This is a genomic window from Variovorax jilinensis (assembly GCF_030316885.1).
GTDB lineage: Bacteria > Pseudomonadota > Gammaproteobacteria > Burkholderiales > Burkholderiaceae_C > Variovorax > Variovorax jilinensis.
The window spans coordinates 55868-168237 of record NZ_JASZYQ010000010.1; the positions used below are offsets into that span (position 1 = coordinate 55868).

106 protein-coding genes, 1 pseudogene and 1 riboswitch (2 of these 108 running past the window's edge) are annotated in these 112370 nt (G+C 69.0%); of the genes and pseudogenes, 44 read left to right on the plus strand and 63 right to left on the minus strand.

The features are described 5' to 3' along the window. Together QTH87_RS24195 and QTH87_RS24200 are read right to left on the minus strand one after the other, a co-directional pair. On the minus strand, positions 1-161 hold the beginning of the coding sequence (locus QTH87_RS24195) for a nuclear transport factor 2 family protein (RefSeq protein ID WP_286612745.1). It extends 511 nt beyond the left edge of the window; the window shows 161 of its 672 coding nt (coding positions 1-161); the start codon lies at positions 159-161; its stop codon lies beyond the left edge, outside the window. Between the two features lie 3 nt (positions 162-164). Next, positions 165-1148 (minus strand): Bug family tripartite tricarboxylate transporter substrate binding protein, encoded by a 984-nt coding sequence (locus tag QTH87_RS24200; RefSeq protein WP_286612746.1) that lies wholly within the window; start codon positions 1146-1148, stop codon positions 165-167. An 82-nt stretch (positions 1149-1230) separates the two neighbouring features. On the opposite strand from QTH87_RS24200, the gene QTH87_RS24205 reads away from it, so the two are divergent. Then, the gene (locus QTH87_RS24205) at positions 1231-2175 is read left to right on the plus strand and encodes a LysR family transcriptional regulator (protein WP_286612749.1); all 945 of its coding nucleotides are present in this window, start codon (positions 1231-1233) and stop codon (positions 2173-2175) included. 166 nt (positions 2176-2341) lie between these two features. After that, positions 2342-3217: a DMT family transporter gene (locus tag QTH87_RS24210; protein ID WP_286612750.1), complete on the plus strand. Its 876-nt coding sequence runs from the start codon at positions 2342-2344 to the stop codon at positions 3215-3217. 1 nt (position 3218) lies between these two features. Here QTH87_RS24210 and QTH87_RS24215 read toward each other — a convergent pair whose 3' ends face one another. The 4 genes from QTH87_RS24215 to QTH87_RS24230 all read right to left on the minus strand — a co-directional run bounded on the left by QTH87_RS24215 (position 3219) and on the right by QTH87_RS24230 (position 7557). Then, the gene (locus QTH87_RS24215; protein WP_286612752.1) at positions 3219-4208 is read right to left on the minus strand and encodes a quinone oxidoreductase family protein; all 990 of its coding nucleotides are present in this window, start codon (positions 4206-4208) and stop codon (positions 3219-3221) included. A 53-nt stretch (positions 4209-4261) separates the two neighbouring features. Further along, a complete protein-coding gene (locus QTH87_RS24220) occupies positions 4262-4660 on the minus strand; it encodes an RT0821/Lpp0805 family surface protein (protein WP_286612753.1) in 399 nt (132 codons plus the stop codon). Between the two features lie 211 nt (positions 4661-4871). Beyond that, entirely contained in the window at positions 4872-6599 is a 1728-nt protein-coding gene (gene poxB / locus QTH87_RS24225; RefSeq protein ID WP_444812838.1) for a ubiquinone-dependent pyruvate dehydrogenase, read from the minus strand. Between the two features lie 208 nt (positions 6600-6807). After that, complete coding sequence (locus QTH87_RS24230; protein WP_286612755.1) at positions 6808-7557, minus strand: GntR family transcriptional regulator; 750 nt, start codon at positions 7555-7557, stop codon at positions 6808-6810. Positions 7558-7658: 101 nt separating this feature from the next. Here QTH87_RS24230 and pcaB point away from each other — a divergent pair, with 101 nt between their 5' ends. Genes pcaB through QTH87_RS24250 form a run of 4 tightly spaced genes read left to right on the plus strand, consistent with a single transcriptional unit; the run spans position 7659 to position 12908 of the window. Further along, positions 7659-9035 carry a 3-carboxy-cis,cis-muconate cycloisomerase gene (pcaB, locus tag QTH87_RS24235; protein ID WP_286612757.1) on the plus strand — a complete coding sequence of 459 codons (1377 nt, stop codon included), beginning with the start codon at positions 7659-7661 and terminating at the stop codon, positions 9033-9035. A 22-nt stretch (positions 9036-9057) separates the two neighbouring features. Further along, positions 9058-10473 (plus strand): cation:dicarboxylate symporter family transporter, encoded by a 1416-nt coding sequence (locus QTH87_RS24240; protein WP_286612759.1) that lies wholly within the window; start codon positions 9058-9060, stop codon positions 10471-10473. Positions 10474-10497: 24 nt separating this feature from the next. Further along, the gene (locus tag QTH87_RS24245; RefSeq protein WP_286612760.1) at positions 10498-11472 is read left to right on the plus strand and encodes a tripartite tricarboxylate transporter substrate binding protein BugD; all 975 of its coding nucleotides are present in this window, start codon (positions 10498-10500) and stop codon (positions 11470-11472) included. Between the two features lie 2 nt (positions 11473-11474). Next, positions 11475-12908: a class II fumarate hydratase gene (locus tag QTH87_RS24250; RefSeq protein ID WP_286612761.1), complete on the plus strand. Its 1434-nt coding sequence runs from the start codon at positions 11475-11477 to the stop codon at positions 12906-12908. On the opposite strand, the gene QTH87_RS24255 is transcribed toward QTH87_RS24250, so the two are convergent. After that, positions 12895-14052 (minus strand): alpha/beta hydrolase family protein, encoded by a 1158-nt coding sequence (locus tag QTH87_RS24255; RefSeq protein WP_286612763.1) that lies wholly within the window; start codon positions 14050-14052, stop codon positions 12895-12897. The two genes, QTH87_RS24250 and QTH87_RS24255, sit on opposite strands and share 14 nt — an antisense overlap. Positions 14053-14112: 60 nt before the next feature. Next, positions 14113-15552: an arylsulfatase B gene (locus QTH87_RS24260; protein ID WP_286612765.1), complete on the minus strand. Its 1440-nt coding sequence runs from the start codon at positions 15550-15552 to the stop codon at positions 14113-14115. A 117-nt stretch (positions 15553-15669) separates the two neighbouring features. Between QTH87_RS24260 and QTH87_RS24265 the strand changes: the two genes are divergently transcribed. Next, positions 15670-16302, plus strand: coding sequence for a TetR/AcrR family transcriptional regulator (locus QTH87_RS24265; RefSeq protein WP_286612766.1), 633 nt, complete (start codon positions 15670-15672; stop codon positions 16300-16302). A 20-nt stretch (positions 16303-16322) separates the two neighbouring features. Here QTH87_RS24265 and QTH87_RS24270 read toward each other — a convergent pair whose 3' ends face one another. The 4 genes from QTH87_RS24270 to QTH87_RS24285 form a co-directional block, all read right to left on the minus strand. After that, complete coding sequence (locus tag QTH87_RS24270) at positions 16323-16658, minus strand: hypothetical protein (protein ID WP_286612768.1); 336 nt, start codon at positions 16656-16658, stop codon at positions 16323-16325. Between the two features lie 155 nt (positions 16659-16813). After that, positions 16814-17236: a DUF1214 domain-containing protein gene (locus QTH87_RS24275; protein ID WP_286612770.1), complete on the minus strand. Its 423-nt coding sequence runs from the start codon at positions 17234-17236 to the stop codon at positions 16814-16816. A 76-nt stretch (positions 17237-17312) separates the two neighbouring features. After that, positions 17313-17993, minus strand: coding sequence for a DUF1254 domain-containing protein (locus QTH87_RS24280; protein ID WP_286612772.1), 681 nt, complete (start codon positions 17991-17993; stop codon positions 17313-17315). A gap of 10 nt (positions 17994-18003) precedes the next feature. Further along, a complete protein-coding gene (locus tag QTH87_RS24285) occupies positions 18004-19395 on the minus strand; it encodes a DUF1254 domain-containing protein (protein ID WP_286612774.1) in 1392 nt (463 codons plus the stop codon). Positions 19396-19670: 275 nt separating this feature from the next. Here QTH87_RS24285 and QTH87_RS24290 point away from each other — a divergent pair, with 275 nt between their 5' ends. Then, positions 19671-19835: a helix-turn-helix domain-containing protein gene (locus QTH87_RS24290; RefSeq protein WP_286612776.1), complete on the plus strand. Its 165-nt coding sequence runs from the start codon at positions 19671-19673 to the stop codon at positions 19833-19835. 195 nt (positions 19836-20030) lie between these two features. After that, positions 20031-23309 carry an autotransporter family protein gene (locus QTH87_RS24295; RefSeq protein ID WP_286612777.1) on the plus strand — a complete coding sequence of 1093 codons (3279 nt, stop codon included), beginning with the start codon at positions 20031-20033 and terminating at the stop codon, positions 23307-23309. A gap of 69 nt (positions 23310-23378) precedes the next feature. On the opposite strand, the gene QTH87_RS24300 is transcribed toward QTH87_RS24295, so the two are convergent. The 7 genes from QTH87_RS24300 to QTH87_RS24330 form a co-directional block, all read right to left on the minus strand. Further along, positions 23379-24215, minus strand: a complete 837-nt coding sequence (locus tag QTH87_RS24300; protein WP_286612779.1) for an IclR family transcriptional regulator — start codon at positions 24213-24215, stop codon at positions 23379-23381. Between the two features lie 82 nt (positions 24216-24297). Beyond that, positions 24298-25017 carry an SDR family NAD(P)-dependent oxidoreductase gene (locus QTH87_RS24305; RefSeq protein ID WP_286612781.1) on the minus strand — a complete coding sequence of 240 codons (720 nt, stop codon included), beginning with the start codon at positions 25015-25017 and terminating at the stop codon, positions 24298-24300. An 11-nt stretch (positions 25018-25028) separates the two neighbouring features. Continuing rightward, complete coding sequence (locus tag QTH87_RS24310; protein ID WP_444812835.1) at positions 25029-26006, minus strand: tripartite tricarboxylate transporter substrate binding protein; 978 nt, start codon at positions 26004-26006, stop codon at positions 25029-25031. Between the two features lie 31 nt (positions 26007-26037). Further along, entirely contained in the window at positions 26038-26775 is a 738-nt protein-coding gene (locus QTH87_RS24315; RefSeq protein WP_286612782.1) for an SDR family NAD(P)-dependent oxidoreductase, read from the minus strand. Beyond that, on the minus strand, positions 26772-27299 hold the full coding sequence (locus tag QTH87_RS24320; RefSeq protein WP_286612783.1) for a 2,4'-dihydroxyacetophenone dioxygenase family protein: 528 nt from the start codon (positions 27297-27299) through the stop codon (positions 26772-26774). The genes QTH87_RS24315 and QTH87_RS24320 overlap by 4 nt, the downstream gene beginning before the upstream one ends. Before the next feature lie 203 nt (positions 27300-27502). Continuing rightward, positions 27503-30460 (minus strand): hybrid sensor histidine kinase/response regulator, encoded by a 2958-nt coding sequence (locus QTH87_RS24325; protein WP_286612785.1) that lies wholly within the window; start codon positions 30458-30460, stop codon positions 27503-27505. Positions 30461-30648: 188 nt separating this feature from the next. Further along, positions 30649-31578, minus strand: a complete 930-nt coding sequence (locus QTH87_RS24330) for a LysR family transcriptional regulator (protein WP_286612786.1) — start codon at positions 31576-31578, stop codon at positions 30649-30651. A gap of 120 nt (positions 31579-31698) precedes the next feature. Between QTH87_RS24330 and QTH87_RS24335 the strand changes: the two genes are divergently transcribed. The 3 genes and pseudogenes from QTH87_RS24335 to QTH87_RS24345 all read left to right on the plus strand — a co-directional run bounded on the left by QTH87_RS24335 (position 31699) and on the right by QTH87_RS24345 (position 34135). Continuing rightward, positions 31699-32787 carry a tartrate dehydrogenase gene (locus QTH87_RS24335; RefSeq protein WP_286612788.1) on the plus strand — a complete coding sequence of 363 codons (1089 nt, stop codon included), beginning with the start codon at positions 31699-31701 and terminating at the stop codon, positions 32785-32787. A 53-nt stretch (positions 32788-32840) separates the two neighbouring features. Continuing rightward, positions 32841-33063 (plus strand): annotated as a pseudogene (gene eno, locus QTH87_RS24340) (phosphopyruvate hydratase); the annotation flags it as partial. Between the two features lie 94 nt (positions 33064-33157). Beyond that, positions 33158-34135 (plus strand): Bug family tripartite tricarboxylate transporter substrate binding protein, encoded by a 978-nt coding sequence (locus QTH87_RS24345; RefSeq protein WP_286612789.1) that lies wholly within the window; start codon positions 33158-33160, stop codon positions 34133-34135. Positions 34136-34160: 25 nt separating this feature from the next. On the opposite strand, the gene QTH87_RS24350 is transcribed toward QTH87_RS24345, so the two are convergent. Together QTH87_RS24350 and QTH87_RS24355 are read right to left on the minus strand one after the other, a co-directional pair. After that, positions 34161-35510 carry an adenylate/guanylate cyclase domain-containing protein gene (locus QTH87_RS24350; RefSeq protein WP_286612790.1) on the minus strand — a complete coding sequence of 450 codons (1350 nt, stop codon included), beginning with the start codon at positions 35508-35510 and terminating at the stop codon, positions 34161-34163. Between the two features lie 21 nt (positions 35511-35531). After that, complete coding sequence (locus QTH87_RS24355) at positions 35532-35930, minus strand: cupin domain-containing protein (RefSeq protein WP_286612791.1); 399 nt, start codon at positions 35928-35930, stop codon at positions 35532-35534. A gap of 297 nt (positions 35931-36227) precedes the next feature. Here QTH87_RS24355 and kdpF point away from each other — a divergent pair, with 297 nt between their 5' ends. The 8 genes from kdpF to QTH87_RS24395 all read left to right on the plus strand — a co-directional run bounded on the left by kdpF (position 36228) and on the right by QTH87_RS24395 (position 45422). Further along, on the plus strand, positions 36228-36326 hold the full coding sequence (kdpF, locus tag QTH87_RS24360) for a K(+)-transporting ATPase subunit F (protein ID WP_286612793.1): 99 nt from the start codon (positions 36228-36230) through the stop codon (positions 36324-36326). A 1-nt stretch (position 36327) separates the two neighbouring features. Further along, positions 36328-38043, plus strand: a complete 1716-nt coding sequence (gene kdpA, locus QTH87_RS24365; RefSeq protein WP_286612795.1) for a potassium-transporting ATPase subunit KdpA — start codon at positions 36328-36330, stop codon at positions 38041-38043. Between the two features lie 4 nt (positions 38044-38047). Then, complete coding sequence (gene kdpB, locus QTH87_RS24370) at positions 38048-40123, plus strand: potassium-transporting ATPase subunit KdpB (RefSeq protein WP_286612797.1); 2076 nt, start codon at positions 38048-38050, stop codon at positions 40121-40123. A gap of 9 nt (positions 40124-40132) precedes the next feature. Then, positions 40133-40726, plus strand: coding sequence for a potassium-transporting ATPase subunit KdpC (gene kdpC, locus QTH87_RS24375; RefSeq protein ID WP_286612799.1), 594 nt, complete (start codon positions 40133-40135; stop codon positions 40724-40726). A 23-nt stretch (positions 40727-40749) separates the two neighbouring features. Next, entirely contained in the window at positions 40750-43488 is a 2739-nt protein-coding gene (locus tag QTH87_RS24380) for a DUF4118 domain-containing protein (RefSeq protein ID WP_286612801.1), read from the plus strand. A gap of 3 nt (positions 43489-43491) precedes the next feature. Further along, complete coding sequence (gene kdpE, locus QTH87_RS24385) at positions 43492-44178, plus strand: two-component system response regulator KdpE (protein WP_286612803.1); 687 nt, start codon at positions 43492-43494, stop codon at positions 44176-44178. A gap of 135 nt (positions 44179-44313) precedes the next feature. After that, positions 44314-44676, plus strand: a complete 363-nt coding sequence (locus QTH87_RS24390) for a DUF1428 domain-containing protein (protein WP_286612804.1) — start codon at positions 44314-44316, stop codon at positions 44674-44676. Further along, positions 44673-45422 (plus strand): DUF899 family protein, encoded by a 750-nt coding sequence (locus QTH87_RS24395; protein ID WP_286612806.1) that lies wholly within the window; start codon positions 44673-44675, stop codon positions 45420-45422. Before QTH87_RS24390 ends, QTH87_RS24395 begins: the two co-directional genes overlap by 4 nt. Positions 45423-45588: 166 nt before the next feature. Here the strand turns inward: QTH87_RS24395 and QTH87_RS24400 are convergent, their stop codons facing one another. The 12 genes from QTH87_RS24400 to QTH87_RS24455 form a co-directional block, all read right to left on the minus strand. Further along, positions 45589-46089: a GNAT family N-acetyltransferase gene (locus QTH87_RS24400; RefSeq protein ID WP_286612807.1), complete on the minus strand. Its 501-nt coding sequence runs from the start codon at positions 46087-46089 to the stop codon at positions 45589-45591. A gap of 9 nt (positions 46090-46098) precedes the next feature. After that, the gene (locus QTH87_RS24405; RefSeq protein WP_286612808.1) at positions 46099-46641 is read right to left on the minus strand and encodes a dihydrofolate reductase family protein; all 543 of its coding nucleotides are present in this window, start codon (positions 46639-46641) and stop codon (positions 46099-46101) included. 71 nt (positions 46642-46712) lie between these two features. Beyond that, a complete protein-coding gene (locus QTH87_RS24410; protein ID WP_286612809.1) occupies positions 46713-47729 on the minus strand; it encodes a Bug family tripartite tricarboxylate transporter substrate binding protein in 1017 nt (338 codons plus the stop codon). A gap of 22 nt (positions 47730-47751) precedes the next feature. Then, the gene (locus QTH87_RS24415) at positions 47752-49137 is read right to left on the minus strand and encodes a sensor histidine kinase (RefSeq protein WP_286612910.1); all 1386 of its coding nucleotides are present in this window, start codon (positions 49135-49137) and stop codon (positions 47752-47754) included. A 42-nt stretch (positions 49138-49179) separates the two neighbouring features. Beyond that, positions 49180-49845 (minus strand): response regulator, encoded by a 666-nt coding sequence (locus tag QTH87_RS24420; RefSeq protein ID WP_286612811.1) that lies wholly within the window; start codon positions 49843-49845, stop codon positions 49180-49182. A gap of 40 nt (positions 49846-49885) precedes the next feature. Then, the gene (locus QTH87_RS24425) at positions 49886-50905 is read right to left on the minus strand and encodes a Bug family tripartite tricarboxylate transporter substrate binding protein (protein ID WP_286612814.1); all 1020 of its coding nucleotides are present in this window, start codon (positions 50903-50905) and stop codon (positions 49886-49888) included. A 100-nt stretch (positions 50906-51005) separates the two neighbouring features. Then, positions 51006-51983, minus strand: a complete 978-nt coding sequence (locus tag QTH87_RS24430; protein ID WP_286612815.1) for a Bug family tripartite tricarboxylate transporter substrate binding protein — start codon at positions 51981-51983, stop codon at positions 51006-51008. A 71-nt stretch (positions 51984-52054) separates the two neighbouring features. After that, a complete protein-coding gene (locus QTH87_RS24435) occupies positions 52055-52807 on the minus strand; it encodes a tRNA-uridine aminocarboxypropyltransferase (protein ID WP_286612817.1) in 753 nt (250 codons plus the stop codon). A 32-nt stretch (positions 52808-52839) separates the two neighbouring features. After that, positions 52840-54471, minus strand: a complete 1632-nt coding sequence (locus QTH87_RS24440; protein WP_286612819.1) for a D-alanyl-D-alanine carboxypeptidase/D-alanyl-D-alanine-endopeptidase — start codon at positions 54469-54471, stop codon at positions 52840-52842. 10 nt (positions 54472-54481) lie between these two features. Continuing rightward, positions 54482-55708 (minus strand): M23 family metallopeptidase, encoded by a 1227-nt coding sequence (locus QTH87_RS24445; protein WP_286612821.1) that lies wholly within the window; start codon positions 55706-55708, stop codon positions 54482-54484. Positions 55709-55778: 70 nt separating this feature from the next. After that, complete coding sequence (locus QTH87_RS24450; RefSeq protein WP_286612823.1) at positions 55779-59840, minus strand: G8 domain-containing protein; 4062 nt, start codon at positions 59838-59840, stop codon at positions 55779-55781. Positions 59841-59969: 129 nt separating this feature from the next. Beyond that, the gene (locus QTH87_RS24455) at positions 59970-61403 is read right to left on the minus strand and encodes a short-chain fatty acyl-CoA regulator family protein (RefSeq protein WP_286612824.1); all 1434 of its coding nucleotides are present in this window, start codon (positions 61401-61403) and stop codon (positions 59970-59972) included. Between the two features lie 115 nt (positions 61404-61518). Between QTH87_RS24455 and QTH87_RS24460 the strand changes: the two genes are divergently transcribed. From QTH87_RS24460 to QTH87_RS24485, 6 genes are read left to right on the plus strand one after another with little or no spacing between them, the layout of a single operon-like run. Then, positions 61519-61914 carry an acyl-CoA thioesterase gene (locus QTH87_RS24460; RefSeq protein WP_286612911.1) on the plus strand — a complete coding sequence of 132 codons (396 nt, stop codon included), beginning with the start codon at positions 61519-61521 and terminating at the stop codon, positions 61912-61914. Then, a complete protein-coding gene (gene prpC, locus QTH87_RS24465) occupies positions 61911-63074 on the plus strand; it encodes a bifunctional 2-methylcitrate synthase/citrate synthase (protein ID WP_286612825.1) in 1164 nt (387 codons plus the stop codon). Before QTH87_RS24460 ends, prpC begins: the two co-directional genes overlap by 4 nt. A 20-nt stretch (positions 63075-63094) precedes the next feature. Further along, complete coding sequence (acnD, locus tag QTH87_RS24470) at positions 63095-65689, plus strand: Fe/S-dependent 2-methylisocitrate dehydratase AcnD (protein WP_286612826.1); 2595 nt, start codon at positions 63095-63097, stop codon at positions 65687-65689. After that, on the plus strand, positions 65689-66882 hold the full coding sequence (gene prpF / locus QTH87_RS24475) for a 2-methylaconitate cis-trans isomerase PrpF (RefSeq protein WP_286612827.1): 1194 nt from the start codon (positions 65689-65691) through the stop codon (positions 66880-66882). Before acnD ends, prpF begins: the two co-directional genes overlap by 1 nt. Positions 66883-66898: 16 nt before the next feature. Then, the gene (locus tag QTH87_RS24480) at positions 66899-67759 is read left to right on the plus strand and encodes an isocitrate lyase/PEP mutase family protein (RefSeq protein WP_286612829.1); all 861 of its coding nucleotides are present in this window, start codon (positions 66899-66901) and stop codon (positions 67757-67759) included. A gap of 46 nt (positions 67760-67805) precedes the next feature. Further along, positions 67806-68417: a pseudouridine synthase gene (locus QTH87_RS24485; protein ID WP_286612831.1), complete on the plus strand. Its 612-nt coding sequence runs from the start codon at positions 67806-67808 to the stop codon at positions 68415-68417. On the opposite strand, the gene QTH87_RS24490 is transcribed toward QTH87_RS24485, so the two are convergent. Then, positions 68354-69007 (minus strand): TetR/AcrR family transcriptional regulator, encoded by a 654-nt coding sequence (locus QTH87_RS24490; RefSeq protein ID WP_286612833.1) that lies wholly within the window; start codon positions 69005-69007, stop codon positions 68354-68356. The two genes, QTH87_RS24485 and QTH87_RS24490, sit on opposite strands and share 64 nt — an antisense overlap. 122 nt (positions 69008-69129) lie before the next feature. On the opposite strand from QTH87_RS24490, the gene QTH87_RS24495 reads away from it, so the two are divergent. The 5 genes from QTH87_RS24495 to QTH87_RS24515 all read left to right on the plus strand — a co-directional run bounded on the left by QTH87_RS24495 (position 69130) and on the right by QTH87_RS24515 (position 74446). Next, positions 69130-70665 (plus strand): MFS transporter, encoded by a 1536-nt coding sequence (locus QTH87_RS24495; RefSeq protein WP_286612835.1) that lies wholly within the window; start codon positions 69130-69132, stop codon positions 70663-70665. Between the two features lies 1 nt (position 70666). Next, entirely contained in the window at positions 70667-71053 is a 387-nt protein-coding gene (locus QTH87_RS24500) for a nuclear transport factor 2 family protein (protein WP_286612837.1), read from the plus strand. 111 nt (positions 71054-71164) lie between these two features. Next, entirely contained in the window at positions 71165-71401 is a 237-nt protein-coding gene (locus tag QTH87_RS24505; RefSeq protein WP_286612838.1) for a hypothetical protein, read from the plus strand. Further along, positions 71353-72963: a Trk system potassium transporter TrkA gene (gene trkA / locus QTH87_RS24510; protein WP_444812836.1), complete on the plus strand. Its 1611-nt coding sequence runs from the start codon at positions 71353-71355 to the stop codon at positions 72961-72963. The genes QTH87_RS24505 and trkA overlap by 49 nt, the downstream gene beginning before the upstream one ends. 16 nt (positions 72964-72979) lie before the next feature. Further along, positions 72980-74446, plus strand: coding sequence for a TrkH family potassium uptake protein (locus QTH87_RS24515; protein ID WP_286612841.1), 1467 nt, complete (start codon positions 72980-72982; stop codon positions 74444-74446). Positions 74447-74477: 31 nt separating this feature from the next. Here the strand turns inward: QTH87_RS24515 and QTH87_RS24520 are convergent, their stop codons facing one another. The 5 genes from QTH87_RS24520 to QTH87_RS24540 all read right to left on the minus strand — a co-directional run bounded on the left by QTH87_RS24520 (position 74478) and on the right by QTH87_RS24540 (position 77084). Continuing rightward, entirely contained in the window at positions 74478-75251 is a 774-nt protein-coding gene (locus tag QTH87_RS24520; RefSeq protein ID WP_286612843.1) for an SDR family oxidoreductase, read from the minus strand. Beyond that, positions 75248-75823, minus strand: a complete 576-nt coding sequence (locus QTH87_RS24525) for a hypothetical protein (RefSeq protein WP_286612845.1) — start codon at positions 75821-75823, stop codon at positions 75248-75250. The genes QTH87_RS24520 and QTH87_RS24525 overlap by 4 nt, the downstream gene beginning before the upstream one ends. A 97-nt stretch (positions 75824-75920) precedes the next feature. Then, on the minus strand, positions 75921-76127 hold the full coding sequence (locus QTH87_RS24530) for a hypothetical protein (RefSeq protein ID WP_286612846.1): 207 nt from the start codon (positions 76125-76127) through the stop codon (positions 75921-75923). Positions 76128-76219: 92 nt separating this feature from the next. Beyond that, on the minus strand, positions 76220-76507 hold the full coding sequence (locus tag QTH87_RS24535) for a hypothetical protein (protein ID WP_286612848.1): 288 nt from the start codon (positions 76505-76507) through the stop codon (positions 76220-76222). 163 nt (positions 76508-76670) lie between these two features. After that, on the minus strand, positions 76671-77084 hold the full coding sequence (locus QTH87_RS24540; RefSeq protein WP_286612913.1) for a hypothetical protein: 414 nt from the start codon (positions 77082-77084) through the stop codon (positions 76671-76673). Between the two features lie 119 nt (positions 77085-77203). Here QTH87_RS24540 and QTH87_RS24545 point away from each other — a divergent pair, with 119 nt between their 5' ends. Both QTH87_RS24545 and QTH87_RS24550 read left to right on the plus strand, forming a co-directional pair. Beyond that, complete coding sequence (locus tag QTH87_RS24545; RefSeq protein ID WP_286612850.1) at positions 77204-78481, plus strand: EAL domain-containing response regulator; 1278 nt, start codon at positions 77204-77206, stop codon at positions 78479-78481. Further along, positions 78481-78666, plus strand: coding sequence for a hypothetical protein (locus QTH87_RS24550; protein WP_286612852.1), 186 nt, complete (start codon positions 78481-78483; stop codon positions 78664-78666). The genes QTH87_RS24545 and QTH87_RS24550 overlap by 1 nt, the downstream gene beginning before the upstream one ends. Positions 78667-78675: 9 nt before the next feature. Here the strand turns inward: QTH87_RS24550 and QTH87_RS24555 are convergent, their stop codons facing one another. The 13 genes from QTH87_RS24555 to QTH87_RS24615 all read right to left on the minus strand — a co-directional run bounded on the left by QTH87_RS24555 (position 78676) and on the right by QTH87_RS24615 (position 91592). After that, positions 78676-79113: a CBS domain-containing protein gene (locus QTH87_RS24555; protein WP_286612853.1), complete on the minus strand. Its 438-nt coding sequence runs from the start codon at positions 79111-79113 to the stop codon at positions 78676-78678. Positions 79114-79157: 44 nt separating this feature from the next. Beyond that, complete coding sequence (locus tag QTH87_RS24560; RefSeq protein WP_286612855.1) at positions 79158-80213, minus strand: 2-oxoacid:ferredoxin oxidoreductase subunit beta; 1056 nt, start codon at positions 80211-80213, stop codon at positions 79158-79160. Beyond that, positions 80210-82069 (minus strand): 2-oxoacid:acceptor oxidoreductase subunit alpha, encoded by a 1860-nt coding sequence (locus QTH87_RS24565; RefSeq protein WP_286612915.1) that lies wholly within the window; start codon positions 82067-82069, stop codon positions 80210-80212. The genes QTH87_RS24560 and QTH87_RS24565 overlap by 4 nt, the downstream gene beginning before the upstream one ends. Positions 82070-82137: 68 nt before the next feature. Next, complete coding sequence (locus QTH87_RS24570) at positions 82138-83955, minus strand: FAD-dependent oxidoreductase (protein WP_286612857.1); 1818 nt, start codon at positions 83953-83955, stop codon at positions 82138-82140. A gap of 118 nt (positions 83956-84073) precedes the next feature. Next, positions 84074-84676 (minus strand): DUF2894 domain-containing protein, encoded by a 603-nt coding sequence (locus QTH87_RS24575; RefSeq protein ID WP_286612859.1) that lies wholly within the window; start codon positions 84674-84676, stop codon positions 84074-84076. Next, complete coding sequence (locus tag QTH87_RS24580) at positions 84669-85322, minus strand: OmpA family protein (protein WP_286612860.1); 654 nt, start codon at positions 85320-85322, stop codon at positions 84669-84671. The genes QTH87_RS24575 and QTH87_RS24580 overlap by 8 nt, the downstream gene beginning before the upstream one ends. Next, the gene (locus QTH87_RS24585) at positions 85319-87289 is read right to left on the minus strand and encodes a DUF802 domain-containing protein (protein WP_286612861.1); all 1971 of its coding nucleotides are present in this window, start codon (positions 87287-87289) and stop codon (positions 85319-85321) included. Before QTH87_RS24585 ends, QTH87_RS24580 begins: the two co-directional genes overlap by 4 nt. 17 nt (positions 87290-87306) lie before the next feature. After that, positions 87307-88011 carry a DUF3348 family protein gene (locus QTH87_RS24590; RefSeq protein ID WP_286612863.1) on the minus strand — a complete coding sequence of 235 codons (705 nt, stop codon included), beginning with the start codon at positions 88009-88011 and terminating at the stop codon, positions 87307-87309. Between the two features lie 26 nt (positions 88012-88037). Further along, positions 88038-88178, minus strand: a complete 141-nt coding sequence (locus QTH87_RS24595) for a hypothetical protein (RefSeq protein WP_286612864.1) — start codon at positions 88176-88178, stop codon at positions 88038-88040. Positions 88179-88204: 26 nt separating this feature from the next. After that, on the minus strand, positions 88205-88807 hold the full coding sequence (locus QTH87_RS24600) for a hypothetical protein (protein WP_286612865.1): 603 nt from the start codon (positions 88805-88807) through the stop codon (positions 88205-88207). 34 nt (positions 88808-88841) lie between these two features. Next, entirely contained in the window at positions 88842-89618 is a 777-nt protein-coding gene (locus tag QTH87_RS24605) for a DUF899 domain-containing protein (RefSeq protein ID WP_286612866.1), read from the minus strand. 27 nt (positions 89619-89645) lie between these two features. Continuing rightward, complete coding sequence (locus QTH87_RS24610) at positions 89646-90323, minus strand: Vgb family protein (RefSeq protein ID WP_286612867.1); 678 nt, start codon at positions 90321-90323, stop codon at positions 89646-89648. Positions 90324-90371: 48 nt separating this feature from the next. After that, positions 90372-91592: a helix-turn-helix domain-containing protein gene (locus QTH87_RS24615; RefSeq protein WP_286612868.1), complete on the minus strand. Its 1221-nt coding sequence runs from the start codon at positions 91590-91592 to the stop codon at positions 90372-90374. Positions 91593-91735: 143 nt separating this feature from the next. Continuing rightward, positions 91736-91902: riboswitch (yybP-ykoY riboswitch) on the plus strand. Between the two features lie 20 nt (positions 91903-91922). Here QTH87_RS24615 and mntP point away from each other — a divergent pair. The 3 genes from mntP to QTH87_RS24630 all read left to right on the plus strand — a co-directional run bounded on the left by mntP (position 91923) and on the right by QTH87_RS24630 (position 93513). Further along, entirely contained in the window at positions 91923-92492 is a 570-nt protein-coding gene (gene mntP / locus QTH87_RS24620; RefSeq protein WP_286612869.1) for a manganese efflux pump MntP, read from the plus strand. A 17-nt stretch (positions 92493-92509) separates the two neighbouring features. Then, entirely contained in the window at positions 92510-92866 is a 357-nt protein-coding gene (locus QTH87_RS24625; protein WP_286612870.1) for a hypothetical protein, read from the plus strand. A gap of 119 nt (positions 92867-92985) precedes the next feature. Next, positions 92986-93513: an Rrf2 family transcriptional regulator gene (locus QTH87_RS24630; protein WP_286612871.1), complete on the plus strand. Its 528-nt coding sequence runs from the start codon at positions 92986-92988 to the stop codon at positions 93511-93513. A 14-nt stretch (positions 93514-93527) separates the two neighbouring features. On the opposite strand, the gene QTH87_RS24635 is transcribed toward QTH87_RS24630, so the two are convergent. The 3 genes from QTH87_RS24635 to QTH87_RS24645 all read right to left on the minus strand — a co-directional run bounded on the left by QTH87_RS24635 (position 93528) and on the right by QTH87_RS24645 (position 96122). Next, entirely contained in the window at positions 93528-94286 is a 759-nt protein-coding gene (locus QTH87_RS24635) for a transglutaminase domain-containing protein (protein WP_286612872.1), read from the minus strand. 256 nt (positions 94287-94542) lie between these two features. Further along, positions 94543-95382 (minus strand): tetratricopeptide repeat protein, encoded by an 840-nt coding sequence (locus QTH87_RS24640; protein ID WP_286612874.1) that lies wholly within the window; start codon positions 95380-95382, stop codon positions 94543-94545. After that, positions 95379-96122: a hypothetical protein gene (locus tag QTH87_RS24645; RefSeq protein WP_286612876.1), complete on the minus strand. Its 744-nt coding sequence runs from the start codon at positions 96120-96122 to the stop codon at positions 95379-95381. Before QTH87_RS24645 ends, QTH87_RS24640 begins: the two co-directional genes overlap by 4 nt. A gap of 208 nt (positions 96123-96330) precedes the next feature. Between QTH87_RS24645 and QTH87_RS24650 the strand changes: the two genes are divergently transcribed. After that, entirely contained in the window at positions 96331-97104 is a 774-nt protein-coding gene (locus QTH87_RS24650) for a glucose 1-dehydrogenase (protein ID WP_286612878.1), read from the plus strand. Between the two features lie 8 nt (positions 97105-97112). Then, positions 97113-98147 (plus strand): L-idonate 5-dehydrogenase, encoded by a 1035-nt coding sequence (locus tag QTH87_RS24655; RefSeq protein ID WP_286612880.1) that lies wholly within the window; start codon positions 97113-97115, stop codon positions 98145-98147. A 15-nt stretch (positions 98148-98162) separates the two neighbouring features. Here the strand turns inward: QTH87_RS24655 and glgX are convergent, their stop codons facing one another. After that, positions 98163-100304, minus strand: coding sequence for a glycogen debranching protein GlgX (gene glgX / locus QTH87_RS24660; RefSeq protein ID WP_286612882.1), 2142 nt, complete (start codon positions 100302-100304; stop codon positions 98163-98165). 139 nt (positions 100305-100443) lie between these two features. Then, complete coding sequence (locus tag QTH87_RS24665; RefSeq protein ID WP_286612916.1) at positions 100444-101337, minus strand: DMT family transporter; 894 nt, start codon at positions 101335-101337, stop codon at positions 100444-100446. Positions 101338-101504: 167 nt separating this feature from the next. On the opposite strand from QTH87_RS24665, the gene QTH87_RS24670 reads away from it, so the two are divergent. Continuing rightward, positions 101505-102374 carry a LysR family transcriptional regulator gene (locus QTH87_RS24670; protein WP_444812837.1) on the plus strand — a complete coding sequence of 290 codons (870 nt, stop codon included), beginning with the start codon at positions 101505-101507 and terminating at the stop codon, positions 102372-102374. Positions 102375-102411: 37 nt separating this feature from the next. Here the strand turns inward: QTH87_RS24670 and QTH87_RS24675 are convergent, their stop codons facing one another. Then, positions 102412-103767: a homoserine dehydrogenase gene (locus QTH87_RS24675; protein WP_286612884.1), complete on the minus strand. Its 1356-nt coding sequence runs from the start codon at positions 103765-103767 to the stop codon at positions 102412-102414. 309 nt (positions 103768-104076) lie between these two features. Between QTH87_RS24675 and QTH87_RS24680 the strand changes: the two genes are divergently transcribed. Next, complete coding sequence (locus tag QTH87_RS24680) at positions 104077-106107, plus strand: AsmA family protein (RefSeq protein WP_286612886.1); 2031 nt, start codon at positions 104077-104079, stop codon at positions 106105-106107. Further along, positions 106104-106781 carry an alpha/beta hydrolase family protein gene (locus QTH87_RS24685; protein WP_286612887.1) on the plus strand — a complete coding sequence of 226 codons (678 nt, stop codon included), beginning with the start codon at positions 106104-106106 and terminating at the stop codon, positions 106779-106781. The genes QTH87_RS24680 and QTH87_RS24685 overlap by 4 nt, the downstream gene beginning before the upstream one ends. Before the next feature lie 20 nt (positions 106782-106801). Here the strand turns inward: QTH87_RS24685 and QTH87_RS24690 are convergent, their stop codons facing one another. Then, a complete protein-coding gene (locus tag QTH87_RS24690) occupies positions 106802-107338 on the minus strand; it encodes a DUF4124 domain-containing protein (protein ID WP_286612889.1) in 537 nt (178 codons plus the stop codon). 68 nt (positions 107339-107406) lie between these two features. Here QTH87_RS24690 and QTH87_RS24695 point away from each other — a divergent pair, with 68 nt between their 5' ends. Next, positions 107407-107661 carry a DUF3297 family protein gene (locus QTH87_RS24695; protein WP_286612891.1) on the plus strand — a complete coding sequence of 85 codons (255 nt, stop codon included), beginning with the start codon at positions 107407-107409 and terminating at the stop codon, positions 107659-107661. A gap of 72 nt (positions 107662-107733) precedes the next feature. Continuing rightward, positions 107734-108771, plus strand: coding sequence for an MBL fold metallo-hydrolase (locus QTH87_RS24700; protein ID WP_286612893.1), 1038 nt, complete (start codon positions 107734-107736; stop codon positions 108769-108771). A 48-nt stretch (positions 108772-108819) separates the two neighbouring features. Here QTH87_RS24700 and QTH87_RS24705 read toward each other — a convergent pair whose 3' ends face one another. Further along, the gene (locus tag QTH87_RS24705) at positions 108820-109386 is read right to left on the minus strand and encodes a hypothetical protein (protein ID WP_286612895.1); all 567 of its coding nucleotides are present in this window, start codon (positions 109384-109386) and stop codon (positions 108820-108822) included. An 18-nt stretch (positions 109387-109404) separates the two neighbouring features. After that, the gene (locus QTH87_RS24710; protein ID WP_444812839.1) at positions 109405-110331 is read right to left on the minus strand and encodes an alpha/beta fold hydrolase; all 927 of its coding nucleotides are present in this window, start codon (positions 110329-110331) and stop codon (positions 109405-109407) included. 163 nt (positions 110332-110494) lie between these two features. Here QTH87_RS24710 and QTH87_RS24715 point away from each other — a divergent pair, with 163 nt between their 5' ends. Then, on the plus strand, positions 110495-110998 hold the full coding sequence (locus QTH87_RS24715; RefSeq protein WP_286612896.1) for a hypothetical protein: 504 nt from the start codon (positions 110495-110497) through the stop codon (positions 110996-110998). Between the two features lie 23 nt (positions 110999-111021). Here the strand turns inward: QTH87_RS24715 and QTH87_RS24720 are convergent, their stop codons facing one another. Beyond that, positions 111022-111423: a hypothetical protein gene (locus QTH87_RS24720; protein ID WP_444812840.1), complete on the minus strand. Its 402-nt coding sequence runs from the start codon at positions 111421-111423 to the stop codon at positions 111022-111024. A 116-nt stretch (positions 111424-111539) separates the two neighbouring features. After that, positions 111540-112370: the 3' portion of a cytochrome P450/oxidoreductase gene (locus QTH87_RS24725; RefSeq protein ID WP_286612900.1), read on the minus strand. 1530 nt of this gene lie beyond the right edge of the window; 831 of the gene's 2361 nt are visible here — the last part of the coding sequence; its start codon lies beyond the right edge, outside the window — the gene reads right to left on this strand; it ends in the stop codon at positions 111540-111542.

The window sequence follows — 112370 nt, forward strand, 5'->3', positions numbered from 1 at the left end:
TCCCACAGCGCCTTGTCGAGGTAGTAGCCATACATGCGCGTGAGCTTGCTGATCAGTTCGATCGCCTTGAGCTCCGAGAGCTCCGATTCGACGGCGGCGAGTCGGGCTTCGAGCAATGCAAGGCGCTCGGGCGTGGGCAGAGTGAGGCTGGCTTCTGTCATGGGTCAGTCGAGCTTGAGGTTGATGCGCTTGATCAGCCGTCCCCATTCGTCGTGGTCCTTGCGGATCACTTCGCGGAAGGCCTCGGGCGAACTGCTCACGAGTTCGACGCCCATGGCGGAGAACTGCTCGCGCAGCTGCGAGGCGTTGACGGCGCGGGAGATTTCCTGGTTGAGCTTGGCGACGATCGGCGACGGCAGGCCCGCGGGGCCGAAGACACCGAGCCAGGTCGAACTCTCGAAACCCGAGAAGCCCTGCTCCCTGGCGGTGGGCAGCTCGGGCAGGGTGGCGAGGCGGCTCGTGCCTGCGGCGGCCAGCGCCTTGAGCCGGCCGGCGCGCACGTAGGGGATGGCGGTCGCCGGCGAATCGAACAGCAGTTGCACGTGGCCGGCCAGCAGGTCCTGCGCGGCCGGGTTCGAGCCCTTGTAGGGCACGTGGACGAACTTCGCGCCGTAATCGGCATTGAGCGCCTCGATGTAGAGGTGTCCGGTGGTGCCCGGGCTCGGCGACGCGAAGGCGACGGTCTGGGTGCGGCTCAGCGCAATGGCTTCGGCCAGGTTTTTTGCGGGGAACGACGGATGCGCCACCAGCACCGAGCTGCCGCGATAGACCTGCGCGATCGGCGTGAAATCGGCGAAGGGATCGAAGGGAGCCTTGGCATAGAGGTGAGGAACCTGCGTGTGCGTCGTGTTGAGCGTGAGCAGCAGCGTGTAGCCGTCGGCCGGTGCCCGCGCCACTTCGAGCGCGCCTGGAATGCTCGCCCCGCCGGGCTTGTTCTCCACCACGATCGCATTCCCGAGGCTGGCGGTCAGCTCGCGCGCCAGCGCCCGCGCCACCACGTCGCCGGGGCCGCCGGGCGGTGCCGGGACCACCAGCCGGATGGTGCGGGCAGGGTCGGGGTAGGTGGCAGGAGACGCGGGCTGCGTCCACCCGGCAAGCGGAAGCAGCAGAGCGGCGGCAAGCAGGGTGGCGCGAGAAAGGAGGTCCATCGCCGCAGTCTAGGCAGCCGGCGTTGACCGGGCAAACGACATCTTCGACACTTGCGTCAACTTCTGGTTGACACAACTCGCCATGGCTCCCGACCGTCCCTACGCCCGGCTGCGCTTCAGCCAGCTTGAAATGATCAGTGAGATCGCCGAGACCGGTGGCGTACGCATGGCGGCCGAACGGCTGCACTTGTCGGCCGCGGCCATCAGCAAATCGTTGCGTGAAATCGAACGATCCCTGGGCTTCGAACTTTTCGAGCGCCTGCCGCGCGGCATGGCGCCGACCGCCAGGGGCGAGCGCGTCGTCGCGCATGCGAGGCTGCTTCTCAACGAGATCGGCTACATGGCCGACGACTCCGCACTCGCCAGTCCGCGGCAGGGCGGGCTGATTCGCCTCGGCGCGTCGCCCTACGTCATTGCGCACGTGCTGCCCGGGCTGCTGTCGGCGCTGCGTGCCGCCGAGGCGGCGGATTCGCGCATGACGGTGCGCATCCACGAAGGCCACCTCGGCGCGATGTTCGAACTGTTGCTCGCGGGCCAGATCGATGCGCTGGTCACGCTCTATGCACTGGGTGACCTGGCCGGCACCAACACCGATGCGGTGGCGATCGAGAAGCTGCGCGACGAGCCGATCGTCGTCGTCGCCCCGCCGGCGCTGCACCCCGGCGGCCGGCGCAAGGTGCGCTGGAGCGAACTCGCCGCCATGCCGTGGATCCTGCCGGCCGCCTCGACCCACATGCGCCGCGCGGTCGAGGCGATGTTCCACATGGATTCGACGATGCCGCCGGTGCCGGTCATCGAAGGCACCAACCTGCAGGGCAACGTCAGCCTGTGCGTGGCCGGCCTCGGTTGCACGATCGCACCGATGACGCTCGTGCGCGAGCCGCTCGAGAGCGGCGCCCTGCGCCTCGTGAACGTGCGCGAGGCCATGCCGAGCTCGGCCCTCGCACTCGTGTACCGACGCATATCCGCGATGTACCGGCTCGGCGTCGACGAGCTCAGGGCGGCGGCGCATGCGAGCTTCCCGTGAGCGAGGGCCTGGCCGTATCGCGGCCTCGGCGAAGGGATGAAGCATTGGCGCAGCGGGTCGCGTGCTGAAGACGTGGCCATGCAGCCGCCCGGTTTCCATCAGGCGGCTATGCTCGATCACCACGAACAAGGCCATCCCCTGGCCGTCGCCAAGAGACAATCCACCCTTGCATCCGACCGGAACCCTGCGCGGCATCGCCGCGATGCTGCTGGCCTGCGCCTTCTTTGCCTGCATGGACGCACTGCTCAAGAACCTGGCCGGACACTACCCGCCTGTGCAGGTCATGGCATTGCGCGGCCTCACGGCCCTGCCCCTGGTGTGCCTCTACATCGCATGGCGGCGCGAGGCCGCCGGCGTCTTCCATCGGCGCCTGCGTTGGCGCCTGCACCTGCTGCGCGCCACGCTGAACATGACGATGCTGGTGCTCTTCGTCTATGGGCTGAAGACCCTGGGTCTGGCCGAGGCCTACACGCTCAGCTTCATTGCACCCTTGCTGATGGTGCTCATTGCCGTGCCCATGCTGGGCGAGTCGGTCCAGCCCCGGCATTGGCTCGCCATCGGCCTCGGCTTCGCCGGCGTGGTGATCGCGCTCCGGCCCGAGCAGGCTGCCTTCCTGTCGATGGGTGCCGTGGCGGTGCTGGTGGCCGCGGTCTGCTATGCGCTGTCGAACATGCTGGGCCGCCTCATCAGCCGCACCGAATCGAGCGCCGCGCTGGTCTTCTGGACCACCGCCGGCATGGCCGTGGGCGGCAGCCTGATCGCAGCGCCACAGTGGGTGCCGATACAGTCCGAGCACGCCTGGGTCCTTGCAGGCCTGGCCCTCAGCGGATTCCTGGGCCAGATGTGCATCGCCGAAGCCTTCCGCCACGGCAAGGCCGCCGCCATCGCCCCCTTCGAGTACAGCGCGCTCGCCTGGGCCATCGTGCTGGACTGGCTCTTCTGGCACACCGCGCCCGATGCATGGACGCTCGGCGGCGGTGCGCTGATCATTGCGAGCGGACTGTGGCTGGCGCGCAGCGAGGCGCCGAGGCAGGCCGCCTGATTCAGGGAATCATCACGATGGCGCCGACCGTCGATCGGCTCTCGGCCGCGCGGTGCGCCTGCGCCGCCTGCGCCAGCTCGAAGCGCGCGCCGATGCTGGCACGCACGATGCCCGCCTCCATGGCATCGAACACGTCGGCGGCGTTGGCGCGAAACGTTCCGAGATCGGCGTTGTGCGGGAAGACCGAGGGCCGCGTGAGAAAGAGACAACCCTTCTTGTTCAGCAGCTCCGGGTCGATGGCCGGAGCCGGACCGGAGGCCGCGCCGTACAGCGCGACCAGCCCGAAGGGTGCTGCGCAGTCGAGCGATCCCATGAAGGTGTGCTGCCCCACCGAGTCGTACACCACACGGGCCTTGCGCCCGTCGGTCGCCGCGATGACCCGCGCCACCCAATCGGGCTCGGAATAGTCGATGACCCGATCGCAGCCCGCGGCGCGTGCCGCCTCGCACTTGGGGGGCGAGCCGGCGGTGCCGATCACCGTGGCCCCGAGTGCCTTGGCCCAGGCGCTGAGGATCTGGCCCACACCCCCGGCGGCCGCATGCACAAGCACCACGTCGCCCGGGCGCACGGCATGCGTCTTCCTCACGAGGTACTGCGCCGTCATCGCCTTGAAGAACACTGCCGCAGCGTCTTCGACGGCAACGCCGTCCGGAATCCTCACGAGCCTGTCGGCCGCCACGTTGCGGCGATCCGCGTAGGCTCCGAGCCCGGCGTTCATGTAGACCACGCGTTCACCGAGGCGCAGATCCGTGACTCCGTCACCCAGGGCTTCCACGACGCCGGCGGCCTCGTGGCCCAATCCCGAGGGCAGCGGCAGCGGGTACTTGCCCGAACGCTGATAGATGTCGATGTAGTTGAAGCCGATCGCCGTCTGGCGCAGCCGGACTTCACCCGGCGCCGGGGCGGGCAGTTCCATGGTCTCGAGGCGCATCGCCTCCGGGCCGCCGAACGTCGTGAGCCGGATGGCTCGTGTCTCCGCCGATGGGGTCATCTGTCGATCCTCGTGCATTGTCGTTTCGTGCCCGCCACCCATGCGGAGACGCCTCAGTTCGTCGGAAAGAGCCCGACCACCTGCCACTCGCCGTTCGACTTTCCGTTGCTCCGGCAGAAGAGATAGCTGGCGGAGTTCTGCAGCGCCCTGTGGCGATTCTCGATGCGTGCCACCCTGCAGTTCTTCCTGCCTTCAGGGTCGACGGCCGGCGTGATGCTGCCATTGCTGGAAGTGCGAGGATTTTCCCAGGTGACGGTGACACCATCGGCGCCCGTGTCGAGCGTGCGGTTGACGGACCGGGTCATCAAGTCGATGTCGGCGCCGTTGAATCGGGTCACCGGTGTATCCCGCATCGCATTGAAGAGGCTCAACGGCCGCGCCTGCGCAGCAGAAATCGCAGCCATCGCAGCGACGGCCATCGCGAGCACCCTGGCCCCTTGGGACGCCTTCATGTTCGACTCCTCGCGGTCCTGGTGGGATGAAGCCGAACAATTCTACGGCGCGCCTGTCCTTCGATCGGGCTACATGGCCCGTGCCGCGGGTCTCGATCTCTTCAGCGGCCAGCGATTCCGGAAGACATCGCCGGCTTTTGCGCTCCGAGACGATCGTTTCAACGGTTTTCATCAGAGTGCTCCTTCCGGTCGATCGACCGACGCATCGCGTTCAGCGAAACAGATTGGTGTGCGCCAGCTCGACGATCTCGTCGCCGCGCCCGTTCATCACGGCCTTGAGCATGTACAGGCCGAAGCCCTTGGCCTGCTCTGCCTGTATCGCCGGCGGGATGACCAGCTCCTGCTTCGCCGTGACGACGTCGACCAGAACCGGCCCGGGCTCCGCGAGGGCCTGCCTCAGTGCATCGGGAAGTTCCGAGGCCAGCTCGACGCGCAGCCCCCTGATGCCGACCGCGCGCGCCATGGCCGCGAAGTCCGGATTGCGCAGATCGGTGGTGCCGTCGTCCAGGAAGCCTTCGGCCTTCATCTCCAGGGCGACGAAGCCCAGGGATCCGTTGTTCACGACGACCACCTTGACCGGCAGTCCGAGCTGGGCGAGCGTGAGGAAGTCGCCCATGAGCATCGCAAAGCCGCCATCGCCCGACAGCGAGATCACCTGCCGCCCCGGCGCCGCCGCCTGCGCGCCCATCGCCTGCACCATGCCGTTCGCCATGGAGCCATGGTTGAACGAGCCCAGCAGACGACGCTTGCCGTTCATCTTCAGATAGCGCGCCAGCCAGGCGGTCGGCGTGCCGACCTCGGCGACGAAGATCGCGTCGTCGTCGGCCAGCTCGCTCAACAGTGCACCCAGGTATTGAGGATGGATCGGTCGGCCCGGCGCCGAGGGACGCGCCAGATCGTCGAGGCCGCGGCGCGCCTGGAGGTAGTGCGCGCGCGCCGCTTCGAGAAAGCGGCGGCTGCGTCCTTGCCTCAGCCTGGGCAGCAGGGCATCCACCGTTTCGGCGATGTCTGCGACGACGCCCATCGAGAGCTGGGCGCGGCGGCCCAGCATGGTGGGATCGCGGTCGACCTGGATGATCCTGGCGTGGCGGGGATAGAAGGCGCGGTAAGGGAAGTCGGTGCCGAGCATCAGCAATGCATCGCAGTCCTCCATCGCGTGATAGCCCGACGAGAAGCCGATGAGGCCGGTCATGCCGACGTCGAAGGGGTTGTCCCATTCCAGGTGCTCCTTGCCGCGCAGGGCATGAACCACCGGGGCGGCCAGACGATCCGCGAGCGCCACCACGGCGTCATGCGCGCCGGCGCAGCCGCTGCCGGCCAGGATGGTCACGCGCTCCGATGCATCCAGCAGCTGCGCCAGTTGCGCGATCGTGCCCTCGTTGGGCAGCAGCCGCGGCGGTGCCATCACGGGCCATTCGATGCGCGCGTCCTGCGGCGCGGGCAGCAGGGCCACGTCGCCCGGAACCACGACGACCGCGACGCCGCGCTGGCCGATGGCCGCACGCATCGCCCGGTGCAGCACCTCGGGCATCTGCGCCCGATGGGTCACCAGTTCGACGAAGTGGCTGCACTCCTTGAACAGCTCCTGGGGATGGGTCTCCTGGAAGTAGCCCAGCCCGATCTCGGAAGAAGGAATGTGTGCCGCGATCGCCAGCACGGGCACGCGGTTGCGGTGGCAGTCGAACAGCCCGTTGATCAGGTGCAGGTTGCCGGGGCCGCAGCTGCCTGCGCAGACGGCCAGGTCGCCTGTGACCGCGGCCTCCGCGCCCGCGGCGAAGGCCGCGCTTTCCTCATGGCGCACATGCATCCAGGCGATGCGCTTCATGCGTCGAAGGCTGTCGTTCAAGCCGTTGAGGCTGTCGCCCGTGACGCCCCAGATGCGTTGCACGCCGGCGACCGCCAGCGTCTGTGCGATGAGATCCGCGATGGTCATTCTGATTCTCCAGGAGGGTTGGGATCGGAAGCCGACGGCTGACTCGTTGACGACAGGTGCGGCTCGGGCATGCAGTGTCCCGGCGCATGGCCGTCGGGACAAATACCGATTGGCTATCCAGCCATCGGCCGCCGCTATGGCCGGCGCTTTCGAAATGGCGGTCGCAAGCCAGGCTGGACGCGCTGGCGAGGCTGTGGATGGGCGAGGTCGAGGCTTACCTGCGCAGGCGCATCGACACCGAGAAGCGGTCCGCCGGATGCACCGACACCGAGACCTCGAACAGCTCCTCGTCGGCATCGAAGTAGCGACGCACGATCTTGAGCGCCGAGGTTCCGGCCTTCACCTGCAGCTTGCGGGCGACTTCGCCTTCCACGATGGTGAACGCGCGCACGTCCTGTTGGATCTCGGCGATCTGCCGGTCGTAGCGTTCCTCGATCAACGAACTGATCAGCGCACCGGGCGATGCCTTGACCAGCTCGCCGATTTCCGCGTAACCGGGATCGATGTACACGTCGGTCCAACCGATCGGCAGGGCCGATTCGTCTCCGACCATGCGCAAGGAGGAGATCCGCAGCCACTCGCTTCCTGCGCTGCATCCCAACTCGGTCGCCAGATCGCCCGACAGCTTCTCGGGCGCGATCGACTGCACCACGCGCAGATGCTCCTCGCCGAACTGGACCAGGTCGTCGACCGAGGCCAGCGATGGCCGGAAGCCCGCCCTGGGCCTGGCCGAAACCACGCGCGTGCCGACGTTCTTGCGGCGGGATACCAGGCCCAGCTGCTGCAGTTCGGCCAGTGCAGCGCGGACGGTGTGCCGACTCGTGCCGTAGTGCTTGCACAGCTCCAGTTCGGTCGGCAGGAGCGTGCCCACACCGAAATGACCCGAGACGATGGCGTCGGTCAGATGGCGGGCGATGCTGGCGAAGTTGGCCTTCTGCGGGGTCGGTTCGGGCGTGGTTTTCATTTTTTTAGGGTAAACCCCGTATGGATGTTATGTCCGAACATATTACAGTTGCATATGTCCGAACATATTGATGTTCATCTCTGTCACCGCAAGAGGCTCACATGTCGACTCCTTCGTTTCCCATGGCCAGCACGGTCGTAGATTCCATTCTGTTTCGCGATGCCTTCGGCACGCAGAAGATGCGCCGGATTTTCTCCGATGGCGCGCTGATCCAGCGTTACATCGACGTCGAGGTGGCCCTGGCGAAGGCCGAGGCGAAGGTTGGCGTGATTCCCGCCGAGGCGGCGGAAGTCATTGCGCGCGAATCGAAACTGGAGCGGATCGATTTCGACCACATGCGCGAGGAGACCGACATCGTCGGCTATCCGATCCTCCCGCTCGTGCATCAGCTGGTCGAGATGTGTGGCGAAGCGGGGCGATTCGTGCATTGGGGCGCCACCACCCAGGACATCATGGATACCGCGGTGGCGCTTCAGGTGCGAGATGCGCTCGACAGCGTCGACGCCGACATCCGCGAACTCCGCACCATCCTCGCCGCGCTCGCAAGGAAACACCGCGACACGCCGATGGCCGGTCGCACCCATCTGCAGCAGGCGCTGCCCGTGACCTTCGGCTACAAGGTGGCGATCTGGCTTGCCATGTTCGATCGCCATCAGCAGCGGCTCGCCGAACTGCGTCCGCGTGTGGCCGTGGTCGAGTTCGCGGGTGCCGCAGGCACCCTGGCTTCGCTCGGCGACAAGGGCTTCGAAGTGCAGAAGGCGATGGCGACCGAGCTGAACCTTGGCGTACCAGCCACCACCTGGCACGTGGCACGCGACGGCTTCGCCGAGGCGGTAAACCTGCTGGCGCTTGTCACGGGCTCGCTCGGCAAGATCGCGCTCGACATCATGATCATGGCCTCGACCGAGTTCGCCGAGGTCTACGAGCCCTTCGTCAAGGGGCGCGGTGCGTCGAGCACGATGCCGCAGAAGCGCAATCCGATATCCAGCGAGCTGATGCTGGCGGCATCGAAGGCGGTGCGGCAGCACGCCGGGCTGATGGTCGATGCCATGGTGCAAGACTTCGAGCGAGCCACCGGCCCGTGGCATGCCGAGTGGATCGCCATCCCGGAAAGCTTCATCCTCACTTCAGGCGCCTTGCACCAGGCCAAGTTCGCGCTCGGCGGACTCATCGTGGACGAGGCCCGCATGGCGCACAACCTGGGCATCACCAAGGGCCTGATCGTGGCCGAAGCCGTGATGATGGGCATGGCGCCGCACATCGGCCGGCAACAGGCGCACGACGTCGTCTACGACGCCTGCCGCACCGTGAACGAAAAGGGCGGCACCTTGGCCGAAGCGCTCGCGTCCCTGCCGGAGGTCACGAAGCACTTCGACCGCGCCACCATCGATCGGCTCACCGACCCCGCCAACTATCTCGGCCTCGCGCCGCAGATGGTGGACCGCGCGCTGGCGCTGTCGGCAGACATCAGCGCCTGAAGCGCCGAAGGAGGCACACAGCATGACGAACGCATCCACCCTGGCGCCCGCTGCGCTCCCGGCGCCGACCCGGAAGCTGCCCTGGTATCGCAAGCTGGGAACGCAGGTCCTGATCTCGCTGGTCCTCGGCATCGTGGTGGGCTTCGCCTTTCCGAAGTTCGCTTCGCAGCTCAAGCTCCTGGGCGACATGTTCCTGTCGCTGATCAAGGCAGGCGTGGCACCGCTGGTGTTCCTGACCATCGTGCACGGCATCGCTTCGGCCGGCGACGTGAAGAGCGCGGGCCGCGTCGGTTGGCGGGCCATTCTGTACTTCGAAGTGATCTCCACGGTCGCGCTGGTCGTGGGGCTGCTGGCGGGAAACCTGCTCGGCATCGGCCGCGGCATGGCGACCGTCGCCAGCGGCGCTGCGGCTCCGGTGGCGAAGGCTGCGGCTCCGCAAGGCTTCCTGGAGTTCATGGCGCACATCGTCCCCGACAACTTCGTCGGTGCGTTCGCCAAGGGCGAGCTGCTGCAGGTGGTGGTGCTCGCCGTGATGGTCGGCATCGGCATCCTTGCGATTCCCGAAGGCCGGCGCGAGAAGATCAACGGTGGCCTGGACTACATCTCCGAGGTGCTGTTCTCTTTCATCAACCTCGTGATGAAGCTGGCGCCGATAGGAACCTTCGGCGCGGTCGCCTACTCGGTCGGCAGCAACGGCTCGGCCGTGCTGATCGCACTCGCACAACTGGTGCTGAGCTTCTATGCGGTGGTGTTCCTCTTCATCGCTGTCGTGATGGGCCTGATCGCGAAGCTCGCGGGCTTCAGCCTGTGGCGCTTCCTGCGCTACATCAAGGACGAGATCCTGATCGTGCTGGGCACGGCGTCTTCCGAGAGCGCCCTGCCTCGCCTGCTGATCAAGCTCGAACGCCTCGGCTGCGCCAAGCAGACCGTCGGCCTGGTGCTCCCCACCGGCTACGCGTTCAACCTCGACGGCACCTCGATCTTCATGGCGATGGGCGTGATGTTCATCTCGCATGCCTACGGCGTTCCGCTCTCAATCGATCACCAGATCGGCATCCTGCTGCTGATGCTGCTGACCTCGAAGGGCGCGGCCACGGTGTCGGGCGGATCGTTCGTCGTCTTCGCGGCCACCGTGACCTCGACGGGGATTCTTCCGGTCGAGGGGCTGGCGGTGATCTTCGGCGTCTACCGCTTCCTGTCGATGGCCATCGCCACCTGCAACACCATCGGCAACAGCGTCGCCGTGGTGGTGGTCGCGAAGTGGTCCGGAACCTTCGATCCGAAGGTGGCTGAGCGGCATCTGTATCCGGAACGCCATCCGGAGATCGCAGCGGCCGACGCCGAACTCGCCGACGGCAACCTGCTGCCCGAGGACATGAAGGACGGCAACCCCCATCCCACCGGCATCGGCATGCATTCGCCGGTCCCCGCCCGCTGATCGAATCAACCCAAGGAAACCATCATGAAGTCGAACTGGAAACTTGCCGCACTCGCCCTGGCGCTCGCCGCAGGCACCACCGCAGCGCAGACCTACCCCGCCAAGCCGGTCACCTGGATCGTGCCGTTCGCGGCAGGGGGCCCGACCGATGCGCTTGCCCGCAACATTGCCGAGCGCGTGGCCCGTGAACTGGGCCAGCCGATCATCATCGACAACACGCCTGGCGCGGGCGGCACGGTCGGCGCCGCCAAGGCTGCACGCGCTGCGCCTGACGGCTACACCATGCTGGTCGGCCACATGGGCTACATGGGCGCCGCGCCGGCCTTGTACAAGAAGCTCAGCTACGACCCGATCAAGGACTTCGCGCCCGTGTTTCGTTTCCCGGACACGCCACTGGTGCTGATGGTGCGCAAGGAACACCCCGCCAAGGACATCAAGGCGCTGGTCGACTTCGGCAAGGGCAATCCGGACAAGCTGACGATCAGCAACGCTGGCGTCGGCTCGAGCTCGCACCTGATCGCGGCGCTGTTCGCGTCCTCCGCAGGCATCAAGATCATGCAGATCCCGTACAAGGGCGCCGGTCCGGCCCTGATCGACGTCATCGGCGGTCAGGTGGACGGCATCTTCGACCAGACCAACACTGCGCTGCCTCAGATCAAGGAGGCCAAGGTTCGACCGCTGGCCGTGACCTCCAAGGTGCGCTTGCCGCAGCTCAAGGACGTGCCGACCCTGTCGGAAACCGTGCTGCCGAACTTCGAGGCATCGACCTGGTACGGCATCTACGCGCCCAAGGGCACGCCGCAGCCGGTGCTGGACAAGGTCCAGGCCGCCTATCAGAAGGTCATGGCCGACAAGGCCTTCACGGACAAGATGTCCGAGCAGGCCATCCAGCTGCTTCCCGCCGAGCAGTACACCGGCGCTGCGCTGGGCAAGCACACCGAGAGCGAGGTGGCGCGCTGGAAGGTCGTCGCCGCGAAGTCGAACATCTCGCTGGATTGACGATGACCGTGCCGCGCGTGGAGCACGACGCCTTCGGCCCGGTCGGGATTCCGGCCGACCGGTACTGGGGCGCCCAGACGCAACGCGCGCTCGGCGTTTTCGAGGTGGGGGAGGAGCGATTTCCTGTCTGCCTGATCCACGCCTTCGGGCTTCAGAAGAAGGCGGCCGCACGCGCCAATCTGCGCTGTGGCGCGCTGCCGGCCGAACTGGCAACGGCGATCGAAGCCGCCGCGGACGAGTTGCGCAGCGGGCACTTCGACGCCCATTTCCCGCTCACGATCTGGCAGACGGGTTCGGGTACGCAGACCAACATGAACGCGAACGAGGTGATCGCCAACCGGGCCAACGAGATCCTCGGACAGCCGCTCGGAACCCGGTCGCCGGTGCATCCCAACGACCATGTCAATGCGTCGCAGTCGTCCAACGACAGCTTTCCGACCGTGATGCACCTGGTGTCGGTGCTGGAACTGGAGCAGCGACTGAAGCCGTCGCTCGTGCTGCTGCGCGACAGCCTGCAGGAGCGGGCCACCGCCTTCGCCGCCGTGATCAAGATCGCGCGGACCCACCTGATGGACGCCGTGCCGATGACCATGGGCCAGACCTTCGAGACCTTTGCTCGCCAGATCGCCCATGGGATCGACCGCATCGATGCCGCCATGCCGCGGCTGCTCGCATTGCCGCAGGGCGGGACCGCAGCCGGAACCGGCCTGAATGCACCGCCGAAGTTCGATGTCTTCTTCTGCGAGGAAGTCGGCGCCCTCACGGGATTCGCCTTCACGCCCAACGCATCGAAGTTCGAGGGCATGGCAGCGCACGATGCGCTGGTCGAAGTGTCGGGAGCGCTCAACGTGCTGGCGACATCGCTGCTCAAGATCGCCAACGACCTGCGGTGGCTGGGTTCCGGCCCGCGCTGTGGCCTCGGGGAACTGAAGCTGCCGGACGACGGCCTGACGAGTTCGATCATGCCCGGCAAGCGAAACCCGACCATCGCCGAAGTACTTGCGCAAGCCTGCATGCAGGTCGTCGGCAACCACGCGACCATCACGCTCGCCAATGCATCCGGCAACTTCGAGCTCAACGTAGCGAAGCCGGTACTGATCGCCAATCTGCTGCAATCGATCCGCTTGCTGGCCGATGCTTCGAGCGTCACTGCACGTCGCCTGGTGCGAGGCATCGAGGTCGATGCCGCCCGCCTCGCCGGCAACGTCGAGCATTCGCTGCTGCTGGTGACGGCATTGAATCCGATCCTCGGCTACGACAAGGTCGCGCGCATCACGGCGGTTGCGCTCGAGCGGGGGATCACGCCGCGCGCTGCCGCGTTGTCGCTCGGCTTGGTGGACGAAGAGACCTATGACCGCATCGTGGATGCCGAGAGGCTCGCGCGGCACCCGGAGGGCGCGACCCCTGACGCTGGCGGGTCTGTCAACGCACCGTGACGTCGAGCCAGTCGAAGGCCGCGGTCCAGAACACGATAGGTGCCAGGCCCTCGCAGTGGCCTTCGGCGCCCTCGGCACGGGTGAACCTGCGGAATTCCTTCGGGCAGGTCATCGCGTCGAAGAGATGCCGCCCCTGGCCGGTCGATACGGGATCGGTCTCGTTGTCGGTGACGAAGCTCGGGCATGTGATCGTGGGCGCGAGCTCGGCATTGGTGTAGCGGCACATGTCCTGGAAATAGGCCTGCGGGTCGGCGACACCGTGGGTCGCCATGCGCGGCCCGAGCAGCGTCCGCAGCGCCGGAATCTCGAGCAGCGCGTCGAACTCCGGTTTGGCGGCAGGATCGTCGACGCGCCGCCAGAGTTCGCCGAGCCGGGCAGCCACGCCGGCCGCCATGTCGTATTGACCGGGGTCGACGATCAGCGCGGCAAGTCGCGGCACTCCAGCGGCGCCGCGCGGGGCGAGCAGGCCGCCGAACGATCGACCGACGAGCGCGATCCGGTCTGCATCGACCTCGGGCAGTGCGGCGGCAAGCGCGAACATGCCGGGCACGACGTGCTCCCAGTCGGGACGCTGAGGCACGCGCCGCTCGTAGAGCACGCTGCCCTGCCCCGGGCCATCGAGGCAGATGAACGCCCAGCCCCGGTCGAGCGCCGGATACGCCGACGCATACAGTTCCTCGGCCGTGTTGTCGTAACCTCCGATGTGCAGGATCGTCTTGAACGGCCCGCGGCCCGGCGGCACGAACAGGTAGCCCGGCGTGTCGCCATCGATCACCCGGCCGGCCCGCGGCAACCCGGGCAATGCACGGCGGAAGGCGTCGACGCTGGCCTGGCAAGCGGTGGTCAGTTCCTTGCCGCCGAGATCGTCGCGATGCCAGAAGAATGCCTGGCGGTAGTACTCGGAGGCCCGCAGCCTGAGGCTTGCTGCGCTGACGTCGTGACCGCCCCGCTCTGCGGAGGTCGCCTGCGCTACGAGGCCGTCGGCGAACGTCGTCCATTCGGCGTACCAGCTCTGGCGGTCGCGCGGCTCGATGCGCGACGCGATGTACAGGCACTCGCCGACGTTGGCCATGCCCGAGTCGCACTTGCCGACCGTGCGCTGCAACTGCCCGTCAAGGCCCTCGTCGTCGAAATACAGCTTCATCGGCCTGACCTCCTCTGAGACGTGTCGCGCAATATACCGACCTCGTCGCAGGCCCGCGCGCTACGGCTGCTGCTCGAGCATCTTCTGTTCGCTCGGCGTGACGACCGAGCCGAAGAGCGTGTGCCTGGTGGCCCCGATCACCTCGCTCATGATCAGCGGGGCCACGCCTTCCCTGGCCAGCGCCGCGGCACGCTCCTGCAGCGCCTGCACCCTGGCCGGATGGGCCGCCGCGACGTTGTCGGACTCGGTCGGGTCCAGCGCGAGGTTGAACAGTTCCACCTTCGATGGCAGCGTTGCCTGCCAGACCAGCTTCCAGTCCCCGTCGCGCACGGCGGCACGGAACGGCTCGATGCCGTAGACCACCTCGGTGCGCGGCGATGGCTTGCCTTCGGTCAGCGTCGGACCCATGTCGAGCCCGTCCAGCGGCTTGGCCTTGGCGACCGAGGCACCCGCGAACGCGGCCAGGGTCGGGTACATGTCGACCATGTGCATCGGCTGGTCGATGACCGAGCCGGCGGCAATGCGCCCGGGCCAGTTCGCCAGTCCGAGCACGCGCGTGCCGCCTTCGTAATGCGATGCCTTGCCGCCTCGCCACTTCCCGTTGTCTGCCGGGATGACGCTCTTGGACATGTCGACCTCGCCGGTGAACCGGGCGTCGCGCGGGCCGCCGTTGTCGCTCTGGAAGACGATCAGGGTGTTGTCGCGCATGCCGCGCCTGTCGAGTTCATCGACAACGCGTCCGATCTGGTCGTCCATCGCGGTGATCATGGCGGCATAGCTGCGGCGCGAAGGGTCGGCGATGCCGGCGTACCGGTCGACGTACTTCTGGGGCGCCTGGTAGGGCGAATGCGGCGCGGTGAAGGCCAGATAGAGGAAGAGCGGCTTCTTCGTGTCGTGCTGCCTGATCAGCCGCACCGCGTCGTTGCCGAGAAGTTCGGTGACGTAGCCCGCTTCGTTCACGGGCTTGTTGTTGCGAAACCAGTCGCGCGTTCCGTGCGCGCTGTGCGTGAAATAGTCGATCTCGCCGAGCACCGCGCCGTACTGGTAGTCGAAGCCACGCTGCCGTGGCCAGTACTTGTAGTCGGCGTGACCGAGATGCCACTTGCCGACGATGGCAGTGCGGTATCCCGCATCCTTCAGCATCTGGGGCAGCAGCCATTCATCGGTGGCCAGGCCATAGGTGCCTGCCGACGGGATCACCAGCGTCTGCAGCCCGTAGCGATGCGGGTAGCGGCCGGTCATCAGCGCTGCGCGCGACGGCGTGCACATCGGCTGGGCGTAGTACTGCTCGAGCCTCGCACCTCCCTGCGCCAGCTTGTCGAGGTTGGGCGTGCGGATGTCGGAGCCATGAAAGCCGGCGTCCTTCCAGCCCTGGTCGTCGGCCATGATGTACACGATGTTGGGGCGCTGCGGCGGCGCGTTGCCGGCGCGCACATCGATGCCGGCGGCGGCCATCAGGACGACAAGGAGGACCGGAAGGGTGCGACGCGACGTGTTCATGGCAAGCTGGTGATTGAACAATGGTGTTCAACATGATACACAAACGCTCAATTAAAGAGCCCCTCGTCGTTCAAATGAGAACCTATTCGATCATTTTTGAACAACTATGATCTGGTCATGACCCCAGTCACACCGATTCCGGCCACCCCGGCTCGCCGGCGCATCCAGGCGGCGGCCATGAAGCTTTTTGCCGAGCAGGGCGTCACCCGGGTCAGCGTGAGCGAGCTGGCCATGGCGGCCGGCATGGCGCGCGGCACGATCTACAGCAACGTCCCCGACATCGATTCGCTCTTCGAGGAGGTGGCGGCGGAGCTGGTACGCGACATGGTCGAACGCGTCATGCTCGGCTTCGTCGGTGTCGAGGATCGGGCGCATCAGCTCGCGATCGGCGTGCGGCTCTATATCCGGAGGGCCCATGAAGAGCCGCTGTGGGGCCGCTTCATGAGCCGATTTGCCCTCAGCAGCGCATCGCTGCAGGCCGTGCTGACCTCCGATCCCGCCGTCAACCTTCGCGCCGGCATGGAGAGCGGGCGCTACCGCATCAGGCCCGAGCAACTGCCGGCCATGGTCGGCATGCTGACCGGCAGCACGCTGGCTGCCATGCTGCCGGTGATCGAGGGCCTCGGAACCTGGCGGGAAGTCGGCTCGGATACCGCCGAACTGCTGCTGATCGTGCTCGGCCTGGATCGGGACGAGGCGCGCAGCCTCGCGCGCGTCGAGCTGCCGATACTGCCCGCTGCTTCCTCCTGACCGCCTTCACCCCATCGCGCTCAGGGCGCGCGGATCACGTCGGAGGTGTTGCCGTTCTCGTCGACCGTGCAGTTGTAGGGTCGCGCCTGCCCGGCCACGCTCAGCGTGACGACGTAGTAGCCGTCCTGCATGGTCTGCTGGTCACTGGTCGGGGTGACGCTGTCGCGCGGAACCTTGAGATAGCGCGCGACCGCGTCGATGCAGCCGGTGCGCGACTTCTGCGGCGACATGAAGCCGCCGAAGATGGCGGGCGGCTTGTAGCCGCCGATGGTGTCCGGCGGCGTCTGGGCAGCACAGCCGACGATGAGCAGGCCGGCGCAGGCAATGGCTGCGGCGCTGAAGAATTGTTTCTGCATTCAGATTTCTCCTCGTGTTGAAGCTTAGCCCCTCGATCGTCACCCGCAAACGATGAGCCTGCATTCGCATGGACGTGACATCTTGCGGCCAAGCGTCCGTTGCGGCAATGCGACCTTGTGCCTACTGGTCGAGGCAACCGGGGCCCGGCTCCCGATCACCTGCCCATCGAAACCGGCGCGAGCGGCGGCAGTTTCCAGGTGCCGTCCATCGCTTCCCTGCTCGGCCCGTAGATGCGGCCGACGGCGCTGTAGCGACCCTGCGGGGTCGGCAGCCAGTTCGACTCCTTGTCCGCACCCGGCGATGCATTGCCGACGTACAGCGTGAGGCCGCCGTCCGGATCGCGCTTGAGGCCGGGAGTACGGTCGCCGATCGAGTAGCGCTTGAGCGGGTTGGCGTAGAGGAAGCGGTCGGGCAACGTGTAGAGCGTCATGGACCAGAAGAACTTCGCGGGTGGCAACTGTCCGGGTGCAAAGCGGATCGTCGACAACGTGTTGCCGTCGCCCACATAGCCGCCGTACCAGGCCTCGACCAGCGAGTTGCCGTACAGGCCCATCGTGGCCGCGACCGCTCGCTTCATGTAGTCGCTGTGGAGTTCCGCCCGGGTGCCGAACAGCCCGTTCGACGACACCGTGACATCGACCTTTTTCGCCAGCTCAGCCTGCGCGTCCTTGACGCCTGCGTCGATCGCGGCCAGCAGCGCCGGCGGCAGCTTCGCGGCATCGAAGGGGCGACCCGGCCCGATGTCCGGCCTGCACCGCTCGCACTGCGGGAACGTCGGCCTCTCCGTCGAGCGCGGTGCGCATGAGCGTCATCACGATGTCGGACTCGGAGCGGAACACCTCCCGGATTCCAGGGGGCGTCGGCCCTTTCCATTTCGGTCCCGCGATCAGGTAGTCGCCCGCCCCGTTGCCGGTGGCGCGTGAACCCACGTACGCGAAGTTGTAGGTGAACAGGTCGACCCACTGCTGGACGTAGTAGCGCTGGTTAGGCACCGCGGGCACGCTCACCACCCAGGGCTCGGCGCGCAGATCCAGCCAGGCCCATGAATAGGGGGTGTCGTTGTTGGGCGTCACCACGTCGTGGTTCTCGGGCGTGTAGAGCTCCGAGTAGTGCCGGAACTTGCCGAAGCCGCCCACGTATTCCCGGCCCGCCGGATCGGCGAGCTGCCTGTACATGGTGTTGTAGTTCTCGAGCATCGCGGATGCGTAGATGTACGCGTCCCTGGCAATGGCGCGAGCCTGTGCAGGCGACCCGGATGCCTGCGCGGCCGCGGGGCCGACGGCGAACAGCGGCGTCCAGGGTGCGAGGGCGAGCTTCGATCTGAGAATCATCATCTTGCTTTCTTCAGGGCGAGACCTGGACCACTGGGGACTTCCATTGGCCACTCAGCAGTTCAGGCTTGGGCAGGTAGTAGCGCATCGTCAGCATGAAAGGCCCCTTGGGTGCAGGCAGCCAGTTGGCTTCCTTGTCCTTGCCCGGCGACTCGTTCTGGATGTAGATCGTGAGTCCGCCGTCGGCATCGGGCTTGAGTCCCGGCAGCATCGGGGAGTTGATCAGGTAGCGATTCAGCTCGTTCTTCACCAGCAGCTGGTCGGGCAGGCCGTACATCGTGAGCGACCAGAACGCGTTCACCGGTGGCATCTGCCCCTTCGCGAAACGCAGCGTGTAGCGCCCCTTGCTGCCGTCCAGCGGTTGTCCGCTCGCGTCCTTCTCGTAGATCGGATAGAGAGCCTCTTCCCTGGAATTGGCGCCGATTCCCACCTGCGCGCCGACCGCACGATCGAGGTCGTTGTTCTTCATGTAGGCACGCGTGCCGAACAGCGTGTCGATCTTGCCGCCGAGCGCGGTGCGCCGGGCGTCGATCGCCTTCTGCCCGTCGGCCATGCCGTCCTGCATCGCGGCCTTGATGTCGGGCGCAAGCGCGGCCACGTCGATGTGGCGGCCCGGCTCGACACCGATCTTCGCGAAGCGTGCGCGCAGTGCCTTCTCGCTCGGATGGGTCGGTGCGAACTGCAGCGCGAAGTTCAGCACATTGAAGAACTCCAGCGAGCTGCGCTGGTCGGCAGGGCTCAGCGGCCTGATCCAGTCGGGCTCGGGCAGCGCGGGCGGCGCCGGCTTGCCGAGGAACGCCGACAAGGGCTGCACCTTGTATCCGGCCTGGATCTTCTTGACCTTGTCGAGGTCGCCCGGATCGAAGAGCTGGGTGCGTCCGATGACGTTGATCATCTCGGTCTCGGAGCGGATCACCTTGGTGATGCCCTGGGGCGCCTTGCCCTTCCAGCCCGGCCCTGCCACCAGGAAGTTGCCGCCTGCGTTGCCGGTCGTGCGGGTGCCGAGATAGTCGAAGTTGAAGGTGTACAGGTCCATCATCTGGAAGACGTAGTACCGGTTCTTCTCGATCGGGGGCAGCGTCAGCACGATCGGCTCGGCGCGCAGGTCCAGCCCCAGGAAGGTGTAGGGCGTGTCGGAGTTCGGCGTCACGAAGGCCTTGTCCTCCGGCGTGAACACGCGCGCGATGTTCAGCACCGAGTTGAACGGTCCCTTGTATTCGGGATTGCCCTTCGCGATCGAGAAGGCGTACATCGTGCGGTAGCTGTCCTCCATCGGAAAGCCATAGACGTAGGCCTCCTTCGCGATGGCTCGTGCCTCCTTCGCATCGACCACGACGGCCGCCTGCACTGCGGCAAGCGGAAGGAAAAGCCCCAGCAGTACGCCAGCACAACGATTCTTGAACATGAGCGTCCCTTGGTTGACGAAAGCACATGCAGGGCGATCAACGCCCGGCGCCAGGGCAGTCTATCGCCCGCTTCGTCGGTTGACGATGGGAACGACAACTTGTGGCGATCCCTTCGCAGAAGGCCGAGCCATTCATCAAGTTTTTACGTAGGCAAGCATGGTGCCTTGGGCTTACTTCATAATGATTCGCTACCCCTTCAGTGCTGAGGAAGAAGAAGCGGCCAATGGTTGGAGAGACTCACGATTCGATGCACCCGCCGTCGCGGCCTCGCGTCTTGCTGGCCGACGAACACCGGTTGGTTGCGGACGCCATCGCGCAGTTCCTGGCGCCCGCGTTCGATCTGGTCGACGTGGTGTCCGACGGTGAATCCCTGGTGCAGCGCGCAATCGAATCGCGGCCCGACGTCGTCCTCGCCGACATCGAACGCGACGGCAGCTAGGTGAATCACGAACGCCCGCCTGCGTGTTTTTGCTTGCGTCCGAGGCGCGTGGCGCCGGCATGCAACGGCAATCACATTCCACCCGAAGCAACACCGCCTCGACGACCCGAAGCGCCGCTACGCTCGGCCGTAATCCAGCAACGCGAAGAGAAGCCACACATGCATCCGTCGAAGTCCCCGGGCCCCGAAGGCCACATGCCACGACCCCCACGCATCGCGAAGCTGCGCTCGGCGACCTTGTCCGTCGGCACCGCACTCGTCGCGAGCGCCTTCGGCCCTTCGGCCTTTGCCGCCTGCACGGACAGCAACCCTGCGAGCGGCACCACCGTCGTCTGTTCGGGACCGACCGTCGCGCCCGTGCTGGCGCAGCCGGGCAGTACCGGGGTGTCGATCGGCATCGATGCCACCACCATTGCGACCTTCGCGCGCACCACGGCCCCGGTGGGCTTCTCCGTAGATACCGGCAGCGCGATCGCGAGCAGCGGCCGCATCACGCTCACCGGTGGCGGCGGAACCGGAACGGCCCGCGGCGCCGGCCTGCTGGGCACCGGCAACAACAACCAGGTGACGAACGCGGCGGGCGCGGTGATCGCCACGACCGGCGCCTTCAACGACGGCATGGCCGCCAACGGCAGCGGCAACACCCTCACGAACCACGGAAGCATCACGACGACCGGCCCCAGCGCCTTCGGGATGACCGCCGCCTGGGGACAGACCAACCAGGGGCAGCTCAACAACACGCTGATCAACACCGGCACGGTGTCGACCGCCGGGAGCAATGCCCGCGCGGCCTCCATCCTGGGTGGAAGCGGCACGATCAACAACAGCGGCACGCTGTCGACGACCGGCGCCTCCAGCCCGGCCGCCTATCTGCAGGGCAACAACGACCAGCTGCTGAACAGCGGCACGATCACCGCGACGGGCAGCGGATCGGACGCGGTGTTCTCCAACACGGCCGGTTCCAGCTTTACCGCCACGATCCAGAATCTTCCGGGCGGCCGGATCGTGAGCGAGACCGCCGCGGCCGTGCGCACCCTCAATGGCAGCACGACCATCGTCAACGCAGGCCTGATCCAGAGCAACGCCGGAACCGCGATCTCGATGGGCGGCGGCGGCGCCGACTTCCTCATCCTGCAGACCGGCTCCACCATCATCGGCACGGCCGACGGCGGCGACGGCATCGACAGCGTGACGCTGCAGGGCACCGGCACGGCCGCCAATGCTTTCACCAACTTCCAGACGCTGACGATGCAGGGCACGGCGTGGGACTGGACCGGCAGCGGCACCTTCGACCGGGCACACGTGCAGACCGGCACCCTCAACCTGCTGAGCCCACTGGGTCCGAACACCAGCGCGCTGGTCGATCCCGGCGCGACGCTCCAGGCCACCGCACAGACACTGCCCCTGGCCGTCACCGACAACGGCCTGGTGCGGTTCGCCCAGCAGACCGAAGGCACGTATGGCGGCATGATCGCCGGCAGCGGCGCCGTGACCAAGTCGGGCGCCGGCAAGCTGACGCTGGCACCTGCAGAGGCCGGCGGCAACACGTATGCGGGCGGCACGAACATCGATCAGGGCGTGCTCGCGGTCGCAGCCGACAACGCGCTGGGCGCGGCCGCGGGCGGACTGAACTTCGGCGGTGGCACCTTGCAGTTCGCCAGCGGATTCGATCTCGGAGCCACGCGGGCCGTGCAGCTGGGCGCCGGCGGCGGCACGATCGACACGCAGTCCTTCACGACCACCCTGGCGCAGCCGGTCACCGGCAGCGGCATGCTGACCAAGATCGGCACCGGCAGTCTCGTCATGAATGGCACGAGCAGCTTCACCGGAGGCACGACCGTCGCAGCCGGCACCCTGGCCATCGGCGACGTGCGCCATCCCGCCGCTGCGCTTGCCGGCGGCGGCAACATTGCCGTTGCAGCCGGCGCCAGCCTCGGCGGCTACGGCGCCGTGACGGGCGCGGTGAGCAACGCCGGCACGATCGGCGTGGCCGATGCGATGCCCCTCTTCGCCGGTGGCCCCGGCGGCACGTTCACGATCAACGGCTCGCTCGCCAACGCCGGCCTGGTGCAGGTGGGCGGCCGGGGCGTCGGCAACCAGCTGGTGGTGATCGGCAGCTACATCGGGCAGAACGGCACGGTCGGCCTGAACACGGTGGTCGGCATCGATGGCTCGGCCTCCGACAAGCTCGTGATCTCCGGCGGCAGTGCCAGCGGAGCGACGCGCCTGGCGGTCTCGAACGTGGGCGGCACCGGCGCGCAAACCGTGGGCAGCGGCATCCAGGTGGTGTCGGCGACGAACGGAGCCACCACCGCCGCCGGCGCATTCACGCTCGCCTCGCCGGTGCAGGCCGGTGCGTTCTCCTACTACCTTGCGAAGGGCGGCGTGACGGCAGGCACGTCGGACGACTGGTACCTGCGCAACACGGTGCCGCACGTCACGGATCCTTCGTCCCAGACTCCGACACCGATACCCGCAGAGGGCTCACCTGCGCTGCCGGCCCCCGGACCGACCGCCGTGGCCTTGTATCGCCCCGAGGTTCCGCTCTATGCGGCCGCGCCCGGCGTGGCCCGACGGCTGGGCGTCTCGCAGATCGCGACCTTCCATGAGCGGCAGGGCGAGCAGTCGCTGCTGACGGATGCCGGCACCCTGTCGTCGTCCTGGGGGCGCGTGTGGGGCGGCCACACGGAGGCGCGCGGCTCGGGCACCGTCGACCCCAACTTCGACGGCTCGACCTACGGCATCCAGGCCGGCCAGGACATCTACGCCCATCTGAGCGAAAGCGGCATTCGCAATCGCTACGGCATCTTCGCCGGCTTCGCGCGGGCCAGCGGGGACGTCGACGGCCTTGCCCTCGGCCGAGCCGGCCTCGGGGTCGGTCATCTGTCGGTCGAGTCCACCAGCCTCGGCGGCTACTGGACGCAGGTCGGGGCCGGCGGCTGGTACACCGACGCCGTCCTGATGGGCAGCTCGCTCAAGGTCGATTCCAGGTCCACCCAGTTCCTGGGTGTCGACCCCAACGGCAGCGCCTTCACGGCCTCCGCCGAAGGCGGCATGCCGTTCACGATCGCCGACGGCCTGGTCATCGAACCGCAGGCTCAGCTGCTCTGGCAGCACCTCTCCATCGACGACGGCTACGACCGGGTCTCGACCGTTCGCTTCGACAGCGGGAACACCTTCGTCGCCCGCCTCGGCGTGCGACTGCAGGGCAACTTCGACGCCGGCGGCGCACGCTGGCAGCCCTACATGCGACTGAGCGTACTGCGCGGCTTCGGCTCGGACGACACCACGACCTTCGGCCTGACCGGCATCGACACCGGCGTGGGACAGACGAGTGCCCAGCTCGGCGCCGGCATCGTCGCCAGGTGGAACCGGTCGATGAGCACCTTCGTCACGGCCAACTGGATCACCAACCTCGGCGGTTCTCGTCAACGTGCGCTGGCTGGAAACGCGGGGATGCGCTGGACCTGGTGAGCGGACGCGCGCCCTCGAACCTGGGCGACGACCGGATGAGTGACCGCGCAATCATGGGTCCGGCGGCGCTCATTCGGCCGAGAAGAACGGCGCATTCGCGATCCGCTCGGACACCGTGCGGCAGGCCTCGAGCAGTGGCGCCACGTAGGCGCGCTCCGCATCCGCCTTCTGCCGGAACACCAGCGTGCTCACGCTGATGGCCGCGATCGGCACCCCCTCGGCATTGCGGATCGCGGCACCGAAACACTGAATGCCCGGCTCGTTCTCCTCGTTGTCCATCGCCCATCCGCGCGCCTGGGCCTCAAGGATCTGGGCTCGCAGCGCGGCAGCCTTCACTGTCGTGTGTTCGGTGTGGCGCGGCATGGGGAGGTCCTTGAGCAGGGCCTTGCAGGTTCCGTCATCGAGTGCCGCAAGGTACGCCTTGCCCACTGCGGTCGAATGCAGAAAGACGCTGGTGCCGATCCGGGAACTCATCCGCACGGCACTCGGGCTTTCGAGCTTCTCGATATAGACCATGCTCGAGCCGTTGGGGACCGCCAGGTGAACGGTCTCCCCTGTCAGGTCACGCAGTCGCTTGAGTTCGTCGACGGCCGCGACACGCAGTTCGGATCTCCCCCAGCTGCGGCTCGCGAGCTGGATGAGCCTCGGCCCCAGAGCCAGGCTGGCGCCGCCGGCACTCTCGGCCAGCATGCGCTCGGAAATCAGTGCGGCCACGATCCGATGGACAGTGGGCCGTGGGTAGCCGCTGGCGCGCATCAGTGCGCCGACCGACATCGGCTCCTCCGCGTCGGCCACCAGCTGCAGCACGTGCATGAACTTCGAGAACGACGCCGTGCCCGCGACCTGCGCCTGCGAACTGGAAGGCGGGGAAGCTTTGGCAGTGGGAGAAGACCGGGGTGCAGGCATTGAGATCAAGGAGGTGCGGAAGGTGACCGGACATTATCCGTACCCCTGCGTCCGCACCACGGGACATGGCCGACCGGGCTCGTCAGGCCACCATGTAGCCACCATCCACCGGAAGGATCACACCGGTCATGAACGATGCGGCCGGGGTGCACAGGAACATCGCGGCGCGCGCCACGTCGTCAGGCGTGCCCCAGCGTCCGAGCGGCGTGCGCGCCAGGATGGGACCGGCGCGCGCCGGATCGTCCTGCAAGGGCTTCGTCAACGGCGTTGCGATCCACCCGGGCGCGATCGCGTTCACGCGGATGCCGTCCGGTGCGTAGCTGATCGCCAGCGACTTGGTGAGCTGCGCGACGCCGCCCTTGCTGGCCGCGTAGCCGGGCACCAGGCCGCCGCCGAAGAAGCTCAGCATCGAGGCGGTATTGACGATGCAGCCTCCGCTCGACTTCAGGCGTTCGCGCGTCATGGTGCACACCCGCATGGTGCCCGTGAGATTCACTTCCAGCACCTTCTGGAACACCTCGAGATCGTGCTCGGCACCACGCTGGATGATGCCGGCGCAGTTGAACACGATGTCCAGTTGCGCGATGCCATCCAGCGCGGAACCGAGGCTCTCGGCCGAGGTCACGTCGGCCTGTCTCACCTCGACCGCGGCATCGAGCGAACCGTCGCCCTTGCCCAGGCCGATGGCCGTCACCTCGGCGCCGAGCGCGGCCAGATGGTTGGCGATGACGGCACCGATGCCCTGCGTGGCACCGGACACCAGGGCCCGCTTGCCCTTGAAGATTCCTGCCTGGTAGCTCATGTCGTTCGCGCTCAGTTCTTGATGTCCAGCTTGCCCATCAGCGTCTTGAAGTAGGCGCTGTCCTTGGCCATGACCGCCTTGAAGGCAACGTCGTCGGCGTAGGCGAACCCGAGGTTCTGCTTGTCGAGCACTTCGCGGAAGGCCGGCTCGTCGGCGGCCTTCTTGCTCAGGTCCTTCAGGTAGGCGACGACCTCCGGCGGCGTGTTCTTCGGTGCCGCGATGCCGCGCCAGGTGCCGATCGTCAGGTCGATGCCGCGCTCCTTCAACGTCGGCACCTTGTCGAAGCCCTTGACACGCTGGTCGGCCATCACGGCCAGCGTCTTGAGCTTGCCGGCCTGCACGTAGGTCGTGACCTCCGCGGGGCTCACGGCCACGGCGTCGATGTGTCCGCCCAGCAAGGCGAGCACGGCGGGGCCGGCGCCCTGGAACGGCGTGTGGTTGAACTTCACGCTGGTCTTGTCCTCGAGTGCCGCGGCCGCCAGGTGCCAGATCGAGCCGTTGCCGGCGTTGCCCATGCTGAGCTTGCCGTTGTCCTTCTTCGCCGCTGCAATGAACTCCTCGATGGTGTTCCACGGCGCGTCGGCACGCACCGTGATCGCAGCCTGGTCGGCATTCAGGCGCGCAATGGGCGTGAAGTCGTCATAGGTGAACTTGGCCAGCCCCATGTGCGGCAACGTGGTGAGTTCCACCGTCACCACGGCGAGACGATAGCCGTCCGGCTTGGCATTGATCACGTCCTGCCAGCCGATGGCGCCGCTGGCACCGGGCTTGTTCACGATGATCATGCTCTGCGGCATGTGCTTGCGCGTGGCATCGGCGAAGGCACGTGCCAGCGCGTCGGTGCCGCCGCCGGGCTGGAACGGCACCACCAGCTCGATGGGCTTGTTGGGGAAGTCGCGCACCTGTGCCGTGGCCTGCCCGGCGGCGAGTGCGGCCGGCAGCATGGCGAGCACCGCGAGACGGCGCAGGTTGTGGGCGAAACGATTCATCGGATGTCTCCAGTGGTTGTGGGAAGCGAAATCAGTAGCTGGCGCGTCCGCCCGAAAGGTCGAACACGGCCGCCGTGTTGAAGGTGCACGAACCCGAACACAGCCAGGCGACCATCTCGGCCACCTCGGCGCTCTCGCCCAGGCGCTGCATCGGACTCTTGTCGATCATGGTCTGCACGTGCGCGGGCGACATCTGATCGAGGATCGGCGTACGCACCGCCGCCGGTGCAATGGCATTCACCAGGATGCCGGTCGTCGCCAGTTCCTTGCCGAGCGATTTGGTCAGGGCGAGCACGCCCGCCTTGGCCGCGCTGTAGGCCGATGCATTGGGCGTGCCTTCCTTGCCGGCCAGCGATGCGATGTTGACGATGCGGCCCTTTCCCGCCGCGCGCAGATGAGGCAGCACGGCGCGGCAGACATTGAAGGTTCCGACCAGGTTGACCTCCACCACGCGCTGCCACAGCACGGTGTCGCAGGCATCCAGCGCCTCCGTCGGTCCGGCGAATCCCGCGCAATTGACCACGAAGTCGATGCGCCCGAAGCGGCCCACGACTTCGCGCGCGGCCTGCTCGAGGGCGGCCAGGTCCGTCACGTCGACCTGCCAGGCATCGACATCGTCACCCTGCGCGGCCATGTCCCAGGCCGCGACGCGGGCACCGCAGCGCCGCAGATGGCTGGCGACTTCGGCACCGATGCCGCTCGCCGCACCGGTGACCACCGCGACCGCATCGACGAAGTCGTAGCGCGCGCGGCCGTAGCCCGCGCTCATCGAATGAATTGCTTGGTGAAGTCCGCGCCCAGGCCGACCGCTTCGAAGTGCTGGCGACACATGTCGATCTTGGTGAAGACATCCTCGAAGCCCATGCCCTTGCCCCAGGGATCGGTGTAGTACATGACGCCGTTGACCTGGAAGTACGTGATCATCTCTTCCACGTCCTCCGGCACGTAGAGCGTGTGCGTCTCGCCCGGGGGTTCGAACACGTAGCTGCCCTCGGTGGCTTCCCAGTCGTGCTCGAGGTAGCGCCAGCGGCCCTTCAGCACGAAGCCATGCACCGCCTGCGGATGCCGATGGCGGCTCAGAACGCCCGACTTGCGCACCCGCAACAGGTTCATCCAGTAGCCCTGGCTCGCGTTCAGGCACAGGGGCCGGAACCAGACGTTCTCGGCCTGCGGCACCCAGAGGCGCTCATCGATCGGGATCGCGTGGGGCACCACGATCTCCGGCAGTGCATCGGGCGGGTTCGGGTACTGGTATGGCGTCTTCGGGTTCGGGTCCGATTCATCGATAGGCATGATCTCGTGTCCATATTGTGGATGCTTGTCCATATGGTAGACGCACGGCGATGGGCCCGGTTTTCGCGTAAACCCTGATGCCCGCGCGCCTGAGACCAAGAGCAGCAATCCCAGAAGAGGATCCGGAACAGGCTGGCGGATTGCGCGCTGGCCACTGCGGTGGCGCTGCCCGACCGGCCCATGCCGCCGACCGGGCGGACCCGTCAACCCGGCCGACTCTTCGCGCTGGCCAACACCTCCACGAGCGCATCCACTCGGATCGGCTTGGCGATGTAGTCGTCCATGCCCGCGGCCAGACACTCCTCGCGGTCACCCTGCATGGCGTTGGCGGTCATTGCCACGATGCGCGGGCGCTCGTGCGGCGGCCACCTGGCGGTGATCGTGCGCGAGGCTTCGAGGCCATCCATCTCGGGCATCTGAACGTCCATCAGCACCACGTCGTAAGGCCGGCTCGCGATGCTCTCGATGGCTTGCACGCCGTTGCTGGCCAGGTCGGCGCGGTAGCCCATCTGCTGCAGGAGGCGCATGGCGAGTTTCTGATTCACCAGGTTGTCCTCGGCCAGCAGGATGCGCAGCGGATGGCGTGCCGCCATGCCGGGATCGGTCGCGACCTGCTTCGCGACCGCCGGGGCGTCCGCGGGTGCAGCGGCCGGCGCCAGGACGCTGAAGCTGAAGATGCAGCCGTGCCCGGGACCGGCACTCTCCACTGTCATGCTACCGCCCATGAGCTCTGCGAGTTTCCTGCTGATGACGAGCCCCAGGCCCGTGCCGCCGTACTTGCGCGTGGTGCTCGCCTCGGCCTGGCTGAAGCGGTGGAACAGCCTGGCGATGCCCGCCTCGGAAAGACCGATGCCGCTGTCCCGGACTGCGAAGGCCAGCATGTCGCCCGTGCCACGCCGCACCGTCAGTGCCACGCTTCCGCGCTCGGTGAACTTGACCGCGTTCGACAGCAGGTTCAGCAGGACCTGCCGCAGCCGCGTGGCATCGCCCGACACCGCCATGGGCACGTCGTCGGCGATGGTGGCGACCAGCTCGATGTTCTTCTCGCTCGCGCGGGGACGAATCAGCCCCAGCGCGGATTCGACGCAGGCACGCGGATCGAAGGGATGCGATTCCACATCCATGCGCCCGGCCTCGATCTTCGAGAAATCGAGGATGTCGTTGATGATCGTGAGCAGCGCCTCGCCGCTGTCGCGGATGGTCGTGGCCACGTCGCGCTGGTCCGGCGTCAGAGAGGAATCCAGCAGCACGCCGCTCATGCCGATGACACCGTTCATGGGCGTGCGGATCTCGTGGCTAATCGTCGCCAGGAAGTCGCTCTTTGCCTCGTTGGCCGCATCGGCAGCGCGTCGGGCCTCGAGCTCGGCGGCTGCCTTGTCCTCCAGCGCCTGGCTGCGCGCGCGCGCAGCCTCGGCCTGCAGATCCTGGTCGAGCAAGGCGGTGGCGCGGGCCACGGCGCGCACTTCGTCAGGCCGGTAGGCACTGAAGTCGGGCTTGCCAGCCAACACGAGGAAGCCAGTGAGTTCGTCGCGGTGGGTCATGGGCATGACCAGGCACTCGTCGCCCGCGAAAGCGATCAGCGATGCAGAGCGACGCCTTGCCTGGATGCGGTGCAGCGCCGGATCGTCGAGCAGCAACGGGTCCGGCGCACCTGGCAGCGTGGACGCGAGGCAAGTCGCACTCGCCACGCCGGCGCTGCGCGCGCCCGCCAGCTGGTAGACCGCCACACCGGCGCCGGCGGCATAGGCGCTGATGGCGCCCATGGTGTGCGTCAGCATCGCATCGCGACCGTGCAGGTGGGCTGCCGAATTCAGCGAAGTGTGCAGCGCTGCCTCGCGCGCCTTCCACCCGACGTAGAACAGCGATTGCACGAGGGATTCGGCGCCCCGGCGCAGCGGCTTGAAAAGCGCGACCAGCAGCAGCGCCGTGGCAGCATCGAACGCCAGGCCACGGCCGCGCTGTGCCAGTTGCAGCGGCTCGGCGAAGACGCGATTGAGAACGGCCACCACCACAGCCATTCCCACCACGACCGTGAGCCACACGGCCAGGCGGTTGAGGGCAAAGCCGAAGTCGAACACCCGATGGCGCAGGATGGCGTAGGCCAGCGTGCCGATGAAGAGCAACTGCGTGACGGCGTAGAGGGCCTCGGCTGCGGGCGAGAAGCCGAACGCAACCCGACTCATGAGCGGCATGAAGAAGATGTACGAGTATTCGAAGACCGAGGCGGTGGCCAGCCACGCCGCGCGTTGGCGGATCGCGCCGGCACTCCTGGCCCATGTGAAGCCGTAGGCGACCAGCACGACCACCAGCGACACTGGCAGGAGCACCACGAACAACTGATCGGCCAGCCGCAGGCCCGGCGCCAGCAGCTCGGGCAGCAGGTGCATCCGGTGGGCCAGCCGCCACAGCGTCACGGCGAAGAACAGGCCGGCGAACACGCCGAAGCTCCTGCGCACCCAGGTTCGACGCCAGTGCGAAGAGCCTTCCGGAAAGCTCAGGGCGAAGCCGCTGACGCAGACGAACTTGGTCGCGAAAAAAAGAGGCCATAGCACGGCCAGCCCGCTCTGGAGTGCGCTGCCGGGCATTCGGGTCGATGCCGCGAGCAGCGCGGAGGCGATCAGCATGAGGGCGTACGCGCGCATCGGGCCACTGTTCGGGCGCGACCATCCGATGGCGAAGCCCAGGGCGATGTAGAGCATCCCGATGAAGAACCAGCTCGCGCGCACGGCCGGCAGAAGATCGCCGAGCGGCGCCGCCCACAGTTCCAGGTTCGGCGCCGGCTGCAGCAGCAGGTGCCGCGTCTGGCCGCCCGAGCGGACCGCCACGCCGATCTGCTCGTCGACGCCCAGTGCGCGGTAGTTGCTGCGGGTTGCGGTGTTGTAGCCATCGCCCGGACGGTCGAAGCGAAGCGCGTCGCCCACCCGCACCCCGGCTTCGGCAAGTGGGGAATGTGCCCCCAGGCCGATGATGCGCGCCCACCCTTCGTGGTCCGCAAGATCGACCTCGACCGCCAGCGTGCCTGTGGTCTGGGGCGTCATGCCACGCTCCCAGTGCACGAGCGACCCGAGGTCGAGCGTGATGCAGAACAGCGTCATCGCCAGCAGGAAGGCCTTCCAGGGCCGCGTCCAGCGCGCAGGTCGATGCGCCGCTTCGGCGTTCATGACGCGGCTTCACTCGAGCCGGCGCATCGCGACCGGCGCATGCACACGGGTCGGCGGCTCATGCAGTCAGTCCATGTCCGAGGGCAGCCAGGGCTTCGCAGCGCCCTGGCGCCCCATCCATCGGCACGGTCTGAAACGCTCGCATGCGGATCTCCTGAAGGACTCGGCGATTCTGCATCGAATCCAGACTACGCCTTCGCACCCGCCGCCTGCTGAGTGAACGACAGCGCCAGGAAGTCCACGAAAGCCCGGACCCGGGCGGCCAGCTGGTGGCGCTGGGGATAGACCGCGTAGATGTCCGCGTCCGGCGTGAAATACTGAGGCAACACCTGCACCAGGCGGCCATTGCGCAGGTATCGCTCGATGTCCCATTCGGCCCGCATCAGGATGCCGTGGCCTTCGAGCGCCCAGTTCACGGCGATCTCGCCGTCGTTGGTCGCCAGGCTGCCCCTTGTCTTCACGGCTTCGGTCTTCGCATTGCGGTTCCTCCCGCTCGAAAGCCGCCACACGCCGTAGGCTTCCTCGCCCTGGCGGATGCCGATGCAGTTGTGCTTCGTCAGGTCGTTCGGCACCTTCGGAACGCCATGCTTGGCCAGATAGGCCGGCGCAGCACACAGCAAGCGACGGTTCGCGGCGATATGCCTTGCAATCACCCGGCTGTCCGGCGGCGCACCGAAGCGCACGCAGACATCGAAGAGATCTTCGGTCGGCGCGGGCGGGTTGACCGAAAGCTGCAGCTGCAGCTCGACCCGCGGGTACTTGCGCACGAACCTGGAGATCAACGGCGCCACGTGACTGCGGCCGAAGCCGAGCGTGGCGTTGACCCGCAGGAGGCCCTGCGGCGTTGCCTTCGACACGCCGAGCAGCTCCTCCATGCCGTCGATCTCGCCGATGATGCGCCGCGCATGCTCCAGGTACATCTCGCCTTCGGGCGTGAGGCTCATGCGGCGCGTCGACCGGTTGACCAGCAGCACGCCCACGCGCGACTCCATCAGTGCAAGATGCTTGCTCACCGCCGGGGTCGTGACGCCGAGTTCGCGTGCCGCCGCGCTGAGGCTCCCCGCGCTGGCGAGCGTCGAGAAGAAGCCAAGGTCCGCCGGCTGGATTGCATTCGTCATGGGCGCTTCACCGTTGAACTGAGGTTAACAATGGATTCACTTTAGCGCCGTGCCAACGGGGTGTCGAGTTCTTACAGTACGCCTACCCCTTCACCCCAACAACCCCTCGGAGACAAAGGCATGAAGACATACAAGATCGCAACCATCCCCGGTGACGGCATCGGCAAGGAAGTCGTGCCGGCCGGCCAGGAGGTGCTGGAAGCGCTGGCCTCGTCAGGCAGCGGCTTCAAGTTCGAGTTCGAGAACTTCGACTGGGGCGGCGACTACTTCCGCGAGCACGGCGTGATGATGCCGGACGACGGCCTGAACGCCATCCGGGACAAGGATGCCATCCTGTTCGGCTCGGCCGGCGACCCGCACATTCCCGACCACATCACCCTCTGGGGCCTGCGCCTGAAGATCTGCCAGGGCTTCGACCAGTACGCCAACGTCCGCCCCACGCGCATCCTTCCCGGCATCGACGGTCCGCTCAAGCGCTGCGGCCCGGACGACCTCAACTGGGTCATCGTTCGCGAGAACTCCGAAGGCGAGTATTCGGGCGTCGGTGGTCGCGTGCACCAGGGCCACCCGATCGAAGCGGCAACCGACGTGTCGATGATGACCCGCGCGGGCGTCGAACGCATCATGCGTTTCGCATTCAGGCTGGCGCAGTCTCGCCCCCGCAAGCTGCTGACCGTCATCACCAAGAGCAACGCACAGCGCCACGCGATGGTGATGTGGGACGAGATCGCGGTGCAGGTCTCCAAGGAGTTCCCCGACGTCAAGTGGGACAAGGAACTGGTCGACGCGTCGACGGCCCGCATGATCAACAACCCGGCATCGCTCGACACCATCGTCGCGACCAACCTGCATGCGGACATCCTGAGCGATCTCGCCGCAGCGCTGGCCGGCAGCCTGGGCATCGCGCCCACAGGCAACATCGATCCGGAGCGCCGCTATCCGTCGATGTTCGAGCCGATCCATGGTTCGGCCTTCGACATCATGGGCAAGGGCCTGGCCAACCCGGTGGGCACCTTCTGGTCGGTCGTGATGCTGCTGGAGCACCTTGGCGAGACCGATGCCGCCCGGCGTGTGATGCAGGCCATCGAAAAGGTCACGGCCGACAAGTCGTTGCACACCCGTGACCTGGGCGGCACCGCGACGACCCTGCAAGTCACCAGGGCCGTGTGCGAGCAGGTCAGCGGCAGCGCGCAGCGCAAGGCGGCCTGACCGGCCTGCCCCCGAACCTGGCCGTCCCTCGACGGCCAGGGCGTCCTTCCTGCATCGCGCGTGGTGCGGCCAACTCGATCCTCGACAAGCCGAACCGGATCGGCACCTTGACCGAGACCCTGGCCGCCATCGCGATGGCCGACAAGGCCGGCTGTTCGGCGGTGGTCTCTCACCGCTCTGGCGAGACCGAGGACACCAACCATCGCCGACCTCGGCGTGTGCACCGCCGCGTTCGCAGGCCGAGCCGCGATCCGGACAGGTCGTAGAGCCCATTCGATTCTTGAATTGAGGTTAAAGACGGATTCACTCGCAGCCCGATTTGAAGGGCTGCGGCGACCTACAGTCAACGCACAAGATCCAGGAGACAACCATGAAGACTTCGACATTCCATGCCCGCAGCGCCCTGACTGCGATCGCCTTCGGCCTGGCCGCATCGCTCGCATCGGCGCAGGCATTTCCTGCCAAGCCGATCACCCTCGTGGTGCCGTTTCCACCGGGTGGCAGCTCGGATGCATTGGCCCGTGCCATCACCACGCCGCTCTCGCAAAGCCTTGGCCAACCCGTGATCGTGGAGAGCAAGCCAGGTGCAGGCGCAACGGTCGGTGCGGACTACGTGTCGAAGGCCAAACCCGACGGCTACACGCTGCTCATGGGTGCAGTGCACCACACCATTGCCACGAGCGTCTACAAGAAGCTGCCCTACGACTTCGAGAAGAGCTTCGCGCCGATCACTACCGTCGCCCTGGTGCCCAACGTGCTGGTTGTCAATGCCAAGTCACCCGCCACGGACGTCAAGAGCCTCGTCGCGCTCGCAAAGGCTTCGCCCGGCAAGCTGTCGTATGGCTCGAACGGCAACGGCACGGTGCAGCACCTGATCGGCACGCAGTTCTCCAGCATCGCGGGCGTCGACCTGCTGCATGTGCCCTACAAGGGCAGCGCGCCGCTGACCACCGACCTGCTGGGCGGTCAGGTCGACATGTCGTTCGACACGCTGACCCCGCTCGTGCAGCACATCAAGGGCGGGAAGCTGCGTGCCTTGGCAGTGACGACCGCGAAGCGCTCGTCCACCTTGCCCGACGTGCCGACGCTGGCTGAAGCCGGCATGAAGGACTTCAATCAGGGAACCTGGTTCGGCATCCTGGCGCCTGCAGCGACGCCGAAGGAGGTGGTCGACAAACTCAATGCCGAGATCGTCAAGATCATCCAGACACCGGAATTCAGGAAGCGGATGGAAGAAATCGGCGCCGAGCCCGTCGGCGACTCGTCGGCCCAGATGGCAGCCCGGATCAAGGACGACACCGCGAACTACGCAAGACTGGTCAGGGAAGCCAAGGTCGCCATCGAGTGAACGATGTGGCGCCACGCGTGCCGGCTCAGGCGCTATCTGCAATGGCCCGAAACAGCGCCCAGTCGCCGGGCAGGCCCTTCAGGGACTGGATGCCGCGCGCCTCGAAACGCAGGCCCGAGCCCGCCACCAGGTCCTTCACGGTCGTCGACACCAGCACCTCGCCGGCGCCCGCATGCGCCGAGATGCGCGCACCCACGTGCACGGCCATGCCGCTGACCTTGGAGCCCGCGCTCTCGACCTCGCCGGTGTGCAGGCCGGCGCGCAGGTCCAGCCCCAGGGCCTTGACCTCGCGCACCATCTCCACCGCGCAGCGCACCGCCCGCGCAGGGCCATCGAAGGTGGCGAACAGGCCATCCCCCGCGGTGTCGATCTCGCTGCCTCGGTGTGCCTGCAGCGCGCTGCGGCCGATGGCATGGAAGCGCTGCTGCAGGTCGCGCCACGCGCTGTCACCCAGGCGCACGGCCAGTTCGGTGGAACCGACGAGGTCGGTGAAGAGCACGGTCGCCAGCCAGCGCTCGTCGGGGCGGGCTTCGGCACGGACGGGGCCGGAGACGCCGAATCGCATGATGCCTTCGACCAGCCGATCGACGTCGCCCGTGAAGGGAAGATGGTCGTTGCCCGGCAGTTCCAGGTATTCGGCGTCGGGCACGTGATCGGCAAGGTAGCGCCCGTTCGCGACATTGACCGCGCGATCGCCCCGCCGATGAACGATCAGGGTCGGCCGGCGCACCTGCGGCAGGATGGCGCGCACGTCGATCTGGTCGTTGGCGACATGCAGCCGCCTGATCGCGCTCGGCGAGGTGCTCTGCCGCTGGTAGCGTGCCACGGCTTCGCAGAAGTCGGCATCGCCGACGCGGCTGGGTGCAAAAAGGCGAACCGATTCCGGCTTGCCCCAGATCGCTGCCGTGCTCTGAAGGGTCTGCTCGATCGTCGGCCGGTACGGATAGTCCGGTGCCCATGAGAAGCGGGCCATGGAGCCGAGCAGGATGAGTCGCTCCACCAGTTCGGGATAGGTGGCCGTGAACAGCGCGCCCATCGGTCCACCCTCCGAATGGGCCAGCAGCACGGCGCGCGTGGAGCCGGCAGCACGCATCACGTCGCGCACGTCGTCCATGCGCTGCTCCAGGGTCGGCACGCCTTCGAAGCGGTCGGAGAGGCCCTGGCCACGCTTGTCGAACATGATCACCCGAAAGTGGGCGCCAAGCGCGCGCAGCATCCGCGCGTAGTCCGGGTCCAGCCAGTTCATCTCGATGTGCGAGACGATGCCTGGAACGAACACCAGGTCGGTCGCGCCGTGCCCGAAGACCTGGTACGCGATGCTCAGACCATCGGATTCGACGTACTGCGTACGAGGAACGGGAATCTCGGTGCTCATGGGCGGCGTATCCGTCAGCCCTCAGGGATCGTTGACGGTCGCATGGTGCGCCGGCATGAGCACCTCGAGCAGTTCGCAGTCGTCGGACCAGCCCACCACCGTGTGCCGGATGCCCGGTGGCTGCACCCAGCACGAGCCGGCGACGAGCCGGCGCGGCCCGACGCCTTCGAAGTCGGTCTCGAACCAGCCCTTGAGGCAATAGACCAGCTGGAACTGGACGTCGTGGTGATGTCGCACGCTCAGTTCGGTCCGGAACGGCGCAGTCATCCGGATGACGTGGGCTTCGGCCAGGCCGCCGGTGGCTTGCGCGACCCCCAGGTCGCGATAGGCCGAATAGTCGCGCAAGCCATCGGCCTTGAAATCGGCCTCGTCGTGATGGCTGATCGTGAAGTACTGCTGCGCAGGGGTCAGTGGTTCCATTCGCCCTCCGGTGAATCGTTCGCGCGCCGATCTCACTCCAAAAGCTTCCCGCTGGCAAGTACGGCAGGGCCGCTCCGGACTGCCCGCCCGTTTACGCTTCATTTACACCCCACCCCGAAGTCTCTTCCCCATCTTTACGTCGCTTTGCCGAGACTGGGCTTCCTGTCTTTTCGAGGAGCGATGCATGGATTTCATCTGGTTGGGCGCGCTGGCTGCGCTCTGGGGCGTGGCGGTGGCGCTGGTGTCGGGACTCGCGCGGGTCGATGGCCCGGGCGCAAGCGACGGCAAGGTGCGGCAATGATCGGCCTCGAACTGCTCTATGGCGCCGCTGGCCTGGTCGCGGTCGGCCTGTTCGCGTACCTGGTGTTCGCGCTGATCTGCGCCGAGGAGTTCTGAGATGGACGCTTCGGCCTGGAGCCTGTTGGCCGGCTTCCTCGTCGCGCTGCTGGCGCTCGCACTGCCGCTCGGCCGCTTCCTTGCCGCGTTGTGCGACGGACGTCTGCCGCGCTGGATGCAGCGCGTCGAGGCACCGCTCTACCGGCTGTCCGGCACGTCGCCGGAAGCAGCGATGCCCTGGAAGCACTATGCGCTCGCCCTGCTCGCCTTCAACGCGATCGGCGCGATCGCGGTCTACGCGCTGCAGCGCCTGCAGGCATGGCTGCCGCTCAATCCCGCGGGCATGGGGCCGGTGTCGCCCGACTCGGCCTTCAACACCGCGGTGAGCTTTGTCTCCAACACGAACTGGCAAGGCTATGCGGGCGAGACCACGATGAGCCACCTGACCCAGATGCTGGGCCTGGGCGTGCAGAACTTCCTTTCGGCCGCCACCGGTATCGCGGTCGCCTTTGCGCTGAGCCGCGGCTTCGCGGCCAGACGCACCGACGGCCAGGGTCGGGTCGGCAACTTCTGGGTCGACATCACGCGCATCACGCTCTGGCTGCTGCTGCCGCTCTCGTTCGCGCTGGCGCTCTTCTTCGTGAGCCAGGGCGTGATCCAGACCTTCGAGGCCTCGCACGCAGTGCAGACGATGGAGGGCGCAAGCCAGAGCCTCGCGATGGGGCCGGTCGCCTCGCAGGAAGCGATCAAGATGCTGGGCACCAACGGCGGCGGCTTCTTCAACGCCAATTCGGCACACCCCTACGAGAACCCGACCGCGCTCGCCAACTTCGTCCAGATGCTGGCGATCTTCCTGATCCCGGCGGCCCTGTGCCTGGCGTTCGGGCGCCTCGTCGGCGACCGCCGACAGGGCTGGGCACTGCTGGCCGCGATGACGACGATGTTCGTGGTGGCGGTCGCCGTGCTGCTGCCGGCCGAGCACGCCGGCAATCCGCTGCTCGCCGCGCTCGGCGCCGACCAGTCCGCCAGCGCGCTGCAGGCCGGCGGCAACATGGAAGGCAAGGAAGTGCGCTTCGGCATCGACGCCTCGGCGCTGTTCGCGGCGGTGACCACGGCCGCGTCCTGCGGCGCGGTCAACGCGATGCACGACGCGCTCACGCCGCTCGGCGGCATGGTGACGCTGGTGCTGATGCAGCTCGGCGAGGTGGTGTTCGGCGGCGTCGGCAGCGGCCTCTACGGCATGCTCGTCTTCGCGATCCTCGCGGTGTTCATCGCCGGCCTGATGATCGGCCGCACGCCGGAGTACCTGGGCAAGAAGATCGAGGTGCGCGAGATGAAGCTGACCTCGATCGCGATCCTGGTCACGCCGATCCTGGTGCTCGCGGGCACCGCCCTGGCGGTGGCCACGGGCGCCGGCACGGCCGGCATCGCCAACCCGGGCGCCCACGGCTTCTCCGAGATCCTCTATGCACTGAGCTCGGCCGGCAACAACAACGGCAGCGCCTTTGCAGGGCTCTCGGCCAACACCCCGTTCTACAACGCCTTGCTGGGCCTGGCGATGTGGCTCGGCCGCTTCGGGGTCATCGTGGCGGTGCTGGCCATGGCCGGTTCCCTGGCGGCCAAGAAGCGGCTGCCCGAGACCGCGGGCACCCTGCCCACGCACGGCCCGCTGTTCGTGTTTCTGCTGATCGGCACGGTGCTGCTGGTCGGCCTGCTCAACTACGTGCCCGCGCTCGCGCTGGGCCCGGTGGTCGAGCACCTCATGCTCTGGAAGTAGGCCCATGAAGACAACCCAAACCGTCGCCGGCAGCTCGCTGCGCGATCCCGCACTGCTGCGAACCGCGCTCCGCGGCGCCTTCGCCAAGCTGAGCCCGCGCACGCAGTGGCGCAATCCCGTGATGTTCGTGGTCTACGTCGGCAGCATCCTGACCTCGCTGCTGTGGCTGCACGCCAGCGCCTCCGCAGGCGCCAGCGGCATGCGGACCGGCTTCGTGCTCGCCATCTCGGTCTGGCTCTGGTTCACCGTGCTGTTCGCGAACTTCGCCGAGGCCCTGGCCGAAGGCCGCGGCAAGGCACAGGCGGCCTCGTTGCGCGGGCTGCGCAAGGACACCTGGGCCAAGAAGCTCAAGGCGCCGACGCGCGACGCCGGATTCCTGCCGGAACTGGCGCCGAACCTGCGCAAGGGGGACGCGGTGCTGGTCGAGGCCGGCGACGTGATCCCGCTCGACGGCGAGGTCGTCCAGGGTGCCGCCTCGGTCGACGAAAGCGCCATCACGGGCGAGTCGGCGCCGGTGGTGCGCGAATCGGGCGGCGACTTCTCGGCCGTCACCGGCGGCACCCGGGTGCTGTCCGACTGGCTGGTGGTGCGCATCTCGGTGAACCCCGGCGAGTCCTTCCTCGACCGCATGATCGGCATGGTCGAGGCGGCCAGGCGCCGCAAGACCCCGAACGAGGTCGCGCTCACGATCCTGCTGGTGGCACTGACCCTGGTGTTTCTCATGGTCACGGTCACGCTGCTGCCGTTCTCGATGTTCAGCGTGGCCGCGGCCGGCGCTGGCACGGTGGTGTCGCTGACCGCGCTGGTCGCGCTGCTCGTGTGCCTGATCCCGACCACCATCGGCGGGCTGCTGTCGGCCGTCGGCGTCGCGGGCATGAGCCGCATGATGCAGGCCAACGTAATCGCGACCTCCGGCCGCGCGGTCGAGGCGGCCGGGGACGTCGACGTGCTGCTGCTCGACAAGACCGGCACCATCACCCACGGCAACCGGCAGGCCGCCGCCTTCCTCCCGGCTCCGGGCATTTCGCCCGATCGGCTGGCCAGGGCGGCGCTGGTCGCGTCGCTGGCCGACGAGACGCCCGAAGGGCGCAGCATCGTCGCCCTGGCCGCACGCCATGGCGTGCGCGAAGCCGGCGCCGAGGGCGCGCACTTCGTGGCCTTCACCGCGCAGACACGCATGAGCGGCGCCGACATCGGCGACCTGGTCGTGCGCAAGGGCGCCATCGACGCCGTGCGCCGCCACGTCGAGGGACTGGGCGGCGCGATGGCGCCCGAGCTATCGCATGCGGCCGACGAGGTCGCGCGGCGCGGAAGCACGCCGCTGGCGGTTTCGGAGGGCGACCGGGTGCTCGGCATCGTCGAGCTCAAGGACATCGTCAAGACCGGCATGGTCGAACGCTTCGCCGAGCTGCGCCGCATGGGCATCAAGACCGTGATGGTCACGGGCGACAACAAGCTCACGGCCGCCGCCATCGCGGCCGAAGCGGGCGTGGACGACTTTCTCGCCGAGGCCACGCCGGAGGACAAGCTGGCGCTGATCCGCCGCTACCAGGCCGAAGGCCGCCTGGTCGCGATGACCGGCGACGGCACCAACGACGCGCCCGCGCTGGCGCAAGCCGACGTCGCGGTGGCGATGGGCAGCGGCACCCAGGCCGCGAAGGAAGCCGCCAACATGGTCGACCTGGACTCCGACCCGACCAAGCTGCTCGAGGTGGTCGAGACCGGCAAGGCGCTGCTCATGACGCGCGGCTCGCTCACCACCTTCTCCATCGCCAACGACGTGGCGAAGTACTTCGCGATCATTCCGGCCCTGTTCGTGTCCACCTATCCGCAGCTCGGGGCGCTCGACGTGATGCGGCTCGCGAGCCCGTCCTCGGCGATCCTGAGCGCGGTGATCTTCAACGCGCTGGTGATCGTGTTCCTGATTCCGCTGGCACTCAAGGGCGTGCGCTTCCGCCCGGTCGGCGCCGCGGCACTCCTGCGCCGCAATCTCGCGATCTACGGCCTCGGCGGCCTGGTCGTTCCCTTCATCGGCATCAAGGCGATCGACTGGCTGCTCGCCGCCGCCGGCCTCGTCTGAAAGATTTCCATGGCTCCCACACCCATCCTTCGTCCGGCGCTGGCCGTCTTCGCCGCGCTCACGCTGGTCACCGGCGTGCTGTATCCGCTCGCCGTGACCGGCGCCGCGCAGGCGTTCTTTCCGGCGCAGGCGGCCGGCAGCCTCGTGCTGCGCGGGGGCACGGCGATCGGCTCGACGCTGATCGGGCAGGCGTTCAAGGACCCGGGCAACTTCTGGGGCCGCCCCTCGGCCACCGCACCCGCGCCCTACAACGCGGCCGCCTCGGGAGGCGCCAACCAGGGTCCGTCGAATCCGGCGCTGGTCGACGCGGTGAAGGCGCGCATCGAGGCCCTGCGCGCCGCCGACCCGGGCAATACGGCGGCGGTGCCGATCGATCTCGTGACGACTTCGGCCAGTGGCCTGGACCCGCACATCAGTCCGGCCGCAGCGCGCTACCAGGCGGCGCGCGTGGCGCTGGCGCGCGGCATGCCGGTCGCCGACGTGCAGCGGCTGGTGGATCTGCACACCGAGGGCGCACGCTGGCGCTGGCTCGGCGAGCCGCGCGTCAACGTGCTGGCGCTGAACCTCGCGCTCGAGGCCGCCGCCGCGGGCAAGGGCGGTTGAGCTAACCTGTCCGTCGCCCGCCCATGAACGAAGCCTCACGTCCCGATCCCGATGCACTGATCGCGCAGCTGCGCGGCGAACAGGCCGCCGCTGGACGCGGCAGGCTGCGCATCTATTTCGGCGCCAGCGCGGGTGTCGGCAAGACCTGGGCCATGCTGAGCGCCGCACAGCGCGAACGCGCGACCGGGCGCGAGGTACTGGTCGGCGTGGCCGAGACGCACGGGCGCGCCGAGACCGCGGCGCTGCTCGCAGGGCTGGCGCAACTGGCGCCGCGGCAGCTGTCGCACCAGGAACGCACGCGGCCCGAGTTCGACCTCGATGCGGCTCTGGAGCGCCGGCCGGCACTGCTGCTTGTCGATGAACTCGCACACAGCAACGCACCCGGGTCGCGCCATGCCAAGCGCTGGCAGGACGTGCAGGAGCTGCTCGCGGCCGGCATCGACGTCTGGTCCGCGCTCAACGTCCAGCACCTCGAGAGCCTCAACGGCACCGTGGGCAGCATCACCGGCGTGCGCGTGCGCGAGACCGTCCCGGACTCCGTGCTCGACGAGGCCGACGAGGTGGTTCTGGTCGACGTCACACCCGACGAACTCGTCGCACGGCTCGCGGCCGGCAAGGTCTACCTACCCGACCAGGCCGCGCAGGCGGCGCGCAACTTCTTCCGCAAGGGCAACCTGATGGCGCTGCGCGAGATCGCGTTGCGCCGCACGGCCGAACACGTGGAAGACGACATGCGGGGCTGGCGCATCGAACAGTCGGGCACGAGCCCCCTGCAGGCGTGGAACACCTCGGGCGCGATCCTGGCGTGTGTCGGTCCGCACGACGACGACGCCCAGACCGTGCGAACCGCGGCGCGGCTGGCAGGCCAGCTCAGCGTTCGCTGGCATGCGGCCTACGTCGAGACGCCGCGCCTGCAGCAGCTTGCCGCCAGCGAGCGCGACCGCATCCTCGCCACGCTCAAGCTCGCCGCACAGCTGGGTGCGGAAACCGCGGTGCTCACCGGCGCCGACATCGCGCAGCAACTGGCAGCGCAGGCGCAGCGACTCAACTGCGCCATGCTGGTGATCGGCCGGCCGAAGCCCGCTGCCGGCTGGCGTCGCGCCTGGCCTCGGGCGTCGATCGCACGCGCGCTGGCGCGGCAGGCGCCGGCAGTCGACATCGTGGAGGTCGGCCACGCCGCCAGCGCCCGGCAGCTGCCGCGCGAGCCGCTCGGCCACGGACGCTTCGGCGGCCGCGACGGCGCCATGGACGACGCGCAAGGCCTTGTGCGCGCCCGCTGGCCGGCCTACGCCTGGACGGTGGCCACCAGCGTGGGGGTCACGCTGCTCGCCTCCCCGCTCGCGGGCGTGCTGGAGCTGGCCAACATCGTGATGCTGTTCCTGCTCGGCGTGATTGTCGTCGCGCTGCGCCATGGCCGCGGGCCGGCGGCGTTCGCGGCCGCGCTGAACGTTGCAGCCTTCGACTACTTCTTCGTGCAGCCTCGGTTCTCCTTTGCCGTGAGCGACGTGCAATACCTGCTGACCTTCGTCGTGATGCTCGGGGTCGGGCTGCTGGTGGGGCAGCTCACGGCCGGCCTGCGCTTTGCCGTGCAGGTGTCGGCCAGTCGCGAGCGCCGCGCCCAGTCGCTGTTCGAACTCACGCGCGAGCTGTCGGCGGCGCTCGAGACCCGCCGCGTGGTCGAACTGGGCGCCGGTGCCGTGCAGGACCACTTCGGTGGCCAGGCGCTGGTGCTGGTGGCCGACGCGAACGACCGGCTGGTGCAGCCGGCGACGGCACCACCAGGCTTCGATGCCAGCGTGGCGGACTGGGCCTTTCGGCAGGGCCAGCCGGCCGGCCTCGCCACCGCCACGCTGGCTGCGCAGTCGTGGCACTACATCCCGCTGCGGGCACCGATGCGGGTGCGCGGCGTGATGGCCCTGGAACCCGCGCGGCCGCGCTGGCTGCTCATCCCCGAGCAGGCGCAGCAGCTGGAGACGCTGGCCAGGCAGATCGCGATCGCGCTGGAGCGGGTGCACTACGTCGAGGTCGCGCAGACGGCGCTGGTCGAGATGGAGTCCGAGCGCCTGCGCAGCGCGCTGCTCGGCGCCATCTCGCACGACGTACGAACGCCGCTCACCGCGCTGATCGCGCTGGCCGAATCGCTGCAGGCCCTGCCACCCGACCAGCACGGGGCCGCGGCGCAGGCGATCGTGGCGCAGGCGCGCGCGCTCAGCGCGCTGGTCGACAACCTGCTCGACATGGCGCGGCTCGAGAGCGGCGGCGGTGCGGTCAGCCTGCGGCGCGACTGGCAGTCCGTGGAAGAGGTGGTGGGAACGGCCATTCGCGCCGCGGCACCTGCGCTCGGCGGTGTCAGCGTGCAGACGGCGCTTGCCGCCGACCTTCCGCTGGTCGAATTCGACGCGGTACTGATCGAGCGCGTGCTGGTGAACCTGCTCGAGAACGCAGCCAAGTACGGCGCGCCGCCGATCGTGGTGAGCGCGCGCCCGACCGATGCGGCGCTGGTGCTCGCCGTGCGCGACCACGGCGCGGGGCTGCCGGCGGCATCGCGCGGCCATGAACAGGCGCTGTTCGACAAGTTCACGCGCGGCGATGCCGAGTCGCCGACGCCGGGCGTCGGGCTCGGCCTGGCGATCTGCAAGGCGATCGTCAGCGCCCATGGCGGCGAGATCGTCGCGGCCGATGCGACGGGCGGGGGCGCCGAGTTCACCGTCACGCTGCCGCGGCGTGCACCGCCCGCCCTGCCGGCCTTCCCCGATACTTGAGCCATGCCGCAGCCGACCGCCATCGTGATCGAGGATGAGCCCCAGATCCGTCGCTTCGTGCGCGGCGCGCTCGAGGCCGAGGGCTGGCAGGTGCACGAGGCCGCGAACCTGCGAGATGGCCTGGCCGCGGCCGGCACGCGCCAGCCCGACCTGCTGGTGCTCGACCTCGGCCTGCCCGACGGCGACGGCGTGACGCTGATCCGCGACGTGCGCGGCTGGTCCGGCGTGCCGATCATCGTGCTGTCGGCCCGCAGCGACGAATCAGACAAGATCGCAGCCCTCGACGCCGGTGCCGACGACTACCTGACCAAACCCTTCGGCACCGGCGAGCTGCTGGCGCGGGTGCGTGCCAATCTGCGTCGGCCGCGCGCGGGAAGTGGCGAGCCCGAGGCCGTGTTCCGCTTCGGCCAGGTCGAACTCGACCGCGCCGCGCGCGTGGTGCGTCGCGCCGGTGCCGAAGTCCATCTCACGCCGACCGAATACAGGCTGCTGTCGGTTCTTGCGGCCAACCCGGGCCGCGTGCTCACGCAGCGCCAGCTGCTGCGCGAGGTGTGGGGTCCCTCGCAGGCCGGGCAGAGCCACTACCTTCGCATCTACATGGGCCACCTGCGGCAGAAGCTGGAAGCCGATCCTGCCCAGCCCAGGCACCTGCTGACGGAAACGGCCGTCGGCTACCGGCTCGTGCCCTAGCGGCGGCGCATCGGAGCGCCTGCCCCTCGGACGCGGTCTTGTCTTACACCGCAAGCGCACGGACCGCCGCAAGGTTTCAGCCCCGTTTTTTCAAACCGGCCGGTGCCTGGCCGTTGTCCAAAAGGAGCAGACCAGATGAGCTACATCGACGGATTCGTGATTCCCGTGGCCTCGGGTGACCGTGAGCGCTACCGCGCCGCAGCGCAGAAGTTCCATGAGAAGTTCAAGGATTGCGGTGCCCTGCGACAGGTCGAGTGCTGGGGCGACGACGTGCCCGACGGCAAGCAGACCGATTTCAAGCGGGCCGTGGATGCCAGGCCCGGCGAGGTCGTGGTCTTCTCGTGGATCGAATGGCCGTCGAAGGAGGTCCGCGATGCCGCCAACAAGAAGATCATGGAAGACCCCGACATGAAGGACATGGACATGCCCTTCGACGGCAAGCGCATGATCTTCGGTGGCTTCGAGCCGATCTTCGACACCGCGAACAGGAAGGCATGAAAGCGCGGCCTCCAGTGGCGGCCTCGATCGAGGCGTCCGGCCTGACGTCGTCACTCGTTTCATCGGCAGAGCTTGCAAAGCGGGCGAGCAAGCCCTACCCCAACGACAGCGACGCCTATCGGGAGGCCCGGACGGCCCTGCTCGAAAAGGAAATCGACCTGCGCCGGCAGATCTGGCGCGTTGCCGAGCAGCGCCGCGCCCTGCCGCCCGGCGGCGAGGTGACCAAGCCCTATGAGTTCCTCGACAAGGACGGCAAGTCGCATGGCCTGGCGGACCTGTTCGGGCCACACGACACGCTGATCAGCTATTTCTGGATGTACGGCCCGGCGCGCGAGCGGCCCTGCCCCATGTGCACCACATTTCTCGATGCGCTCGATGCAGCGAACCGCAGCCTCGGCCAGCGGGCAGCGGTCGCGGTGCTGGGACGCTCGCCGGTGTCGCGCCAGCTGGCCTTCGCGGTCGAACGCGGCTGGCGCTTTCTCGATTTCCACCAATGCGTCGGCGATGACTTTCCGACCGACTATCGCGGCCTGCACGCCGATGGCCAGGAATGGCCGCAACTCGACGTGTGGACCCGGCAGGGCGAGACCGTGCGCCACTTCTGGGGCGGCAGCGAGGCGGACGGCACCAACGATCCAGGCCAGGACGCGCGCAACGCGCCGGATCCCGAGGCGCTGTGGGCGATGCTCGACCTGACGCCGGGCGGACGCGGCACGAACTGGTATCCGAAGCTGTCGTACGGCTGAGCCGCGCGGCAGTCCGGGGCGCCATGACTCAGCCGGCCCCGGCTCCCCATTTGGCCGGGGTCCGTGTCGCACACCGACTGCGAGAAGGTCCAGCGATGCCCGCCCGGTCCTCGCAGCTGTATTGGCGCTCGCCGAAGAGAGGCATCGAGCGACTCGCGAGCAGGGCTTACGGCTCGTCGCTAAGCAGCGCCATCGCATAGCTGTCCGCGTATTCGCCGTCGACCCGGAAGGACCGTCGCTGGAGGCCTTCGACGACGAAGCCGAGGCGCTCGTAGAGCGCCTTCGCGTTGTGGTTGTCGGTTCGTACGGTGAGCTCGATGCGGCGGAGTCCGCTTGCCCACGCGGCCTCGATCGCCGCTCGCATCAGTGGCTCGCCGATGCCTCGCCGGCGCGCCGACGGCACCAGGCCGATGCCGAGCGTGCCGACATGGGATCTCGCCTGACCATGCGTGGGCAGGACATCGCACCAGCCCACGACCTCGCCATCGAGCAGGGCGATGCGCTGGCACCAGCCGTTCGCGATGATCGACGCATAGAAGGCCCGGCATTCCTCTATCGACGGCGCTTCGGTGAAGGCGAGGTATCGCTTCTCCCGCGCCACCGAGTCGAGGGCACGCCGCAGGCCGTCGAAGTGCCGCGGTGCCAGGGCTTCGACCGACAGCCTCATGCGAGGCCCCTAGGCGTTCGGCTTCGCGGTGGCCACCGAGTAGCTCAGTTCCGCGAACCCCGGCCCCACGAACTTCGCCTCGCTGAGCCGCAGCGACGGCGACACGATGCGTCGGGGCAGCAGCGGCTGGCCCGCACCCAGCGTGACCGATCCGACCTGGACGATGATCTCGTCCAGGAGGCCCGCGTCGTGGAACTGCCCGACCAGGTCGCCGCCACCGACCAGCCAGATGTTCTTCTCGCCCGCGGCGCGCTTCATCGCTTCGTGCACCGGCCTGACGTCGCCGCGAACGAAACGGATCTCGGCGCCTGCCATGCCGGCCAGTTCACGGTGGCTGAACACCCAGGCCGGCTGCGTGTACGGCCAGGTCGGCACGTGGCGCAGCATCCATTCGTAGGTCGACGCACCCATCGCGAGCGCGCCGACACCCTGGATGAACTGCGGATAGCCGGTGTCGTTGATGTCGCCGAGCGGGAACAGCCATTCGAGCGAGTGGTCCTCGGTGGCGATGAAGCCGTCGAGGCTGCTGGCGGTGTAGTACTGGGTCTTCATGGGCTGCGCGCCTTCCGTCAAGTCGGAAGGCGGATGGTAGCCGCGCATGAAGGCGCCTGGACCGGCGCCGACTAGCGGCTCCACCTTCGCAGCCCGAGCTCGGTCGCGAGCTTCGCGTACTGCGCGAGGCTCGTCGCCACGTAGGCCTCCAGCGCAGCGCCGGTGAGCGAGAACGGGTACAGCCGATGGCGCTCGCGCAAGGCGGGAAAGCCGGGCGCGGCCATGGCCTCGCGGAAGGCGTCGACCCAGGCCCGCAGCGCAGGCTCGGCCACCTCGGCGCTCATGTAGACGCCTCGCACTGTGGGCCACACCAGGTCGACCTGCTGCGACCGTGCCGTGGGAATGCCGGTGAGCCCTCCGCCCAGCGCGGATTCCGAGAGCACCGCGAGGATGCGCACGGCTGCGCCCGCCGCGATCGCCTGCAGCGCCTCGGCCGCGTCGCCCGGAAACACGTCGACATGCTTGCCCTGCAGCGCGTTGAGCGCGTCGCCGCCCCCCTCGAAGGAGACGAAGCGCATCGACTTGGGATCGCGCCCGGCCGCTCGCAGAAGCAGCGCGGCCTTGACCCAGTCCTGGCTGCCGACCGTGCCGCCGGCGCCGAACACCACGCGCGAGGGCTCGCGACGCAGCGCCGCCATGATGTCCGCGAGCGAGCGGAAGGGCGAATCGCGGTGCACGGCGACCACGCCGTAGTCGGTGCCGAGCGCCGCGATCCAGCGCGCCGCCGACGCCGAGTGCGGACCGAAGCGCCCCTGCGCGATGTTGAGCAGCGAGCCGCTCGAGAACGCCACCAGCACCTCGGGTCCGCCGAGCCGCCCCGTGGCGATGCGGTCGAAGGCCACGGCGCCGATGCCGCCCGGCAGGAAGCTCTGCGCCAGCGGCGGTCGGCCCGGCCGCACCACCTGCAGGCTGTCGCGCGCCAGTGCGCAGGTCAGGTCGAAGCCCCCGCCGGCCTTGGCGGGGATCACGCACTCGGCTGCGGCGTTGCTGGGATCGTCGCCGGCTGCGGCCCGCACCCGGGTTGCCACGCCAAGGCCGGGCAGCAGCACCAACGGCAGGGCCCGCAATGCATCACGACGCTTCGGCATGAACTCGGGCATCGTTGCTGACTCAGCTTTCCCGCGCCGGCCACCAGAGCGCGGCGTGCAATCCCCGGCTGCCCTCGCGCGCCCGAAGCTCCAGCTCGCCCTGGTGGCGCTGCGCGATCGAACGCGCAATCGCGAGACCCAGGCCCGAACCGCCCTGCCCTGCACGCGCACCGCGTACGAAGCGCTGGCCCAGAGCCGCGCATTCGGCCTCGCTCAGCCCGGGCCCGCTGTCCTCCACCGCGACCCGCCAGCCGCGCGGCTCGCGCGAGGCGAAGAGCGTGACGCTGCCCTGCGGCGGCGTGTAGTGGATGGCGTTGACCACGAGGTTGCCGAGCGCCTCGCGCAGCAGGCCCGCATCGGCCAGCGCCAGCAGCGACTGCGCGGGCGGATGGATGCCGAGGTCGATCTGCCGCGCGCGCGCGAGCGGCAGCAGGTCGACTGCCACTTCGCGCAGCAGCGCCGCCAGATCGACCGGCTCGAAGGCCAGCGCTACCGTGTCGCTGCGGCCCAGCGCGAGCAGTTGCTGCGTGGTGCGCGTCACCCGGCCGATCTCCACGCCCAGTGCATCGAGCGCGGCGTCGACCTTGGTGCGGTCCTGCTCGCGCTGTGCATAGTCGACCTGCATCTGCAGCGTGGTGAGATGGGTTCGCAGCTGGTGCGAGGCATCGTCGAGAAACTGGCGCCGCTGCGCGATCAGTTCCTGCGTGCGCGCCATCTGCTGGTTGACCGCGTCGACCAGCGGTCGGATGTCCGCGGGCAGGTCGGCGTCGGCGATGCGCGTCATGTCCTCGGGCTTGCGTGCCTGTACCTCGCGCGCCAGCCGCGTCAGCGGGCGCAATGCCGCGGCCAGGGCCACCGCGGTGCTGAGCAGCAGCAGCGCCAGCACCAGGCCGTCGCGCAGCGCAGCACGGCGCACGAAGCGATCGGTGAACTCCTGCCGCGAGCGCGTGCTCTCGCCGACCTGGATCAGCACGCTGCGCTGCGGGCTGCCGGCAGGTGCGCGGTCGAGGTCGCGCCGGTAGGCCGCGAGCCGCACGGGTTCGCCGAAGTAGCTGGCGTCGTAGAACTCCGGCACGCCGGGCCGCAGCGCGGCCCGAGGCTCGGGCAGGTCGGCGCTGCCGAGTTCCACCAGCCCGTCGGAGGTGGCGACGCGAAAATAGACCTGCCCGCTGGCCGTGAGCTCGAAGAACTCGAACAGCGTGTAGGGCAGCTCGACCGCCAGTCCGCCCGAGGCCGTGGAGATGTTGGCGTCGATCGACTTGAGCGCGCCCAGCACCGAACGGTCATATGCCGCGTTGGCGGCCGCCAGCGCGTCGTGGCGGGTCATCCAGAGCTCGACGCCGGTCACGAGCACCAGCAGGGGAAGCAGCAGCAGGGCCAGGCGCTGCCGCAGGCTGGCGCGCCGCATCCAGCGCGCCGCCGCCGCGAACGGGAGCCGCAGCGGCTTCAATCAGCCGGCCTCCAGCGCATAGCCCAGCCCGCGCAGCGTGGTGATACGCACGCCGCTGCCGTCGAGCCGCTTGCGCAGACGGTGCACGAAGACTTCCACCGCTTCGGGGTGCACGTTGTCGTCGTCCGAGAACACGCGCTCGAGGATCTGCAGCTTGGAAAGCGGTTCGCCGCTGCGCTGGGCCAGCACGCGCAGCACCGCCAGTTCGCGCGGCGACAGCGACAGCAGTTCGCCGTTCAGCGAGAACTGCTTGCGGGCGCCGTCGTACACCAGCGGGCCGCATGCCAGGCGCGGATGCTCGACGCCGCGCGCGCGCCGCACCAATGCCTGCAGGCGCGCCTCGAGTTCGGCCAGCGCGAACGGCTTGGCAAGAAAATCGTCGGCGCCCGCGTTCAGCAAGGCCACCCGCTCGGACAGCGAATCGCGCGCCGTGAGGATCAGCGTCGGCAGCCGCTGGTCGCGTTCACGCAGCCGTTGCAGCACCTGGTGGCCGTCGAGGCCGGGCAGGCCGAGGTCGAGCACCAGCGCGTCGAAGTCGTGCTGCTGCAGCGCGCGGTCGGCCAGGCGACCGTCGTCCACCCACTCGACCTGGATGCCGGCGTGCTCGAGCGCCTTGCAGAGCCAGGTGCCCAGGGTGTGCTCGTCTTCGGCCAGCAGGATGCGCATGGGCCGATGGTAGATGGCTGGCCGCCGCTGCGTTGCGGCTTCAGTCGGGCTTGATGTTGGCGCGCGCGATCACGGTCTTCCAGCGCGCCTGCTCCGAGGCGATGAACTGCGCGAACTGCTCGGGCGTGCCGCCGATGGATTCGGCTGCGTCGCCGCGCAGGCGTTCCAGGGCAGCCGGCGCGCGCACCGCCTTCATGGTCTCGGTCGAGAGCTTCGCGACGTTGGCGGGCGCCATGCTGGCCGGCGCCAGCATGCCGTACCACTGGGTCATCTCGAATCCCGGGTAGCCCTGCTCGGCCACCGTCGGCACATCGGGCAGCTGCGGCAGCCGCTGGGCCGATCCGGTCGCGATGCAGCGCACCTTGCCCGACTTGATGAACGGAATGATGGCCGCCGCACCGATGGCGGAGGCGTCGAGCCGGCCCGACAGCAGGTCGGTCAGCATCGGGCCGGTGCCACGGTACGGCACGTGCAGCATGAAGACGCCCGAGGTCATCTTGAGGTATTCGAAGGCCAGGTGACCCGCGCTGCCGTTGCCGGCCGAGCCATAGCTCAGCTTGCCCGGCTTTGCCTTGGCATACGCGATGAACTCCTTGAGGTTCTTCGCCGGCACGTCGGGATGCACGACGTAGAGGCTCGGTACCTTGGCCAGCAGGCTGACCGGCTTGAAGTCCCTGTTGGCGTCGTAGGGCAGCTTCTCGAAGATGAACGGGTTGACTGCCAGCGTGCCGATGTGTCCGAGGATGATCGTGTGCTGGTCGTCGCTGCGCGCGACCTCGGACATCGCGATGTTGCCGGCGGCGCCGGGCTTGTTGTCGACGAAGACGCTCTGGCCCAGAGTGTTCGAGAGTTCGGCTGCGGTCGAGCGGGCCACGATCTCGGAGCTGCCACCCGGCGCGAACGGCACCACGAAGCGCACCGACTTGGTCGGCCAGGTGCCCTGCGCCGTTGCCAGGCCCGGGAGCAGCCCGGCGAGGCCCAGCGCGCCGCCGGCCTGGAGGAAGCGGCGTCGCGGCGAAAGTCGTTCGGCCGCGGTCTCGCGGCGGTGGTCTGCAAGCATGGGGGTCTCCGTCGATTCTTTGGGAAGACCCGCATGTTGCGCGCACGAAGCTTTCGGAATGCTGTCGGCGCCTTCCGCAAGTGCGCGAGGCGCGTCGCAGCTACTGCGGCACCAGCCCCGCAGCCTTCACGAGTTCGGCATGGATGCGGGTTTCCTCGGCGATCACCTGCGCCAGCGGCCGCGTGTCATCCACCGCCGGCTCCATGCCCACTTCGAGCAGCCTTGCCCTGGCGTCGCCGCGCAGCAGCGCTTTCACGGACTTGTCGAGCCGGTCGAGGATCGGCTGCGGTGTCTTCGCCGGTGCCAGCAGCCCGATCCAGGCCGACAGCACGACGTTGTCGACGCCGCCCTCCTTCAGCGTCGGGATGTTCGGCGCCGACACCGCGCGCTTCTCGCTGAGCACGCCGACCGGATGCAGCTTGCCGGCCTTGATGTGCGGCAGGGCCTCGGGCAATGGCGCGAACGCCATGTCGACGACGCCACCCATGAGGTCGGTGATGGCGGGCGCGCCGCCCTTGTATGGCACGTGCAGCAGGCGGACGCCGGTGCGGCTCTCGAACATGAGGCCCGCGAGATGCTGCGGGCTGCCGTCGCCCGAGGAGGCATAGGTCAGCTTGCCCGGATTGGCCTTGGCCGCCGCGAGCACGTCGGCCACGGTCGCGAATCTCGACTTGTCGCGCACCACCAGCACCATGGCCTGGTTGACCAGCTTGGTGACGGGCACGAAGTCGGTCTCGACGTTGTATGGCAGCGTCTTGAAGATGCTGCGGTTGGTGGTCAGGAACGAGGCCGGCGATACCGCGAGCGTGTAGCCGTCGGGCGCCGCGCGCGCCACCACCGGCATGCCGATCTGGCCCGAGGCGCCGGCCTTGTTGTCGACCACGAAGGGCTGGCCGAGGTCGGCCGCGAGCTGCTGGCTGACCAGCCGCGCCACCATGTCCACGCTGCCGCCGGCCGGCAGCGCGACGATGACCTTGACCGGGCGGCTCGGCCAGGCGTCCTGCGCGGCGCACGGCACGCCCGCGAGCAGGCTGGAGGCGGCGCCGAGCGCCATCAGGAAAGACCGGGTGAAGGACATGGCGTGGACTCTGTGGTTGTTGCGGCGGCACTTGCAGTTTCCATGCCGACTGCGTTGCGGCTGCAATCAATCTACCGCGGCGGCAGCGGCCCCGCAACATCGCGCAGCCGCCGATGCGCCGGGCCATCCCACGCCACCGGCTGCTGGTTCTTCGCCTGCAGGTAGTGGTGCGTGAACACCGCGAGATAGGCCTCGAGCGTCTGCGCGGCCACGTCCTCGCCCGCCAGGCTCATGCACTGCGCTGCGACCTCGCTGGTGCAGAAGTGGTCGTCGCGCCCGGAGCGGCGCAGCCTGTACTGCGAGGCCTGGTCGGTTTCCAGGCTCAGCACGGGCAGCGCATCGAGGTAGGGGCTGCGGCGGAACATCTTGCGCGCCTCGGTCCAGGTCGCGTCGAGCAGGATGAAGAGCGGTCGCCGGCCGCCTTCATCCGCCTCGGTGCCATCGGAGCGCGGCACCGCGTGCACCACCCGCTCGGGCGCCGCGTACTGCCCCGGAAACACCACGCAGGGCTGCCACCGGGGATCGCGCAACAGCGCCAGCAACGCGGGGTCGCATTCGGTGCGCGCCCAGCCGAAGGCGAAGGTGTCGGCCACCACGTCGGCAATCAGCCAGCCCGTGTTGCTGGGCTTGAGCGGCTCGATGTCGGCCATCAGCAGGCACACGCCGGCACGCGTGGGTACCGACGGCCGCGCCGTGCACATGCAGTGGCTGGTGGCCAGCCTGCAGCCGGCGCAACGCTCGCGCTTGAAGCCGCCGCGGGCGAGAAAGGGCTTGGCGCTGCGCGCCAGGCGGGCGGCGCGCAACAGGGAGACGGCGTGGGGCATGGGCCATTGTCGGGCTCCGACGCCTCCCGAACTCAGTGCAGCTTCCAGAGCAGCGCCGAAATGGTTCCGAAATCCTGGAACACCGGCAGGATGTCCTCCACGCCGTGGATCACGCCGACGTCGTTGACCGCCAGGGTGAACGCCAGTCGGGCGCCACCCCTCATGTCGATGTAGCCGGCCAGTGCCTGCGCGCGAAGGATCGCGCCGCGCTCCGAGCCTGCGACGAAGGTGCCGGTCTTGGCCTGCACCTGGCCCCGGGCGCCGGCCAGGGCCGGGTCGGCTTCGAAGTCCTTCACGAACCCCAGCGAGCCGTCGATGCCGAGCTGCGGCAGCGCGTCGCGGAACGCCGCGAAGCTCGGCCGCTTCCGCATGCCGGCAAGCAGGGTCGTGACCGCCTCATTGGTGGCGGTCGTGAGGTCGCCGCCGCTGCCGTCGACGAAGTACAGGGCCGCGGGCTGGATGCCGAACTGGCTGGCGAGCAGTGCCGACTCCACCGCCTGTGCGCCCGCGCGCGTGGTCGCGCCCTGCGTGAGGCCGAGCAGCATGAGACTGGTGTCCGCGCCGAGGTTGTAGCTGACCTTGAGGATGAGTCGGGCGAAGTCGCGATACGGATGCGACACCAGCTCCGCGACGCGCGCACCGTCCGCATACGACGCAGCCGGCGGCAGCAAGGGCGCGGGGTTGCGGGCCACCGCCGGCGCGCCGGCCGCAACGCCCTTCCGCGCCAGCGCCTCGATGAACACGGTGCGCGCATAGGTCGACGGGTCCGTGATGCGGAAGGTGCGGATCAGCGGATAGCTGTCCGTGAGCGGCGGCACGAAGCCGGCCGGCAGCGAGCCCGCGACGCGTCCGAAGCACGCGGCGGCGCCGAGGCAGGTCGGCAGCTCGGGCTCAAGCTCGATCTGGAGCGCGCTGCCCTGCGCGCCCGGCACGAGTGCGGACTGGACGCCGAAGGCCTGCGACTTCGGACGCCAGTCGACGCCGGCCTTGCTGTCGATGACGACGTCGACCACGTCGTCGTTGACGAACATCGGGCTGACCTTGAACTCGCCGCGGAAGTCGAAATGCTCGAACAGGCGGTCATCGACGATGACCTCGCCGGTCACCTGGCGAATGCCGGCAGCCGCCACCTCGGTCGCCAGCCGATCGAAGCCTGCGAGCGGGTCGGGTGTGCTCAGGGTGGCGTTGCCGAGCGCGTTGGCCTCGTTGTGATCCTGGTTCGGGATCGCGAAGCTGCCGTCCGCGTTGGTGCGGCCGCCCATCGCGAGATCGCCGCTCGCGACTACGATCAGGTCGCCATGCAGCACGCCCGTCGCATCGACGGTGCCGCGCCGATAGACCGGCGTGCGGAACACATGACCGGGGCCCAGCGCCTCGAGCGCGAGGCCGACCGAGAACAGCTTGCGCACCGAGCCGATCAGCATCGGCTGCCCGGCCTGCTTGTCGTAGAGCACGCGGCCGCTGTCGAGGTCGACCACGCGCAGGGCCCACTTCGCCTCGCGGTACACCGGCTTGTCCATGATCTGCGCGATGGCCTCGGGCACTGGCTGCACGGTGCTCGGCAGCGGCAGCGCTGCGTTGCTGCTGCCACCTCCGCCGCAGGCTGCGAGCGCGCAGAACGCCGCGGCAAGCGCGAGCACGCGATGGCGATGGATGAAGGTCATCTGGGCCGATTCAGGACGGAAGGTCGACGATCCAGAGATCGAGCGGCATCGCGTTCTGGCGCGGGCCCGGCTGCGCCACCGGTTCGAGCGCGACCGGCGTGCCCTGGCTGCTGGCCTGGTCGTAGGCGGCCGTCGACACGCCACGCTCGGAGGCGCTGAAGCTCTGCATCAGGAAGGGCAGGCCGTTCGAGGCCAGCGGTGACGGGCTGTCCATCACATGGAAGTGCAGATGCGGCTCCGAGGAATTGCCCGAGGTGCCGACCTGCCCGAGGACCTGGCCGGCGCGCACCACGTCGCCCGCACGCACGCGCACCGAGCCCGGCACCATGTGCGCGAACAGCGCGAAGCGGCCGCCGCCCAGATCCAGCACCACATGATTGCCATCGGCCTGCTCGATCGATATCGAATCCGGCAGGGCTCCGGGCGGCGTATCGGGCAGGCCGTCCAGGGCCGCGACCACAGTGCCGTCGGCGACCGCGTAGATCGGCTTGCCGTAGATGACGTAGCTGGCCGGCAGCCTGGGGTCGCCGACATAGATGCGGCCCTGTGCATCGAGCTGTTCCCAGTCGATCGCGAAGCGCTGCGCCGTGTACAGCTGGCCGTTGAGCGGCAGCGTCGCCTGCACGTGGCGCGTCGAGTCGCAGCAGCCGTCGCCCGCGATGTAGCGGGTGCCGCGCAGCGGCGAGCCGAGCACCAGCGTCGTCGCAGCCGCGGGCGCGATGCGCCCTGCAATCTCGACCACGGTCGCGCTGGCGCCCGTGCCTCCCGTGTCGACCGTGAGCCGGTGCGCGAGCGTGGCCGGGATCGCCGCGGCGTCGGCCAGCTTCACGTGCATGTAGAGCAGGCCGACCTGCGACGCGCCCAGGCGGCCCTTGACCGCGGCGCGGTCCCGCACCACCAGACGCTGTGCGATGTCGGCCGCACTCAGCGTGGCCACGGCGCTGCCGCTGGCCGCATCGAGCACATCCAGTCCCTGCAGCGCGACGACGCCGCCCGTGAAGTTGCCGAGTTCGAGTTCGTAGACCAGGTGCATCTGGCCGTCGGAACCCTTCACGGGCACCGGCGCGTTCAGCACGCGCATCGTGACCGGCGTGACCTGCATGGCCGGCGGGCCGTTGCCCGACTGCGCATTGGCGGGCGCACCGAGCAGCGCGAAGCGCGAAGCGGACGAACCGCCGCCGCCGCAGGCGACGAGGACGCACAGGGCCGAGACGGCCAGCCAGAGAGAGCGTTTCATGAGCGGGGGCCTGTGGCCCGACTTCGGTTTTCTATGTGGATGAGGAGGCCCGCGATATGCCGCTGCGGCCTCATGCGGGCTTGGCCATGCAGATCTGCGCCATCGGATCGATCTGCGGCGCGGGAGCGCGACGGGCGGAGAACCACTCGCCCGACCAGCGCGAGGCGGCCGTGGTGCCGGTGGCCAGCCCATCGCGCAGCCATTGCGCCACGCCGGGCGTGGAAGCCTCGCGCTTCGCACCGAGCGCGGCGACCGGCGTGGCCCTTACCGGCGGCTGGGTGATCGGGCAAGACTCCTTGTTCGACAGCCAGCGCTGGTAGGTCTTGCCGTCACGCACCACCGGGTCCGCCCGCGGCTCCACGATCGGCGAAGGGCCGCTCGTGACCACGAGGCCGAGACGGTTTCCGAGCGGCGGCTCGGGCAGGGAATACCCGTTCGGGCCGTAGAGATTGCCGCCCGCGAGCGCCTCGCAGTTGGCCGGGCCCGGCACGTAGTTGGGATCGTTGAGCTCCACCGAGTAATTGATGCAGCCCTGCGGCGGGCAGGAATAGTAGGTGTCGAGCTCGTCCTTGCCCGGGCATGCCGGGTCGTCGCCGGGCAGGCCGCGGCAGCTGCCGAGCGGCGACGGCCCGTGCGCGTTGGGGCTGGCCTGCTGCACGTAGAGGAACAGCATGCCGGTCTGGGCATCGAAGAAGAAGTTGCGGCCGCCGTTGGCCGGCGTGCCGTCGGCGTTGGTGAGCGCGGCCAGGCTGCCAACCGCCGTCAGCTGCTCGCGCGGGAAGACGCAGACCCGCTTCGTGCCGTCGCCCTCGGCGCTCGAGCCGGCCGGACACACGCCGCCGGCCGGCATCGCGGTCACGCCTTCGGCCGGGCAGCCGGTCACGGGGTTGAGATTGGCCTTGCCCCCCTGGTCGTCGAGGTTGTGGCAATGCTGCCCGCCACGCCGATCGACCAGCCTGTTGAAGTACTGCTGCAGCAGCGCATTGTCGAAGCTCACGCTGCCGCCCCCCCAGGACTTGTAGCCTCGCACCACCTTGATGTTGGCGCCGCTCGGCGGAGAACCGTTCGGATTCGAATAGCAGATGCCCAGCCGCGTATAGAAGGGCTTCGTGTCCATGGCCGGCTTGACGGCATCGGTGAATCCAAGGCGCACGATGGCCGGCATGCCGGGCGTGACCTTGGCCTGCCCGGGCGCCGTGGTCGGTACCGCGCGCACCGTGTAGCCGTAGCCGCTGGCCACCTTCGGCTCCCAGATGCCCTGGCGGTTGCGGCTCATCAGCGACATGCGCTGGTGCACGCCCGCATCCATCGAATCCTTGGTGAATTCCATGTTCTGCCATATGGGCCCGGTGGGGTCCTGGCCCTCGAACTCCAGCGTCGCCATGTTGGCGGCCGAGATCAGCGAGGTCGCGCGGCCCTCGAACTTCTCGTCCTGCGGACCGGTTGCGAGGCATTCGTCGACCGAATTGCCGGCGCGGTTGAACGGCAGGTTGTTGAGCGAGATCGGGAACTCATCCGACACCCGCACGCCATTCGCATCGACCACCACGTAGCCCGTGAGCGTACCGTCGAGATCGATCAGCGCGGTGTTCATGTCGCCGTCGCGGAAGTCCCCCTGGTTGACCTTCTCGGTGTAGATCTGGTGTCGCAGGTCGACGTTGTCGAAGCTGAGCGCGCGGCTGGTCGATGCGGTGGGATAGGCGCTCTGGTTGTTCTGGAACCAGCCGAGGGCGGCATCGCCCTCGTAGACGCCGGCGGTCGGATCGGGCCAGGCCACGAACTTGCCGAGCAGCGTGGTGTCGTCGTTGGTCAGCAGCGGCTTGATGTCCTTCAGATAGTTCACGAAGTGGTTGCGGAGGATGCGCACCGGGCCGTCGTAGATCATGTAGCCGGCCGAGTTCCAGCGCGGCGTCTGGTAGCCCTTCTCGAGCAGTTCGTTGGCTTCGGGATTGAGGTCCACGCAGCCTTCACCCTCGCCGAGGTCGTGGCGCGCGCAAGGTCCCCAGCGGTCGACGTTGTTGGTGCTGAGGCCGACCAGCACCGAATCCTTCAGCAGCGCCCACACGCCGGGCGAATTGCCGTCGTTGCCGCCCGAGCTCACCAGCGAGACCGAGTCGCGGTTGGTGGCGAAACGCCCGCCTTCCACTGCGGTCCACGCAGGCCGCATCCAGACCCCGCGGTTGCGGATGCGGGTCGCGGTGAAGCCGTGGAAATGCGCGATCACGTTGAGCGTTTCGGCCTCGGCGGTGGGCTTCCCGCCCAGCGTCGGGAACAGCTGCTCCGACACCGCCGCAATGTCGGTCTCGCCGAACAGGCCGTCGTAGCAGCCGTGCACGCGGTTGTTGCGGAACTCGCCGACTTCCTCGAACTTCTGGTTGCCGTTCGCGGGCGGCACGTACCAGTAGCCCTTGCCGAGGCCCTGGCAGCCGGCGATCGAGTTGCCCTTGAGCACGGTACCTGGATTGCCGATCCAGAAGCCGCTCGACTGCTCCATGTAGAACTCGTCGCCGATGCACGGCGGCGCGCCCGGTATCTGGCTGGTGGGCCGCGCGGCCGTCAGCGCACCGCTGCGATTCGGGTCGCGCACGAAGCAGCGCCCGTGCGAAGGGTTGAGCTGGTTGTCGGTGTTGGGCAGGTTGAGGCCGTGGTAGCCGTTCTGCTTCGCGAGGTAGTCGCCTTCCCAGAAGTTCAGATAGTCGAGATCGTCGGCGGTCCGGCGCGAGGTCTTCGCGATGCCGAACGAGTTGCTCATCGCACCGATGCCGAGATTGCCGATGAACTGGCCACCCTGCTCCTGCGCCATCTCCTGGTAGAACAGATGGCCCACGGCGCGCGCGCAGACGTTGTTGCTGACCTTCACGCCCTGGCTCATGTGCACCGTCACGCACTTGTTGTAGCTGTGGTGGATGCTGTTGCTGTCGATCAGGTGCGGCCCGGCCTGGCCGGTCATGTGGAAGTGGATCGGGTAGCTGCCATTGCGCGCCTTGCCGAACTTCTCGAGCTCCACGCCCTGGATGCTGGCCTCGGCAAAGCCCGGCAGCAGCCGGATCTCGCCACCCCAATGATGGTTCTGGTTCTTCGGATCGTCTGTGGCGGAAGCGGTGCGGGCCGTGAAGGTGATGCTGCGGCTCACGAGGCCGACCTCGCTGCGCTCGTCGACGCCGTAGTTAGTGCGGGCATCGGCGCCGAAGTTGGCCTCCGACGGCAGGCCCGGGTCGGCGCCGCCGAAGTGGTAGTGCCGCAGGGGCTGCACCAGGGTGACGACGCTGCCGCCACCCGCGGGCTCGATCGACTGGATCTGCACGAATTCCGATTCGAAGGGGCTGAAGCTGGAGGTGGCGACCACGATCCAGTCGCCCGCCTTCCAGCCCGCGCTGCCCTGCGTGACATCGGCGGCCAGATGCAGGCGGCGCTGGCCGCCCTCCGCGACCGGTGCACCGATCTTCTCCTGCGTGGTCTGGTAGGCAGCCGGGCCCGCGGGCTGGCTCAGGTAGGTCCAGCTGACGCCCTTCGGCGCCACACCCTTGGCGCCGAACAGGCGCAGGATGCCGCCGGCCTGCAGTTCGATCCCCTTGTCGGCGCCGCTGCCCATGGCGGTCGGATCCTGGGAGGTCTGCGAGCCCGTGAAGGTGATGCGCACGCGCTGCGTCGGATTGTTGTCGCCGCCGATCGGGCATGCCGCGGTGCCGAGCGAAAGCACGCCGGCCACGGCGATGCCGGTGGTCTCGATTTCCAGCACCTCGCCGTTTTGCGGCGCGGCCAGCTTGCCGTTGGCTGCGATCGTGATCTTGCCCAGGGCGTCGGCGCCCGTGAAGGAGCGGTCGATGACCACGGTCGGGCCGCAACCGCCGGCCCCGCCGATGGTCACGTTTCGCTGGGCATCGAGGCACGAGGAGAGCCCCACCTCGTCGCCCTCCTTCGCATGAGTGGAAAGCGCGCCCTTCTCGCTGCTGCCGGCCGGGCCATCGAAGGCGCTTGCGCACACTGCGGGCACGCCCCCGGCGCTCGCAAGCAGCGGGATGTTTGCGCCATCGGACCCGCCGCAGGCCGCCAGGCACAAGGTGGCCAGCGCAAGGCTGCCCTTGAAGAAATCGATCATGTTCACCCCGCCAGCCCGCAGGAGAGTCGACATGGGGCTGCCTTCTCCGCTCACGCCAGATTTGGGCTTGCATGCTAGGCGCGCGCGCGGTGAACGGCACTGCCCGAATCCGCCAATCACTTGCCGAAGGCGCCATGTGGCAGGCGCACTACAGGCCATTGCTCAACCCGGCCCGGCCGCATCGGCCGGATAGGGCGTGAACCGGCTCTCGTTCTCGCTCACCTCGAGCGGTCGGCCGACGAAGGGGAACGCCCGCTGGGGGCATCGCGTGCGCTCGCACACCTTGCATCCCATGCCGATCGGGATGGCGATCTCCGGGTTGTCGAGGTTCATGCCCCGCGAGTAGACGAGGCGGGGCGCATGGCGGATGTCGCAGCCCAGCGCGACCGAGAAGGTCTTGTTCGGGGCGCCATAGCCGCCCATGCCCTTGGACACAGTGCGGGCGATCCAGAGGTAGGTGCGGCCATCGGGCATGCGCGCCAGCTGCGGCAGGATCTTTCCCGGCTGGGAGAAGGCCTCGTAGACGTTCCAGAGCGGACAGGTGCCGCCGGTCTTCGAGAAATGGAAATGGGTAGCGGATTGCCGCTTGGAGATGTTGCCGGCCCGATCCACGCGGATGAAGAAGAACGGCACGCCGGGCGCTTCCGCGCGCTGCAGCGTGCTCAGGCGATGGCAGATGGTTTCGTAGCCCACGCCGAAGCGGCTGGACAGCCGGTCGATGTCGTAGCGCAGGGTCTCGGCGGCCTTCAGGAATTCCGCATAGGGCAGCAGCAGGGCCCCGGCGAAGTAGTTCGCCAGGCCGATGCGGGCCAGGGTCCGGGCCTGCGGCTCCTGGTGGAAGTCCGGCGTATCGGCGAGCGCATCGAGGAGCGAGGACTGCTCCAGCAGCGCCAGCTGCGTCGCCAGCTGGAAGGCACGCTGACCGTCGTCCAGCGACCCGGACAGGCGCAGCGTCCGGCTGCCCGGCTCGTAGCTGCGCTGGCTCTCTTCGGCCTCGTCGTGGGCGGGAACCACTTGCACACCGTGCCTGCGGGCGAGCCGCTGGATCAGCCAGTCGGACAGGGCGCCGCCCTTGGCGCGCGCTTCGGCGGCCAGCGCCTCGGCCGCGCGGTCCACGGCATCGAAGTGGTTCTGATGGGCGAAGAAGAAGTCGCGCACCCTCTCGAAGGCCATCGGCCGTAATGGCGCGATGTCGGCGCGATCGTCCCCCAGCCGCAGCGCCATGGCTTCGAGACGCTGGGTGGCGTCGGCATTGCGCCGATGCAGGGCCAGCAGCGCGCGACCGACGGCAGGCATCTGCGAGGCGATCTCCAGCAGCTCCGGCAGTGCCACCGCCTCGCCGCCCGGGTTGTCCGCGAGGGCCTCCCGCATGCCCGCCACCAGGCGCGCTTCCTCGTCCTCGGAGAACTGCTGCACGTCCACGCCCAGCGCGCGGCTGATCCGGAGCAGGACCCCGACCGTGAGCGGCCGCTGGTTCTGCTCCAGCTGGTTCAGGTAGCTCGGTGAGAGCTCGAGCGCCTGGGCCAGCGCGATCTGCGACATGCCGCGTTCGGCGCGCAGCTTGCGCAGGCGCACGCCCATGAAAGTCTTCTTCATCGTGATCTCCGGCGGGCGTCAATTTGCACTCTTCGCAAATTTGCCGATTTCGATTCGCAAATCTTCGCCCTTTCAGTCCTTCTGCCAAACCTCGATTGTGCGTAAATTGCGAAGCATGACAACACCCCACGGGACCGTCGAGCTCAAGGACATCGTCTTTCCGGACCAGGCCAACCACTACGGCACGCTGTTTGCGGGCCATGGGCTCCAGTTCATGGCCAAGGCCGCCTTTCTGGCAGGCCGCAGCCTGGCGCGACGCGACGTCGTGATGGCCGGCGTGACCGGCGCGGAGTTCCTCTCCCCGATTCCGGTCGGCCACGTGCTGACCCTGCGTTCGTGGGTGAGCCGCGTGGGTCGAAGTTCGATGACGGTGTGCGTCACCGGCCTCGCCGAGACGCTCGGCGCGCCGGAGGAAGAAGTTCTCAAGGGTGTGTTCGAGATGGTGGCCGTGGATGCCGCAGGACACCCCGTTCCCATCGATCGCTCTTATCTGGACAAGGAGACTGCATGACTATCGCCACCCCGAACGCACCGGCCGGATTCAAGGCCAAGAAATCCGTTGCGCTCTCGGGCGTCACGGCCGGCAACACGGCGCTGTGCACCGTCGGCCGCACGGGCAACGACCTGCACTACCGGGGCTACGACATCCTCGACATCGCCGAGGTCTGCGAGTTCGAGGAGATCGCGCACCTGCTGGTGCACGGCAAGCTGCCGACCGCGGCGGAACTGCGCGCCTACAAGGGCAAGCTGAAGGCCATGCGGGGCGTGCCCGCGAGCGTGAAGTCGGCGCTGGAGCAGATCCCCGCCGGCGCACATCCGATGGACGTGATGCGCACCGCCGTCTCGGCCCTGGGCTGCACGCTGCCCGAGAAGGACGATCACAACACGCCCGGTGCGCGCGACATCGCCGATCGGCTGATGGCATCGCTGGGCTCCATGCTGCTGTACTGGTACCACTGGTCCACCCAGGGCAAGCGCATCGAGCTGGAAACGGACGACGATTCGATCGGCGCGCACTTCCTGCACCTGCTGCACGGCACCCGGCCGAGCGCCGCGTGGGAGCGGGCCATGCACACCTCGCTCAACCTCTACGCCGAGCATGAGTTCAATGCCTCGACCTTCGCCGCGCGCGTGATCGCCGGCACCGGCAGCGACATGTACTCGTCCATCGCGGGCGCCATCGGTGCGCTGCGCGGGCCCAAGCATGGCGGCGCCAACGAAGTCGCCTTCGAGGTCCAGAAGCGCTACGAATCGCCCGACGAGGCCGAGGCCGACATCCGGCGCCGCGTGGAAGCCAGGGAAGTGGTGATCGGCTTCGGCCATCCGGTCTACACCGTGAGCGATCCGCGCAACGTCGTCATCAAGGGCGTGGCCCGGTCGCTGTCGGCAGAGGCCGGCTCGAGCAAGATGTTCGACATCGCCGAGCGGCTCGAGTCGGTCATGTGGGACGCCAAGAAGATGTTCCCCAACCTCGACTGGTTCAGTGCCGTGAGCTATCACATGATGGGCGTGCCGACGGCCATGTTCACGCCGCTGTTCGTGATCGCGCGGACCAGCGGCTGGGCCGCGCATGTCATCGAGCAGCGCATCGACAACAAGATCATCCGCCCGAGCGCCAACTACACCGGGCCCGAAGACCTGGCCTTCCTGCCGATCGGCGACCGCCGCTGACAGGCGCTCTTCTCCCACGCATGAACACCCTGTACCGAAAGAACCTGCCGGGCACCGCACTGGACTACTTCGACGCCCGCGAGGCGGTCGATGCCCTGAAGCCGGGCGCCTGGGCCGGCCTGCCCTACACCTCGCGCGTGCATGCCGAGAACCTGGTGCGCCGCTGCGACCCGGCGATCCTTGCGCAGTCGCTCCTGCAGCTGATCGAGCGCCGGCGCGACCACGACTTTCCCTGGTTCCCCGCGCGCGTCGTGTGCCACGACATCCTGGGCCAGACCGCGCTGGTGGACCTCGCCGGCCTGCGCGATGCGATCGCCGACATGGGCGGCGACCCGGCCCAGGTGAACCCCGTCGTGCAGACCCAGCTGATCGTGGATCACTCGCTGGCGGTCGAGTTCGCCGGCTCCGACCCCGACGCCTTCGCCAAGAACCGGGCCATCGAGGATCGTCGCAACGAAGACCGCTTCCACTTCATCGAATGGACCCGCAAGGCCTTCAGGAACGTGGAGGTGATACCGCCGGGGAACGGGATCATGCATCAGATCAACCTGGAACGGATGTCGCCGGTGATCCACGCGCAGGACGGCGTGGCCTTCCCCGATACGCTGGTCGGCACCGATAGCCACACGCCGCACGTGGATGCGCTCGGCGTGATCGCGATCGGCGTCGGCGGACTCGAGGCCGAGAGCGTGATGCTGGGCCGTGCGTCCTGGATGCGGCTGCCCGACATCGTCGGCGTGGCGCTGACCGGCCGGCCGCAGTCCGGCATCACCGCGACCGACATCGTGCTCGCGCTGACCGAGTTCCTGCGCAAGCAGAAGGTGGTCGGTGCCTACCTGGAATTCCATGGCGAGGGCGCCGCCGCGCTGACGCTGGGCGACCGTGCGACGATCTCCAACATGACACCCGAGTTCGGCGCCACGGCAGCCATGTTCTCGATCGATGCGATGACCATCGACTACCTGCGCCTGACCGGGCGCGAGGACGAACAGGTTCGCCTGGTCGAGATATACGCGAAGGAAGCGGGGCTCTGGTCGGACGCGCTGGCCACCGCGGAATACGAGCGCGTGCTGCGCTTCGACCTGTCCTCGGTGGTGCGCAACATGGCCGGGCCATCGAACCCGCACAAGCGCCTGCCGACCTCCGACCTGACGGCGCGCGGCATCGCCGCGCCCTGGGACGACGTGCCGGGCCGCATGCCCGACGGCGCCGTGATCATTGCCGCCATCACGAGCTGCACCAACACCAGCAACCCGCGCAACGTGATCGCCGCCGGCCTGCTGGCGCGCAACGCCAACGCACGCGGCCTCGTGCGCAAGCCCTGGGTCAAGTCTTCTCTCGCGCCGGGCTCCAAGGCAGTGCAGCTGTACCTGGAGGAAGCAGGCCTGCTGGCCGAACTCGAGCAACTGGGCTTCGGCATCGTGGCCTTCGCCTGCACCACCTGCAACGGCATGTCGGGCGCGCTCGATCCGCTCATCCAGCAGGAAGTGATCGAGCGCGACCTGTACGCCACCGCCGTGCTCTCGGGCAACCGCAACTTCGACGGCCGCATCCACCCCTATGCGAGGCAGGCCTTCCTGGCATCGCCACCGCTGGTCGTCGCCTATGCGATTGCAGGCACCGTGCGCTTCGACATCGAGCGCGACGTGCTGGGCACGGACGCCGATGGCCGGCCCGTGACCTTGAAGGACATCTGGCCGAGCGATGCCGAGGTCGACGCCGTCGTCGCCAGCAGCGTCAAGCCCGAGCACTTTCGCCGCGTCTACGATCCGATGTTCAGGATCGGCGTGGCCAGCGGCGAGCCGATCAGCCCGCTGTACGACTGGCGCCCCCAGAGCACCTACATCCGTCGTCCGCCGTACTGGGAAGGCGCGCTGGCCGGCGAACGCACGCTGCGCGGCCTGCGTCCCCTGGCCGTGCTGCCCGACAACATCACGACCGATCACCTGTCGCCGTCGAACGCGATCCTGCGCGACAGCGCAGCCGGCGAATACCTGCACGCGATGGGCCTGCCCGAGGAAGACTTCAACTCCTACGCCACCCACCGCGGCGACCACCTGACCGCGCAGCGTGCCACCTTCGCCAACCCGCAGCTGGTCAACGAGATGGCGGTGGTCGACGGCCAGGTGAAGAAGGGGTCGCTCACGCGCGTCGAGCCCGAGGGCCGGGTGGTGCGCATGTGGGAGGGCATCGAGACCTACATGCAGAGAAAGCAGCCGCTGATCATCATCGCCGGCGCCGACTACGGCCAGGGCAGCTCGCGCGACTGGGCGGCCAAGGGCGTCAGGCTGGCGGGCGTGGAGGCGATCGCGGCAGAAGGCTTCGAGCGGATCCATCGCACCAACCTGATCGGCATGGGCGTGCTGCCACTGGAGTTCAAGGCCGGCGTCAACCGGCTGACACTGGGGCTGGACGGCAGCGAGACCTACGACGTGGTGGGCGAGCGCCGGCCGCGCGCGGACCTCACGCTGGTGGTCCGGCGGAGGAACGGCGATCGCATCGACGTGCCGATGACCTGCCGGCTCGACACGGCCGAGGAACTCTCCATCTACGAGGCCGGTGGCGTGCTGCAACGTTTTGCGCAAGACTTCCTTGCTGCCGGGGACACCGCCTGATGCCAGCGACGCCACAGATCAGGATCGCCGCGACCTTCATGCGCGGCGGCACCAGCAAGGGCGTGTTCTTCCGCCTGCAGGACCTGCCCGAGGAAGCACGTGTTCCCGGCCCGGCGCGCGATGCGTTGCTGCTGCGCGTGATCGGCAGCCCCGACCCCTACGGCAAGCAGATCGACGGCATGGGCGCCGCCACCTCGAGCACCAGCAAGGCGGTGATCGTCTCGCGCAGCACCCGGCCGGACCACGACGTCGACTACCTGTTCGGCCAGGTGTCGATCGACCAGCCCTTCGTCGACTGGAGCGGCAACTGCGGCAATCTCTCGGCCGCGGTCGGGCCGTTCGCGATCGGCAACGGCCTGCTCGATGCAGGCCGGGTGCCGCGCAACGGCACCGCGACCGTGCGGATCTGGCAGGCCAACATCGGCAAGACCATCGTCGCGCACGTGCCCATGACCGACGGCGCCGTCCAGGAGACCGGCGACTTCGAGCTCGACGGCGTGACCTTCCCGGCCGCCGAAGTGCAGCTGGAATTCATCGACCCGGCCGACGAGGGCGACGGCGAAGCCGGCGGTGCCATGTTCCCGACCGGCAACGTGGTGGACGATCTCGAGGTTCCGGGGCTCGGCTGCCTGAAGGCCACGCTGATCGACGCCGGCATCCCCACGATATTCGTCGACGCCGCGGCCGTCGGCTGCACCGGCACCGAGCTGCAGGATGCGATCAATGGCAGCAGCGAGGCCCTGGCCATGTTCGAGTCCATCCGTGCGCACGGTGCCGTCCGCATGGGGCTGATCCGGGATGTGGCCGAGGCCGCCCGGCGCCAGCACACACCCAAGGTGGCCTTCGTCGCGCCGCCTGCGAGCTACACCGCCTCCAGCGGCAAGCCGGTGGCGGCGTCCGACGTCGACCTGCTGGTGCGCGCGCTGTCCATGGGCAAGCTGCATCACGCGATGATGGGCACCGCGGCCGTGGCCATCGGGACCGCAGCGGCGATCCCGGGCACGCTGGTGAATCTCGCGGCCGGCGGCGGTGCGCGCCAGGCCGTGCGCTTCGGCCATCCCTCGGGCACGCTGCGCGTGGGCGCCGAGGCCGCGCACGTCGACGGCCGGTGGACGGTCACCAAGGCCCTCATGAGCCGCAGCGCCCGCGTGCTGATGGAAGGGCACGTGCGCGTGCCCGGCGACAGTTTCTGAACCGAGGAAGTCCCGCATGTCCACCAAGAAGCAACTGAGAACCCTGGTCGAGGCCCGCCGCGGCGCGATCGTGCCGGGCGCCTTCAACGCGCTGTCCGCCAAGGTCATCGAGGACCTGGGCTACGAAGCCATCTACGTCACCGGCGCCGGTGTCACCAACATGTGGTTCGGCATGCCGGACCAGGGCTTCATGGGCCTGCACGAGATCGCGGACCACACGGCGCGCATCCGCGACGCGGTCGGTCTGCCCCTGATCGTCGACGCCGACACCGGCTTCGGCAATGCCCTGAACGTGCGTCACACGGTGCGCGTGCTCGAGCGTGCCGGCGCCGACTGCATCCAGCTCGAGGACCAGGTCGCACCCAAGCGCTGCGGCCATTTCTCGGGCAAGGAAGTGATCTCCACCGCGGAGGCCGTGAGCAAGATCAAGGCCGCGGTCGACGCACGGACCGACCCCGACTTCCTCGTCATGGCGCGCACCGACGCCTGCGCGACGCAGGGCTTCGAGGCGGCGCTCGAGCGGGCGCAGAAGTTCTCCGAGGCCGGCGCCGACATCCTGTTCGTCGAGGCGGTCACCACCGCCGAAGAGATCCGCGCGCTGCCGCTGCGCCTGGACAAGCCGCAGCTCATGAACATGGTGATCGGCGGCAAGACCCCGATCTTCGGTGCCGAGGAACTGGGCCAGCTCGGCTACGGCATCGTCCTGTACGCCAACGCGGCGCTGCAGGGTGCGGTCGCGGGCATGCAGAAGGCGCTGACGGTGCTGCGCGAGCACGAGCGCGTGGACGAGGACCCCGCGCTGGTCGTGCCGTTCGCGGAGCGGCAGCGGCTCGTCGGCAAGCCGGAATGGGATGCGCTCGAAAGGCGCTACACCTGAAGGCGCGCGCCGTGCGGCCCGGGGCTGGCATCATGGCCGGATGCGAATGGCAGGCACACGGGGAGGAATCGTCAGGGCGGATGGCACCCGTGGTGCCGGCGATTCATCGCGCCTGATCCGATTCAACAAGCCCTACGGCGTGCTGAGCCAGTTCGGTGCCGAAGGCCGCTGGCGTGGCCTGAAGGACTTCATCGACCTGCCCGGCGTCTATGCCGCCGGCCGCCTCGACGCCGACAGCGAGGGCCTGCTGCTGCTCACCGACGACGGCCGGTTGCAGGCGCGCATCGCAGACCCGCGCTTCAAGATGGAGAAGACCTATTGGGCGCAGGTCGAAGGAAGCCCCGACGAAGCCGCGCTCGACGCCCTTCGGCAAGGCGTGCGACTCAACGACGGGCTCACGCTGCCGGCACGCGCGCGGCTGCTGCAGGAGCCGCCCGCCGTGTGGGAGCGCGATCCGCCCGTGCGCATCCGCCAGGCCATCCCGACGGCCTGGCTGGAGCTCGTGATCCGCGAAGGGCGCAACCGCCAGGTGCGGCGAATGACCGCGGCCGTGGGATTCCCCACCTTGCGACTGATCCGGACCGCGATCGGTCCCTACTCGATCGACGGCCTGGCGCCGGGGACCTGGGCGGACCTGCGCCTCGACGCCGAGGCCTGAGGGCCCTCGGGCCAGATCAGCATGGCCATCTCCGCCACGCGCTGAAGGCGCCTGCGTGGCAAGCCCGTCTTCGCCTGGACCGCGATGCCGGCAGCCACGGTCATGACGTAGCTCGCCAGTGACTGCGGCTCCCAGCCAGCCGGGAGATCGCCTTGCTGCCGGGCGCGTTCGAAGCGGGCGGCGACGGCCGACTCGGCATCCCGCCGAAGCTTGGCCATGGCTTGCTGCACCGCCTCGGAGTCGGGGCTGGTCGCAAGAGCGCCCTGGATCATGAGGCATCCATCGGGGGTGTCCCGGCCGGACACCAGCGCCACCTCTCCCATCAGGATGTCGAGCGCGACCTCCCGCGCCGATACGCGCGCAAATGCCTTCTCATAAAGACACTCGCTGTAGAGCCCGTAGTGGGCAACCGCCTGCATGAAGAGGCTCTCCTTGTTGCCGAACGCCAGATACAGGCTCGGAACGGTGACGCCGATCTCGCCCGCGAGCGCGGCGACGGAAGCGCCTTCGTATCCGTGGCGCCAGAACATCCGCATCGCCGTGTCCAGCGCCTGCGCCTTGTCGAACTCTCGGGGTCGTCCTCGGGTCATTTTGTATCAATCGCTATAAATATCTTGACGTCGATCCGGCCGAGCTTACTATAACGATCGATAGCTATATCGAACAGACCACTTTTGCTGCGGTGCAGGTGCCGCCGCCCAGGGGAGCCTCCATGGATGAGATGCCACGACCCGCCGGCCGCCGCGAATGGATCGGACTGGCAGTGCTCGCGCTGCCGACCCTGCTCGTTTCCATGGACATGAGCATCCTGTTCCTCGCGGCCCCCGCGCTCAGCGCGGCGCTTCGGCCCAGCGGCTCCGAGCTGCTCTGGATCTCGGACATCTACGCCTTCCTGCTCGCGGGTGCGCTGATTCCCATGGGCGCGATCGGCGATCGGATCGGTCGACGCAGGCTGCTGCTGATCGGCGCGGCGTTCTTCGGCTTCTTCTCCGTACTGGCCGCCTTCGCGACCGGCCCGGCGATGCTGATCGGGGCCCGCGCCCTGCTCGGGGTTGCAGGCGCCACGCTGCTGCCATCGACGCTCGCGCTGATACGCACCCTGTTCGAGACGACGCGGCAGCGCAGTGTCGCGATCGGCATCTGGACCGCCTGCTTCACGCTCGGCGGCGTGCTGGGGCCGATCGCGGGCGGCGTCCTGCTCGAGTTCTTCTGGTGGGGTTCCGTGTTCCTGCTGGCGGTGCCGTTCATGCTGCCATTGCTGCTGCTGGGGCCCCGGTTCCTGCCGGAGCGCGTCGAGCGCGCGACGCACCCTCTGGACTGGCCCAGCGTCGCGCAGTCGGTGTTCGGCCTGCTGTCGATCACCTTCGCCCTGAAGCAGCTCGCCGAGCATGGCCCCACCGCGACGGCGGCGCTTGCACTCGTCGCGGGCCTGATGGCCGGTGCCATGTTCCTGCGGCGTCAGCGACGTCTGCCCTCCCCGCTCGTCGATCTCGCGCTGTTTCGCGACACCGGCTTCTCGGCCGCGCTGGCGGCCAACTCGCTTGCACTCTTTGCCTGGACGGGTGCCTCGCTGCTCGTCGCACAGCATCTGCAACTGGTGGTCGGCATGTCGCCCCTGAACGCGGGCCTGTGGACCGTGCCCGCGGCGATCGCGTCGGTTGCAGCGTGCCTGGGCGCTGCGTCGCTCTCGCGGCGGTTCTCGTCGGTGAAGGTCATCGGCGGGGCGCTCGCGCTGACGGCCTCGGGCCTGGCCCTCATGGCGGCTCTGTCCGGCTCGTTCGGATTGCCGGCCGTCATCTCGGGCATGGTGCTGCTGGGCTTCGGTGTCGCCACCGTCATGACCCTGGGAATCGATCTCGTGCTGGCGGCTGCCCCTGCACAGAAGGCCGGTGCGGCGGCCGCGATCTCGGAAACCAGCGCCGAACTCGGCGGCGCGCTGGGCGTGGCGCTGCTCGGCAGCATCGGCGTCGCGGCATACCGCGCACTGATCGTCGTTCCCGAAGGCACCGCGGCAGCCGCGGCCGGTGCTGCGCGCGACACGCTGGGCGGTGCCCTGGCCATCGCGGCGGGATTGACCGCCACCGCCGGAGACGCGCTGCGCCTGTCGGCACAGTCGGCCTTCGCGACGGGCTTCGCGATCGCGATGGGGGTCGGCGCGGTCATCCTGCTCGCAGCGAGCCTCCTGTTCGCATCGACCGCATTCGGCCGGCGCAGCAGGCGGCAGCGCGCGCTCGCCGAGGAGGCTTGAGATGCCCGCCCGACACGACGAGACCCTCATCCGCGCGCTGATCGACGACTGGCAGGACGCCATCTGCAGCGGCGACCTCGACCGGGTCACGGCCGACCACGCCGACGACATCGTGATGTTCGACGTGCCCGAACCGGTGCAGGAGATCGGCATCGACGCCTACCGGCGGACCTGGCGGCTCTTCTTTGCGCACAACCCCGCGGGCCCCGAACGATTCCGGATCGACGAACTCAGGATCGAGGCCGGCGACCGGGTCGCATTCGCCCACGGCCTGCTGACCATCGGTGGCGGCGACGCACACTGCCGCCTGACCCTCGGACTGCGGAAGGCGAACGGGCGGTGGCAGATCACCCACGAGCATCATTCGATGCCTCTCGGCCCGGGATGATGGCGCACCCCGCGGGCCACGCTGCCGCCGTTCGGATCGCGTAGTGCTCGCCTGGGAGGTCCGGTCGTCCGGTTCCGGACGCTGCCGGGCCGGGTGCTGCAAAATGCCCGCATGTCGACCGACCGAAGCGAAGCGATCCGAAAACTCCAGGCCCTGGCCGTCGAGGAGCGCCTCGAGCTGCCCGAGGAAGACGAGGTGCTGATCGAGTCGGTGCTCGATCGCCTCGAGGAACTGGAGGATCGGCGGCGGCTGGCGGCACGCCGCAAGGCGCGCCGGATCGCGATCGGCATCGGCGCCCTGTGCGCGCTGCTCGCGCTGGCGCTGCTCTTCGAGGCGCGTCGTCCCTAGGAGGCCCGGCAACGTGCCGAGGCCCGCATCGCGAAGTTGCCGTTACCCGCCACGGGCGACCGGCGTATAACGCCTCCCCGGGAGTCCAACACTTGAAAATCATCATCCTCGGGGCAGGCCGGATCGGCGAGAGCGTGGCCGGCACGCTGGTCTCCGAACGCAACGACATCACCGTCATCGACACCGATGCGGCGCGCCTGCGCGAACTGGAAGAGCGCTTCGAGCTGCGCGGCGTGGTGGGCAGCGGCATCGAGCCGGACGTGCTGGCCGAGGCCGGGGCGCGCGATGCCGACATGCTGATCGCCTGCGCCGCACAGGACGAGACCAACCTGGTCTGCTGCAAGGTCGCCTACCAGACCTTCGGTATCCCGACCCGCATCGCGCGCGTGCGCTCCAATGCCTACAAGGAGGGCAGCCCGCTGCTGGGCAAGGAAGGCTTCGCGGTCGACTGCGTCATCTGCCCCGAGGAGTCGCTCACCCGCTACATCGGCAAGCTGGTCGAATATCCCGAGGCGCTTCAGGTACGCGAGTTCGCCAATGGCCTGGCCTGTCTGGTGGCGGTACGCGCAGTGGCCGGCGCACCGCTCGTGAGGCACAGCATCGCAGAGCTGCGCGAGCGCGTGCCCGGTGCCGACATGCGCATCGTCGGCATCTACCGCCGGCTCGAGAACGAACCCGACCGCTTCATCGTCTGCGAAGGCCCGACCCTGATCGAGCCCGGCGACGAGGTCTTCGTGCTGTCGGCACGCGAGCATCTGCCTGCCGTGCTGTCGGCGCTGCATCGCCACGACCCGGGCGAGCAGAGCAAGGTCGAGCGCATCATGATCGCCGGCGGTGGCCGGGTCGGGCTGCGACTTGCCAGGCAGCTCATCGAGACGGGCGTCAAGTACCAGATCAAGCTGCTTGAGCGCAGCCATGCGCGCTGCGTGCAGCTGGCCTCCGAGCTGCCCAACGCCAGCGTGCTGGTGCTGCATGGCGACGGAACCGACGAGGACCTGCTCGAGGACGAAGGCATCGAGGGCATCGACCTGTTCCTCGCGCTGACCAGCGACGACGAGGACAACATCATGGCCAGCCTGCTGGCCAAGCGCCTGGGCGCCAAGCGCGTGCTGGCGCTGATCAACCGGCGCAGCTATGCCGACCTGATGCATGGCACGCAGATCGACATCGCGCTGTCGCCGGCCCAGACCATGCTCGGCGAGCTGCTGGCCTACGTGCGCCAGGGCGACGTGCAGGCCGTGCACAGCCTGCGGCGCGGCGTGGCCGAGGCGCTCGAGATCGTGGCGCGCGGCGACCGCAAGACCTCGCGCGTGGTCGGCCGCAAGATCTCGGACATCGAGCTGCCCAAGGGCGCGCAGTTCGGCCTCGTGATGCGGGGCCTGCCCGAGATGGGCGAAGGCGCCCTGCCCGCCGGCACCGGCACGCCGACGCCCGCGCAGGTCATCATCGCGCGTGGCGACACCGTGATCCAGAGCAACGACCACATCGTGATCTTCGTGCCACGCAAGCGGCAGCTGCGCGACGTCGAGAAGCTGTTCCGCGTCAGCGCCACCTTCTTCTGATCGCGGGCCGGCGTCCATGAGCGATTTCCTTCCGGTCCTGCGCGTGTTCGGCGCGCTGCTGACCTTCTTCTCGCTCGGCATGTTCGTGCCGTGGTTCTTCTCGTGGGCGCACGACGACGGGCTGCGCCACGTGTGGGCGGTCTCGGCGGGCGTCTGTGCCGCCTGCGGCGGCGCGCTGTGGGGCGGCCTCTATCGCTTCAAGCGCGAACTGCAGCCGCGCCACGGGATCTTCCTGGTGTCCTTCACCTGGGTGCTGCTGCCGCTCTTCGCCACGCTGCCGCTGATGTGGTCGCTGCGCGACGTCGGCCGGTCGATCGACTTCACGCATGCGTACTTCGAGGCCGTGTCGGGCCTCACGACCACGGGCGCCACGGTGCTCACGCAGCTCGACAGCCTGCCGGTCTCGATCAACGTGTGGCGCACCTTCCTGCAGTGGCTGGGCGGCATGGGCATCCTGGTGCTCGCGGTGGCGATCCTGCCGCTGCTCGGCGTGGGTGGCAGCCAGCTCTTCAAGGCCGAGGTTGCGGGCCCGATCAAGGACAGCAAGCTCACGCCGCGCGTCAAGGAAACAGCCAAGGGCCTGTGGGGCATCTACGCCAGCTTCTCGGTCGCGTGCTTCCTTGCCTACTGGGCCGGCGGCATGTCGGCCATCGAAGCCATGATGCACATGTTCGCCACCGTGAGCCTGGGCGGACTGAGCTCGCACGACACCAGCTTCGCGCACTTCGCGTCGCCCGCGCTGGAACTCGTCGCCGTGGTCTTCATGCTGGCCGCCAGCTGCAACTTCGCGCTGTACTTCATCGCGATGCGCAAGGGCCACTGGGGCGGCTTCTGGCGCGACCCGGAGCTGCGCGGCACGCTCATCGCGCTGATCGGCGGCGGCCTGATCGTGGCGGCGGTGCTGTGGGCCAAGAACGTCTACGGCGTGGTGGACGCGCTGCGCTACGGCATCTTCCATGCGATCTCGCTCGGCAGCACGACCGGCTTCGCGACCGTCGACTACCTGGCCTGGCCGGCGTTCGCGCCGCTCTTCATGCTGCTGCTGTCGGGCGTGGCGACCAGCGCGGGCTCGGCCGGCTGCGGCATCAAGATGGTGCGCGTGCTGATCCTGGTCAAGCAGGCGCGGCGCGAGATGACGCGCCTCGTCCACCCGCGCGCTGTGCAGCCCGTGACGCTCGGCAGCATGGTGGTCGACCACCGCGTGATCTTCTCGGTGCTGGCCTTCATGCTGGTCTACGGCGTGACCACGATCTCGCTGAGCATGCTGCTGGTGCTGACCGACCTCGATCCGGTGACCGCCTTCAGCGCCGTGCTGGCCAGCGTGAACTGCACCGGCCCCGGGCTCGGCAGCGTCGGGCCGTCGGGCAACTACAGCCACTTCACGGAGTTCCAGGTCTGGGTCTGCACCTTCGCGATGGTGCTCGGGCGGCTCGAGATGCTGAGCTTCATCGCGCTGCTCACGCCTTCGTTCTGGCGCAAGTGAGCGGGGTCGTCGCCGGCCTCCCCTTGCAGCCTCAGGCGGGATCGGCGGGCGGCGGGATACCCACCGGCCATCCACCCGAGAAATCGATCACCGTCCCGGTCAGGAAGCTGCCCTCCATGGTCGCGAGGTAGCGGATCAGCTCGCCGATCTCCGCCGGATCGGCAAGGCGCCCCGCGGGCACGGTCCGCTCGATGTAGGCGCGTCCGGCAGGCTCGTCGACGAACCGCGCCCGCGGGTAGTAGGTCTCGCTGGCGAGGTGGTTGGGCGCAATGGCGTTCACGGGAATCCCGAGCGGCGCCAGCTCGATCCCGAGCGATCTGACCAGTGCATTGGCCCCGGCACGGGCGATGTCGGGAATGGATCCCGCGCCCAACGGCAGGCGGTTGCGATTCGACGTGATGAACACCACGCGCGCCTTCTGCCGGCCCCTGAGATGCGGAATGGCAGCCTGCGCCAGCCGGAACGGAAACACGACCAGGCGCTCCAGCGTGTCCTGCAGCCCCTGCGGGTCCGCTGTCTCGACCGGCTCGTGGATCGGCGGGCAGGCATCGTTGCTCACCAGCACGTCCAGCCGATCGGCCCATGCGTTCGCCGCCCGGACGATGTCCGCCGGCTCCTGTTCCGCCAGCACGACCACGCCTGCGTGAGCGCGCCCGTAGGCCTCCCTGGCGCCGGCCGAGGCAAAGGCCTCATCGTGCACGACCACCTGGAAGCCCGCGGCGCAGAGCGCCCCCACGGCCGGCGGGCCGGCGAACAGCCGAGCGTGGGTGACGAGCGCAACCGGCCGGTCGACGGCCGCCGTCATGGCGACGCCAGAGGCGGCCCCGCGACGGCCGCACCCGACCGCCAGCCCGCGTACAGCAGCGCGATGCCCATCAACAGCGCGTAGAGCGCGAGCATGGTGACCTGGGCGGCGCCAAGCAGTCCGTAGGCCAGGCCGACGCCGAGCAGGAAGGTGAAGATGCAGATCGCGAGCGCCGGCCCGACCGCGCCGCGCGAGGGGTCGCCCGCGGGCGGCCGCCTGACCAGCAGGTAGACGATGCCGCCGAGGCCCAGCAATCCGCAGGCAAAGATGATCAGGACGTGGACGAAGACGCTGCCGAGCACCATCTGCTGGAGGCCGGGATTGGCGAAGATCATGGCGCCGATCAGCAGGCGCAGCAGGCCATCGCAGAGCACCAGCCCGAACAGCCAGCGCCCGCGGGCCGAACCGCGCAGCGCGAAGGCCAGCAGCAGCCCCAGGAAACCGTCGATCAGCGCGTAGGTGCCGCCCGGGGCGAAGCGCTGCGCATCCTGACCCTGCAGCCAGACATAGAGGCCGATGCCGAACAGCAGGTTGAAGGCGCCGCGCGCCAGAAGCAGGAATCTGGGGGCCATGAGCTTCCTCGCATGCACCGGCGAAGGCCGGGATGCCGCGGATCATGGAACAAAAGAAGCAGCGGCGCCAGCAAGACGCCGCTGAAAGACGCAGGCGCTAGAAGCCCGCCATGCTGGTCGTGTGATAGCCCGAGAGCGGCGCGCTGCGGGTGTCCTCGCCCACGTCGCCTTCCTGCGGGCGGCCGAGCGAGAACAAGGTCGCGGCCGCGGCCACGACGAAAGCGATCAGTACCCAGAGCCCGAACATGTAGACGGACCACACGGGAACGGCAACGATGGAGAGGAGGAGGATGGCTCTGAACATGGAGCCAGTGTGACCGCCGATGCCCCTTCGGCCGCGTGAAGGAATGGGCATCCGGCGCGAGAATTGTTCAGCCTGCGGTCAGGCGGCCGGCCTCAGGCGGCGACGTAGCTCAGGCGTGCCTCGTGCGGCAGGCCCTCGCGCACGAAGCTGCGCGCCTCGTCGTCGGCGAAATCGAACAGGGCGTCTGGAATCTCGTCGTCGTCGAGCGAGAACAGCACCTCGATCGCGTCCTGTTGCGGCGGCGAGAAGACACCGAGCTGCGCCAGCCGGTCGAACCTGGCGGCGGTTTCCTTGGGCGCCAGCTGGCGCAGCTCGAGCAGCTCGACCAGCATCTGGATCTGGGACGGGTTCAGGGGCGCGGGGGCGGCGGACTTCTTCATGGCGGATGACCTTTCTGAATGCGGCGTCGGGGTTCTTCCTCTGCCGTTGAAATCAGTCTCGGCGCCGATCCTTAAGCGTGGCTGAAGTCGGCGCGCCTGTGCCATCCGATGCCGCTTGGAAAGCGCGGAGAGCGTGAGGAAAGTCTCGAGCCGGTCGACCGCCTCAGCTCACCCGCTTGCCGCGAACCCGTGCCCACGCGGCACGCAGTCGCCGCGCCCGGTCTTCGAACACGTAGGAGCCCGCCAGGGCCAGCAGGCCCGACACCAGGCCCGTCAGGACGGGCTCGACCCACCGCGTGCCGTAGTGATCGGCATGCGAGAAGGCGTCGCCGAACATGGTCAGCAGGCCCACGACCAGCGCATTGCCCCATCTGTTGCGGAACAGCCTCGCCGCCGGCGTGAAGGTCAGCAGCAAGGCCAGGATCGCGGTGACCAGACCGGTCTGCAGTGCCAGCGTCCAGTGCGCCGCACTCATGAGGTTGCCCCAGCTCCCGGGCATGCAGGTCATGCAGGCGCTGGTCGGCTGCCAGAAGCGCTGGATGAAGACCTTGGCGCGCAGCTTCCAATCGCTCGTCATCATGGATTCCCTTCGAGGCTCGGGGCAGGATACTGCAGGCAGGCAGCCATCCCCGACGCGAGACAAGCTCGATCGAACACGGTAGCCTCGAGCGCCATGCAAGACACGGCGACAAGACCATGACGACCTCCGGCGATCCTTCGGGCCAGGCGCCCCGCGCGCTCGAAGCCGGCGAGGATCCGGCTGCGCAGCCGGCCATCCTGCTGGTCGACGACGACGCCTTCATGCTCGCCGCCCAGGCGATGCTGCTCGATGGCATCGGCTATCGGCGCGTCGGCACCGCGATCAGCGCCGATGTCGCGCTGGCGCTTATACGCGGCAATCCGGGCCGGGTCGACGTGCTGGTCTGCGACCTCAACATGCCGGGCATGGACGGCATCGAACTGCTCAGGGTCCTCGACGCCGAGGGCTACGCGGGCGGCGTGATCCTGCTCAGCGGCGAAGGCACCCGCGTGGTGCAGACCGTACAGCGGCTGCTCGGTCGCAGCCGGCTGGTGCTGCTCGGCGCACTCGACAAGCCGGCATCCGGCGAGGCGCTGCGCGCGCTGATCGACGCCTGGCAGACGCGCCTGCCCGCGCGTCCTCCGGGGGCTCCGGCCGCGCCCGCATTCACCGAGGCCGACCTGCGGGTCGCGCATGCCGAAGCCCAGTGGGTGCTGCACTACCAGCCCAAGGTGGACCTCGCCAGCGGTGCGCTCGCGAGCCTCGAGGCGCTCATGCGCTGGCGTCATCCCGTGCAGGGCCTCGTGATGCCTGACCGCTTCATCGGTCTTGCCGAGTCCTGCGGCCTGATCGATACGATGACCGACTGGGCGCTGCGCGAGGCGCTGGCGCAGATCGCGCGCTGGCGTACGGGCGGCCTGAGCACGCGGGTGGCGGTCAACGTGTCGATGGACAGCCTGGCGGCTCCCGGGTTCGCAGGCCGCGTGGCCGCCATCGTGCGCGAAATGGCCATGCAGCCCCAGGACCTGATCCTCGAGGTCACCGAGAGCAAGCTCAGCGCGCACGCCGTGGCGTCGCTCGAGAACCTGGTGCGGCTGCGGGTCAAGCGATTCGGCCTCTCGATCGACGACTTCGGCACCGGCCACTCCTCGCTGGCCCAGTTGCGCGACGTGCCCTTCACCGAACTCAAGGTCGATCGCGGCTTCGTGCACGGCGCACGCGACAACGCCGTGGTGCGTCCGATCCTCGAAGGCAGCATCGGGATGGCGCGGCGCCTGGGCATGCAGTCGGTGGCCGAGGGCGTCGAGACCGAGGACGACTGGCGGCTTCTGCAGGAGATCGGCTGCGATCTCGCGCAGGGCTATTTCATCGCGCGGCCCATGGAGGCGAACCTGGTTCATGCCTGGCTCGAGGGCTGGTCCGAGCGGCGGCCGGCACTGGTGCCGCCGGCCTGATGGCGGCCGCCGACGCCGTCGCGGGGATGCGGTTGAACCCGAACGGCAGCCGGGATGCCGATCCCGCCCGCTCGGCCGAGGCCTTCGCCTGGGGCTTCGGGGCGACCGCGATCGCCGTGAGGCTGGCACTCGCTCTGGCCTGGTGGCTGCTGCCTCGTGAGCCGGCTGCCAAGGCGGGCCGCTGAATCAAGGGCTCAGCCCAGCGCGTCGTTCACCTGTTCGTTGAACTCGGTCTGGCTCAGCGCCGCACCGATCTCGCGCGGCAGCGCGTCGCGCACCGAGAACACGCCGAGGATCTTGCTGCCCGACACCAGCGGCAGGTGGCGAAAGCCGCGCTCGAGCATCAGCACCACGGCGTCCGACACCCGCGTCTCGGGCGGGATGCAGATCGGGTTCGGCGTCATGACGTCACGTACCGCGGTGCGCTCGGGGTCGACGCCACGCGCCAGCACCCGCGTCATGAGATCGCGTTCGGTCAGGATGCCCAGCAGGAGATCGGGCGGCTCCATGACGAGCACGCTGCCGCAGTTGGCGCTGGTCATGACGCAGGCGGCGTCGCGCACGCTGGCCTGCGGCCCCACGCTCACGACATGCTTGCGCGAGATCGACTGGAAGACCGTGCGTTCTGCCATGGTGCGCCCTCCGGGGAAACGCGTCTTGTACGCCCTCGCGGCGATCAGCGCAACGAGTCGTTGAGCCGGCCGAGCGCCTTGGCGCCCGGATTGAGTTCCGCCGTGCCCAGGCCATTGAGCGGCAGGTCGACGGTGTTGAGCGCGTTGTGCAGGTCGGTGGCGAGCGGATCGACGTACAGCAGCCCGGTCACGACCTCGCCCATGGCGGAATGCCGCTGCATGTAGGCCATCGCGGCATGGCGGTCGCCGGGGTTGTAGTCGGGATGCAGGCTGCGCAGCCGCAGCAGCGTGCCGTCGTGCTGGCGCACGTCCATCACCTCGCCCGGCCCGATGTCGACCGAGATCTCGTCACGGCTGCTGATGAAGTCGATGCGGCTCACGGCCTCGTTGTGCTCGCGCACGTAGTCGTAGCTCTTGGTGCTGCCCGGGTGGTTGTTGAAGGCCACGCACGGGCTGATGACGTCGATCAGCGCCGCGCCGCCATGGCTGATCGCGCCCTTGATCAGCGGCACCAGCTGCGCCTTGTTGCCCGAGAAGCCGCGCCCGACGTAGGTGGCGCCCATCTGCAGCGCCATCGCCACCAGGTCGATCGGGCTGTCGGTGTTGACCACGCCTTTCTTGCTCTTGGAGCCCTGGTCCGCGGTGGCCGAGAACTGGCCCTTGGTAAGCCCGTAGACGCCGTTGTTCTCGACGATGTAGGCCATGCGCACGCCGCGCCGCATCGCGTGCGCGAACTGGCCCAGGCCGATCGAGGCCGAGTCGCCGTCGCCCGAGACGCCCAGGTACAGCAGGTCGCGGTTCGCGAGGTTGGCGCCGGTCAGCACGCTGGGCATGCGGCCATGCACGGTGTTGAAGCCGTGCGAGGCGCCGAGGAAGTAGTCGGGCGTCTTCGAGCTGCAGCCGATGCCCGACAGCTTGGCCACGCGGTGCGGCTCGATGTCCAGTTCCCAGCAGGCCTCGATGATCGCGGCCGAGATGGAGTCGTGGCCGCAGCCGGCGCACAAGGTCGAGATCTTGCCCTCGTAGTCGCGCCGCGTGTAGCCGACCTTGTTCACCGCCAGCGTCGGATGGCGCAGCCGGGGCTTCGCGAGATAGGTCATGCCGTTTCCTTGTTGCTGCTGCCGGCAGCACCGGCGGACCGCGCGGCGCGCAGCCGGTCGGTGATGGCCGCGACGATGAAGCGTGCAGTGATCGGCGTGCCGTCGTAATGCAGCACGCGCACGAGTTGCGCCGGATCGGCGTCGAGCTCGTTGACCAGCAGGCTTCGCATCTGGGCATCGCGGTTCTGCTCGACCACGAACACCGTGCGGTGGCCGGCGAGGAATTCGCTCACGCTGGCCGGGAACGGAAAGGCGCGCAGCCGCAGCGCGTCCAGCTCGATCCCGTCGGCTTCGAGCGCCGCGAGCGCCTCCTGCATGGCCGGGCTGGTCGAGCCGTAATAGATCACGCCCAGTTCGGTTTTGTGCGGCGCCCGGCGAAGCACCGGCTGCGGCACCAGGGTGGCCGCGGTCGCAAACTTCTCGAGCAGCCGCTCCATGTTGTAGATGTAGTCGGGTCCGCGCTCGGAGTAGCGCGCATAGGCATCGCGCGTGGTCCCGCGCGTGAAGTAGCTGCCCTTGGTGGGATGGGTGCCCGGCAGCGTGCGCCACGGGATGCCGTCGCCGTCGACGTCCTTGTAGCGGCCGAAGTCGCGGCCGGCCTCGAGCTCCTCGGCGGTCATGACCTTGCCGCGGTCGTAGGCGCGGGCATCGTCCCACTCGAAGGGCTTGCACAGGCGCTGGTTCATGCCGATGTCGAGATCGGTCATGAGGAAGACCGGCGTCTGCAGCCGGTCCGCGAGGTCCAGCGCGGCGGCCGCATGCTCGAAGCATTCGTGCGGGTCCTCGGGAAACAGCAGCACGTGCTTGGTGTCGCCGTGCGAGGCATAGGCGCACATCAGAACGTCGGCCTGCTGGGTGCGCGTGGGCATGCCGGTCGAGGGCCCGCCGCGCTGCACGTTGATCAGCGTGATCGGGATCTCGGCGAAGTAGGCCAGGCCGATGAACTCGCTCATCAGGGAGATGCCGGGCCCCGAGGTCGGCGTGAAGGCGCGCGCGCCGTTCCAGCCCGCGCCCACGACGACGCCGATCGAGGCCAGCTCGTCCTCGGCCTGCACGATGGCGAAGCGGTGCTGCCCGGTGTCGGGATCGATGCGGAACTTGCTGCAGTACTTCTGGAAGGCCTCGGCCACCGAGGACGAGGGCGTGATGGGATACCACGCCGCCACCGTGGCGCCGCCATACACGCAGCCCAGCGCCGCGGCGCTGTTGCCGTCGACGAAGATGCGGTCGCCCACGCGGTCGGCTCGGCGCACCCGCAGCCCCACGGGCTCGCGGATGTTCTCGCGCGCGAAGTCGCAGCCCAGGTGCAGCGCCTGCACGTTCGAGGCCAGCAGCTTCTCCTTGCCCTTGTACTGCTCGCCGAACAGCTTCTCGACCACCTCGGGCTCGATGCCGAGCAGCACGCACAGCGCGCCCACGTAGACGATGTTCTTGAACAGCTGGCGCTGGCGCGGGTCGTTGTAGACCGCATTGCAGATCTCGGTGAGCGGCATGCCGATCACGCGAACGTCGCTGCGGAACTTCGACGGCGGCAACGGACGCGTGCTGTCGTAGAACAGGTAGCCGCCGGGCTCGAGCTCGGCCACGTCGGCGTCCCAGGTCTGCGGGTTCATCGCCACCATCATGTCGGTGCCGCCGCGCCGGCCCAGGTGGCCGTCCTCGGTCACGCGCACCTCGTACCAGGTCGGCAGGCCCTGGATGTTGCTCGGAAAGATGTTGCGCGGGCTCACGGGCACGCCCATGCGCAGGATGGCCTTCGCGAACAGCTCGTTGGCAGAGGCCGAGCCCGATCCGTTCACGTTGGCGAACTTGATGACGAAGTCGTTGACTGCCTCGATGGGTGATGTGGCCCCCACGCTCGCCACTGCGTGTGCTTCGCTGCCCCCCGAGGGGCCCTTCGCGCCTTCGGGCGGCCGTGCGGCGCTCACGCGACCGCCTCCTGCGCACTGCGGGCCCGCGGCCCCGCCGGCGTCATCTTGAGGAGGAACTTCTGCATGTCCCAGGCCCCGGTCGGGCAGCGCTCGGCGCAGAGGCCGCAGTGCAGGCAGACGTCCTCGTCCTTGACCATCACGCGACCGGTCTTGAGGCCGCCCGACACGTAGAGGTCCTGCGAAAGGTCGAGTGCCGGCGCCTTCAGGCGCTGTCGAAGCTCGGCTTCCTCGCCGTTGACCGTGAAGCTGATGCAGTCCATCGGGCAGATGTCGACGCAGGCGTCGCATTCGATGCAGGCAGGCTCGGAGAACACAGTCTGCACGTCGCAGTTGAGGCAGCGCTCGGCCTCCTTGAAGGCAGTGGCGGCATCGAAGCCCAACTCGACCTCGACCCGGATGCTGGCCAGCGCGGTCTCGGCCTTCTCCCACGGCACCTTGTAGCGAAGGTCGTTCGAGGTGTCGTTGTCGTAGCTCCACTCGTGGATGCCCATCTTCTGCGACACCAGGTTGGCCATCGGCGCCGGCCGCACGTAGACCGGATCGTCGTGCAGCAGCTTGTCGATGGAGACCGCGGCCTCGTGGCCGTGGGCGACGGCCGTGATGATGTTCTTGGGGCCGAAGGCCGCATCGCCACCGAAGAACACGTTCGGCACGCTGGACTGGAAGCTGCGCGCATCGAGCACCGGCAGGCCCCATTCGTCGAAGGCGATGCCGCTGTCGCGCTCGATCCACGGGAATGCGTTCTCCTGCCCCACCGCCACCAGCACCTCGTCGCATTCGAAGAAGACCTCGGGCAGGCCGCTCGGCACCAGCGTGCGGCGGCCGCGGCTGTCGTACTCGGCCTGCACGATCTCGAAGCGCATGCCGACCAGCTGGCCGTTCTCGTGCACGAAGGCCTTGGGCACGTGGAAGTTGACGATCGGAATGCCTTCGTGCTGGGCGTCTTCCTTCTCCCAGGGCGAGGCCTTCATCTCGTCGAAGCCGCTGCGCACGATCACCTTGACGTCGCTGCCGCCGAGCCGTCGCGCCGAGCGGCAGCAGTCCATCGCGGTGTTGCCGCCGCCGAGCACGATCACGCGGCGACCGATCGACGTCACGTGGCCGAATGAGACCGAGGCCAGCCAGTCGATGCCGATGTGGATGTGAGCCGCGGCCTCGCGCCGGCCCGGCAGGTCGAGGTCGCGCCCGCGCGGCGCGCCGCAGCCGACGAAGATGGCGTCCCAGTCCTCGGCCATCAGCGCCTTCATCGATTCGATACGCTGACCGCTGCGGAACTCGACGCCGAGGTCCAGGATGTAGCCGGTCTCCTCGTCGATCACCGACTCGGGCAGCCGGAAGCGCGGGATCTGGGTGCGGATGAAACCGCCGGCCTTGGCTTCGCCGTCGAACACGGTCACCTCGTAGCCCAGCGGCGCGAGGTCGCGCGCCACCGTGAGAGAGGCCGGCCCGGCGCCGATGCAGGCCACGCGCCGACCATTGCGCGGCGCGACCTCGGGCATGCGCGCGCGCACGTCCTCCTTCATGTCGGCTGCCACGCGCTTCAGGCGGCAGATCGCGACCGGTTCCGGGTCCTTGGCATTGCTCTGCTCGACCCGCCCGCGCCGGCAGGCCGGTTCGCAGGGCCGGTCGCAGGTGCGCCCGAGGATGCCGGGGAAGACGTTGGAGATCCAGTTGACCATGTAGGCATCGCCATAGCGACGCTGCGCGATCAGTCGGATGTATTCGGGAACGGGGGTGTGTGCCGGACACGCGTACTGGCAATCCACGACCTTGTGGAAATAGGCCGGGTCGGCAATGTTGGTTCGCTGCAAGGCGGTCTCCTGGCTGCCCTTGGTGCCCCCGGGGGAAGGGCCGGAACAGGGTCTGCCGCCAGTATGCGCCGCCTGCCGCGACGACGGGGCTTGGTGGAATCCCGCAGAGCGGAAAGGGTCAGGCTGCCTTGCGCCGTCCGCCCTTGCGCTGGCCTTCGGCGCGCGCGGCGGCCGCCGGCGCTGGCGCCGTGTCGGCCTCGAGCCGCTCGGCCCACATAAGCGCCTCGACGTAAGCCATGAAGCGGTTCAGGTATTCGGGCGAGAGCTCGTGCATCAGCGTCAGCGACCGGTGCACGAGCTGGTGCGAGTTGAGCGGGCCGGCGTTGTCCGGCACCTTGGCGAGCGACTGCGTGAGGCGGCGGTCGGCGCTGAGCCTCGACCAGGTGCTGCGGAAGTAGCTCAGCGTCTTGAGCTCGTCGGTGCCGTGGGTCGAGAGCTGTTCGACCAGGCTGCACAGCGTGTCGGGCGCCGCCGCGTCGGCCGGCCCCGCTTCCCGGGCAGCTGCCGCAACAGTGCCTGCAGCCTGCTTCGCGCCGCGCACGGCCGCCTCGAGCTCGGCACCGTAGCCCTCGATCAGCAACGCCAGCCGTGCATCGAGGAGCCGTCGCGCCTCGCCTTCATGGGCCTCGGCGCGCCGCGCCAGTGCCTCGATGAAGCGAAAGCGCACGCGGTCGTGGCGGTCGTCGCCGCACGCGCGCCAGTCTTCGAGCCTGCTATCCACGCGGCTTGGCGGCGCCGGTCTTGGGCGGCCGCGGCGTTGGCGCCATCTCGACGCGCCGGTTCTTCGCCCGTCCCTCGGCGTCGGCGTTCGAGGCCACGGCCTGCTCGGGCCCGAAGGCGGCCGCGAAGATCGACGACGAGGGCAGGCCCTCCTCGATCAGCGCGCGCGTCACGGTCAGCGCGCGCTGCGCGGAAAGCTCCCAGTTGTCGGCGAAGCGGCGGTTGCCGTCGCGCATCTGGCGGTCGTCGGTGAAGCCGCTCACCATGAGGATCTCGTCGCGCGACTTCAGGTAGGCCGCCAGCGGCGCCGCCATGCTGCGCAGCAGCTGCCGGCCCTCGGGTTGCAGGTCGGCCGAGGCGAAGGCGAACAGCAGGCTGCCGCTGATGCCGATGCGGCCGTTGTCGAGCGTCACGCGCCCCGCCGCGAGCGGCCCGGCGAGCGCCTGCTCGAGCGCCAGCCGGCGCTGCTCCTCGGCCTGGCGCTGATGCACCTCGGCCTCGAGCTTGGACGCGAGGTCGAGCTGCATGCCGATCACGCAGACCAGGATCAGCACGAAGGCGCCCAGCAGTCCCGACATCAGGTCCCCGAACACCGCCCACACGGGCACGGTCGGCTCGATGCCGGCGTCGAGCTCGTCGTGCGTCACGCTGCGCTGCCCTCGGCGGCACGCGCGTGGGTCAGGCGCTGCATGTCCTCGACCATCTGCTTCTGCGACATCACGCTGAGGTCGACCACTTCGCGGGCCTGCGCCACATAGTAGGCAAGCTGCTCGTCGCTGCGCGCGATCGACTTGCCGAGGGCGCCCTCGATGCGCTGCAGCTGGGCACCCAGCTTCTCGTTCGATTCGCTGAAGATCTGCACCGCCAACCCGAAGGCTTCGCCGAGGCTCGCGACCTCGACCGCGCTGCCCGTGACCTGCGCCGACACCGCCGCCAGGCGATCGGTCTCGGCCTCGACCTTGGCAGTGAAGCGGCCGCCGACGCGCTCGAGCACCTCGGAGGTCGTGGCGACCAGCGCATCGACCGCCGCGCGCTGCTCGGTCGACGCATGGTTCACGCCATCGAGCAGGGTCGCCAGCGTCTCGAGGATGCGGCCGCGTTCCTCGAGCATCGTGTTGTCGCGCGCCATGCTGTCGGACAGCTTCTGGCGCAATTCGGCGATCACCTCGGCCGCGGCGCGCGGCGCCTCGGCGGCGGCCTGCAGCAGCTGCGCGACCTCGGCCACCGTGCCCTTGGCATGGGTCTCGGCCTGCGCAGACATCTCGTGCGCGGTCCGCGCCAGCGTCTCGGTCAGCACCTGCTGCCGCTCCGCGGCCTGGGTGCCGGCCTGCTGCCATTCGCGCTGCAGCGCGGCGGCCATTGCGGCCAGCGATTCGTTCCAGGCGGCCAGACGCTGCGCGTCGCTGGCCGCCATCCGCGTCTGCAGTTCGCCCTGCGAGCGGGCGACGGCCCCGCGCAGCGCATCGGCCTGCTCGGCGAAGCGGGTCGACACGGCGTCCACCAGCTCCGACGAGCGATCGGCGAAGGTCTCGGCGAACCGGCCCTGGGCCTCTCGCAGCTCGCCGGCAAGTGCCTCGCTGGTCCTGCGATGGTCGGCGAGCGCCTCGTCCCAGTGGTGCGCCACTTGCGCGGTCGCGGCCTCGAAGCGGCCCGACATGCCGTCGAGCTGCTGCTGCACGGTGTGCGCCACCGTCTGGTGCAGCGCACCGGTCTCGCGCGCGATGCCGGCCATGGTGGTCTCGACCACGGGCTGGATGGTCGCGCCGGCGATGCGTGCGCTCTCGGTCAGGCTCTGCTGCAGCGAACGACCGACCGAAGCCGCCAGCTCGGCATAGACGGCCTCGGCCCTGCCGTGGAAGCGGTCCTGGCTCGTCACCAGTCGCTCGTTGAGGGCCTCGCTCTGCCGCTCCGAAGCCGCCACCATGGCCTGCAGGCGATCGACCAGCGCGGGCAGCGCCTGGGCCTGCAGCTGCAGCAGGCGGAAAGTTTCCTCGCGCCGATAGGCCGAAGAGTGCACGCGCAGGCTGGTTGCGATGCGGCTGTCGAGCAACTGGCCGGCCTGCACGCGCTCGCGCCGGCACAGGGCCGACCACAGGCCCAGCATCGCGGATGCCGCCACGCCGGCCACCGAGGTGCCGAAGGCCAGGCCCAGCCCCCTCACAGGAGCCGAGAGCGAGGCGCGGATCGCCTGCAGGTCGGTCGCGCTCTCCAGCGCCAGGCCGGTCCCGTTGAGCGTGACCACCATGCCGAGGAAGGTGCCGAGCATGCCGAGCAGCACCAGCAGCCCCGCCAGGTAGGGCGTGAGCGCAGGGCCCGGCAGGCCCACGCGCTCGCCCTCGATGCGAAGGCGAACCGCGTTCTGCAGCGACGGATGCAGCCCGGCCAGCCAGGCGCCGAGGTCCGCGGGCGCAGCGCCCAGCTGCGCCACTGCACGAGACAAGGTCGAGGTGGCTTGCTGGAAGCGATGCAGCTCGAGCGCGCCGACCAGGTAGAAGGCAGCGACGAGGCCGGTGATGGCGAGCGCGAGCGGGTTGTTGCCGACATAGCCGGCACCGACCCACACCACGGCGGCCAGGCCCGCGATGAAGACGGCGTAGTGGAGGAATCTGTTCATTTGCTTCTTGATTGGCTTCACACAGGGTGCGCCTTCGGAGGGGCCGAGCGCAGGGCTTCCAGCAGCCCCTCGATGGGTTGAAATCGGAGATCCAGTTCGGCCATCAGCGCCTCGTGGAATTCCTTGCGAAAGACGGCCAGCCAGCCCGCGTCGTCCGCCTGCTGCAGCCGCGCGAAGCGCTTCTCGAGCAGCGGCGACAGGCGTGCGAGCAGCTTGCGCTCGCGTACCTCGATGACCTGCTCCATGGCGGCATCGACTGCCGCCAATCGCGCCATCGCGGGCGATGCGGCAGACAAGTAGCCACGCAGGCGCTCGCGCAGCCCGCCGATGCTCGAGACCATGGCCTGCTGGCGCGCGAGCAGGCGGCGCTGGAACAGCGAGAAATCCAGCGGCGTTCCGGCGCGCGGCTTCACCGCGCTGTCCTCGGCAATGGCCTGGGCCAATGCCTCACGCACGCGCGCGCACTGGGCTTCCTCGACCTCGGGCGCCACGCGGTCGCCTGCAGGCACGACGCGCGCCGACGCAGCGAGCGCCTCGGAAAGCGAGATGGCGTCGGTCCAGCGGATCCAGTGGCTCAGGCGGTCGGCCGTGGCCGAGGTGGCTGGCGCAACCGCAGCCGGCAGCGCGGGTGCGCGGCCGGAATCGCTGTCGTCTTCGAGTCGGGCCAGCAGGCGAATGAGCACCGGCCCGGTGAAACCTGTGGGCCGTGACACTTGCAACATACCGCCAGATCGGAAAACCGCGCAGTTTACACCGGGGGTCCGTCACGGAGCCTCTCGCACAGCGGCTGCATGCGGTTCACCTCGACCGAGACATGCACCAGTTCCTCGTGCACACGCAGCAGCGCCTTGAAGTCGTCGGGCTGAACTCCAACGGTCGCGAGCGACACGATGCAGGCGGACAGCGCTCTCGTGCCTACCGGAAGTGAAGCGCCAGCCGGCGTAGCCAGCCGCTGCCGGCGTCCCAGCCGAGGCAGGCACCGACCGCCAGCAGCCCCGTGACCACCAGCATGGCCGCGGCATGCACGGCGAGCGCCGCCAGCGCCAGCAGCAGCGAGCCCGAGGCCGTGATCTCCCGCGCAGGCGCGTCCGCCATGCAGACCGACATCAGCGCCGGCAGCAGCATCAGCCCTGCCCCATGCGCGGTCGACATCGCGAAGGACCAGAGCGCGAGTCCGGCCTGGCCGAGCGGCGCGGGCGCCGATGCCGGACGCCTCGCGCCAGCTCCTCGGGCGCGCAGCCGGCGCACGCAGAATCCGGCGATCAGGAGGAGGAGCACGGCGCCGGCCGCGATCTGCAACAGCCCGCGATCGATCGCCATGCCGAGCAGCACCGCGGCGGCCACCAGCGCGACCGAAACCGCATGCCCGAGCCCGATCGGCAGCAGGGCGCGCAAGGCCTGCCCGCGATCGTTCGCACGAACGCCCCAGCTTGCGGCCAGCGGCCAGCCCGACGCGGGATTGAGACCGTGCAGCGCACCGACGGTGGCCACCGCGATCCAGGGCCAGAGGCTTGCCATGGCGACCCTCGGACCGGCCGTTGCCGGGCGTTCCTCAGGAACCCGCAGCACAGCACGGATGCGCTGCAGCTGCGGACTCGTAGCGATCGTGGTGGCGCACCCATTCCATCTTGTGCGGCACGTCGCGCTCGCCGCGACCCTTCGGCACCAGGTCCATCATCCGGTAGGCGCCCATCATCACCTCGACGCCGCGGCCGAAGGTCGAGTAGGTGTGGAACACGTCGCCGGCCTCGTCCTGCACAAACACGCTGACGCCGGGCGCCTCGCCGTTCGGGAAGTCGCGCATCCCGTAGTTGTAGAAGACCGCGCCCCGCGCCAGCTGCTCGGGCGTGAAGCTGACACCGAAGTCGTGATTGAAGTCGCTGCCGTGCGCCGACACCCAGTCGAAGCGCCAGCCCATGCGGCGCCGGAAGCGATCGATCTCGGCCAGCGGCGCGCGCGAGACGGCGACGAAGCGGATGTCGCGCTGCGCCAGATGCGCCAGCATGCCGTCGACGTGATCCGCCATGAAGGAACAGCTCGGGCAGCCCTGCGCCCATTGCGGCCCGAGCATGAAGTGCTGCACCAGCAGCTGGCTGCGGCCCTCGAACAGCTCGGCCAGCGTGCGGCGGCCGTCACGCGTGTCGAAGACGTAGCCCTTGTCGATCCGCTCCCAGGGCAGCGCGCGGCGTTCCTCGGCGACCTGGTCCTGCAGGCGAGTGAGCTGCTTCTCGAGCGCGAGCAGGGTCTGCCGCGCCTCCAGCCAGCGCGGACCCGAGACGACTGCGTGGCGCCGGGGGATGTCGGCTTCGACGGCGATGGCTGTGGTCATGGCGGTTCTCCTTTCGTGTGTCGTCGGTCAGGAAGCGGTCCGCCGCGGGCGCCGCACGGCGCGCACCTTGCCGCTGCTCCCGCCCCCGCAGTAGAAGAGGTCCGCGCCATCCGATTCCAGTCCGCTGACGCCGGTGCCGTCGGGCATCCCGAGCCGTTCGAGCACGGCGCCGCTCTCCGGGTCGATGCGGCGCAGTTCGCTCTCGTCGCCCTCCCAGGTGCCATGCCACAGTTCGCCATCGACCCAGGTCACGCCGGTCACGAAGCGGTTCGTGTCGATGGTGCGCAGCACGGCACCCGTCTCGGGATCGATCCGGTGGATGCGGCGGTCGCGGTACTGGCCGACCCACAGGCTGCCTTCGGCCCAGGTGAGGCCCGAATCGTTGCCCTTGCCGGGCGCCGGGATCGACGCCAGCACCCGGCCCGTGGCCGGATCGATCTTGTCGATGCGGGCTTCGGCGATCTGGTAGAGGTAGGTGCCGTCGAAGGCGGTACCGGCATCGCAGGCGTGTGGCAGCTCGCGTTGCGGCGTCCCGCTCCGGGGATCGAAGGCCAGCAGGCGGTCGTTGGTCGCGGCCCAGACGCTGCGGCCGTCATGGGTCACGCCATGAATGCCGGGTGCGCCCTCGAAGGGGCCGTACTCGCGCACGATCTCGGCGGCCTGCAGCGCTGCCTCGAAGGTCTCTGCGTGGGTGATGCGGGTCATTGCGATTCCTCGGTGGATGGGCGCCAGGGGCGGCGCCAGGACTGCAATCTAGTCGAGCGGCAGCGCAGCGGGGAGTAACAAGATCGTCGTGAATCCGGCCAGCGGCGGTGCCAGCCATCGCCGCGCACGCGCCTGCCCGACCGAGCGCACGCGGCCGTCCGCCTCGAGCTCGGCCAGTGCGCGCTGCACCGTGCGCTGGCTGTCGCCGAGCGCCAGCGCGAGCGCCGAGGTCGACCACGGCGCGCCGTCGGACAGCAGCGCCAGCAGCGAGGCCTGCTCGCCCTCGATCGGCGGTGCGATCACGGCCACCGCGCGGCCATCGAGCGGCGCCAGCGCGAAGCCGCGCGGCGTCGCCTCGATGCGCGCCAGCGCGACGACGAGTGCACGCAGGCGACCGAGCTCGACCCGCAGCCGCGCCCGGTGCGTCTCGTCGGGATGGCGCGTGCGGAAGGCGGCTGCGATCAGGGCGTCGCGCTCGACGTCGCCGGGCCAGGCGCGCGCCAAGGCCAGCGCCAGCGCGAACAGCACCGGCCGGCGCGCCAGCGGTTGCCAGGCCGCGTCGGCCCGCAGCCCCCGGCGGCAGGCATCGATCACCAGGGCGCCCGAGCCCAGCAATGCTTCCACCTCGGGCAGCCCCAGCGGCTGTTCGCCGCCGTGCAGCAGGCGCCGCGCGGCGGGACTCTCGAGCACGGCGCGCGTCTCCGCCACCTCGGCCATCAGTGCCGGCACGCCCGCCCGCCGCGCGGCCTCCTGCGCACGGTCCAGCGCCAGGCGTGCGGGGCCGGTGCGCAGCGAGCGCAGCGCGAGTTCGGCCGCGGTCAGCTCGGCCACGGCCGCCAGCGCGGGCGGCAGCCCGCGCGCCTCGAGCGGCGCCAGTGCCGCCCCGGCCTCGTCCAGGCGGCCGAGCAGCAGCAGGCGGCGCACGGCGATCAGGCGTGCATGCAGGGCGTTGGCGTCGTCGGCACGCGCCTCGAGGGCAGCCGCCGCGGCCGCCAGCGCGCGCGGCGAGCCGCCGAGATCGCGCATCGCCAGCGCCACCTCGGCCTCGGCCACCACGCAGCGGGCACGCGCCAGTTCCTCGTGGGCGCCGAAGCCGCGCGCCGCGCGCCGCAGCAGCTCGCGCGCCCGCGGATGGTCGCCCAGCTGGGCCATCGCGGTGCCGCGCAAGGCGAGCGCCGGCGGGTCTTCGCGCAGCGCGACCCGCTTGAGCGCGCCGAGCGCATCGCCGGCGGCGAGCGCGCGCGCGGAGGCGGCGATCAGGGAATCCATGGCGGCGAGGCTAACCCGTCAAGCCGTCGGTGTCCCGTGCTCAGTCCACGAACGAATCCACTGCCATCGGTTGGGGGGCAGCGCTTCACATGCGGGGACTCGCACGCCCCCTCGAGATGGAGGCACTTGATCTACAATCGCCGCTCCCTTGGGGAGTAGCCGGCTTTCGTTCTTGAAAGCGCCTGCGTCAACATACTCGGCGTCTCGCACGCCGTGGCGCCGGCAACCGTTCTTCGGTTGGCAAGACCATCGGCATGTCACCGCGACGCAGGTCGGGCAGCGGAGACGTGTCGTTGCGTTCCAGCCCGACCCTACAAGAATGTCCCCCACATGAACTTCGCTTCCACTGCGTTGCTGGCGCTTGCCATGTCGACCGACGCCTTCGCCGCTGCGGTCGGCAAGGGCACGGCCCTCCAGAAACCTCGCTGGTCCGAAGCCCTGCGCACCGGCGCCATCTTCGGCGTCATCGAAGCCATCACGCCGCTGATCGGCTGGGCGCTGGGCTATGCCGCATCGAGCTACGTCAAGGACTGGGACCACTGGATCGCCTTCACGCTGCTTGCCATCCTGGGCATCCGCATGATCGTCGCGGCGCTGCGCGCGCCCGACGAGAACGAGGCAGAGAAGCCGGACCGCCACGGCTTCTGGCTGCTCGCGATCACGGGGTTTGCCACCAGCATCGACGCCATGGCGGTGGGCGTCGGGCTCGCCTTCCTCGACGTCAACATCGTGCCGGTGGCCCTCGCCATCGGTTTCGCGACCTTCGCGATGGTGACGCTGGGCGTCATGGTGGGCCGTGTACTCGGCAACTTCGCGGGCCGCTGGGCCGAGGCGATCGGCGGGGTGCTGCTGATCGGCATCGGCGCCGCGATCCTCTACGAACACCTGGGCGCCGTCTGACCCGCTAAAATCCGCCCATGCCCCGTTGGCTCGTCACCGCCGCTCTCGCGCTCCTGCTCTGCTGCCTCGGCTTCTCCGCCGCGGCCCAGGGCCACGCGGGCGCGCGCCAGCAGGCCTGCGACCCCCATGCGCAGGCGCTCGAGCTGGTGGCAGCCGCGCAACTGCCCGCAAGCGGCACGCCGGCAGACACCGAAAACAGTCCGGCCAACGACGAACAGCGCCACGACTGCAACGAGATTCTCGTCGGCGCCCCCACCCTCTTCGTGCCGACGCCCTTCGGGCTGACCGCCCACACGGCACCCGCATCCCTGCGGGCATCGCCTTTCCTCGAGCATCCCAAGCGCCCTCCGCGCGGCCAGGGCCTCACGCTCTAGGCCCGCTGCACGCGGGGGCCCCACGTCCCCGATGCCAGCGCTCTGCGGCACGACGCCGTGCGCGTCGTCGCCGCCAGTCCCCAGGCGGCGCATGTCCGCCTCTCACTGAAAGAATTTCGATGCGTCTCACCACCAAAGGTCGCTTCGCCGTCACCGCCATGATCGACGTGGCGCTCAACGGCCGCAACGGCCCCGTCAACCTGTCGTCCATCCACCACCGGCAGCGCATCTCGCTGTCCTACCTCGAGCAGCTTTTCGGCAAGCTGCGCCGCCATGGCCTGGTCGAATCGACCCGCGGGCCGGGCGGTGGCTATTCGCTCGGGCGCGCCGCCGAGGAGATCAACGTCGCCGACATCATCCTCTCGATCGACGACGATGCCGAAACCACGGGCCGACGGCTGCGTGCCGACGCGCCCGGCGCGCCGCACCGCTGCGCCACGGACGAGCTGTGGGATTCGGTGAACCGGCGTGCCGTCGAGTTCCTCGAATCGATCTCGCTGCAAAGCCTGGTCGACGAGCAGATCAGCAAGGGCGTCACGGCCTCGCGCGCACCCCGCGTTCCGGTGCTGCCGGGTCGCGTGAAGTCGCCGCCGGTGAATGCGCCGAACTCTGTGTTCGCGATGGGCGCGCTGCTGGCCAAGCGCTAGCGCGCACCGAGGTCTCAGCCCAGCCGCGAGACCTCGACCTTCATCTCGCCCATCTCGAGCGGGCCGTAGTTCGACAGGAAGGCCACGTCGGCCGCATCGCGTCCGTAGCCGACCACGATGCGGCCGCCGCGCGGCTGCGACTGGGTGGCGTCGAAGGTGTACCACCGACCGCCCACGAAGGCCTCGAACCAGGCGTGCATGTCCATCGGGTCGAGTTCGTGGAGGTAGCCCACCACCATGCGCGCCGGGATGTGCAGCGCGCGGCAGATGGCGCACCCGATGTGGGCGAAGTCGCGGCAGACGCCGGCGCCCAGCGCCAGCGAGTCGAGCGCGTCGGTGCTGCCGTCGCTCACGCCGTACTTGTACTCGAGGTTGTCGTGGATCCAGGCCCGCACGGCCTCGACCTGGGCATAGCCCGGCGTCGCATCGCCCGCGATCTCGCGCGCCTTGTCTTCCATCTTGTCCGAAGGGCAGTAGCGGCTCTGCAGCAGGTAGATCAGCACGTCCGAGGGCAGCGACTCGACCGGGACCAGGCCGGCCGAAGGCTCGACCGCAATCACGTCCTCGGTCTCCATCACCATGCTGACCTCGATGCGCATCTCGCCCTTCGGCACGGTGAAGCGCTGGCACAGGTTGCCGTAGGGGTCCATGTACTCGGTGGTCGGCACCCACGGCCGCAGTTCGTAGATCTCGCTGACCATCCATTGCGCCTCGCCGCTGCGCGGCCGCATCATGGCCACCAGCGGGCAGTCCTCGGCGGCCTGGACGGTCATCTTGCAAACGGCGTGGAGTCTCATGAAGGGCCCGGAAAGAAAGCGTGACGAAGAAGAATGCGAGGCGCAAACGAGAAGCCCGGCGAGTTGCGCTCGCCGGGCCCCGGTTTCCGTTCGTGTGCTGCGTCTGCCTGCGAGAGGCTGCTTTGCCTACTTGAGAGGCGCACCGGAAACCTGATTGAAGGATGCGCCCGCCGCGGCCGCGTCGCGTGTCGGACGCGGCCTCGAACTTCGGCCGGCCGGCGGCCGATCGGCCTCAGGGCGACGCCAGCAGCTTCCCCACCTGTCGGACGCCGGCATCGTTCCTTGCCGCGGCAGCCACGTCGTGCGCTCGCGTCCAGTAATCCCGGGCCGCGTCCGACCGCGCGGGAGAAGCCTGGCCCAGCAGCAGCAGGTCCTGGAAGATCTTCTCGCTTGAGCCCGCGGCCTTGTCGAGCACCAGGGCCTGCTCGAGCGGAGAGATCGCCGCGGCGGGGGTCTTGAGCGCGATGAGCGCGCTGCCCTGCAGGCGTAGCGCATTGGCGCGCTCCAGGCCGTCGTCCTTCGGCAGTGCGCCATGCGCCTGCTGCGCGAGCCGCAGCCCCTCCTGCGGCTGGCCCGCGTCGATCGCGAGATAGGCCTTGAGATTGAGGATCTTGCCCTTGAGCGCACAGCTGCCGCACAGCGCCAGTGCCTGGTCGAGCGACTGCACCGCCTGCGCACGATCGCTGGCCTGCAGCACCATCGCGCGCCTGAACGCGGCCTCGGCCCGGCGCTCGCTGGCGAACACCAGCCGTCGCTCGGCGAGCACCGCGTCGAACTGCGCCAGCGCTTCGTCCTGGCGACCCATCTTCTGATAGACCATCGCGATGTTCATGCGCGCGACCGCGATCATGTTCTCGTCCTCGATCGATTGCGCGACGGCCAGCGCCTGCTGGAAGAAGGCCAGCGAGCGCGGCAGGTCGCCGGCCTTGTAGCGGTCCAGGCCCTGGGTGTTGAGGCCCAGCGCCTGGACTTCGGTCGACGAACGCACCGGCGCGCTCGAGCAGCCCGCGAGCACCGCGGCCAGCGCGCAGGCGGCGAGCACGGCGCATCGGCGCCATCGGGCCATCCTCATGGCGCCTCCCCGGGCAGCGGCAGCCCGCCGATGCTGTCGATCGGCAGCGACTGCGGGGTGGTGGCGGTGCCGGTCAGCATGCTGAGCGGCCAGGTCTGACGGGCGCTGCTGACCATCTGGTTGACCTGCACGGCGGTGGCCTGCGCCTCGTCGAGCACCGCCGGCAGGCGCTCGGAGGCCTGCGCCGCGAAGGCCTGGATCTGCACGCTCGCGGCCTGCGAGGTGGCGGCGGCCTCCTGCACCTTGTCCATCACCTTCGGAACCGCCTGCTCGACCTTGTCGAAGGCGTTGCCGGCCTTGTGCAGCGTGGCGACCGTGCCCTGCTCGATCGCCTTCACCGACTGTTGCGCCTGGGCCGCGATCTCGCCGGCCTGCTCGGCCACGGCCGGCATCCGGAGCACCAGTTCGTGGCTCTCCTTCAGGGTCTGCTGGAACGGGCCTTCGGGGTTCAGCAGGCTGTCGGTCAGCTTCTGCGCGTTGGCGATCACCGGCGTCAGCGCAGCCTGCATCTCCTGCGCGATCACCCGCGTGTCCTTGCCCTGCATCAGCTGCCCGGCGCCTTCCCTGACAGGTTGGTCGCTCGACACCACGAGGTACATGCGCGCCGCGCTGCGGAAGATGCCCTGGTGGTGCGCGATGAAGGCCAGCACCACCGCGATCACGACCGCGATGCTCAGCCAGAAAGGCCAGCGCTGGCGGCGCACGGGCGCCTGCAGCGGGGCGAGGGAAGTCTCGGACATGGGTTCCTCCGGTAGCGTCAGGGCGTCGAAGCCGCTTGTCGAGCGCGGCACGCGCGAAGTTTCACCGTAAAACGCGAATCGGTCCAATGCCCCGTGCCAGTGTGCCGCCCCGCAAATACATGGCAGTATGCGAGCCACGAGACATCCGAGGCAACGGCCGCTGGCGCACATCGGGCGCCGCGGCTCCCAGACCGCCGACCACCTCATCATGAACGCCATCCTCAAGAGCTTCGACCTCACCGGGCGCACCGCGCTCATCACGGGCTCGAGCGCCGGCATCGGCTTCGCGCTCGCACGCGGCCTCGCGGGCGCCGGGGCCCGGGTGATCCTCAACGCACGCAACGCCGACAAGCTCGAAGCCGCCGCCAGGAAGCTGCGCGGCGAAGGGCTGCAGGTGCTCACCGCGGCCTTCGACGTCACCTCCGGTGATGCCGTCACCGCCGCCGTGGCGCGCATCGAGGCCGAAGTCGGCGCCATCGACATCCTGGTCAACAACGCCGGCATGCAGCGGCGCGCCCCGCTCGACCAGTTCGCCGAGGCCGACTGGCACGAGCTCATGAAGACCAACGTCGACAGCGTGTTCCTGGTCGGGCAGGCCGTGGCGCGCCACATGATCGGCCGCAAGCGCGGCAAGATCGTCAACATCTGCTCGGTGCAGAGCGAGCTGGGCCGCCCCGGCATCGCGCCCTATACCGCCAGCAAGGGCGCCGTGAAGATGCTTACCAAGGGCATGGCGATCGACTGGGGACAGCACGGCATCCAGGTCAACGGCCTCGGCCCCGGCTACTTCAAGACGGAGCTGACCGAGGCGCTGGTGAACAACGCCGAGTTCACGCAATGGCTCGTGGGCCGCACGCCCTCGCGCCGCTGGGGCGACGTCGAAGACCTGGTCGGTGCCGCCGTGTTCCTGTCGAGCGATGCCTCCAACTTCGTCAACGGCCACATCCTCTACGTCGATGGCGGCGTGACCGCAACCCTCTGAGGACCCGCATGCAAGCCCTCGTCATCCACGCGCCCGGCGACCTCAGAGTCGAAGAATTCGAGACCGCGCCGCTCGGCCCCGGCCAGCTTCAGGTGCGCGTGCGCTGCGGCGGCATCTGCGGCTCCGACCTGCACTACTACCAGCATGGCGGCTTCGGCACCATCCGCATCAAGGAGCCGATGGTGCTGGGCCACGAGGTCGCCGGCGTGATCGAGGCGGTCGGCAGCGCGGTCGAGGGCTTCGCGCCCGGCGAGCGCATTGCGATCAGCCCGAGCCGACCCTGCGGCGCCTGCAGCTACTGCCAGCAAGGCCTGCAGAACCATTGCCTCGACATGCGCTACTACGGCAGCGCGATGCGCACGCCGCACGTGCAGGGCGCCTTCCGCCAGCAGATCGTGGTCGAGACCCACCAGGCCCACAAGCTGGCCGATTCGGTCAGCGACGGCGAGGGCTCGATGGCCGAGCCCTTCGCGGTGGCGCTGCATGCGGTGCGCCGCGCGGGGCCCCTGCTCGGCAAGCGCGTGCTGGTCACCGGATGCGGCCCGATCGGCGCGCTCGCGATCATCGCGGCGCGCCGCGCCGGTGCCGCCCACATCGTGGCCACCGACGTCGGCGCCCACACGCTGGGAAAGGCGCTCAAGGTAGGCGCGGACGAGGTGGTCAACGTGGCGGAAGACCCCGAAGGGTTGAAGCGCTTCACGGCCGACAAGGGCAGCTTCGACGTGCTGTTCGAGGCCAGCGGCAATGCGCGCGCGCTGGTGGGCGCCTTCGATGCGCTGCGTCCGCGCGGCGTCATCGTGCAGCTGGGCCTGGGCGGCGACATGACGCTGCCGATCAACACCATCGTGGCCAAGGAATTCGAGCTGCGCGGCGCCTTCCGCTTCCACGAGGAATTCGCGATTGCGGTCGAGTTGCTCAACAAGGGACTGGTCGACGTCAAGCCGCTGATCTCGGCGACGCTGTCGTACCGCGATTCGGCACGCGCGTTCGCGCTGGCAGCGGACCGGACGCAGGCGATGAAGGTGATCCTCAACTTCGACTGAGGCCCGGCGCAGCGCTCAGGCGTTTGGGCGGCTCACGAACAGCGCCAGCGTTCGACCTTGCAGGGCGTGCTGCAAGCGTGGCTCTTCGCTGGCTCCGGTATCCGCCTCGGCCGTGTCCAGCAGCAAGGTCCAGGCGCCTTCCGGCGCGGGCGGCAGTGTGAATGGCAGCGTCTCGTGCCAGCCATTGACCAGCAGCAGCATGCTGGCGTCCGCAGCAGCGACCTGCACAGCCGATGCCGGGGCTCGCCCATCGATCAGCAGTGCCAGCGCACGCGTGTGCGGGTCCTGCCATTGAGGCGCCTGCATCTCTTCGCCCGCGGGCGTGAACCAGACGCTGTCCTTCGCGTCCAGGTCGAGAAAGCGCTCGCCTTTGAGGAAGCGGTTGCGGCGCAGCACGGGGTGTTCACGCCGCAGCGTCAGCAGGCGCTGCGTGAAGGCGGCCAGGGCGGCACCGCGCGGCGCTCCGGCCTGGTCCCAGTCGAACCAGGAGATCTCGTTGTCCTGGCAGTAGGCGTTGTTGTTGCCCTGCTGGGTGCGGCCGAACTCGTCGCCGGCCAACAGCATCGGCGTACCCTGAGACAGCAGCAGCGTGGCGAGCATGTTGCGCTGCTGGCGGGCGCGCAGTGCGAGCACCGCTTCGTCTTCCGTGGGGCCCTCGGCACCGCAGTTCCAGGAACGGTTGTCGGAATGGCCGTCCCGGCCGTCCTCGCCGTTGGCCTCGTTGTGCTTGTCGTTGTAGCTCACCGTATCGGCGAGCGTGAAGCCGTCGTGGGCACTGATGAAGTTGACGCTGGCCCAGGGCCTGCGCCCGCGCCGGTCGAAGCGCTCGCCGCTGGCCGTCAGGCATTGCGCGAGCGCCGGCGCCGTGCCCTCGTCGCCCTTCCAGAAGGCGCGAACGTTGTCGCGGAACTGGTCGTTCCATTCGGCCCAGCCGGGCGGGAAGCCACCGACCTGATAGCCGCCCGGGCCGACGTCCCAGGGCTCGGCGATCAGCTTGACGCTCGAGAGTACCGGTTCCTGGCGGCAGCTCTTGAGAAAGCCGCCGCCCTCGTCGAAGCCGTCGGGCTCGCGCGCAAGGATGGTCGCGAGATCGAAGCGGAAGCCGTCGACGTGCATCTCCGTGACCCAGTAGCGCAGACTGTCGGTCACCATCTGCAGCACCCGCGGATGGCTCAGGTTGAGCGTGTTGCCGGTGCCGGTGTCGTTGATGTAGTGGCGCGGCCCGCTGCCCTCGCCTTCGGGCATCAGGCGGTAGTAGCTCGCGTTGTCGATTCCCTTGAAGGAAAGCGTCGGACCGAGTTCGTTGCCCTCGGGCGTGTGGTTGTAGACCACGTCCATGATCACTTCCAGCCCGTGGGCGTGGAAACGGTCGACCATGTGCTTGAACTCTTCGATGTGCGGGCCGTCCATGTAGCGCGGGTCGAGCGCGAAGAAGCCGATGGTGTCGTAGCCCCAGTAGTTGGTCAGCCCCTTCTCGGTCAGGAACGGCTGGTTCAGGAACATCTGCACCGGCAGCAGTTCCACGCTGGTCACGCCGAGATCGCGGATCGGACCGATCACCTCGTCGCGCGCAAGCCCCGCGAAAGTGCCCCGGAACTGCTCCGGCACCTCCGGATGCTTCATCGTGTGGCCGCGCACGTGCGTCTCGTAGAACACGGTCCGGTTCCAGGGCACGCGCACCGCGTCGGTCTGCTGCCACTCGAAGCGGGAGTCCACCACCACGCACTTGGGCATGAAGGGCGCGCTGTCGCGTTCGTCGAAGCTCAGGTCGGCGTCGGGATGGCCGACCGTGTAGCCGAATATCTCCGGCCCCCAGCGCAACTCGCCCATGTGCGCCTTGGCATAGGGGTCGAGCAGCAGCTTGTTGGGATTGAAGCGATGGCCCTTCAGCGGCTCGTAGGGTCCGTGCACGCGCAGGCCGTAGCGGGCGCCGGGTCGCAGCCCCGGCATGAAGCCGTGCCAGACCTCGTCCGTGTATTCGGGCAGCGTGAAGCAGCCGATCTCGGTCGTGCCGGCGTCGTCGTAGAGGCAGACGTCCACGCGCGTGGCGTGCGCCGAGAAGACGGCGAAGTTGACGCCCTCGCCCGTGAAGGTGGCACCGAGCGGATGGGCGACGCCCTCGGCAGCGATGGGCAGGGGTCGGTCGGTGTCGGGCATGGCGGCGGCGGGCGGATCGGGTTGAGGAGCGCACGGTCGCTGGAGCAGCGGCCGGCAGGAGAGAGCGCCCGGACAGTGTCGAGTCCTCGAGTCCCTGCGCCGCGGCAGACAGGGACACCCGCTTGCGTAGGTAAAAGACTCAGCCGCGCAGTTTCTGGTTCAGTGCGGGGCGTGCGAAGGGCCGCGACCAACGGCCGCTCACGAGCACGATGCCCGCGAGCACCAGTGCGCTGCCCGCGATGAACGAGGCCTCGGGCTTCTCCGCGAGCAGCACGATGCCCAGGGCGACGCCGAAGAGCGGGGTCAGGAAGGAGAAGACGCCGAGCCTTGAGGCCAGGTAGCGGCGCAGCAGCCAGCACCAGGCCAGGAAGCTCGCGAACGAAACCACGACAGCCTGGAAGGCGAGATGCGCCCACACGACGGCAGACGATTCGAAGCGCATCTGGCCCGTGATGCCGCAGGCCGGCAGCAGCAGCACGAAGGCGCCGAGCAACTGGTACAGCAGGGTCTCGGTGGCGGGCGCGGACGCCAGGCTCGAGCAGCGGATCGTCACGGTGGTGGCACCCCACGCAATGCCGGCCAGCAGCGCCAGTGCGTCGCCCCACAGCGCGCGCCGGTCGGCCTGCGCCGACGACGTGGCATCGCCCCCAAGGAAGGCCCACGCGATGCCCAGGAACGCGATCGCGATGCCGATGATCTGCTGCACGCCGAGGCGCTCGGCGGGCAGGCGCAGGTGCAGGCCCACGGCGGCGAAGATCGGCGCCGTGTAGAGGAACACGATCACATGCGAGGCCGCGCTCAGTCGCAGTGCCTCGGCCACGAGCAGATACTCGATGCCGAACAGGGCGCCCACCACGAGTCCGGCTCTCCAGCGTGCGCGGCTCGGCCGCTCGCCGCGGCGATGCATGAGCAGCGCGAGCAGCACCAGGGCCGCGCCGGAGCGCAGCGCCACCATGAGCATCGGGCTGACCTCATGGGCAACCGCCTTGAGCGAGATCTGCTGCAGGCTCCACACCAGGCACAGCAGGGTCATGACGCCGATCGCGCGCGCGTCGAGCGGGCCCGCCGTGAGGGACTTCGAATGGACGGCGGCAGGTCCGGCCGGCAGGGGATCGAGCGAGCGCATGGACGCACTGTGCCGGCTTCCTGGCATGGCGAAAAGCGCATAATTCGAGAACTACCCATTCTTGAATCGAATACTTGCAGGATCTGCAGATCGACTGGTTGAAAAGCTTCGTCGCCACGGTCGACGCCGGATCGCTGTCGAGCGCCGCGCCCGAGCTTCATCGCTCGCAATCGGCCGTCAGCATGCAGCTGAAGAAGCTCGAGGCGGCCGCGGGCTGCCGGCTCCTGGTCCGCGGCGCCCGCCAGGTCGAGCTCACCCTCGAGGGGCAGACGCTGCTGGGCTATGCGCGGCGAATGCTCGAACTCCATGCCGAGGCGCAGACGGCCCTGCACGGCGATGCGGTCTCGGGGCTGGTACGGCTGGGCGTGCCCGACGACTACGCCAGCAGGTACCTGACTCCAGTCCTCAAGCGTTTTGCGCCGCGCCATGGAGGTGTGGAGATCCAGCTCGACTGCGAACAATCGACGTCGCTGATACCGCGCGTGGCACGCGGCGATCTCGACCTGGCACTGGTCTCGCGCGACAACCCGCGGCGCGGCACCTTGCTCTTCCACGAGCCCATGGTCTGGGTGGGCGCGGCCCAGTTCGAGATCTGGAATCGCGATCCATTGCCGATTGCGGTCTACGAAGCGGCGAGCCTGGGTCGACGCAGCGCGATCCGTTCGCTGGCGCTGCAGGGCCGGCCCTACAAGGTCGTCTACAACAGCTCCAGCCTGGCGGGCCAGATCGCGGCGGTCGAGAGCGGGCTGGCGGTGGCGGCCCTGACCCAGTGCAGCGCGCCCGCGCATCTGCAGATCCTCGGCACGGCACACGGACTGGGGCCGCTCGAACCAATGCAGGTGGCGCTCTATCGAAGCGCCGCTTCGCGGGGCTCGAAGGCCGTGGACAGCCTGCATCGGATGCTGTCGCAGACGCTGCGTCAGGTGCGGCCGGCCGGCGGCTGACCGACCAGGAAGAGTTCGCCGCGTGCAGGCTCGGGCCCTAGCCGCCGAGCGACTCCACCCGCAGCGCGACCACCGTGCCGTCCACGGCCGGATGCACCTGCAGGGCCCGGACGGCCGCATCGAGCTCGGCCTGCAGCGTCGGCGCGGTCAGGACCAGCGCCGCGGGCCGGGCCGTATCGGCGCTCAGCACGCGCTTCGGCGTCAGGCCGATCGAGTGCAGCAACTCGGCGATCGCCTCGACCGTCATCTCGGCGCGCAGCGGCAGTCGCAGGTAGTGCGGGCAGTGGACCTCGCCACGCGGCAGCACCGGCAGCGGCCTCATCGCGGCGCAATGGAACCCCTGATGCGGCACGCGCTGCGACGGCTTCGTGCCTTCCAGCCGTGCCACGTCGACGAGATCGGCGATGACGGCCGACGCGGTCTGCTCCGAGCCTGCGCCGGCGCCGTAGTACATCGTGAGGCCCGCAGCGTCGGCGGCCACCATGACCGCGTTCATCGCGCCGTTCACGTTCGCCATCAGTTGATCGGCCGCCAGCAGCGCGGGTTGCACACGCAGTTCCATGCCGTCTTCCCGTCGGCGTGCGATCGCCAGCAGCTTGATCCGGAAGCCGAGCTGCTCGGCGCCCGCCACGTCCGCGCGCTGCAGCGCGGCGATGCCCTCCACCTGCACGTCGTCGAAGCGCACCGGCGTGCCGAAGGCCGTGGCCGCGAGCAGCGCGATCTTGTGGGCCGCATCGATGCCGTCGACATCGAAGGCCGGATCGGCCTCGGCGTAGCCCAGCGCCTGCGCCTCGGCTAGCGCGGCGGCGAAGCCCACGCCTTCGTCACGCATCTTCGAGAGGATGAAGTTGGTGGTGCCGTTGACGATGCCGGCCACCCATTCGATGCGATTGGCCGTGAGGCCCTCGCGCAGCGCCTTGACGATGGGGATGCTCACGGCCACCGCAGCCTCGTAGGCCACGGCGACGCCCTGCGCGCGCGCTGCAGCGAAGATCTGTTCCCCGTGCAGCGCGAGCAGCGCCTTGTTGGCCGTGATCACGTGCTTGCCCTGCGCGATGGCGGCCAGCACCCAGCCGAGCGCCGGGTCGCAGCCGCCGGCCACTTCGACCACCACGTCGACATCGGGATGCGTGGCGACGGTCATCGGGTCGTCGCAGAGCGCCACGCCGGTGCCGACGATGGCAGCGGCACGCGCCAGGTTGCGGGCCGCGACGATGACGATCTCGATGCCGCGCCCTGCCCGGCCCGCAATCTCGGCCTGGTTGCGCGCCAGCACGCGGAAGGTGCCGGAGCCGACGGTGCCGATGCCGATCATGCCGACGCGCAGCGGCCGCGCGATCGCGGGCGGCAGCACATGGAGCGGTTGGAGGGAGCTGACGGGTTCGCGGTACATGAGGATCTCCTGACGAAAAAACAAAACCCAGCTGCCAGAGCTGGGTTCGATTCGTTCGCGGGAGAAGCGAGGACACCAGGTGGCTGCCGGAACGGCCACCTGCGCGTGCTCAGGGGGCCGCGGTGCTAATGGTGGTAATCATTCGTGCGCCCAGGGCCCGCGCGCAGGCAGGCAGCAGCCCGCGACCCAGGAGGGCGGCGCCGGATGCGAAGGTGATGGGGAAGCACGACATGGAGGCGCAGTGTACACAACCGGGCTTTCGCAAGGACCGCCGCGGCGGCGGCCTCCGGGCTCGATCAGAATGCGCGGATGAACTCCAGCTCCGTCCGGGATCGCCAGAGCGGCCTCGGCCGCTACACCCGCATCGCGCTGGTCGCGCTCGCGGTCGTGGCGCTGCTGGCGGTCGCCGCGCTGGCCGCACTGCGTCATTTCTATCCGCCCGAACGCATCGCGGCGATGGTCGGGGAACACGTGAGCAACGCCACCGGACGAAGCTTTCGCATCAACGGCGAACTCAAGCTGCGCGTCGTGCCGTCGATCGCGATCGAGGCCAACGACGTGTCGCTCGCCAATGCCGAATGGAGCGCGCAGCCCGACATGCTGCGCGCGCGCCGGGTCGCGCTCGACGTCTCGCTGCGCGAACTGCTGTCCGGCGTTCTGCGCATCGACAGCGTCACGATCGAGAACGCGGAGCTGTGGCTCGAAGCCGACGGCGCGGGCCGCTACAACTGGCGTCTGGCACCGCGCAGGGCCGCGGCCTCCGATGCAGTGGAGCGGCGCGCCACCCCGTTCACTCTGGAACGCGTGGATGCCAGCGCCGTGCAGATCCACTACCGCAATGGCCGCACGGGGAGCGTGCACAGTCTCGCGATCGACACGATGGCGCTCGCCGCGGCCGGTGCGCGGACCGCGCTGCAGGCGCAGCTCGCGCTCGGTCCCCAGCGCTGGCAGATGACGGGACAGATCGGCGGCCTGGCGGCGCTGCTGGCCGGCACCCCTGCATGGCCGCTCGCACTGAAGGCCACGACCGCGGGGGCAAGCGCTTCGCTCGACGGCAGCATGGGCACCGGCGCGCACACGGGCAGCCTCGATGCCGAGGCGTCGGTGCGCATGGAGGACGCGGCGGCGCTCGCGGCATGGAGCGAATCCGCGGCGCGCCACCTGCCATTTCCGCTCGAATGGCGCGCCCGGCTCGCGCACGCACCGGGGAGCTGGCGCGCCGACCCGATGCAGCTCTCGCTCGGAAAGCAGACACTCACGGGCAGGGCCACGCTGGAACGCCGTGGCCAGGCGCCGCTGCATCTCGACCTCGACCTGAGCGCGCAGGTGCTCGACTTCACCAAGGTGCCCTCCGCGCCGGCAGGCGGCGCAAAGTCGACCGCCGCCGCCTCCGGCCGCCCGGCCGCGCTGTTCGGCGACACGCCGCTGCCCTTTGCGTCGCCACCGGCATGGCCGATCACGCTGGCGCTGGCGGTCGAGCGTCTGAGCCTGCCGAAGATGCCGGTGCTGACCGCGCTGCAGACCCGCATGACGCTGAACGCCAACCAGCTGCAGCTCGCGCCGCTGGCGTTCGGATTCGCGGGCGGACAGGTGCGCGGCCGCTTCGACGTCGCACTCGGGCCGCAGGGCGCACCGCGCGTCGAACTGCAGCTCGATGCCAGGTCGATGTCGGTCGAGGCGCTCGAGGCGCTGACCGGCGGCGTGCGCCGCTTCAAGGGCGGCCAGGCCAGCCTCGATGCGCGGCTCACGATGGCCGGCCGAACGCCGAGAGCGCTGGCCGCATCGGCCAACGGCCAGCTGAGCCTGAACGCGCGCGATGTCGCGCTGGCAGGCCAGTCCGCGGCACGGGACCGCGACCTGCTGCAGCAGCTGCTGGACGCGCTCATCCCGAGCGGCATGCCGCGCGAGAACCTGGTGCTGCAGTGCGCGGTGGCGCGGCTGCCGTTGCGCAACGGCGTGGCGGCGATCGACCGCTCGATCGCGGTCGAGACGCGGCAGATCGCGGTCAGCGCGAGCGGCCGCATCGACCTCTCGCATCAGACGCTCTCGCTCGCGTTCCAGCCGCGCGTGAAGCGTGGTCTCGACCTGAACCCGGGCAGCCTGGTCGAGCTGCTGCTGCTCGAAGGCCCGCTGGAGGCGCCGACGCTGAGCATCAATCCGCGCGGCGCCGCGCGCCAGGCCGCGAGCGTCGGTATCGCGGCCGCGACGGGCGGCATCTCGCTGCTGGCGCCCGTGCTGCGATCGGCGGCCGGCGAGGCTTCGGCCTGCGCGCAGGCGATGGGCCAGGCCGCGCCGGCAGGCCGGCCCTCCACCATTCTTCCGAGGAAGGAGCGACGATGAACCACCTGGAACCGCAACCCGACGCCGTCCGGCTGGACGAGACCCAGAGCGTCTCGGCGCTGGTGCAGAGGCCGGCCGACGAACCTCGCGCCTGCTACGTCTTCGCCCATGGCGCAGGCGCCGGCATGACGCACGCATTCATGGCCGAGGTCGCGGCCGGCCTCGCACGGCGAGGCATCGCGACGCTGCGTTTCCAGTTTCCGTCGATGGAGCGCGGCGCCAGGCGCACCGATCCACCCGCGGTCGCCCATGCCGCGGTGCGCGCGGCGGTGGCGCATGCGGCAACGCTGTTCCCGGGCATGCCGCTGTTCGCGGGCGGCAAGTCCTTCGGCGGCCGCATGAGTTCGCAGGCGCAGGCGCTGGCACCCATGGCCGGCGTCGCAGGGCTGGTGTTCGTCGGCTTTCCACTTCATCCGGACGGCGCGCCCTCGAGCGAGCGTGCGCGCCACCTGTTCGACATCCGCATCCCGATGCTCTTCCTGCAGGGCACGCGCGACAAGCTCGCGGAGTTCGGCCGCATCGAGAAGCTGGCGGCCGAGCTGGGTCCGACCTCGACGCTGGTGCCGATCGCCGAGGCCGATCACGGCTTCCACGTGCTGGTGCGCTCGGGCCGCACCGATGGCGAGGTCATGGCGCAGCTGCTCGACGCCGCTGCAGCCTGGATGCTGCGCTGAGGCCTGCGGGCGCGCCGGCGTCAGCGGCAGATGGTCGTGGTGCCGACCGGCCGGCAGGTCCGGCCGTCGATGCTGCGGAAGCGGTCGAGCTGGCCCGAGTTGTCCCAGTGGTTGCCCTGCCTGTCCTTGCAGCCGCTGGCGTCACAGCTGCGGATGCGCGGACGCATGTCGCGCGGCGGCCGCGCGGGTGCGCTGGCCGCGGGCCAGCCGTAGCCGGGATCGATCAGACCGGGGTCGTCATAGCCGCCGCGGTCGCTCCAGCGCGAGCTGCCGGTGCGCGGATCGTTGTCGATGCTGGAGCCCCGCGAGTCGATGACCGCCGGCCCGGCCGGCGCGGCCTGGGCCTGGGCCTGGCGCCGCTGCTCGGCCTCCTGCGGGCTCACGCTGACGGGGTCCTGGATCGCCACCCGGCCCATGGCCCTGGTCCCCGCGGGACACGCGCCGTCGGTGTAGCTCAGATTGCCCGCTGCATCGGCACAGCGCAGCACCTCGGCGCCGGCCATCGGCGCCAGCGTTCCGAGCATGCCGGCGAAGGCGAGGAGCAGGAAGTGCCGCATGGCGCCATTGTGACGCGGAGCGGTGGGCGCCGCAGTCGCGATGCAGGACGCGAGGCAAAATGCGGGGCATGTCCGAAGAAGCCTCCAAACCCCCGCTGCCCGACCACCTCTCCATCGATCCGCGCAGCCCGCACCACGTGGCCGCGATCTTCGAGCACGACATCGGCATCCGATTCAACGGCAAGGACCGTTTCGACGTCGAGGAATACTGCATCGGCGAGGGCTGGATCAAGGTGCCCGCGGGCCGGGCGCTCGACCGCCATGGCAAGCCGCTGCTGATCAAGCTCAAGGGCCAGGTCGAGGTCTTCTACCGCGAACCGTGAAGCCCGGCCGCGCGCCATAATTCCGCAGCCCGACGAGCCGCGCCGGACTCTCCCGGAAAGGTGCCGAACCCCATGATCTTCGAGCAGATCGCCACCGGCGGATGCCAGTCCTATCTGCTGGGCTGCCCCGACACCTGCGCCACAGCGCTGATCGACCCCGAGGTCAGCCAGATCGACCGCTATCTCGCGCTGGCCTCGCGCGATGCATTGCGCATCCGGTTCGTGATCGACACCCACACCCATGCCGACCACTTCTCGGCCGCGCGCCAGGTCGCCGACCGCCTGCACGCCAAGACCGTGATGCACATCCGCAGCCCGGCGCCCGGCATCGACATGCGCGTGGACGACGGCGAATCGATCGCGCTCGGCAAGCTGCGCCTGCGCGTCATGCACACGCCGGGCCACACGGCCGATTCCATGTGCCTGGTCGGCAGCGACCGCGTCTTCACGGGCGACACCCTGCTGATCGGCGGAACCGGTCGTACCGACCTGCCCACCGGCGATCCGGTCGCGCTGCATGCGAGCCTGTTCGATCGCCTGCTCAAGCTCGATCCGGCGCTGAAGGTCTACCCGGCGCACGACTACAAGGGCCGATCGCACTCGACCATCGGCGACGAGCTGCGAACCAACCCGCGGCTGCAGCACAGCGAGCTCGAAGCCTTCGTGCGGATGATGAAGGCGCTCGACCTGTCGATGCCCACCCACCTGACCGAGGCGCTGCGCACCAACATGAGCGGCGGCAAGACGGTGACGCAGATGCTGGCCGAGGCCGCTGCCTGCGTGCCCTTCATGTCGATGGAAGAGCTGCGCGACCGCGTCGAAGCGGGGCCCCAGGGGCTCGTGGTGCTCGACGTGCGCGAGCGCGACGCCTACGAGGCCGGCCATATCCCCGGTGCGCGCCTGCTGCCGCGCGGCCAGCTCGAGCTGCGCGTCAACGAGGAACTGCCCGACCCGACCGCGCGCATCGTGACCTGTTGCGAGTTCGGACGCATCTCGACGCTTGCAGCCGCCACGCTGCGCACCATGGGCTTCCAGCGCGTGGCCGCGCTCGACGGCGGCATGAAGGCCTGGAAGGAAGCCGGCTACCCGACGCAATCCGGCGCGCGTTGACGGGGGCGCAGCGACCGACACACGAAGCGGGCGAGCGTGGGGGCCACATCAGCCCGCCGGCTTGTCGTCGCGCGCGATCACCGCGGCGCGCAGTGCGTTGTAGCGCGCGACGAAGTTGACCAGCACGCTGGCGGTCCACGCGAAGGTGAAGATGCCCGACATCGCGATGATCGGCGCGACGATCCGCCAGTTGCTCGGCAGCGAGAAGGGCTGGCCCAGCGCCGTGTAGCAGTTGGCCGCGAAGTAGGCGGCGCGCGACCAATCCGGGATGATGCCGCGCATCACCAGTGCGCCCGACCACAGCATCACCTCGCCGAGGTGCAGCGCCAGCAGTGCGAGCACCGACACGGCGAACAGCAGGTCCGCGCGCCACAGCGCGTGGCCGCTCGCCCATTGGGAGCGCTTCAGAAAGGCATGGGTGATGAGCCGGATCCAGAAGGCGTGGAACATGATCACCAGCACCAGCGAGATACCGCCGAAGAGCAGGTCGGCCACCGGCAGCGCCTGGCCGAGGGCATCGACCGCGAGGCCGGTCTCGCGGATCGGCAGCTCGGCCATCATGCCGACCGAGGGCTCGGGCGCGGTATCGATCTTGGGAAGGCGTTCGTCTGCCATCGGCGCCGTGCGTGGTCTCTAGGGGGTGCTGTCGAGGAAGGTGCGCACGGCCTTCACCGTCGCCTTCGGATTCTCTTCCATGATCCAGTGGCCTGAATCGGGAACGATGCCCTCGGTGACGTTGGTGGCGGCGGCGCGCATCACGACCGCCATCGTGGGGCCGAAGGATTTCTCGCCGCCGAGCGCCAGCACCGGCATCTCGAGCTTGCCCTGGGCCAGGAAGGCCTTGTTGTCGATCGCGTCCTGGTCGAAGGCCGCGAACTGGGCAAAGCCCGAATGCATCGCACCGGGCCGCGCATAGAGCTTGGCGTAGTGGCGGCGCGAGGCCTCGTCGAAGCGCGCCGGCGTGGCCGAGAACTCGTTCCAGAAGCGGTCGAGGTAGATGCGCTCGCGGCCTGCCACGAGGCGCTCCATGTCGGGGCCGCCGAAGCGGAAGTGCCACAGCAGCGGGGTCTTGAGGATCTCCTCCCAGGGTCCGATGCCGGGCAGCGGCGCATCGATCAGCACGAAGCGGCCGACGCGATCGCGGTACTGGGCGGCGAAGGCATAGCCCACCATGTTGCCGATGTCGTGCGTCACGAGGTCGGTGCGCGCGATCTTGAGCTGGTCCAGCAGCTGGGCGATGTCGCGACCCTGGGTCTTCTTGTCGTAGCCGCCGGCCGGATGGTCCGACAGCCCCATGCCGCGCAGATCGGGCACCACCACCGTGTGGTCGCGCGCGAGGTCGGCCGCCATCAGTGCCCACATGTCGCCGGTCTCGCCGTAGCCATGGATCAGCGTGACCGCGGGGCCCTTGCCGCCCACGCGCACGTGCAGCGTGGCGCCGTCGACGCGGACTGCCTGCGTCTTGAAGCCTGCCGGAAATGCGGGCATCTGGGCCTGCGCGGTCGCAGCCGCCAAGCCGATGCCCACGCCGACGGCCACCAACGCAAACACGCTCTTGATCCTGGACATGCGGGCTTCTCCGGTAGTTGGAAGGTGAGCCGCAGCAGCGGCAGCCGCGCAGTCTAGTGCCGAAGTCCGGTCCGCGGTGGGCATTTGTTCGACGGCCGCACAGCCCGTCGTCCGACAGGCCAGCCGTCGCCGCAAGCGTCACACTACGGCCATCATGCCGAGCGCCCGCCGATTTCCGTTCCGCCTCGCGACCGCCACCCTCGCCGGCGCGCTGCTCGCGGGCTGCGCCAGCGATCCGACCAACGTGCCGATGGGCGTGAGCCGCGAGCAGGTGCTGCAGCAGGTCGGCAGCCCGACCGCCGTGTACCGGACGCCGACGGGCGACCGGCTTCAGTATTCGCGCGGGCCGCTGGGCTTCGCGGTGACCAACGTCGACCTCGACACGGCGGGTCGCGTGCGCTCGGTGCGGCAGGAACTGGACGAAGGCCTGTTCGGCAGCACCATCCGGCCCGGCGTCTGGCGCGTGCCCGACGTGCTCTTCACCTACGGACAGCCCTACCAGCAGACCCAGGTCACCTCGTTCAACGGCACGGTCTGGTCATGGCGCTACCTGCACATCAACAATCGGCGCTTCCTCTACATCTACGTCGACCCGACCGGCCGGGTCGATCACTACAACGTGGGCGACGACCTCGAGTCCGAACGCTGGCGCTGGTAGCGCCCCGCTCCGGCCCGGTTCGCTCAGAGGTCTTCGATCACCAGCATGCGATAGCGCTGCGCCATCGAATAGGGGCTGCGCCGCACCACCTGCATCATCCGCTCCGCCGTTTCCTCGTCGGGCGTCTTGACGAGCAGGCCGTGGTGGCCTTCCTTGGCGAGCTTGGTGTAGGCGCGCACGGTCGCGCCCTCGGTGCCGGCCGAGGGCAGCGGATCGTCGTTGTCGCTCACCGTCGGCGTGATCTGCGCGAACATCGCGGCGGGCGTGACGAGCAGCACCTCGCTGCCGTCGAGCGTCGAGGCGAGCTCCGTGCCGACCGAGACCGCCGTGGCCTGGTCCGGAAACATCACCATCGAATAGCCGGTGGGGTAGAAGGTGCCACCGATCGTGGCGAGCATCGACGGGTCGAGGCTGAAGTTCGTCAGCATGGCAGCATCCATTGGTTGGTGAACCTCGATGCTCGCGCGCAGCCCTGCGCGCGCGGGTAGGAATTGCCCGCCAGCCCGCGCAGGCTGGCGACGCTTCTCCGGCGACGGGCGCCTCAGAGCTCCAGCACCAGGCGGCCGTCGCAGGCGCGCGAGCAGCAGGCCATCATTCGATTGCCGGCTTCGCGCTCGGCACGGGTGAGCACCACGTCGCGGTGATCGATGCGCCCCGCCAGCACGCGCACTTCGCAGGAGCCGCAAAGCCCTTCCTCGCAATCGCTCTGGACATCGATGTTGGCCGCACGCAGCGCGCTCAGCACGGTCTGGTCCGCCGGCACCTGGACCACGATGCCGGAATCCCTGAGCTCGACCTCGAACGCATGTTCGCGCTCGGGATCGAGCGTGCCCAGCGTCGACTCGAAATGCTCCACATGCAGCGCCTCGTCGGGCCAGTGCGCGCAATGCGTCTCGAGCGCCTTGAGCATTCGCACCGGTCCGCAGGCATAGACCTGGGTGCCCGGCTCCGGCGTGGCGAGCAGCGCGGCGAGATCGTTGCGCCGGCCCTCGTCGCCTGCATGCACGCGAAGCCGGTCGCCGTGCAGCGCCTCGAGCTCGGTCAGGAAGGCCATGTGTGTGCGCGAGCGGCCGCTGTAATGCAGTTCGTAGTCGAAGCCGAGCTGGGCAGCGCGGCGCGCCATCGCGCTGATCGGCGTGATGCCGATGCCGCCCGCGATGAAGATGAGCCGCCGCGCGCCCTCATCGAGGTGGAAGTGGTTGCGCGGGCCGCGGATGCGCAGCCGGTCGCCGGGCCGGAGATTCGCGTGCACCCAGGCCGAACCGCCTCGGCTCTGCGGATCGCGCAGCACCGCGATCTCGAGCGCCTGCGGATCGGCCGGGTCGCCGCACAGCGAGTACTGGCGCGAGCGCTCCGGGTCCCCGCATTCGAC

Coding starts and splice junctions, on each gene's coding strand:
- QTH87_RS24305 (WP_286612781.1), bottom strand. CDS start 25,017: ATGAGCTACCAGGCAGGAATCTTCAAGGGCAAGCGGGCCCTGGTGTCC.
- QTH87_RS24380 (WP_286612801.1), top strand. CDS start 40,750: ATGAACGAAGCCTCACGTCCCGATCCCGATGCACTGATCGCGCAGCTG.
- QTH87_RS24715 (WP_286612896.1), top strand. CDS start 110,495: ATGCCGAGCGCCCGCCGATTTCCGTTCCGCCTCGCGACCGCCACCCTC.
- QTH87_RS24520 (WP_286612843.1), bottom strand. CDS start 75,251: ATGACGGCGGCCGTCGACCGGCCGGTTGCGCTCGTCACCCACGCTCGG.
- QTH87_RS24345 (WP_286612789.1), top strand. CDS start 33,158: ATGAAGACTTCGACATTCCATGCCCGCAGCGCCCTGACTGCGATCGCC.
- QTH87_RS24545 (WP_286612850.1), top strand. CDS start 77,204: ATGACGACCTCCGGCGATCCTTCGGGCCAGGCGCCCCGCGCGCTCGAA.
- QTH87_RS24550 (WP_286612852.1), top strand. CDS start 78,481: ATGGCGGCCGCCGACGCCGTCGCGGGGATGCGGTTGAACCCGAACGGC.
- QTH87_RS24435 (WP_286612817.1), bottom strand. CDS start 52,807: ATGCCCCACGCCGTCTCCCTGTTGCGCGCCGCCCGCCTGGCGCGCAGC.
- QTH87_RS24480 (WP_286612829.1), top strand. CDS start 66,899: ATGTCCACCAAGAAGCAACTGAGAACCCTGGTCGAGGCCCGCCGCGGC.
- QTH87_RS24450 (WP_286612823.1), bottom strand. CDS start 59,840: ATGTCGACTCTCCTGCGGGCTGGCGGGGTGAACATGATCGATTTCTTC.
- QTH87_RS24605 (WP_286612866.1), bottom strand. CDS start 89,618: ATGACCACAGCCATCGCCGTCGAAGCCGACATCCCCCGGCGCCACGCA.
- QTH87_RS24680 (WP_286612886.1), top strand. CDS start 104,077: ATGAACTCCAGCTCCGTCCGGGATCGCCAGAGCGGCCTCGGCCGCTAC.
- kdpE (WP_286612803.1), top strand. CDS start 43,492: ATGCCGCAGCCGACCGCCATCGTGATCGAGGATGAGCCCCAGATCCGT.
- QTH87_RS24505 (WP_286612838.1), top strand. CDS start 71,165: ATGTCGACCGACCGAAGCGAAGCGATCCGAAAACTCCAGGCCCTGGCC.
- QTH87_RS24260 (WP_286612765.1), bottom strand. CDS start 15,552: ATGAACACGTCGCGTCGCACCCTTCCGGTCCTCCTTGTCGTCCTGATG.
- prpF (WP_286612827.1), top strand. CDS start 65,689: ATGCCAGCGACGCCACAGATCAGGATCGCCGCGACCTTCATGCGCGGC.
- QTH87_RS24535 (WP_286612848.1), bottom strand. CDS start 76,507: ATGAAGAAGTCCGCCGCCCCCGCGCCCCTGAACCCGTCCCAGATCCAG.
- QTH87_RS24455 (WP_286612824.1), bottom strand. CDS start 61,403: ATGAAGAAGACTTTCATGGGCGTGCGCCTGCGCAAGCTGCGCGCCGAA.
- QTH87_RS24500 (WP_286612837.1), top strand. CDS start 70,667: ATGCCCGCCCGACACGACGAGACCCTCATCCGCGCGCTGATCGACGAC.
- QTH87_RS24650 (WP_286612878.1), top strand. CDS start 96,331: ATGAACGCCATCCTCAAGAGCTTCGACCTCACCGGGCGCACCGCGCTC.
- QTH87_RS24240 (WP_286612759.1), top strand. CDS start 9,058: ATGACGAACGCATCCACCCTGGCGCCCGCTGCGCTCCCGGCGCCGACC.
- QTH87_RS24640 (WP_286612874.1), bottom strand. CDS start 95,382: ATGAGGATGGCCCGATGGCGCCGATGCGCCGTGCTCGCCGCCTGCGCG.
- QTH87_RS24270 (WP_286612768.1), bottom strand. CDS start 16,658: ATGCAGAAACAATTCTTCAGCGCCGCAGCCATTGCCTGCGCCGGCCTG.
- QTH87_RS24625 (WP_286612870.1), top strand. CDS start 92,510: ATGCCCCGTTGGCTCGTCACCGCCGCTCTCGCGCTCCTGCTCTGCTGC.
- pcaB (WP_286612757.1), top strand. CDS start 7,659: ATGTCGACTCCTTCGTTTCCCATGGCCAGCACGGTCGTAGATTCCATT.
- QTH87_RS24540 (WP_286612913.1), bottom strand. CDS start 77,084: ATGACGAGCGATTGGAAGCTGCGCGCCAAGGTCTTCATCCAGCGCTTC.
- acnD (WP_286612826.1), top strand. CDS start 63,095: ATGAACACCCTGTACCGAAAGAACCTGCCGGGCACCGCACTGGACTAC.
- QTH87_RS24315 (WP_286612782.1), bottom strand. CDS start 26,775: ATGAGCGCGGGCTACGGCCGCGCGCGCTACGACTTCGTCGATGCGGTC.
- QTH87_RS24230 (WP_286612755.1), bottom strand. CDS start 7,557: ATGAAAACCACGCCCGAACCGACCCCGCAGAAGGCCAACTTCGCCAGC.
- kdpA (WP_286612795.1), top strand. CDS start 36,328: ATGGACGCTTCGGCCTGGAGCCTGTTGGCCGGCTTCCTCGTCGCGCTG.
- QTH87_RS24490 (WP_286612833.1), bottom strand. CDS start 69,007: ATGACCCGAGGACGACCCCGAGAGTTCGACAAGGCGCAGGCGCTGGAC.
- QTH87_RS24530 (WP_286612846.1), bottom strand. CDS start 76,127: ATGTTCAGAGCCATCCTCCTCCTCTCCATCGTTGCCGTTCCCGTGTGG.
- QTH87_RS24200 (WP_286612746.1), bottom strand. CDS start 1,148: ATGGACCTCCTTTCTCGCGCCACCCTGCTTGCCGCCGCTCTGCTGCTT.
- QTH87_RS24440 (WP_286612819.1), bottom strand. CDS start 54,471: ATGACCTTCATCCATCGCCATCGCGTGCTCGCGCTTGCCGCGGCGTTC.
- QTH87_RS24515 (WP_286612841.1), top strand. CDS start 72,980: ATGAGCGATTTCCTTCCGGTCCTGCGCGTGTTCGGCGCGCTGCTGACC.
- QTH87_RS24590 (WP_286612863.1), bottom strand. CDS start 88,011: ATGTTGCAAGTGTCACGGCCCACAGGTTTCACCGGGCCGGTGCTCATT.
- QTH87_RS24295 (WP_286612777.1), top strand. CDS start 20,031: ATGCCACGACCCCCACGCATCGCGAAGCTGCGCTCGGCGACCTTGTCC.
- QTH87_RS24525 (WP_286612845.1), bottom strand. CDS start 75,823: ATGGCCCCCAGATTCCTGCTTCTGGCGCGCGGCGCCTTCAACCTGCTG.
- QTH87_RS24330 (WP_286612786.1), bottom strand. CDS start 31,578: ATGACGAATGCAATCCAGCCGGCGGACCTTGGCTTCTTCTCGACGCTC.
- QTH87_RS24245 (WP_286612760.1), top strand. CDS start 10,498: ATGAAGTCGAACTGGAAACTTGCCGCACTCGCCCTGGCGCTCGCCGCA.
- QTH87_RS24700 (WP_286612893.1), top strand. CDS start 107,734: ATGATCTTCGAGCAGATCGCCACCGGCGGATGCCAGTCCTATCTGCTG.
- QTH87_RS24425 (WP_286612814.1), bottom strand. CDS start 50,905: ATGCTTGCAGACCACCGCCGCGAGACCGCGGCCGAACGACTTTCGCCG.
- QTH87_RS24560 (WP_286612855.1), bottom strand. CDS start 80,213: ATGACCTATCTCGCGAAGCCCCGGCTGCGCCATCCGACGCTGGCGGTG.
- QTH87_RS24690 (WP_286612889.1), bottom strand. CDS start 107,338: ATGCGGCACTTCCTGCTCCTCGCCTTCGCCGGCATGCTCGGAACGCTG.
- QTH87_RS24665 (WP_286612916.1), bottom strand. CDS start 101,337: ATGACCCTGCTGTGCCTGGTGTGGAGCCTGCAGCAGATCTCGCTCAAG.
- QTH87_RS24250 (WP_286612761.1), top strand. CDS start 11,475: ATGACCGTGCCGCGCGTGGAGCACGACGCCTTCGGCCCGGTCGGGATT.
- QTH87_RS24405 (WP_286612808.1), bottom strand. CDS start 46,641: ATGAAGACCCAGTACTACACCGCCAGCAGCCTCGACGGCTTCATCGCC.
- QTH87_RS24675 (WP_286612884.1), bottom strand. CDS start 103,767: ATGTACCGCGAACCCGTCAGCTCCCTCCAACCGCTCCATGTGCTGCCG.
- QTH87_RS24215 (WP_286612752.1), bottom strand. CDS start 4,208: ATGACCCCATCGGCGGAGACACGAGCCATCCGGCTCACGACGTTCGGC.
- kdpB (WP_286612797.1), top strand. CDS start 38,048: ATGAAGACAACCCAAACCGTCGCCGGCAGCTCGCTGCGCGATCCCGCA.
- QTH87_RS24705 (WP_286612895.1), bottom strand. CDS start 109,386: ATGGCAGACGAACGCCTTCCCAAGATCGATACCGCGCCCGAGCCCTCG.
- kdpC (WP_286612799.1), top strand. CDS start 40,133: ATGGCTCCCACACCCATCCTTCGTCCGGCGCTGGCCGTCTTCGCCGCG.
- QTH87_RS24255 (WP_286612763.1), bottom strand. CDS start 14,052: ATGAAGCTGTATTTCGACGACGAGGGCCTTGACGGGCAGTTGCAGCGC.
- QTH87_RS24325 (WP_286612785.1), bottom strand. CDS start 30,460: ATGAACGCCGAAGCGGCGCATCGACCTGCGCGCTGGACGCGGCCCTGG.
- QTH87_RS24335 (WP_286612788.1), top strand. CDS start 31,699: ATGAAGACATACAAGATCGCAACCATCCCCGGTGACGGCATCGGCAAG.
- QTH87_RS24220 (WP_286612753.1), bottom strand. CDS start 4,660: ATGAAGGCGTCCCAAGGGGCCAGGGTGCTCGCGATGGCCGTCGCTGCG.
- QTH87_RS24695 (WP_286612891.1), top strand. CDS start 107,407: ATGTCCGAAGAAGCCTCCAAACCCCCGCTGCCCGACCACCTCTCCATC.
- QTH87_RS24645 (WP_286612876.1), bottom strand. CDS start 96,122: ATGTCCGAGACTTCCCTCGCCCCGCTGCAGGCGCCCGTGCGCCGCCAG.
- QTH87_RS24320 (WP_286612783.1), bottom strand. CDS start 27,299: ATGCCTATCGATGAATCGGACCCGAACCCGAAGACGCCATACCAGTAC.
- QTH87_RS24285 (WP_286612774.1), bottom strand. CDS start 19,395: ATGTTCAAGAATCGTTGTGCTGGCGTACTGCTGGGGCTTTTCCTTCCG.
- QTH87_RS24635 (WP_286612872.1), bottom strand. CDS start 94,286: ATGACCGTCCAGGCCGCCGAGGACTGCCCGCTGGTGGCCATGATGCGG.
- QTH87_RS24585 (WP_286612861.1), bottom strand. CDS start 87,289: ATGAACAGATTCCTCCACTACGCCGTCTTCATCGCGGGCCTGGCCGCC.
- QTH87_RS24495 (WP_286612835.1), top strand. CDS start 69,130: ATGGATGAGATGCCACGACCCGCCGGCCGCCGCGAATGGATCGGACTG.
- QTH87_RS24610 (WP_286612867.1), bottom strand. CDS start 90,323: ATGACCCGCATCACCCACGCAGAGACCTTCGAGGCAGCGCTGCAGGCC.
- QTH87_RS24410 (WP_286612809.1), bottom strand. CDS start 47,729: ATGCCGAAGCGTCGTGATGCATTGCGGGCCCTGCCGTTGGTGCTGCTG.
- kdpF (WP_286612793.1), top strand. CDS start 36,228: ATGATCGGCCTCGAACTGCTCTATGGCGCCGCTGGCCTGGTCGCGGTC.
- QTH87_RS24355 (WP_286612791.1), bottom strand. CDS start 35,930: ATGGAACCACTGACCCCTGCGCAGCAGTACTTCACGATCAGCCATCAC.
- QTH87_RS24485 (WP_286612831.1), top strand. CDS start 67,806: ATGGCAGGCACACGGGGAGGAATCGTCAGGGCGGATGGCACCCGTGGT.
- QTH87_RS24555 (WP_286612853.1), bottom strand. CDS start 79,113: ATGGCAGAACGCACGGTCTTCCAGTCGATCTCGCGCAAGCATGTCGTG.
- QTH87_RS24275 (WP_286612770.1), bottom strand. CDS start 17,236: ATGAAGCGAGCGGTCGCGGCCACGATGGGCCTGTACGGCAACTCGCTG.
- QTH87_RS24445 (WP_286612821.1), bottom strand. CDS start 55,708: ATGAAACGCTCTCTCTGGCTGGCCGTCTCGGCCCTGTGCGTCCTCGTC.
- QTH87_RS24300 (WP_286612779.1), bottom strand. CDS start 24,215: ATGCCTGCACCCCGGTCTTCTCCCACTGCCAAAGCTTCCCCGCCTTCC.
- QTH87_RS24615 (WP_286612868.1), bottom strand. CDS start 91,592: ATGGATTCCCTGATCGCCGCCTCCGCGCGCGCGCTCGCCGCCGGCGAT.
- QTH87_RS24350 (WP_286612790.1), bottom strand. CDS start 35,510: ATGAGCACCGAGATTCCCGTTCCTCGTACGCAGTACGTCGAATCCGAT.
- QTH87_RS24420 (WP_286612811.1), bottom strand. CDS start 49,845: ATGCGCATCCTGCTGGCCGAAGACGAGCACACCCTGGGCACCTGGCTC.
- QTH87_RS24415 (WP_286612910.1), bottom strand. CDS start 49,137: ATGCGGCGCGCCAGCCTGCGGCAGCGCCTGGCCCTGCTGCTGCTTCCC.
- QTH87_RS24395 (WP_286612806.1), top strand. CDS start 44,673: ATGAAAGCGCGGCCTCCAGTGGCGGCCTCGATCGAGGCGTCCGGCCTG.
- QTH87_RS24400 (WP_286612807.1), bottom strand. CDS start 46,089: ATGAGGCTGTCGGTCGAAGCCCTGGCACCGCGGCACTTCGACGGCCTG.
- glgX (WP_286612882.1), bottom strand. CDS start 100,304: ATGCCCGACACCGACCGACCCCTGCCCATCGCTGCCGAGGGCGTCGCC.
- QTH87_RS24280 (WP_286612772.1), bottom strand. CDS start 17,993: ATGATGATTCTCAGATCGAAGCTCGCCCTCGCACCCTGGACGCCGCTG.
- QTH87_RS24310 (WP_444812835.1), bottom strand. CDS start 26,006: ATGAATCGTTTCGCCCACAACCTGCGCCGTCTCGCGGTGCTCGCCATG.
- QTH87_RS24655 (WP_286612880.1), top strand. CDS start 97,113: ATGCAAGCCCTCGTCATCCACGCGCCCGGCGACCTCAGAGTCGAAGAA.
- QTH87_RS24430 (WP_286612815.1), bottom strand. CDS start 51,983: ATGTCCTTCACCCGGTCTTTCCTGATGGCGCTCGGCGCCGCCTCCAGC.
- mntP (WP_286612869.1), top strand. CDS start 91,923: ATGAACTTCGCTTCCACTGCGTTGCTGGCGCTTGCCATGTCGACCGAC.
- QTH87_RS24685 (WP_286612887.1), top strand. CDS start 106,104: ATGAACCACCTGGAACCGCAACCCGACGCCGTCCGGCTGGACGAGACC.
- QTH87_RS24390 (WP_286612804.1), top strand. CDS start 44,314: ATGAGCTACATCGACGGATTCGTGATTCCCGTGGCCTCGGGTGACCGT.
- QTH87_RS24460 (WP_286612911.1), top strand. CDS start 61,519: ATGACAACACCCCACGGGACCGTCGAGCTCAAGGACATCGTCTTTCCG.
- QTH87_RS24265 (WP_286612766.1), top strand. CDS start 15,670: ATGACCCCAGTCACACCGATTCCGGCCACCCCGGCTCGCCGGCGCATC.
- QTH87_RS24600 (WP_286612865.1), bottom strand. CDS start 88,807: ATGGCAAGCCTCTGGCCCTGGATCGCGGTGGCCACCGTCGGTGCGCTG.
- QTH87_RS24630 (WP_286612871.1), top strand. CDS start 92,986: ATGCGTCTCACCACCAAAGGTCGCTTCGCCGTCACCGCCATGATCGAC.
- QTH87_RS24205 (WP_286612749.1), top strand. CDS start 1,231: ATGGCTCCCGACCGTCCCTACGCCCGGCTGCGCTTCAGCCAGCTTGAA.
- prpC (WP_286612825.1), top strand. CDS start 61,911: ATGACTATCGCCACCCCGAACGCACCGGCCGGATTCAAGGCCAAGAAA.